The following is an 83,803-nucleotide window of genomic DNA, read 5'->3' on the forward strand; positions in this document are numbered from 1 at the left end:
ATCGTCATTCCTCCTGCTATCTTTTTCTATTATTCTACCTTATTTGATAGTAGATTTAAAACTTTGCAACAGAACCGGGGCACTCATTCTCATGTTGTCGATTTACTATAAAAAATTGTGGACGGGTATCATCAGTATTCTATTGATCATTTCTTTCCCCTTGTTCTTTGGCTTGGGCTATGTTCTCTTCGGTCCATAGAAGGAGTTATTTATGAATATGACCCTATTAAGACGGCTAAATATTGTCCTCTATAGTATTGCTGCTTTTCTCGTAATCATGCTATTTTTACCAATAGGGCAATGGTTCAATCTTGTAAATGCGAATTTCAAACTAGCTTTTTCATCATTCCCTTTTTCGGTCTAGCTAGCTTACCAACGGCTATTTATATGAAAAATATTCGTCAGATATTGTTGAGTATTGTCTTGGTTGCTTTGTATTTTATACTGTTTAGCCTAGTAACTGCCCTAGCTGGATTGTTCCAACTTAATGTTTATTCATTCTTTTTCAAATGAGAACTTCGGTGCAAAACTGGAGTTTTTTGCTAGAGTTTGCTATACTAAGACCATGACGAAAGCAGATAGTATTTTTAAAGAAAACATTCATAAGATTATGGAAGAGGGCGTTTCTTCAGAAAATGCTCGTCCACGATACAAGAATGGAGACATTGCTAACTCCAAGTATATTACTGGTTCCTTTGCTGAGTACGATTTGGCCAAGGGGGAGTTTCCCATTACCACACTAAGACCAATTCCGATTAAATCCGCCATTAAAGAAATTCTCTGGATTTACCAAGACCAAACCAATGACCTGTCTGTCTTGCAGGAAAAATACGGTGTTCAATATTGGAATGACTGGGAAGTAGATGGAACAGGGACCATCGGTGAACGTTATGGTGCCATTGTGAAGAAACACGATATTATTTCAAAGATTTTGAAACAGCTGGAAGATAATCCTTGGAATCGCCGCAATGTGATTTCCCTTTGGGATTACGAGGCCTTTGACCAATCGCCAGGCCTATTGCCTTGTGCCTTTCAGACCATGTTCGATGTTCGCCGAGTGGACGGAGAGATTTATCTTGATGCAACTCTAACTCAACGGTCAAATGATATGTTGGTAGCCCATCATATCAATGCTATGCAGTATGTTGCATTGCAAATGATGATTGCCAAGCATTTTGGTTGGAAGGTAGGGAAGTTTTTCTATTTCATCAACAATCTCCACATCTATGATAATCAGTTTGAACAAGCTGAAGAATTACTCCGACGTAGCCCATCGGAAGCTGAGCCACGTTTGGTCCTCAATGTTCCAGATGGTACCAATTTCTTTGATATTCGGGCAGAAGATTTTGAGTTGGTGGACTATAATCCAGTTAAACCGCAACTTAAATTTGACTTGGCGATTTAACTGGATTAGCAGTGAAGAACTTCGTTCTTTCTATTTCCAACCTTCAACAGTCTATACTGTTAATCCGCAGATAACATTTGATTTTGCAATTTAAGATGAGGGACAGCAATCAGTAGAGTTTCGTCTACCTACAATGTCTAGAATTGAGGGTTTGGTTCTATAGTTATAAAATTTGCGCTTGGCCTACTTGGTAAGTGCATTTTTCATGTTTTTTTGATAGAATGATAGGACGGAAAGTGAGAGAAAATGACTAAAAAGATAGTTGCCATTTGGGCTCAAGATGAAAATGGATTGATTGGAAAAGGGGATAGACTTCCATGGTCTTTACCTGCAGACATGGCTCATTTTAAAGAAACGACCACTGGTCATACTATTGTAATGGGGCGTGTGACTTTTGACGGCATAGGTAAACGTGCTCTTCCAAATCGACATACCTTAGTATTGACCACCGATAAAAGCTATCAAGCGGAGAGTGACCGGGTCACAGTCCTACATGGTGTTGAAGAAGTTCTGGACTGGCACCACCAACAAGGAGGAACCTTGTTTGTCCTTGGTGGTGGACAAATTTTTACTGCCTTTGCACACTACATTGAAGAATTGATTGTAACAGATATTCAGGGGCAATTTGAAGGTGATAGTTTCTTCCCAGAAACTTTTCCAATGGAAAAATTCCAGCTACAAAGTGAACAGTTTCGTCCAAAAGATGAAGCCAACCCCGTTGATTTCATCATAAAAAACTATAAAAGAAGAGAGAAATAGGCATGGAGAGAAGTTTATTCGGTTTGTTTACAGCATTTCTATGTGGAATATGCGTTCTTTGTGCAATTCAAGCCTTTAAAAAGAAACGATTTGGTTTAGCGATATTATTTTTATTGAATGCTTTTACTAATCTGGTCAATAGCATTCATGCCATTTACGGCTTTTTATTTAGATAAGAGATATGAAAGAGGAATTACATGGCTGTTAAGCATACACATGAGTTTATTTATTGCTCATTTTGTGGAAAAAATCAAGAAGAAGTTAAAAAAATTATCGCTGGAAACAATGTGTTCATCTGTAATGAATGTGTGGAATTAGCTCAGGAAATCATTCGTGAAGAACTAGCTGAAGAAGTATTGACAGACTTGGCTGATACACCAAAGCCACAGGAATTGCTCAATATTTTAAATCATTATGTCATTGGACAGGACCGTGCTAAGCGTGCCTTGGCAGTTGCTGTCTACAACCACTACAAACGGATCAATTTCCAAGATAGCCGTGATGAGAACGATGTTGATTTGCAAAAATCAAATATTCTCATGATTGGTCCAACAGGTTCTGGTAAGACATTTTTGGCTCAAACCTTGGCTAAAAGTCTGAATGTTCCATTTGCCATTGCGGACGCAACCGCTCTTACTGAAGCTGGTTATGTGGGTGAAGACGTTGAAAACATTCTTCTCAAACTCTTGCAGGCGGCGGATTTTAATATTGACCGCGCAGAACGAGGGATTATCTATGTGGATGAAATTGATAAAATTGCCAAAAAAGGTGAAAATGTGTCCATTACCCGCGACGTCTCAGGCGAAGGTGTTCAACAGGCTCTCTTAAAAATTATCGAGGGAACAGTTGCTAGCGTACCACCTCAAGGCGGACGCAAACATCCAAACCAAGAGATGATTCATGTCGATACCAAAAACATCCTCTTCATCGTAGGCGGTGCCTTTGATGGTATAGAGGAGATTGTCAAACAACGACTTGGTGAGAAAATCATCGGTTTTGGTCAAAACAATCGTGCCATTGATGAAAAAGATTCTTACATGCAACATATTATCGCCGATGATATTCAAAAATTCGGTATTATTCCAGAGTTGATTGGTCGTTTGCCTGTGTTTGCAGCCTTGGATCAATTAACAACAGAGGACTTGGTGCGTATTTTGACAGAGCCTAAGAATGCGCTGGTTAAACAATACCAGACCCTCTTGTCTTATGATGATGTAGAATTGGATTTTGACGAGGATGCCTTACTTGCCATTGCTGAAAAAGCTATCGAGCGAAAAACAGGTGCACGTGGTCTTCGTTCCATTATCGAAGAAACTATGTTGGATGTTATGTTTGAAGTACCAAGTCAAGATGATGTCAAACGGGTTCGTGTTACAAAAGATGCAGTAGACGGTAAGGAAAAACCTTTACTTGAAACAGCTTAAAGAAGTACAAGGAGGGGTGTGAGCTACTGGCTTTCTCCCCTTATTTATGAAAGGTAAACAATGGAAATCAATACACATAATGCTGAGATTCTGCTTAGCGCAGTTTCAAAGGCCCAATATCCAGATGACGATATTCCTGAGATTGCCCTGGCTGGACGGTCCAATGTTGGAAAATCGTCCTTTATCAATACCTTGCTGGGGCGTAAAAACCTAGCTCGGACGTCAGGCAAACCTGGTAAAACCCAGCAACTGAATTTTTATAATATCGATGATAAAATCCGTTTTGTTGATGTGCCGGGCTACGGTTATGCCAAGGTTTCCAAGACTGAGCGCGCAAAGTGGGGCAAGATGATTGAGGAATATCTGACCAGTCGAGATAATCTCCGCGTGGTGGTTAGTCTGGTAGATATGCGTCATGAGCCATCTGCCGATGATGTTCAGATGTACGAATTTCTAAAATATTATGAAATCCCAGTCATTGTCGTTGCTACCAAAGCCGACAAAATTCCACGTGGCAAGTGGAACAAGCATGAATCCATTATCAAAAAGAAATTGGATTTTGATAAGAATGACCAGTTTGTCGTCTTTTCATCTGAAACTCGACATGGCTATGACCAGGCCTGGGACGCTATTCTGAGTGAAATCTAACAAAAATAAAAAAATAGAGATATTTTTCTTGCATTCTAAACCAGACTATGTTATCATAATTGAGGTTTGAAAAAACTGACCTAAGACAGTAGGGGAGCTAGACTCATAAACATCCTACCGAGGCACAAAACGATTATGGATATAAACGTGTTTGTACTTTCGTGTCTAGGTTTAGGTGCGATTTTTTTGTGCCTAGCCCAAAATAATAACGGAGGTAAACGAAATGTCAGAAGCTATTATCGCTAAAAAAGCGGAATTAGTGAATGCCGTTGCTGAGCAAATGAAAGCTGCAACATCTATCGTTGTGGTTGATGCGCGTGGTTTGACTGTAGAGCAAGATACTGTTCTTCGTCGTAACTTGCGTGGTGCAGAAGTTGAGTACAAAGTTATCAAAAACTCAATCTTGCGTCGTGCTGCTGAGCAAGCTGGTCTTGAAGGTCTTGCAGAATTGTTTGTAGGTCCATCTGCAGTAGCATTCTCAAACGATGCTGTTGCTCCAGCTAAAACAATTTACGATTTCGCGAAAACTGCTGATGCTCTTGAAATCAAAGGTGGAGCTGTAGAAGGTAAAGTTTCTTCTAAAGAAGAAATCGAAGCACTTGCTACATTGCCAAACCGCGAAGGCATGCTTTCTATGTTGCTTTCAGTACTTCAAGCACCAGTTCGAAACGTTGCGTACGCTGTCAAAGCTGTTGCAGAAAAAGAAGACGCAGCTTAATCAAATCGCGTCAGAGCGTAGCTGCTTAGTGCTACAAACTATTTAAAAACCTAAATTGGAGGAAAATCACAATGGCATTGAACATTGAAAACATTATTGCTGAAATTAAAGAAGCTACTATCCTTGAGCTTAACGACCTTGTAAAAGCTATCGAAGAAGAATTTGGTGTAACTGCGGCTGCTCCTGTAGCTGTTGCTGCAGCTGGTGGTGCTGCTGAAGAAGCTAAAGATTCATTCGACGTAGAATTGACATCTGCTGGCGACAAAAAAGTTGGCGTTATCAAAGTTGTACGTGAAATCACAGGTCTTGGCCTTAAAGAAGCTAAAGAACTTGTTGACGGTGCACCAGCTCTTGTTAAAGAAGGCGTTGCAACTGCAGAAGCTGAAGAAATCAAAGCTAAATTGGAAGAAGCTGGCGCTTCAGTTACTCTTAAATAATAGAGTATCGCAATTTGATTGCGGAAGCCCAGTATTACAGGGTTTAAGCATTGCTTAGAGCGATAAAAAATCGGGAGAATGTTATTATTCCCCACCAAAACCCCACCAAGATTTAATCTTGGTGGGGTTTTATTTATGGTATAATATGTATATATATCGCTAAGGGTACCCTTAGTCTATTGCTTACACAATAGACTAATACTATCAGCTCTTAGATAAATCTGTTTAGGAGTCTATTTCATGGCAATAAAGGGAATTACATTAAAAGAGAGTATGAATCGCTCTGTTCAAGCAATTATGCCACTTGATGAAGAAAAAGAGGTATTTAATCAAAAATTGGTTAGTTATTTGACTCATTTAAAAGACAAAGAGGATGAGTCAGAGGAATACCAGAAAAATCTTCTCAAGGGATTTTTAGAAAGTGTATTGCCTTATAATTTTATAAATACTTCTAGTAGAATAGACCTTGCTATCTATAATGGTAAAGACGCCAATTCGTCACTAGGTATTCTTTTTGAATGCAAGAGTTTGACTAACAAGTCTGAAATGATGTCAACGGAAAAAATCAATTCCAAAGCACTTCAAGAAGTTGTTTATTATTACCTACAAGAACGCCTATTTAATAAAAATTTAGAAATCAAAAAGTGTATTATCACAAATGGCCTATCTTGGTTTGTGATAGAGGCTAAAGAATTTGAAAAGCATTTTTTCAAAAATATAAAGCTAGTTGACCTCGTGACAAAGTTCAGAAATAATCAACTTTCTAGCAATAAAACAGATTTTTTATATTCTGAAGTTATCGCACCAGAAATTGATAAAGCAATTGAAAAGGGAATCGTGATTGCTCACTTTGATTTACGTCAAGCTTTGGTCAAATCTGGCAAAAACATTGAAATCAAGAAAAATAATCTAACTCAGCTTTACCGATTCTTCACAGCAGAGAATCTTCTCAATAAAGAGATTTTTACTGATTCAAACAAACTCAATAAGAATTTCTATGATGAATTGCTTTATTTGATGGGGCTAGAAGAAACGAAGTCAGGGACTTCAAAAATTATTTCACGTTTGAAACCTGCTAAACGCCAACGGTATTCTTTTGTTGAGAATATCATTGATAAATTGGAGATGAAAGATGTTTCAAAAGAAAATCAGGAAGACATTGCTATTCAACTAACAGTTGTCTGGACAAATAGAATTCTATTTTTGAAACTGTTAGAATCTCAGCTGGTGTTGTTCAACAAAGATGAATCTTATAAGTTCTTGACCTATGAAAAACTGCCTAACTTTGAGGAGATTTATAGCTTATTCTTTGCTGTACTTGCTAAGAAAGTATCTGAAAGAAATAATCGAATGCAAGAAAAGTTCGGTTATGTCCCTTATCTGAACTCATCATTGTTTGAAGAAACAGAATTAGAAATTTCTAGAGATGGGATTGGTATTGATAGATTACCAGAGGGAGATATTGAAATTTTCTCCAAAACAGCTCTTAAAGGTGTAGATAAAAAACGTAAAAAAGGGAACATCAATTTTATTGATTATCTCTTTGAGTTTTTGGATTCTTATGACTTCTCGACCTCCATCAGCCACCATGAGAAATCTAAGAATGACCTTATCAATGCGTCAGTTCTGGGATTAATTTTTGAGAAAATCAACGGCTACCGTGAAGGCTCTTTTTATACGCCAGGCAATATTACCATGTATATGTCACGTAAAGCGATTCGTACAGCAGCAGTGGACAAAGTCAATGAAGCACTCGACTGGCAGTGTGAAACAATCGAAGATATAAAGTTTAACATACGTAATGCTCAGATTGCTAAAAAGGTATCAGATGCGATTGACAGTTTGAAGGTTTGTGACCCAGCGGTTGGATCCGGTCACTTCCTCGTATCAGTCCTGAATGAAATTATTGCTCTTAAAAGTGATTTAAATGTTTTGTTTGACGCTGATGGCAACTATATTGGAAACCTGATTCAATGTTATGTTATTAATGATGAGCTAGTCATTCAAGATATGTCTGGAAATAATTTTTTGTATCAGACAGGTAATCAGCAGTCAGAACAAATTCAAAAGGCAATTTTCAACCAGAAGAGGCATATTCTGGAAAATTCGCTCTTTGCAGTGGATATTAACCCAAGTTCGGTCAATATTTGCCGTTTGCGTCTCTGGATTGAACTCTTGAAGTCTTCTTATTACTATCAGGATACTGATACCAACCAACCTGTTTTGACGACTTTGCCAAATATCGATATCAATATTAAAGTAGGCGATAGTCTCTTACATAAGTTTGATTTTGACTATGAATTTGATATGAGAAAAACAGATTTCAAGGACTATCTATCTCTAGTTAAAGACTATAAGGAGACGAATAATAAACGAGTAAAAGCAGAAATCTGGGAGAAAATTGAAAGGCTCAAACATTCCTTTGATGATACGGCTTCAAGTCCTGAATTAAAGAAATTATCTCGGCTCATATCCGAACGAAATAAGGCTGGTGCCATTAGCTTATTTGAGGAAGAGAATAAAAACTCTAAAGAAGTAGCGGAATTAAATAAGCGACTAGCAAAAGCTGAAAAGGAATTGGAATACAGACTGAAAAATCCATTATTCGCTAAAGGTATGGAATGGCGAATGGAATTTCCTGAGATTTTGGGAGAAGCTGGCGAATTTATCGGCTTTGACCTTGTCATTGGGAATCCGCCTTATATCTTTGCTCGTAATCAGTCCTTTACTGATGAGATGAAAGCCTACTACTCAAGGACTTATCAAGTAAGTGAATACCAAGCCAATACTTATACTATATTTATGGAATTGGCTTATCAGCTCTTGCGTAAAGGCGGGACATTCTCCTATATCATTCCAAATAATTTTTTAACCATTCAGACCAATTCAAGAGTTCGTCGGTTTATCACGGAGCAGACGAGTGATGTTGTTTTGATTAATTCTCTGGATAAGATTTTTACGGATGCTAGCGTGGATAACTGTATCATTTTCTTCAAGAAGAATGCGCCAAACTGGATTGAAGTAGCAGAATTGTATCACGGCGAGTTCAACACTGTCGGACGAGTTGCGTCAGATTTCTTTGGAGAAATTCCAACATTTTCAATCTCGATGGTCAAGTATAAGTCAGCAATTTCGGCATATGAACGAATTGATAAAATTAGGGGAATAAATGATTCTAAGTTAGCAAACATAGGAGTTGGCATAGAAGCATATAGAAAAGGGAGAGGTAATCCGAAGCAAACAGAAGAAGATGTAAAAGCTCGGATTTATCATTCATCTAAAAAAATTGATGATTCCTATGTAAAATATCTCGAGGGAAAAAATGTTTCTAGATATAAATTATCTTGGAACGGCGAGTATATTAAATACGGTGTACATCTTTCAGAACCAAGACCTTCAGTAAATTTTCAAAATCCTAGGTTAATTGTTAGGCAAATACCTTCCTACAAATCTTATTCAATTGAAGCAGCGTATACCGATGAACATTTAATCAACGATAGAAATTCCAATATCATTGGAGATATAGAAGTAAATCCTCTTTATTTGTTAGGTGTAATCAATTCAAAAGCAATTTCATTATGGTTTATGATGAAGTTTGACAAATTCCAACGAAGAGTATTCCCTCAATTTAAGGCAAATGAATTAGGTCAATTCCCAATTCCAGCTGCCACTGATTCCCAGCAAGAAGAATTAGCACAGCTTGTTGAACAACTGATGGAAGAAATGAAAAAAGATTCTCCTGAAACTGAAAAAGTCAATCAGCTTAATCTGGAAATTGATGAATTTGTCATGGACTTGTTTGACTTGACTGAAGAAGAAAAGCAAACGGTTAGAGATTTTGAAGTGTAGTAAGTAGGTATATATGTCAAAAAGTTTGCAAAGTCAATTCAGAGATATTGAGAGAAATTTAGTCAGAGAAACGAATAAAATGGTGAAGAGAGCTAATAAGAAGATAAAGCCTGTTATCCTTCCAACACAACTAGATTCCTCTAAAACAGCACTAAACTTTAACGAATATCATCAAGATAATAGTACTCATGTTTCTGTTAATGGAGATTTGATAAACTCACAGATTGGTGGACAAAATAATGCGTTAAACATTACCTATACTGAGATGGAAATTGAGAGTGTATTTGAGAATATCAGAGAGTACTCTAGGACATTAGATGAAGAAGAACAGACAGAATTAGTGACAATTTTAAATGAGGTACAAGAAGTCGGAAAAGTTGATAACCATCAAACTTTCTTTGAAAAGCACCCGATACTTGCAATGGCTCTTAGTGCTAGTGTAAGCTGGGGAGTTGAGAATGGAATTGATAGATTAGTTAGGGTCATTTCAAATACATTTAAGTGAAAGTGAGATTTACTTGACTTAGAAAGAATCTTGAAAAAGATAATCACTTGTTCTTTAATACAACTTTCACTCGAAACATTTTTATAAGCTGATCAACCTTTTAAAATGTTAGATTTATTATATAAAATATTTATTAAAATTCATTAAAGATGACGAAGTTCTTATTGCAAACGATTTCAGATTTCGTTATAATAGTAAATAATGAGTTTTGGAGAAAGTTTCATGAAAAGATACAAGAATTATATTTTTGACTTTTATGGTACCTTGGTAGATATTTTAACGGATGAAAACAAGTTAGAACTATGGGAAAAGTTAGCCGAAATTTATCAATCATTTGGCTGTACCTATGGTGCCCGCCAGTTGCGTAGCTCTTTTCAAGAGATGGCCAGTGAGGCAGAGTTGGATTTGATTCGAATTAGCCCCTATCAATATGTAGAAATTGATTTAGAGAAAGTCTTTATTCAGTTGTTGATAGATGAAAAATACCGCCGTCAAACTAAGAATGAACCAGCAGATTTAAAAACCTTTGGTCAAATGGTGGCTTCCATATTTAGAGTCCTGTCACGTGAGAAATTGACGACTTATGCCAATACCTTGTCAACACTTGCTTATCTAAAGGATAAGGGTAATCGTCTCTATTTATTGTCCAATGCACAACGTGCTTTTACTCAGGCTGAAATTGAAATGACTGGTTGTGCTGAATATATTGAAAGTATTTACATTTCCTCTGATTATCGAATCAAAAAACCTGAACCGGAATTTTTACAGGGTGTTTTGAACGAAAACCAGTTAGATCCTGCTGAGACGGTTCTTGTCGGAAATGATCTGACGACGGACATTGCTATCGCACAAGAACTAGGGATTGACGCTATACTTTTGAACACATTCCCTTATTCTCCAGAGGAGATTCAAGCTTATCGAGAATTAGGCTGGAAGTTTGAAGTTATCGAGGATATCGCTCAACTTTTGTAATTGGTTATTGTTTAGTTTGAAAATATTCGACAAAGCATTTAAAAAGGAAGAATACGATTAAAATGGTAAACTCAATTGAGGAAGTTTTAGACTTATACAAGAAAGCGGTTTTAGAAAAGAATCCGAACTTAATGCTTTCCTTGTATTGTGACGATGTTGTCATTTACGATGTAGCTGGTCAATGGTCTATGTCGGGCAAACAGGACTTGGCAGACATGGTTGCGGCTTGGTTTCAGGAGATTGGGTCAGATAGGGCAGATGTTGAGTTTTCAAATCTAGCAATCCACGAGTCCCAAACCTGTGCCTTTGCCTATTTTGATGCTCGGTTTTCAAAAATCGGCTTTGAGCAGTCTGTCACAGATCGTTTCACTATGGGCCTTATTTACGAGCAAGGCTGGAAAATCAAGCACCAGCACGCTAGCCATCCCATTGAAAGAATCCATTAGTTTTTGCGTAAATAATATTATGTAAATACTATCAAACTACTTTCCTAGGATGAGAGTAGTTTTTGTCTTTTCCAGTCATTTTCTGATATACTGGTTAGGTATAAAAATTAGAAAGGTTCTGTTTTGGGTCATTCCCAAACAGTAGTCAGCTAGTCTGGCTAGAGGTATTAGTTTCATGTCTCAAACCCACATTAACGTTATCGGAGCTGGTTTGGCCGGCTCAGAAGCAGCTTATCAAATTGCCAAGCGTGGCATTCCCGTCAAACTCTACGAGATGCGTGGTGTCAAGCCGACGCCCCAGCACAAGACCGACAAGTTTGCGGAGTTGGTTTGTTCTAACTCTTTCCGTGGTGATAGTTTGACCAACGCTGTCGGTCTTCTCAAGGAAGAAATGCGTCGCTTGGATTCCATTATCATGCGGGCTGGTGAGGCTCACCGTGTGCCTGCTGGCGGTGCTATGGCTATGGACCGTGAGAATTTCTCCCAAGCGGTCACAGATGAGATTCACAACCACCCACTGATTGAGGTCATTCGCGGTGAGATTACAGAAATCCCTGAAGATGCTATCACAGTTATTGCGACAGGGCCTTTGACGTCAGACGCCTTGGCGGAGAAGATTCACGCGCTCAATGGTGGCGACGGTTTTTACTTCTACGATGCGGCAGCACCAATTGTGGATAGCTCGACTATTAACATGGATTTGGTCTATCTCAAGTCCCGGTATGACAAGGGAGAGGCTGCCTATCTCAATGCTCCGATGAACAAGGAACAGTTTACCGCTTTCTATGAGGCTTTAATTTCTGCTGAGGAAGCACCGCTTAATTCCTTTGAAAAAGAAAAATACTTTGAGGGCTGTATGCCCATTGAGGTCATGGCCAAACGTGGTATCAAAACCATGTTGTATGGTCCAATGAAGCCAGTTGGTCTGGAATATCCAGAAGACTACAAGGGGCCGCGTGATGGCGAATACAAGACACCTTACGCCGTTGTCCAACTCCGTCAGGACAACGCAGCTGGTAGCCTCTACAACATTGTCGGCTTCCAAACCCATCTCAAATGGGGCGAGCAGAAGCGGGTCTTCCAGATGATTCCAGGACTTGAAAATGCGGAATTTGTTCGCTATGGTGTTATGCACCGCAATTCCTACATGGATTCGCCAAACTTATTGGAACAGACTTTTGCCACCAAGAAAAATCCCAATCTTTTCTTTGCAGGTCAAATGACAGGAGTAGAAGGCTATGTTGAGTCTGCCGCCTCTGGCTTAGTAGCCGGTATCAATGCTGTTCGTCGCTTCCGAGGCGAAGAACCCGTCATCTTCCCACAGACCACAGCTATCGGAGCTCTGCCATTCTACATCACCCACACGGAAAGCAAGCACTTCCAGCCTATGAATGTCAATTTTGGGATCATCAAGGAGCTGGACGGACCGCGGATCCGCGATAAGAAGGAGCGTTATGAGGCAATAGCAGAGCGTTCCCTCAAGGAGTTGGAAGAGTTTTTGGGCTACTAAGATAATCAGCTATCCCCAGACACCTCCGGGTGTCTTTTGTGTTATACTGGGGTTAGAAAACCGAAGGAGAAACACGATGAATCACGATACTTGGAAGGGGATTATCTTGCAGAAGCAGGGCTTATTAGCCCCCCAGTCTGTCCAGCAAATCTGCCAAAATCTCAATGGTTTGCAGGCTCAGTTTCAACCCTATGTTCATGTCGGATTTCGTAACCGAATGACAGCGGAGGATTTTCACGAGGGTAGCTGGCAGGAGGAGCTGACACGCCAGTGGTCCATTCGGCGAACGGTTCATGCCTATCTCAAGTCGGAAATCCCCCTCTATATCCACGAGGGACGGATGGCTAGTACCGACTATCTTCAAACCGTCGGCCGCGATGATTTTTCACCTCAAACCAAGCAGAAGTATCATCGGCTCATCCTAGAAGCCTTGGAACAAGCCCCTATGACCCGCGAGGAGCTGAAAATCCTCTGTCGTGCGGAAAAAATGACGCAGGTCGAGGAGAAGCAGGTTTTCAACGCTTGGGGCGGCCTTTTTCGCTACATGGTCGAGCGTGGGGAAGTCTATCAGGAGTACGGTGCCAAACGTTTTCATCGTCTGACAGACTTTCAGCCACTTTCACGGGAAAAAGCAGAGCTGGAAATCGCACGGCGGTATTTTTCAGGTTTTGGTCCTGTCAGCTTAGCGGATGCCCGTTACTACTTCAAGGAAAATAAATCTACGGTCCTAGATTGGATGAAACAATTAGATTTGAAAACTATAGAAGTAGCAGGGGAAGAACGCTTCTATCTAGGAAAATTAGAAGAAGCAGAAGTACCAGACTGCCTCTTCATTGCAGGTTTTGACCAACTTTTGCTAGGTTACGAAAAGAAAGCCAATCCCTTCTTTGATCCCAAGCATATTCGGCAGATTTATACGCTGACAGGCATTGTCAAACCAGTTGTTTTCTACAAGGGACGATTGGTTGCGACCTGGCGACGTGATAAGGACAGGATTGAATTGGCTATATTTGAAAATCTGACCAATCGTGAACTGAAAGAACTGGAACGTTACCGTCGAGTCTATGAGGAACGCTTGAAAACTGAGCAAAAATTGTTCGGATAATCCGAAAAAAGACGTAATATAACTAAATTTTCTGAATATTTCAGAAAATCTGTGGTATAATACTAAAAACACTGTTAGAAAGAGATAGCAATGAATAAGTCCTACTTTTATTTGGATATGAAAACGCATGAATTGGAAGTGCCATTTACTACTAGAAAACGCCGAGTCCGTGTCTTATTGCCAAAAGGATATGAGGAAGATGTGGATGAAACCTACCCAGTTGTCTATTTTCATGACGGACAAAATGTCTTGTATAGTAAAGAAGCCTTTTCAGGACATTCCTGGAAGGTGATTCCAACTATCAAGCGAAATCCTGATATTGAAAAAATGATTATTGTGGCCATAGACAATGATGGTTTGGAGCGCATGCATGAATATGCTGCTTGGAAGTATAGTGAGATGGGCATTCCTGGTATTCAGTTTGGTGGGAAAGGAACCCTGTATGCTGAATTTGTCATGGATGTGGTCAAACCTTTTATTGACAAAACTTATCGCTCTAAGAGTGACAAGCCTCACACAGCCATGATTGGCTCTTCACTTGGCGGTAATATCACTCAGTTTATGGGATTGGCCTATCAGGACCAAATTGGCTGTCTGGGAGTATTTTCATCAGCTAACTGGCTCCATCAAGAAGCCTTTGACCGCTATATTGAGCGTCAGACTTTGGATCAAGACCAGCGGGTCTATATCTACGTCGGAACAGAAGAAGCGGATGATACAGATAAAACCCTGATGGCAGGTAATATCAAACAGGCCTATATCAATTCCTCGCTGACCTACTATCGTCAATTGATAGCTGGAGGCGTTGATTTGGACAATATCGCCTTGGAAGTTGTTTCTGGTGCCGTCCATAATGAGGAAGCCTGGGCAGCTTATTTGCCAGATTGCTTGCGCTTTTTAAGTGAAAAGTGGTAATGTAAAGAATTAGTTAGGAGAATGAATATGCATGTAGAATTTTTAAGTCACTGGTCTGGCCATCTTGGTCGAGAAATGAATGTGAACAGATATGGTCACGCGGGTATTCCAGTAGTTGTTTTTGCCTCTTCAGGCGGTTCGTACAATGAATACGCAGATTTTGGAATGATTGAAGCTTGTCGTGGCTCTATCGAGGCTGGTCATGTTCAATTTTTCACTCTAACCAGTCACGATAAAGAAAGCTGGTTGGCGGATTGGAAATCCATCCATGACAAGGCAGAGGCTCACCGTGCCTATGAGCGTTATGTGATTGAAGAGGCAATTCCGTTTATCAAGCATAAGACTGGTTGGTTTGATGGTATGATGACAACTGGTTGCTCGATGGGAGCTTATCACGCGCTCAATTTCTTCCTCCAGCATCCAGATGTATTTACAAAAGTCATCGCCCTTTCAGGTGTCTATGATGCTCGTTTCTTCAACAACAACCATGATTATGGTCATGATGATGCAGTCTATCAAAACTCACCGTCTGATTACATCTGGAACCAGAATGATGGTTGGTTCATCGACAAATATCGCCAAGCAGATATCATTGTCTGCACAGGCTTGGGTGACTGGGAACAAGATGGTTTAGACTCTTTCTACAATCTGAAACGTGCATTTGAAGAGAAAGATATCCCAGCTTGGTTCGATACCTGGGGTACGGATGTGGCGCATGATTGGGTTTGGTGGAGGAAACAAATGCCTTTCTTCCTTCACTCCATCGGACTTTAAAAAATTAGAAAGGACTGCCTATGAATTATCTCGTTATTTCCCCCTTTTATCCAGAAAATTTTCAACCATTTACCATTGAATTGGCTAAAAAAGAAGGAGTTACCGTTCTAGGTATTGGACAAGAGCCCTACGATCAATTACCAGAAGAACTTCGAAATGCCTTAACAGAATATTTCCGTGTGGAAGATTTGGAAAATATCGATGAAGTCAAGCGTGCAGCGGCTTTCTTGATTTACAAACATGGTCCAATTGACCGTGTAGAATCCCATAATGAGCATTGGTTGGAAAATGATGCAGCCCTCCGAGAACAATTTAACATCTTCGGAGCCAAACCCAAACACCTGAAAAAGACTAAATTTAAGTCAGAAATGAAAAAATATTTCAAAAAAGCAGGAGTTCCTGTCGTTCCAGGTGTGGTGGTTAAAACGGAGCGCGACTTTGGCAGAGCTTTGAAGAATGTTGGTTTCCCAATGATTGCTAAGCCTGACAATGGTGTCGGTGCGTCTGGTACTTTCAAAATCGAAAATAAAGAAGATTTTGATCGGTTTGTGGATACATGGGATCAGAAAACTGCCTACTTTTTTGAGAAATTTGTCAATTCGAGTACGATTACAACCTATGATGGTTTACTGGACCACGAGGGGAATGTTGTTTTTGAAACTGGCTTGACCTATGTCCACACACCATTGGAGCTTATGTTGTCAAGAAAAGACAATGCCTACTTTATCGAGAAGGAATTAGATCCAAAGTTGGTGGAATATGGCAGAGCTATTATAAAGGCTTTTGGTATGAGAGAGCGCTTCTTCCATATTGAATTTTTCAAGGAAGGTGATGACTATATCGCTATTGAGTACAATAACCGCATGGCAGGTGGCTTTACAGTGGAAGCCTACAATTACGCACATTCTATTGATTTGTTTAAGGATTATGCTAATATTGCGACTGGTGGTACTCTAGAGGATAGAAAATTTGACCCTCAATACTGCTTGGTTGCGACCCGTCGTGATACAACGGACTATGTTCACTCAGCAGATGATATTCATCAGAGATTTGCTGATAAGATTAAGACAGTTAAACGAATGCCAGATGCTTTTGCAGAACTACAAGGAAATGATGCCTACCTCCTTGTAACAGAGAGCAAGGATGAGTTGGATGACATGATTGCCTATATTGGTTTAACAAAATAGAATGAATTGAAAGATGCCTAAAATGGTGTCTTTTTTTCTTTCCTTACAAAGCTGTAAGTTTTTTAATCAGAACTGTAAGAGAGCACAGGAGGAATATTTTCTATAATAGACTCATAAGAAATAGAAAGAAGGAAATCAGATGTCATTCAAATTTTTACAAGCAAAACAAATTTTTGGTAAATCACAAGAAAGCAAACGACTAGAAGAACAAGACAAACAAGCTGAATTTCTATTCGAGCTAGAACACGAACTGTTCCAACGCAACTGGATGTACTAGGAGGTTTAAGTGGTGAAATCGTACAATGCATATCAACTGAAACTCGCTATGGCTGGCATAATGGTTTTGGATCATCTGAAAATCATACCAGATTTTATCCCAGACCAACTTAGTATGGTCTTTCACATGGTCACTCGATGCGTCGCAGTCTTCTTTGCCTACATGTTGGTTGAAGGCTATCTTCATACGAGAAATGTCAAAAACTATCTTTTGCGACTATATGGTGCAGCAGGGCTGATGGCCACTGGAAATGTTTTGATAAACAGTCTTTACCAATCAAAAGATATTTACATCGGTAACAATATCTTTTTGACATTAGCTGTTGGTCTAACCATTTTGGTTTGTCTTAGAAATTTTGCTGAACACACTAGAAAGCAACAAATCCTTCAAGTCCTATCGGTTGGACTGTTGACCATCTTAGGTGCCTTTTTAACAGAAGGTGGCTATGTGGTCTTGCCCTTCATCCTCATCACCTATTTAGGTCGTAAGTCACTATTCAAACGCAACTTGTTCTACGGGTTATTTGCCCTATTCTTGCTATTTTTGTCCTATCAGCCTTATGAAAGTATTGAAATGACTGTCCAGATGATGCTCTACAATGCTGACTGGTTATTTATCTTGGTCTTGCCAATTCTAAGTCATTATAATGGACAAGCAGGGCCCCGGACAGCATTTTCACGCTATTTCTTTTACATTTTCTATCCGCTACACTTGTGGCTACTGGCAACCATTGCCTATTTTATCTAACCTTACAAAGCTGTAAGTTTTCAGGTCAGAATTGTAAGAGAAGGTAATTAGAATATTTTCTAAAATAGACTCATAAGAAAACGAAAGAAGGAAATCATATGTCATTCAAATTTATACAAGCAAAGAGAATGGAAGAAAAGGTATTCTCAGAAAAAGAGAAAGCTGAACTCATGGAACAAACCTTATTCTTAGAAGAGCTCGCCCATGATTTGCAAAGTATGCGATTTATGGCATACTAGAGGGAGGAAACTATGAAAAAGAAAGTATTTAGCTTGCTGGCTTTGGGCAGTATGACTCTGACGGCTTGCTCCTCGTCTTCAGCAGGTCTTAGCTTTGATGAGGGCTATCAAACTTTCCATTACAAGGGGAAAGATTATGCCGTTAGCAAACAGGAAGTTGCCGAAGATAGTATTCAAGGAACAGAAGTTCAGTTTATGGAATGGCCTGTTGTCAAAGAAGAAGGGGCAGTGAAAAAGACAGTATCCTTGAATAATCTCTATGTAACCACTAGCAAGGAATGGGCCATCGGTGTCCAGGATGGTTATAATAAGGTAGTTTTAGAAGATAATATTGCTGAATCAGACCGAATCGACTATCAAGCAGTTCTTGACCAAGTTGATTTAGACAGTGAATAAGGAATTAGGAGTAACTATGTTATTAGAAATTAATCATTTAGAAAAAGTTTACCGCACGCGCTTTTCAAAAGAGGAAACTCGTGCTTTGCAAGATGTGGATTTTAAGGTAGAAGAGGGCGAGTTTATCGCCATCATGGGTGAAAGTGGTTCTGGTAAGACGACCTTGCTCAACATTCTAGCAACCTTGGACAAGCCAACCAGAGGATCCGTTATTCTCAACAATCAAGACATCACCAAAATCAAGGAAAGCAAGCTGGCCGATTTCCGTTTGCGTAATCTGGGCTTTGTCTTCCAAGATTTTAATCTCTTGGACACCCTGTCCATCCAAGACAATATCTTTTTACCTCTGGTATTGGCGCGTACCAGCCATGAGGAAATGGAAAAACGTTTGAAAGTTTTGGCGCCAAAACTGCGGATTCAAGATTTGCTGAAAAAACGTCCCTTTGAACTATCTGGTGGACAGAAGCAGCGCGTGGCCATTGCCCGTAGTTTGATTACCCAGCCACAGATTGTCCTAGCAGACGAACCGACGGCTGCCCTTGACTATCGTAATTCGGAAGACTTGTTGAATTTGTTTGAGGAAATTAACCGTGACGGTCAGACCATTCTCATGGTGACTCACTCAGCCAATGCAGCCAGCCACGCCAAACGTGTCTTGTTTATCAAAGATGGTCGGATTTTCCATCAACTATACAAGGCAGGCAAGAGCAATCAAGACTTTGCCAAGGAAATTTCGCTCAATATGTCTGCACTTTTAGGGGGTGAGTAGATGTTTTACCTCAAACTTGCTGGGCAAAATATCCGAAAATCCAAGGGTGTGTTTGCTCCCTTCGTTTTAGCCAGTCTTGTGCTATTTACTCTGATTTGTTCCATGTTCTTACTCATGCTGAGTCCAGTTATGAAGACCATGGGCTCTGGTGCCGTTTCTATCGGGCTAGGTGTTATCGTTCTGACCATTTTCTCACTGATTATAGAAATATACAGCTTTAATTTCCTTATGCAACAACGGGCTAGGGAGTTCGGTCTCTACAATATGCTGGGGATGAACAAGAAGAAGGTGGCCTTGGTTGCCAGCATTGAGTTGATTTTCATCTTCCTCTTGGTCATTGTGCTGGGTTCTGCATTAGCCGGTGTATTTGCTAATGTTCTCTACTTGATTTTTGTGAATTTGACCAGTTATGGTGATCTCCACTTTAGCATTTCCCCTCTGGCATTTGTCCTCACGGCTTTTCTCTTTGCAGGCATCTTCTTTATCTTGGAATTGCTGGCCATTCGGACCATTGGCAAGACCAGTCCGCTGATTTTGTTCCGAGCTAGTGAGAAGGGGGAGAAGGAGCCACGTGGGAATCTCCTCTTGGCCGCACTTGCTGTCCTTAGCCTAGGTGTTGGCTACTACCTGTCACTTTCGTCTCAATCGGAAGGTCTAGCTGTCATCTATCGTTTCTTTATTGCGGTGCTCTTTGTCATTGCGGGGACCTACTTGTTCTACATCAGCTTTATGACTTGGTATTTGAAGGCTCGGCGGAAAAACAAACGCTATTTCTACACGCCAGAGCATTTTATTACTACATCGCAGATGATTTTTCGGATGAAACAGCACGCAACAGGTTTGGCCAATATCACATTGCTTGCGGTCATGGCCTTTGTGACCATTGCGACAACGACTTCCCTCTATACAGGTATGGCAAATATGACCAGTGGACTTTATCCAAAGGAAACATCCATTACCTATCCTGTTGCGGATAGAAGTCAGGGTGAAAGTGCCTATCAGCAATCGGTGCTCAGCCATTTTCCAGAAAAAGCCAATGACAGTTTATCTTATCTGACCTATCAAGCTGGTCTGGTCTATGATGGTGGGAGTGAGATTGTCGTTAGTCCAGAAACTATTGCCAATCCAGACTATAGCAAGATGGCTTTTACCTATTTCATCACCCAAGATGATTTCAGGAAGTTGGGTAATGACCTGCCAGAGCTGGCTACCAATCAAGTTGCCTTTATGCTGCCTAGTGGAAAAGTACCACTTAAAATTGTCAAATTTGGGGATAAAACTTTTGAAAACGTAGTTAGTCTAGATAAGGCAATCTTCCCGGATATTACCAATACAATAGCCGCAGCTATTATGGTGGTTAAAGATGATACAGTTTTAAACGTTATTCGTGAGTACTGCGAATCATATAAATCTCAAGGTTATCCAACCAGTCTGGACTACCGTGTCTTTACCGATTTGACCAATGAAGAAGTGCTCTCTCTTGGAGAGCAGTCTGGGGATATGTATCATATTCTGGATGAAAATGGAGAATACCTCGGAAATGTCATGCAACGTACAGACTTCAACAATATGCTCATGGGCTTCACAGGTGGTTTCCTCTTTACAGGCTTCTTGTTGGGCATTAGTTTCTTGCTGGGTGCAGCCTTGATTATCTACTACAAACAGTATTCGGAAGGGCATGAGGATAAGAAATCCTACAAGATTTTACAGGAAGTGGGGATGAGCCAGCAGGCTGTCAAGAAAACCATCAACTCTCAAACGCTTTTGGTCTTCTTTATGCCTCTGGCTATGGCGACCCTGCACTTTGTCGTCGCCCTTGTTATGCTCAAGCAGATGCTGATGATGTTCGGTGTGGTTTCTTCCAGCATGATTTACACGGTTAGTGGTATTACATTGCTTGCAGTTGTCCTGATTTACTTTGTCATTTACAAATGGACCAGCCGAACCTATTTTCGTATTATTGAACGGTAGCAGAATTCTCGCTTATGCGGGATTTCTTGCTTTTTTAGGGAAGTGGTGTTACAATGGTAATACCAAAGGAATACTAGAAGAGGTGAGAAAATGGCAGCTATTACATTGAAAGTTTCTGAGCAGGACAAGCTCTTTATGCAGGCTATGGCAAAGTTTGAAGGTGTCAGTTTGTCAGAACTCATTCGGACTAAAACCCTTGAAGCCCTTGAAGATGAGTATGATGCGCGTGTGGCAGACCTTGCTTGGGCAGAATACCAAGAAGACTTGGCGAATGGCCTTGAGCCGATAACATTAGAACAAATGGCTGAGGAGTTGGGCATTGAGTTATAAGGTTATTTTGTCTGCTAAGGCTCAAAAGCAAATTCGAAAGATGGATAAAACGGCTGCAAGTTTGATTTTGCGGTATCTTTACAAGCATATTGACGGGTGCGACAATCCCAGACAGTACGGTAAAGCCTTGACGGCCAATCGTTCTGGCCAATGGCGCTACCGTATCGGCAATTACAGGGTCATCGTCAGTATTGAAGATGATAAATTGATTTTGACAAGTCTAAAAATGAGAAATGGAAGTATATAGAAAGCCAAGACCTGTGTCCTGGCTTTTGCAGAATGAAGATAATGAAAAAAGAAAAGATTTATATTGTTGAAGATGATGAGATGATTGTCCAACTCTTAAAGCAACATTTGGGCAAATCTTATCAAGTGGAAAGTGTGCAGAATTTCCGAGCTGTCAGTCAGGAAGTGGCAGAAATCAAACCAGACTTGGTGCTGATGGACATTAGCCTACCCTATTACAACGGTTTTTACTGGACAACGGAAATCCGTAAAACCATGACTATGCCCATTATCTTTATCTCCTCTAGCGATGATGAGATGAATGCGGTCATGGCTATGAACATGGGAGGCGATGATTTTGTTTCCAAGCCTTTTTCACTAGGGATTTTGGATGCCAAAATCGGTGCCTTCCTGCGTAGGGTCAATCAATTCAGCAAATCAACTGACTTGTCTATCGACCAATTCCAGCTTAGTTTGGACGGACGATTTTCAAGCGAATCGGAACAGGTTCAGCTTTCACCTACTGAAACCAAGATTTTATCCACCTTACTAGAAAGACAAGGGCAGATTGTCAGCAAGGAAGAACTTTTGGAAAAACTCTGGGAAAATGAAGAATTTATCGACCAGAATACGCTCAATGTCAACATGACTAGATTGCGTAAGAAGGTAAGCGAAGTGGGTTTTGACCGCATTCATACTGTTCGTGGCGTGGGGTACTTGGTCAAATGATAGCAAAATTTATCCGAGAATACCGTAGTTTTTATTTTGCTTATCTGGTCTTGTCTGGTAGCTTTATCTTGCTCTTTTTACTTTACAAACTGCCCACCGAATTCCTGCAAAACGCTCTGCTATTGTCCCTAACCCTTTTAGTCTTACTGACTGCAGGGCTTTTCTGGAAGTTTCGCAACCGCATGAGAGCCTTGGAAGACTATGTTCATGAAGAAGCTCTGCCCCTGCTGAATAAGCCTGTGGACCTTGCCTATCTCAACTTGATTGAAGCAGAGAAAGAGGTGACGCGGGAGCAGCTTTTGGTCTATAAGTCACGTGAAGAAGACCTACAAGCTATGGTCAAAATGTGGTCCCACCAGATGAAGGTTCCTTTGGCTGCCCTGTCCCTCATGAGCCAGACGGACAATTTACATCAGGCAGATGTTGACCAACAATTGCTGCGCTTGGACAATTACATGGCTAATTTACTCAATTATCTCAAGTTGTCCAATCAAGCTTCGGATTTTCGCTTTGAAATGGTCCAAGTGAGAGAAGTAGTGGTGGATTTGGTCAAGAAATACCGGCAACAATTTCTGCAACGCGAGATAAGTGTCGCTATAGATGGAGATTGGCAGCTGAAAACAGACCGTAAGTGGCTCAGTTTTGCCCTATCGCAAGTCTTGGACAATGCCCTGAAATATAACAAAACAGGTGGTTCAGTGACCATTGCCTTGGACAAGGGAATCACGATTTCTGATACAGGATTAGGCATTTTGCCCGAGGATATTCCGCGCCTTTTTGACGAAGGTTTTACGGGCTATAATGGACGTGAACACCAGAAAGCCACTGGTTTTGGCCTCTATCTCACCAAGCGCGTCTTGCACCAGCTAGAATTAGATATTGATGTGGACAGTCAGGTTGAAGTTGGGACAAATGTGCGGATATTTAAATCAGATTAAGAGTTTGCAACCGCCTCCAAAAGTGCTATACTAAGGATAGTATTTCATTGGAGGTTTTTTATGTCTCATCATGTTTTGCAAAATGGATCCGACATTCGCGGGATTGCCATTGCTACTGACGAATACGCTGTTAAATTGACGCCCCAAGCAACCAAGGAAATTGTTAGAGGGTTGATTCATTGGCTGACCCAAAATCAGGAATTGTCCACGCTCTATAAAGAAGGAAAATTGACCATTGGTATCGGTCGTGATAGCCGTCTGAGCGGTCCAGATTTGGCAGATGCTTTTATTGAAGAAGCTGTTGGTCTGGGGGTTCAGGTGATTGACTTTGGTATGGCCACAACGCCAGCTCTCTTCATGAGCACCCAGTATCCGCAGTTTGCCTGCCACGCAGGGGTGATGATTACTGCCAGCCATCTGCCTTATTATTTTAATGGTCTCAAGATTTTTTCGCAAAATGGCGGAGCGGAACACGAGGATATTGACTATATCTTGTCGCATACGGAGGCATTCCCAGCCTTAAGTCTGGGAAGTCTGACCCATGCGGATCTGATTACGCCTTATGCCCAAGATTTGGTTGATAAAATTCGTACAGCCTGCGATGGTCAAGACAAGCCATTGACCGGACTCAATATCATCGTCGATGCTGGAAATGGTGCAGGCGGTTTCTTTGCGGAAAAAGTTTTGGCCGAGCTGGGAGCTGATACAACGGGTTCACAGTTTTTAGAACCGAACGGCACCTTCCCTAATCATGTCCCAAATCCCGACAACAAAGAGGCCATGGAAAGTATTCGTCAAGCAGTACTTAAACAAGGTGCCGACTTAGGCATTATATTTGATACAGATGTGGACCGCGCTGCCTTGGTTACCAAGTCAGGACAAATTCTCAACCGTAACAATCTAATTGCTGTCTTGGCTCAAATTACCTTGTCCGAGCATCCGGGTACGAGTATTGTCACCAATTCCCCAACCTCAGAACACCTAAAAGATTTTATCGAAAGTCTGGGTGGCAAGCAAATTCGCTATATTTCAGGTTATCGTAATGTGATCAATCGCGCCATTGCTGCCAACCAAGCTGGTGTAGATTGTCAATTGGCTATCGAGACGTCAGGTCATGCAGCCTTTAAGGAAAATTATTTCTTGGATGACGGTACCTATGTGGCTGCCAAAATTCTCATGCTTCTGCCTCAGTTGCAAAAGGATGGCAAGTCCCTGGATGATTTGATTGCACAGCTGAAACAACCTTTAGAAACGCAGGAAGTGCGCTTTAAGTTGGAAGTTGAGGATTATCGCGCTCTAGGTGAGCAAGTCATTGCCGACTTGCAAGCGACATCCATTAACGGTTTTATTTTCAATCCAGAGAATGAAGAAGGAGTGCGATTTGATGTAACAGACCCTTATGGAGACGGCTGGTTCCTTCTCCGCATGAGTCTCCACGAACCGCTCCTGGTCCTTCAAATTGAAAACGACCAATCAGGTTATATGCCGAGCATTTTGAAACGTTTGTCTGAATTCTTGGACGGCTATCCAGCTGTTAATCAGACCAAATTAAAAGAATTAGCATAATTAGATGAAAGTCAGCCACTTGGTTGGCTTTTTGGTGTTTTTCTGGCTAGTTTTAAGCAGTTTTAGAAACATTTACAAGATTTTTTCTTAAATTTTTACACAAAATGCTTGACTTATCAATAATTAGTGATAAAATAGGATTACAGAAAGAAAGTGAGGTACTTAACATGACACTCGTTTCAAATCCTACTCAATTAATTAACGCTTTGGACAATAATGAAAAAGAAATTGTTATCACACGTACCATGACTTTTGCAAGTTCCATCTATCTTCCAGCTGGTATCGACATCAAAGGTCAAGCACAAGAAAATGGCGTTCTGCCAACTGTATTCTTTTCACATTCTGATGGTTTTATCTTGAAAGGCGATGCTAAGATTTCTGATTTAACAATCTCAGCTCTTCAAGATAAGAAAGCTATTTCACTTGTGCCACAACAAGTTCGTGACAACTTTGGTCAGATTTCACTTATAAACTTGATCGTGGACGGTCAAATTTCAATGATTTTCCGTGCACCAACCATGACTGCACATGTCGACACACACAACGTCTTGGTTCGCAAAGCAGATACGCGCACCTACCTTGAGCAACCACAAAAATATGGCGTAAACGTCCTGCAAGGTGCTTATACCCTTTACAATTTTAACCCCGATGCTAACAGTAAGATTACAGCAGCTATCAGTGAATTGAACATCGGTCAAGACGGTCAACCTGTCATCGGATCTGGTGTCTTTGTTTCAGGTTTCAATGATGCTGGTGGTCAAGTTGCGATGGATAAAATGGTCTTGGGTTCAGTTTATTCTACTGGTCTCGTTCCTCAAGGTGCGGCAGATTTCATCACCGGTGGTGTCTTTGTTGTCTATGGTGCCCATGTTCACGAATTGTATCAGCTCGGTAAAACCGTTACTTACGGCGTCAATGACATGGTCTTGGATGCTTGGGGAACTGTTGATAAATGGGTCGTAGAAGATGAAGTGATTTCCTACGGTCAATCTGGTGTTGGTTTCGTAAACTTCGGTACTGTTAATGATTTCCAAGCGAAAAAAGCCATTTCTACCTACGGTGTCGGAGCTCGCGCCTACAATCAATACGATGGTACCTTGAAAGTCGGTCATTTTGCTGAAATCAATACCTACAATGATGGTGCTGTTGGTATTCAAATTTCCAAAGAAGTCGGTGAACTGCATATTGAAGGCGATATTACGACCCACGGTGGTGTTGGCCAATCTCTTGTAAAAGGTGTCAACGTGGATCTTCCAGCCTATGCCTTTTCTATCAAAGATGGCGGTTACCTTCATAAACTTCATGTCAAAGGCTCTATCCTTAGCCACGGTGATAATGTTACAACTGTCACTATGGAAGATGGCGGTCGTTTAGACCAAGTCGCAGTGGATGGTAAAGTCGCTGCACTGGGCAACAATAGCAAAACCTTCAGCGATGAAACTGTTGAAAAACGATTTTAAGAATGAAGCTAAACGAGCCTAGGATTTCCTGGTCTCGTTTTTAGTAGTAAATTCCGATTAGAAAATTGACATAGAAAAATGAGATTGGAAGTCCAACCTCATTTTTTTCTTCTGAAAGCAAGTTGTTGCAAGAGCGAGATAATTGGTCCAGTGAAGAGCATGGCAATAATTGTTCCTTCGCGAATTCCTAGAAATGGATTACCAAAGAGGAAAGAGAGAAGAAGCGCTGTTACAACCATTCCAATATCACAGGCCAATTTGACGCTAGAAAATGGTTTATTGATCACTTGGGCAATTGTTTTGGGCAACCCTTCGCCCGGCATGACAATCGTATCCGCATTGACCTCAACAATGACACCGATTGCCAAGATAAAGACAGAGATAATCAAGACAATCAACTGGACTGGATAAGATTTACTGGACAAGATTGGAGCGAACAGACCGTAGAAAAAGTTAATAAACAAGCCAAACAAGGTTCCTGGTATTAACTGAATGAGGTAAGGAATTGCCTCGCTCATCTTCTTTGGTCTAGCTAAGACAAGTTGAATAACAACTAGCAGGGCTAAGAAGAGCGCCGTGTTCAGACCGATGGATGAACCCATAGATTCTGAGACGACGTTGGGCACAGCAGCAATTGGCGACGTGCCGAGCAGGGATATTTTTGACATGGCAACAGCAATGGCCATGGTTGTGATTCCAAAAACAAATTTTACGATTTTCATAATTTTATTTTAATACAATATCGACGAAAATCAAGTATTAACTCACTAATTAGTAGATTTGTTATTTATGTTTGCATAAAATAAATTATGTAAATCACAGTTTATCCAATGCATTTTTTTGCTCATCATTGACAATATGGGTATACAAATCAGTAACTTGCGTATTGGCATGCCCCAGTTGATGGCTGACCAAGACCTGCGACTTGGTTGCATCGTAGAGTCTGGTCGCAAGCGTGTGGCGGAGTTTGTGGGGCGTTACACGAATTTTGAAATCAGACGAATACTTGGCAACCATTTTTTCAATAGAAGAGGCATCCATGCGATTGGGTATCCCACGATATTCGGAAAGAAAGAATGCGATGTCAGTCTTTTCAGCCTTATAGCGTTGCTGCCGGATGGTCATATAGGCTTCCAGATAGGGCTTGGCAAAGCCAGCAATATTAACAGAATCCCGTTTACCACCTTTTCGAGTGACTTCGATAATCATCAATTTCAGATTAACATCCTTGAGGTCCAAATTGACGGCCTCAGACAGACGGACGCCAGAGGCCAAGAGCAGGGCAAGAATGGCTAAATCACGCTCCTTATTTTTTCGGAAAGAAGATTTTGCACGGTTGGAGAGTTTATTTTCGTATTCTGTGTCCACGTATTCCAGAAATTCCATGGTCTCGTCGCCCAAAAAGAGTTTCTGCTTGATATTTTCCGCCCGGGCAGCCAAGGTTTCTTTTTTCTTCTTGGTCGACACCTTTTTCATGACATTACGGTAGAAGTAGGGCTCACCCTGATCATTTTCCACTTCTTCGGTTAAATACTTGAAGAGACTAGAAAGTGCCGATAGAGTGCGGTTTATGGTGGTCTGCGACACACCATTCTGCGTGGTATTGGCGTTCAGTAAGGGACGCTCCCGCAGATAAAGAATGAAGGCTTCCATATCTTTTTTGGTCAAATGTTCCAGAATATCCAACGGAATATCAGCAATCCGTTCCACAGATACCAAATCTGAATCCTGTAACCACTCAAAAAAACGACGATATTCTTTGAGGTATTCATAAAGGGTTGTAAAACTATAGGGAACCGCCAACTTGGATTGGTAATAATCCAAGACATACCAAGGCATGATTTCTTTCAATTCCTCAATTTTTTCCAATAATAATTCACGACGCATGATGATTTCTCCGAGATATTTTATTTAAAATTAAGTATTGTATTTTGGAAGAATTTTCAGCCTTCGCATTTATTTCGAAATTATAAAATACATATTTTCGGCAAAAATTTTTTCTAGTTATCATACTAGTAGTATACCATAGTTTTATATAAGTTTCAAGAAAATTATAGTTTTTCGGAAAGATGTTATATAGATTTTCTATTTTATAACCAAAAAATTTTTTTTTAGGAAAAATCAGCTAAAAATGTACTTAATTCAAGGCTAAACTGGAATTTCTAGATACCCTTATTTTTCCATAAAAATGTACTTTATTAACTAGAAAACTGGAAATTTTTTCAAAAGTACATTTTTCTAGTTTGATAATAGATATGTATAAATTCTGAGGTGGTTAAATTTATGCTAAATTTCATACCTATCAATCCTGACAACTGGCGAATTCCGCTTTCCATTTTTCCTTCACAGACAGGCTTTGTTGCTGATAAGATGACCACGCTGGCTCAAGCTTTTGCCTACCGTGAATTTAATAGCCAGGCTTATTTGATTTATGACCATCAATTGCCTGTCGGTTTAATCATGTATCACGATTTACCTCAAGTCCAAGCCTATCACCTATCAGAATTTTTCATTGATAAACATTACCAGGTTCAGGGCTATGGTCGACAAACTATGAATCAATTTTTAGACAATATTCGTAGAGAAAAACGTTTTTCAGCCGTTGAATTATGTATCCTTGAAAACAATGATTTAGCAAGAAAACGATATGGATTCCTTGGATTTGTGGAAACAGGTGATGCTGACGGAGATGAAATCGTATTTCGTTTGAATTTATAAAATCCAAAATTTGCATATTAAATATTATGTAAACTATTTTTTATTTATTTGATAACTGCATCATTAACTCCATAGCCGTTTCTTGATTACGGAGATAGACCTTGATGCCTGTTGATTTGACCCGTTTTGTAAAGGCACTTTGACTGAGTTTCAGTTTCTGAGCTAGGGATTTTTGCTTAAAATGTTCAGAATAAATGCCAGTCTCTACCAATCTTAGGATGAATTCCTTTTGCGAATGACTCCACCGATCTCGCATAAAATCGCTGGTCGCTAAAAGACTGTTAATGACCTTGTCAATATGGGGATAGTCAGAAGAAAATCCGTTGGCTCTACTTCCGTAATCGTCTTGTGACTGGACCAAAGTTAGAGCTTTTTCAGCCTCACGCTGAGCTTGAGAATCGCTTGAGAAAATGCTGGTTTTCTGCACTGCATCATCCAGCTCACCCAAACCAATTCCTATTTGTAACTGATAACCTTCGGCCAGAGACAGATGTAAATAATCAAGAATTTGCAATAAATCCACGTTGGGTTTGACTTGAGCCTCTAGCAGTCCACCTCTATGGAGAGTAAAATCAGTCAATAATTGACTAGCATAAACCTGATTTAGACGACTAATAATCGTGAGAATGTTTATTTCTGTTTGTGATTGGCTTGATAAAGGTGTAATCTGGCCAGTAATCATCATCATTTTATTCATCATTCTATTTTAATGGAAAAATATAAAAATGTCCATTATAATAGAATTATTTAAAATATTTATTATGTAACTAGGTCATTACTAAACTTCTATCAAGACTGAAAGAAACTATACTAGCACTTCCCTGACTTTTTTACATTTTACATATTAAAACCCAGCTAAATGGAATAATCAGTCTAGCTGGGTTTAGTTAATTAGTTCATTGTGGTACGGATAAATATAGATGAATGGAAGATTCTAGCGATTTGCCCAGGCGATATCAAGATTTAGAGTCTCTTGAGTTGTATATTGTGCGCGATATGGATTCCAAATTAAATTAGCTACTGACGAAACATTCTCATTAATATAATATCCATCGTATTGTGTCAATCCATGAAGTTCAATGATATCATTAAGTTTTTCAGCGTAGGCTGTATCTGTTGCGTATGTACCAGTTAAAGCATTAGTAGCATCCAAGTAGCTACTGGTGTTGGAACGCCAAAAACTGTTAAAGCGAGGTTGGCGAACAATATTTACGTAATCAGCTAAAGACTCATAATAACTTGGATAAGTACGAAAATAATCAACGATATCATAGGTATTTCCATATCCATCATCTTCCCATGTTTGAAGGGATACAGATTGTCCATTGTATGCTCCCTTGATACCAAATATGTTATTGTACGGGGAAATTGATAACCCAGATTGTCCATAATTAGATTCATGTATAGCCTGTGCAATCATGACAGATGGATACAAATCATAGGTGTTGGCTAATTGCTGCGCAGATGGTGCAATTGTATTGATGAATTGTTGTCTATAATCTGCCACTACATATTCTGTAGCTTCAGCCTGTCGAATCGTCTTATTCCAAAATACAAATAAACTAATCGTTAAAAAGACCATACCACTGCCAGTAATATTGAGAGAGGATGTTTTTTCATTGATTGAAAATATTGACTTCTTGAATACTGCATAATACCTAAATCCTTTTTCATAGTTTAATGGTAATCATTATACAATTTTCAGACATTAATACTCAAGATAGTTTACTTTATTACTTTGTTAATTTTATATTACAAAAAAGTTTGCATAATATTTGTTATGTAAACTTAATTGTTAGTTATTCTTCTACCCATACGGAAACCGAGCCTGGATTGACATAGAAACGCCCCCATCCATTTTCATCTAATTGAACGGTGTCTTGTCGATGACCGGTTGCATCTACAAATACTTTTCCAGCATTTAAAGTTCCCATATCCATGTCTTTGTATCCTTCATCTGCATTGCTGATAACGCAGGCTAGACCTTTAGGATGCTCATTATCCCCTTGGCAAACCCAACCAATACAATTTGGATGATCGAGATAATCAATCTGTGGACCGTAGGTATGATGCTGACGGATAGCAAGTAATTTATCCAAGATCTCATTGAAGGCAGCTTGTCCAAATTCACCTGAAATGCCGTAATAATCACCGTAGAATAAGGTTGGCAATCCTTGTTGACGTAGCAAAATCAAGGCGTAAGCAGCTGGTTTGAACCAATCTGCGACTGTTGATTCTAGCGCCTGTCCACGTTGTGTATCATGGTTTTCGACAAATGTAACGGCAAAATCAGGCTTTGTTTTCACCAAGCTACCATCAAAAATGGTCCGTAAATCGAAAGATTGCCCTTCATTACCCGCCTGAAAGAAATTCATGTGGAGCGGAACGTCCACCAAGTCAAGTTGGTAATCTGTACCGTCGATATAACTTTGACTATCTACTTCACTGTCTTTCCAATATTCTGCGAAAGCATACAGGTCAGGTTTAACTTCTTGTCGGATAAATTCCATAAAGGAAGCGATAAAATCTTCCCCAATATGCTTGGCAGCATCAATCCGAAAGCCATCAACCTGAGTTGTTTCGATAAACCATTTTACCCAATCTTTGAGATGCTCTACTACTTCTGGGTGCTTGAAATCAATGTCATTGAACATCAGGTAATCGTAGTTACCGTGCTCTCCGTCGACCTGATCCTGATTGGCCCAGCCCTTGTTCTCTCCTACGATTTGATAAATGCCCGTTTCATTGTGGGCAGCATCAAAATCAAGCCCTGTGAAATGATACCAATGCCACTTAAAATCATTGTAGACATCGTTACGACCTTGGAAATCATAACCAGTATAACCCTTGATTTCATAGGGCTCAGAAAGACTTTCTTGCCGATTATCAGGGTTCATCCGACGAACTTGGAAGCTTTCTTGGTAGTCTCCACCAGCCTTGTGGTTGAGGACAATATCCGCAATCACTGCTATCCCTTGTTCGTTGAGAGCATGAATAGCAGCCAGATACTCATCTTTTGTTCCGTATTTGGTTGGAATGGTGCCTTTTTGGTCGAATTCTCCCAAATCAAACAGATCATAAATCCCATAGCCGACGTCATCTGGTCCTGTCGCTTTAAAGGCAGGTGGCGTCCAAACATGGCTAATTCCTAATTCTTTCAGATGCGGAGCGTCATTTTTTAGCCGATTCCAATGGTCGTGATCAGCAGGCAGATACCATTCAAAGTATTGCATTAATGTAGAACGTGTCATCAAATCTTCTTTCTATTTGTGGAGAACGGATTATTTACGCTTTTTCTTAGCTTTTTTCATCTTGTTGACTTGACGTTTCATGGCCTGCTCCATGGCAAATTTTCCAATCTTGCCTTTGAGCCCACCACCAAACATGGATGACATGTCAGGCATACCAGCCCCGCCCATCAGTTGGCTCATATCGGGCATTCCGCTACCACCCATCATATCTTCTAAGGCAGACATATCCATATTGTTTGGCATATTTTTCGGAAGATTATTAGGGTTAATGCCCATCTGTTTCATCATTTTGCTCATGTCACCAGACATCATGCCTTGCATGAGGGATTTTGCTTGGTTGAAATCCTTGATAAATTTATTGACTTCGACAAAGCTATTCCCTGAACCTTCCGCAATCCGACGGCGACGGCTCGGAGTTAATAAATCCGGATTTTCTCGTTCTTCAGGCGTCATTGAGGACACAATGGCACGCTTACGAGCAATCTGTTTTTGGTCAACCTTTAGATTTGCCAGAGCTGGATTGGTTGACATACCAGGAAGCATTTTGAGCAAGTCTTCCATCGGTCCCATGCTTTGTACTTGGTCGAGCTGGTCAATGAAATCGTTGAAATCAAAGGTGTTCTCGCGCATTTTTTCCGCCAGTTCCAATGATTTCTTCTCGTCGTACTCCTTGCTGGCCTTTTCAATCAGCGTCAACATATCCCCCATACCGAGAATACGAGATGACATACGGTCTGGATGGAAGGTTTCGATGTCCGTAATCTTCTCACCAGTACCAGTGAATTTGATAGGTTGGCCAGTAATGTGACGAACAGAAAGCGCCGCACCACCACGCGTATCACCGTCAATCTTAGTCAAAATCACACCAGTGATCGCCAACTGGTCATTAAATTCCTTAGCAACATTAGCGGCCTCTTGACCAATCATGGCATCGACTACTAAGAGGATTTCATTTGGTTGGACAAAGTCTTTAATATCACGCAATTCCGCCATCAGGGCTTGGTCAATCTGCAAACGACCGGCCGTATCGATGAGGACATAGTCATTGTGGTTGGCTTTGGCTTGTTCCAAACCTTGGCGCACAATTTCAAGGGCAGGAACTTGGTTGCCCAATTCAAAGACAGGAACATCAATCTGTTGCCCTAACGTTTTCAACTGGTCAATGGCCGCTGGACGGTAAATATCCGCCGCAATCAAGAGAGGACGCGCATTCTCCTCTTGCTTGAGTTTGTTGGCCAATTTACCGGTAAAGGTCGTCTTACCAGCACCTTGGAGACCAGCCATCATGATAACGGTTGGAATTTTCGGTGATTTGATAATCTCAGCCGTTTCCGAACCCAGAACCGCCGTCAATTCTTCGTCGACAATCTTGATGATTTGTTGAGCTGGATTGAGGGTATCGATGACTTCGTGGCCAATGGCACGCTCACGCACCTTCTTGATAAAATCTTTGACGACTGGCAAGGCAACGTCCGCCTCAAGCAAGGCCAAACGGATTTCCTTGGTCGCTTCTTGAATGTCGCTCTCGCTGATTTTTCCTTTTCCACGCAGATTTTTAAATACGTTCTGCAAACGCTGGGTTAAATTTTCAAAAGCCATGTGTTCTCCTTTTAATCTCGATTATCAATGCTGGTCAGGACAGAGATTTTTTCATGCAAAAACGCATCTTCTGGATATTTTTCCAAAATCTCATCGAAAATTTGGCTGCGCACAACATAGTCCGAGTACATGTGCAACTTCATTTCGTAGTCCTCTAGCAATTTTTCGGTTCGTTTGATGTTATCATAAACCGCCTGACGGCTCACCTGAAATTCCTCAGCTATCTCTGCTAAACTATAATCATCCGCATAATATAGCTCGATATAGTTCATTTGCTTGTCCGTCAATAAGGCAGCGTAGAATTCAAATAAGGCATTCATTCGGTTGGTTTTTTCAATTTCCATAAACTTTATTATATCAAAAATTCTAACGTTAATAAATAAGAAAATCCGTTTCTAGTGGGAAAACGGAGTGTTTGTTTGCATAATTTTATTTATGTTTGTTTAAAGAGTTTTAAGACGAGCGAAAATACTCAAAAACCTTTGACTTTTTTGTCAAAACCGTGTATACGATGTACGGAGGTATCCTTTTATGAATACTGTGAAAACGCATAAGGTGGGTAATTCACTGGCAGTAACCATTCCTAAAGAACTAGGCATTAGTGAGGGCGTCGACGGATTCGTCAATCCTATGCAACTCTATACTTTTGATTTCATAGCTAGGAATACCAGCAAAATCACACAGTTAGATACTTGGACTTTCCAGAAAGTCGTTCAGCTTTACAATTATATTTTTGAATAGAGTCGAAAGGCTCTATTTTACTTGCTCTTTTCCTAATTATTCTCCAAATAAAACTCAAAGCGTTCGCCAACGTACTGGCTGTTCACAAATTCAAAGGCCTGGCCGTCATCCAGGTAGGAAACCTGTCTCAGAGCCAAAATTGGCTGATTTTTGCTGATGTCTAGGTAGTTAGCCACCTTCTCATTGGCCAGCCGTGCAAAAATGGTCTGCTTGCTGGTGCCGATTTTATAGCCATTGTCCGTCAAGGTCTTGAAGAAATGATTGGTCACTTCCTCCTTGGGAACGCTTTTAATCAGACGCTCCGGAATGCTGGCAACTTCATAAACGACAGGGACATTATCAGCATAGCGAACCCGTTCCATCCGGACGACATATTCCCCCTTGGTCAAGGCTAGCTGTTCAACTTCTTTCTCATTTGGTTTGGTTCGAGTATAAGACAAGAGCTTGCTACTCGGCTTTTTGCCCTGCAAGAGAACCAACTCTGTAAAGGAGGTCGTGCCGCGCATCTTTTCTTGAACCCGAGTGCTGGCCACATAGGTGCCGGAACCGACCTTACGCTGGAGCACTCCTTCTTCGACCAGGAGGGTGATGCCTTGGCGCAGGGTCATGCGGGAAACGCCGAACTCATCGGACAGGTCACGCTCGCTGGGCAGGCGCTGGCCAATCTTCCAAACACCCTGGTCAATCTGCTCCTTAATCTTATCGTGAATGGTAATATATGCTGCTTTCATTTGTCAAACCTCTCTCCGTCTAGTCTACCAAAATTAGACCAATTTTACAAAGGTCAGCTGTTTTTTATGAGCAAAAATAAGACATGCAAACAATGACTGGTAATCTGCTCAAATAAAACAAGTAAATTCAAGAAAAAAACGAACATGGGATTTCAAAAAAATCGCCATAGTTTGGAAAACTGATAATTGACAAATATAGTTTGGAAAATGTTCGTATTTATGGTAAAATAGCTATCAGTATTTGAATGATTTTCAAATGGAAAGGGAAAAACATGACAAAACAAGATGTCCAAAAAATTATCGTTCTGGATTATGGTAGCCAGTACAACCAGCTGATTTCACGTCGCATCCGTGAATTCGGTGTCTTTTCAGAACTGAAAAACCACAAAATTACTGCTGAGGAGGTCCGCCAAATCAATCCGATTGGTATCGTTCTTTCTGGTGGGCCAAACTCAGTTTACGCGGAAAATGCCTTTGACATTGACTCAGAAATTTTTGAACTGGGGATTCCAATTTTGGGGATTTGCTACGGTATGCAGCTAATTACCCATAAATTGGGCGGTAAGGTGGTGCCTGCTAGCGAGGCTGGTAACCGTGAATATGGTCAGTCAACACTTGAACTCAAGGCTGAGTCTGCTCTTTTTGCTGACACTCCTTCTGAGCAATTGGTTCTTATGAGCCACGGTGACGCTGTGACGGAAATTCCAGCTGACTTCCACTTGGTCGGTCTGTCTGCGGATTGCCCTTATGCTGCCATTGAAAATATCGAACGTCGCATCTATGGTATCCAGTTCCACCCAGAAGTTCGTCATTCCGTATACGGTAATGACATCTTGAAGAATTTTGCCTTTGGTATCTGTGGTGCGCGTGGCGACTGGACCATGGAAAACTTCATCGAGACGGAAATCGAGAAAATCCGTGCAACTGTTGGAGACAAGAAGGTTCTTCTGGGTCTGTCTGGCGGTGTGGACTCGTCTGTTGTCGGTGTCCTTCTGCAACGTGCGATCAGTGACCAGTTGACTTGTATCTTCGTTGACCACGGCTTGCTCCGTAAAAATGAAGGTGACCAGGTAATGGAGATGTTGGGTGGCAAATTCGGTCTCAATATCATTCGCGTAGACGCTTCTAAACGTTTCCTAGATTTACTTGCTGGCGTATCTGACCCTGAGAAGAAACGTAAAATCATCGGTAATGAATTTGTTTACGTATTTGACGACGAGGCAAGCAAGTTGACAGATGTAAAATTCCTGGCTCAAGGCACGCTTTACACCGATATTATCGAGTCTGGGACGGATACGGCTGAGACAATCAAGTCTCACCACAATGTGGGCGGACTTCCAGAGGATATGCAATTTGAGTTAATTGAGCCGCTCAATACCCTCTTCAAGGATGAAGTACGTGCGCTAGGAACGGCACTCGGTATGCCTGATGAGGTTGTGTGGCGTCAGCCATTCCCAGGTCCTGGACTGGCTATCCGTATCATGGGCGAAATCACCGAGGAAAAACTCTACACTGTCCGTGAGTCAGACGCTATCCTCCGTGAGGAAATTGCCAAGGCTGGCCTGGACCGTGATGTGTGGCAGTATTTCACGGTCAATACTGGAGTTCGTTCGGTAGGTGTCATGGGAGACGGTCGTACTTATGACTATACCATTGCTATCCGTGCTATCACTTCTGTCGATGGCATGACAGCTGACTTTGCTAAGCTTCCGTGGGATGTCCTTCAAAAAATCTCTGTCCGCATCGTCAACGAAGTCGACCACGTCAACCGCATCGTCTACGACATTACAAGCAAACCACCAGCAACAGTTGAGTGGGAATAGAATAAGTTACTCAAAAAACCGCATGAAATAAAGTGTTTCATCGGTTTTCTTTTATCGTTAGCACCAGTTTAGCACCAAAATATAAAAACTACCAAAATTAATGGTAGCTCATCCTACTTAAAAGCAAATATATTCTTTCTCTCTTTCTCCTACCCTATTTTGGTGCCTTATCTGACAGGTTCAACAGCCGGCACGGCAAGCGGATTCCCTTCGTCTTTCTAGGCAGTCTGCTAATCTGCTTTGGACTGGTCCTTCTACCCTATGCGACCAGCCACAAACTTTTCTGGCTCTTCAATCTTGGCTTGGAACTTGTCTTATTTGCCATGTCCATTTCTCGGGCTCCTGCTATTGCCCTCGTGCCCGATTTGACACTCAAGCCTTTGCGTAGCAAGGCTAATGCCATCATCAATCTTATGGGTGCTGTCGGTGCAATTCTAACGCTCATTGACCTAGCCCTGCAGGTCGATAAGTCAGACCAGCTTGACTATACTGCCCTCTTCCTGACAGTTGGACTCATTTTGCTAGTCAGCTTTGCCATTCTCCGCTGGAAAATTGATGAAAAAAATGGTCATCCCGGTCCAAAATGAAGAGGAAGAGACTAGAAGAACGGGCGAGCTCGACAAGGAAGTCAAGATTTCCCTCTTTTTCCTGCTGGTGTCCATCTTCCTGTGGTTCATGGCCTACAACGGCATTACGACTGCTTTTTCACGCTATGCTATCGCTGTCTGGGACATGGATGCTGGCCAGGTGGCACCCTCGCTCATGCTGGCTACTATTGCAGCAATCATTACCTATATTCCCTTTGGATTTTTAGGGACAAAAATCGGTCGCAGAAAGGCGATTTTGTTAGGAATTTGCCTGGTTTCTGCGACCGATCTTCTCGGTATCATCCCGACCGCTTTTTCAGCCCTGGTCTATCTATCTTTTGCTATTATGGGGGTGGGTTGGGCCTTCATCAATGCTAATTCCCTGCCTATGATTGTAGAGATGAGTCATGTTTCGGATGTGGGCAAGTACACTGGCATGTACTACACTGCCTCTATGGCGGCGCATATTGTGACTCCCATTTTGTCTGGTTTTCTCATGGAGGTGCTGGGATTTGGTGCCCTCTTTCCCTATGCCCTCCTCTTCTCCATCCTGTCCTTCCTGACCATGATTTTAGTCCGGCACGGGGATTATTCCTAGAAAGGTTGCTATGCTTTATTTACTCGGATTCCTCATTCTCATTGGTTTATTGATTTTTTTGCTCAAACCTCGCATGGGGCGGGTTGACTTTGGTCCTTTCTGGGCTGGGATTATGCTCACAGGGGTTTTTATGATAATAGCGGAGCTGCACCGGAAAATAGTCTGGCAGCCTATGCTCTAGCTGTGCAGAAAGGCTACGGTATCGAGTTTGACATCCGGATGACCAAGGACAAGGAACTAGTCCTCATCCATGACCCCAGCTTGCTTAGAACCTCTGGCATTGACCAAAATATCGAAGATTGCCACTATCAAGAACTGCAAAAATACAAGCTTTTCAATAGCCAAGAAGGCATTCCTCGCCTGGCTGATATCCTGGATCTGGTAGCAGGCAAGGTGCCTCTCATCGTAGAAATCAAGTCGGAGAGTAGGGACGTTCTGGAAGTCTGTCAGCGCGTGACCAGCTATCTGGACAGCTACACAGGAGCTTTTATGGTGGAATCCTTCAATCCCCAGGTTGTCGCCTATTTTAAGAAACATCGCCCTAACTCTATTCGTAGACAATTGTCTGGTGATTTAAGTAGGCAAAAGGGGCTGATTTACTTTGATATCAAACACCTGCTGACCAATTGTCTCACACGACCAGACTTTATCACCTACGAGCATGAATTTCAGAAAAATCCATCGCTCAATCTAATTCGCCTGCTCTTTCGCATCCCTCTGGTGGTCTATACAGTAAAGACCCCTCAAGCATACATTAGCAATAAAAAACGCTTTGACATACAAATCTTTGAAGGCTTTGATTCCAAGGAAATGTAGTCAGAGCATTTCTTTTTAAAAATAAGTTTAACAAGTTTTACTTTTAACTGGATTTGCAGAAAATTTTCTGCTATACTGGTTTTATGAAAAAAATGAAACTTGGACAACTCCTGAATTTACCCACTTTTCACCAATTATACAGCATTCCTATCGAAAGAAAAGCCGAACAGCATGAGAATTATATAATCGTTTTTAGCCAGGGCGAAACGCTTTTTGTAGACAGCCAGAGTGAGAACGGTCAGACTTCCCAAGCCCGCTTTGCCAGTCATTTTACAAGGGAGCAACTCCTGATTGGCCTTGGTGCAGTCCCTCTCGATAGCTTGGATACCTGCCGTATCCTTGACATCCAGCCAAATATCAGCCATAGAGGTGCTACGACACCTTATTTGCTGGAAAACTATGGTAGCTTGCCTCATTTTAAAAAAATGGCAGAGCGTTACCGAGTTCATGAACGGTCGATTATCTTTGACCCCTACCGCTATTCTTACACGGTAGATGAGAAAAAAATTGCCAAGGACAGAGGATTTACAATCGTTGACCAGAAGGATTACGAAAAAATCCGTGATTTCAAGCCTTTCTTGCAAACCAATCGTGGCACGGTCTATGCCCTTCCCTGTACGTATCATGACATCAAACGCCAGCAAGAAACCAAGATTTATATCATGGGCTGGTATTTTTATAACCAGCAAATCAAAATCTCCTGGAAACCGTCCCATTCACGAAAGGCCCGCTGGCGCTCCTCGATCATCTTTATTGACAAGATTACTGATAAATTCTTCTTTCAAGGAGAACTCTATAAAAAGGGAAGCTTCCCAATATTCTTAGAAAATCTAGCCCTTTCCACTGGAACCTCTCAAAAATTCCCCGCAGTTAAACAGACCTATGACCACTTCTTGGACACAGTATACCAGCAGAAAATTGGAACCGGTGTACGGAAAAAGTAAAAACTGGGCATGAAACCCAGTTTTAGAATATTTACCTGTAGAACTAAAGGACATTCAAATCTTCAGCTGTCTCTTATGGCTGGTGGACCAGTTTGTTGTCTTTATCATAGATTTCGCCATTTTGGTAGACCCAGTAAAGCGAACCGTCATTCCCTTGTAGCAGATTGTAGGGAATAGACTCTGTCCGAGTATAATTTCCTTCAATGACAATCCAATCCTTGTCGCCTAAGATCATTTTGGCATAGTCAATGGTATCCTGCCCGCTCTCTAGTTGGACCCCTCTGTTTAATTCTGAAAGATCTTTTCCTGAAACTTCTGTGGTCTCAGAGCTACTGGTGCTAGTTGAACTACTTGCCCTTGTCGATGAAGAGCTGCTAGATGGGGAACTGCTGGTGCTTATCTGCCCTATTCTTGTTTTATTGGTGCAGGCACCTAAGAACATGGCAGATAGAAGTAAGATGGATAAACTGTTTCCAAACTTTCTCATAGCAAGACCTCCTACTCACGGTGAATGGTAAATCCTGTTGCTTGCTTGGTGGCCATGATCGTCATATCTGAAATCTGCACATGGGCTGGTTGATTCGTTATAAAAATGGTGCAGTTGGCAATATCTTCTGCCTGAAGTGCATCAATCCCTTGGTAAACTGTTGCTGCTCGCTCCTTGTCTCCATGGAAACGCACCTGGCTGAAGTCCGTCTCCACAATTCCTGGTTGCAATGTTGTCACCTTGATGTTTTTATCAATGGTATCAATGCGGATACCGTCGCTCAAGACCTTGACAGCAGACTTGGTTGCAGCATAAACAGCCGCACCTGCATAGGCATAAATCCCAGCAGTTGAGCCGATATTGATGATGTGACCATTATTGTTTTCTACCATTTGTGGCAAAATCTGGCGGGTCACAGTCAACAGACCACGAACATTGGTATCAATCATAGTCAACATATCAGCCAAATCATATTCTTGGAACTTATCCAGTCCCAAAGCCAGACCAGCATTGTTGACCAAGACGTCCAACTGTCCAACTTCTTTCATAATCTGCTGGCACTGCTCTATAACTTCTTCTACATTAGTTACATCAAACACAGCCAAAGTCACATTGATGCTATAACTTGTTTCCAAGTCCTTTTTAATCGTTTCTAGCTGTTCCTTCCGGCGCCCAGTAATAACTACATTATCACCGTTTTTGGCAAAGGCATATGCAATGGCCTTCCCAATTCCGCTACTTGCACCAGTAATCATACAGGTTCTTGTCATCTTGGTACACCTCCGTTCATATTTCTATTATAACACTTTTTAAGAGGGAGGGTTAAAAAAGATTGATAAGGCGCATCAGATACATGTTAAATTGGACCTGGCGTGAATAGTACATATTGCCCCCGTTGACATAGAGCTTGCCGCCATTGACAAGAGCAAGTGGATGCCAGTAGGTATAAGTTTCTAGACTAGTATTACCCAAACTTGGTGCGACTACTGTTTTGGAATACTCCTCAGCCAAATTCAGGGAGTTCTCACCTCCATTTGCAGCCACATAATCAATATAGGTCTGCCCAAAATTGTAGGCCTGAACTGCCGTCCAAACATCCACCCCACGTTCTCCTGCCAGCTGCAAATTCTGACTGAGATAGATAACACCTTGGCGGATGCTCTCCTTGCTATCTGTAATGGCATTAATGTAGCCTGTCGCAGATTCACTGGACTGCATAACGTCGACCTGTTTTCCCTTTGTCTCTGTATAAATCATAGCCAGTACCAATTCTTCATTTGCTGCGGTATCATTTTCAGCCAGGACTTCTTGGACCAAGGGCTGAAAAGTCATGACCTGCTCAACCGCATGATAGGTCTGGTACAATTGATAACAAAGAAAAACAAGGACGACAAGAAAAATCGTTCTTGTAATTTTTTTCATTTATTTACTCTTAATATCTTCGATGTTTTTAATCAAAATGGAGTAGGTTCCGTTAGGATTTTGGATGAACTCCACCGACTCTGCATCCTCATAGACTGAATTCGGTACAATCAGCTCGATGCCATTTGATAGGGACAATTTCTGATTTTCAAATTTTTTGAGCTGACGGCTGGCATCAATCTCATCAAAGGAAACCTTGTCTGGGATGACTTCCTTCAGCTGGTCGACAAAATTCAAGCGGGCTGTGAGATTGTTGTCAAAAAGCTGGTCGGCCAATTTCTCAGGCGATAACTCATTGTCCTCTTCCAAATGATTATAGATAGCCGACTTGACCTTGGACTGGAATTGGAAATCCCCTTGATGAAAACTATCCGCAATTTTTTGTGCGGTCTGCTCAAGGGCCTTAATGGATTTTTTGGCCGAATGAGCTGGCGTAACTTGCAAAAGATTATCTGAAAAATAGTTGAGAAAGGCTCCGTTGTGCTTGATTCTTTTCTCAATCAGGTGGTATTTGTAGGTCTGCAAGTTGATGATGAGGGCTTCGTCAGGTGCGGAGCCTGGACCAGGCAGATTGTTCTGGGTAATCTTCAACGGGCTGCCGCTTTCCGAGCCAACGTGGGCCAGGTTTTCACGTAGAGAAATCCGCAAAAATCCAAAATGTTCAATTCCATTTTTCTCAAAAGCCACAAAAATCAAGTCATTGGTCTTAAGGTTTTCAGAAATTGAAAACTCTTCCTTCCAGAGATTGGCAATTTTGACCGAATTTTCCATCAGATTACCTGACAGATTTTCTAGGAAGGGATTTTCCGAATCAAATTGGCCAGTTTTGGCCTCGTCTGAAAAGACACGTTCAATTTTTTTGCGTAAATATTCTTCTATTTTAGGACTGACAGTCAAAAGCTGGTCGGCAAGGACCAGCTCTGTATCGTCAGGACTAAATTGATGTATGATTGCTTGTTTTACAAATATATCCATTTTTAATTTTCATAGAGTGGGAAGCGGTCTGTCAAGCTGCGAACATCTTGGCGGACTTGTTCCAACACAGTTTCATTTTCAGCATTTTTCAAGGCTGTAATGATGAAGTTAGCTACCTGGCGGCACTCTTCTTCCTTGAAACCACGAGCTGTCACAGCCGCTGTCCCTATACGAATACCAGAAGTCTTAAATGGAGACAAGGTTTCAAATGGAATAGAGTTCTTGTTAAGGGTGATACTTACTTCATCCAGCAAGTTTTGGGCAACTTTTCCGTTTTCAACGACTTTGGTCACATCAACTAAGAAGACATGGTTGTCTGTTCCACCAGAAATAACTCGGAAATTCTCGTCAGCTTTGAAGACATCTGCCATAGCCTGACAGTTTTTGATAATCTGGCTTGCGTAGTCTTTGAAGGCTGGGTCCAAGTTTTCCTTGAAGGCAACAGCCTTAGCAGCAATAACGTGCTCCAATGGACCACCCTGCATACCTGGGAAAACTGCAGAATTGATTTTCTTAGCCAATTCTTCGTCGTTGGTCAAAATCAAGCCACCACGAGGGCCACGAAGGGTCTTATGAGTGGTTGTGGTAACAATATGTGCATGTGGAACGGGATTTGGATGAAGACCAGCTGCAACAAGACCTGCGATATGAGCCATATCTACCATCAAGTAAGCACCAACTTCATCAGCAATTGCACGGAATTTTTCAAAGTCAATGGTACGAGAATAGGCAGATGCACCTGCAACAATCAATTTGGGTGATACTTCTTTTGCACGAGCCAAAATTGCATCGTAGTCCAAGACTTCTGTCTCCTTATCCACACCATAAGCTACGAAATTGTAAGTCTTACCTGAGAAGTTGACAGGAGAACCGTGGGTCAGGTGACCACCAGCTGACAAATCCATACCCAAAACAGTATCACCTGGCTGGATGAGCGCCATATAGGCTGCTGCATTAGCCTGGCTACCAGAATGCGGTTGTACATTGGCAAAGTTAGCACCGAAAATTTCCTTAGCGCGCTCGATAGCAAGATTTTCAATCACGTCAACTACTTCTGTACCACCATAATAACGTTTACCAGGGTAGCCTTCCGCGTATTTATTAGTAAGAATAGATCCCTGAGCTGCCATAACAGCCTTAGAAACGACATTTTCAGAGGCAATCAATTCAATATTGTGTTGCTGACGATCTTCTTCGTCCTTAATCGCATCCCAAAGTTCTTTGTCAAATTCTTTATAATCAACTAAATCGAAAATCATCTATGATACTCCTATTTTATAGTTATACGTGGGTCAATCTGCAAATTCAATTTCAGGTACAGCAGCCAAAATTTCTTCCTTGGTGATGGCACCTTGACGCAAAATTCGTGCTTGCTGACCAGAAAGGTCCAAAATGGTCGAATCTACACCAGTCAGGGCTTGATCATCCTCAAAGCCTACCAGCTCTTGAGAAAACTGGGCCTGAATATCCTGGAAATATCTTCCGCTTTCTTTTCCTGATAAATTAGCAGATGGACCAATGAGAGGGCCAATCATGTTTATCAATTGTAAGGTTTTTTCGTGCTTTGGCACCCGAAAACCTACAGTTGCCAGACCTGAATTTATCCAAACAGGAACATTATTGTTCGCTTTTAGGACAATTGTTAGGGGGCCGGGCATAAAACTATTATACACTTTTTCAAGAAAAAAGGGAGGATTTTGACTAAAATAATGAATATCGTTCAGGTTTGACACATTTAGGTTCATAGCCTTATCGCGCGGGCGTTGCTTGAGCTCGTAAACATGATTAACAGCGGTTTCCGACAGGGCCTTGGCAAAAAGCCCGTAGACGGTCTCCGTCGGCATAATGACCGCACCGTCGTTTTCAATGATTGTTAGGATTTTATCTATTGTCATCAGCAACCACCTTCCTATCCTGACCAAATTGGTCCTTCAGTACTCGGACATTTTTTTCTGGGAAATGCTGACGCAGCAAATCAGACACCTGCTGCCCTTGTTTGTAGCCAATTTCAAAGTAGATTTTTCCATTATTAGTCAAAAATTGACCAGCTTGCTCAATGATATTTCGATAGATAGCCAAGCCTTCTTCTTCTGCAAAGAGCGCTACATGTGGCTCTGATGCAAGGACATTTAGCCCGACCTCAGCCTTATCATCTGGCGAAATATAGGGCGGATTGGAGACGATGATGTCAAAGGTTCCAGAAATATTTTCAAACAAATCGGACAGGATAAACTGGACGTCAACCTTGTTGCGCTCAGCATTTTCCTGGGCTAAAGTCAGTGCGTCGGGTGAAATATCTACTGCAACTACATCCCAATCTGCTCTAGCATGAGCAAGAGAAACCGCAATAGCACCGCTGCCAGCTCCAATGTCCAAAACTCGTAAATTAGCTCTGCTATTTTCCGACAAAACCAAATCAACCAACTCCTCTGTCTCAGGTCTCGGAATGAGCACCCGCTCGTCCACCTTGAAACGCAATCCGTGAAAGTCCTCGTAACCAAGGATGTACTGAGCTGGCTGATGCGCTTTGAGCTGCTGAAAAATCTGCTCGATCACGTCCCGCTCCTCAGTCGACACTTCTTGACGAAGTAGCAAGACAAAGGCAGTCAGATCGAGATTTTTCAGACCTCGATAGACAAAAGAGAGGCCCTCAGGCTCCTCTCCAACTGCCAAAAGCTCTGCCTCATAGGCAGAAAAAAGTTGGGCGTATGTCATTACTTATTCAGCTCTTCCAGTTTTTGCGTTTGATCGTAAAGCACCAAGGCATCGACAACTTCATCCATCTTACCAGACAAAATAGTATCCAGTTTTTGTAGGGTCAAGCCGATCCGGTGGTCGGTCACACGGTTTTGCGGGAAGTTGTAGGTACGAATCCGCTCCGAACGGTCACCAGTGCCGATGGTTGACTTGCGCTCAGCATCCTGTTCGTCTTGGGCGATTTGAGCAAAATGGTCTGCCACACGCGCTCGGATGATTTTCATAGCCTTGTCACGGTTCTTTTGCTGGGTACGCTCTTCCTGCATTTCAACCTTAATGTTGGTCGGCAAGTGAACGATACGCACGGCAGTCGCCACCTTGTTGACGTTCTGACCGCCAGCACCAGAGGCGTGGTAAATGTCGACACGAAGGTCTTTTGGATCGATGTCGTATTCTACTTCTTCTACTTCTGGCATAATTAGGACAGTTGCTGTCGAAGTGTGGACACGGCCTTGGCTTTCCGTTACAGGGACCCGTTGAACCCGGTGAGCACCTGACTCGTACTTGAGTTTTGAATAAACGGATTGACCAGAAACCATAGCCACGACTTCTTTTATACCACCGACGCCGTTGTAAGAGGCCTCCATGACTTCAAAGCGCCAGCCTTGGCTTTCTGCGTATTTTTGGTACATGGTCAACAAATCGCCAGCAAAAAGTGCGGCCTCATCACCACCAGCTGCACCACGAATTTCCAAGATAATGTTCTTGTCATCGTTGGGGTCTTTTGGCAAGAGAAGGATTTTTAATTTCTCTTCATAGGTTTCTTTGTCAGCCTTGGCTTGTTTGAGTTCTTCCTTGGCCATTTCTTCCAAGTCGCTATCACCAGAAGATTCTTTAATCATCTCTTCTGCATCAACAATGTTTTGAAGTACAGTCTTATATTCGCGGTAGGCTGTTACAGTATCACGCGTTGCCGCCTCTTCCTTTGATAATTCCATAAAACGCTTGGTATCGCTGACCACATCCGGGTCAGACAACAATTCACCAAGCTCCTCGTAGCGGTCTTCCACCGCCTGTAATTGATCGTAAATGTTCATAAAATTAAGATACAAAGCCCGTTAAGCAAGCACAGTCAAAATAGGAATTTCGACCAAGTGTTACAAACACTTGGAGAAATTATCTTTTTGACACAGCTTGTAGGGCGTGTTCAATTCCTTTCTGTAATATATAGGTCATGAAATAGGCACAGTTCGTAGCCCGAATTCAGTTCCTTTCTAAATATTTGACCGAACACACTTCTAGTTAGCTTATAGGCGTGTTCAAGTCCGATCTCCAAATATGGACAGATTTGTAACTCCATATTTATTTATTTGATTCAAAATGGCTATATTTCTGGCGAAAAATAATGTTTGCGGCAAACTGGGATATATGTTTCGTTGCCTCCGATTTGGATTTGCTCTCCCTCGTAGGTCGGTTTGCCGTCCTGGGTTCGCAAGACCATGGTTGCTTTCTTTGAGCAATACTGGCAAATGGTTTTGATTTCTTCAATCTTGTCCGACAAGAGTAACAAATGTTTCGAGCCTTCAAACAATTCATTTCTAAAATCATTTTTAAGACCGAAGGCCATAACTGGCACACCGAGTTCGTCTACCACACGGGCCAGGTCATAGACGTGATGACGTCGGAGAAACTGAGCCTCGTCGATGAGGACACAATAAGGAAGCGGGTCCATTTTCTCAATATAACCAAATACATCCATCTGGTCGTCAATGGCCACCGCATCTCTTCTCATACCAATTCGGCTAGAAACGATTCCGAAAGCATCACGGGTATCCAGTGCCGAAGTCATAATGACAACGGGTTTTCCCTGCTCCTCGTAGTTGTGGGCTACCTTGAGAATTTCAATGGTCTTACCAGAGTTCATGGTACCGTATTTATAGTATAATTGAGCCATTTTTCCTCTTCCGTTCTAAAATTTCACTCCCTCCATTTTATCATAAAATCACTATTATGGGAAAGAGAAAAACAAGCCCAGTTGAGCTTGTTTGGAAATCACGGCCACATGAATAAATTTAAAACCAACTCTAATAGCAGCTCACCCCATTTGGGCTTCCATTTATAGAGAACCAGGATGGTGTAAATAGCAGAAAACAATGTTATGGTTACCAGTATGGGTCCGATGATGGTGCTGATTGGAAACACTGCCATTGCAAAATAAAGGGTAAATAGACCTAGTAACAAAGCTAAGATGATGCGGTATGCAGGTTTCATAACAGTCCCTCCTGTTTTATCTACTCGCAACCAATTCCGTCGCCATCTCTGTCTAGGTGACTTCCATAACCAGGTTGACCTTGATAGACCGGAGCTGCTCCTGCTGCTCTCGCTGCCTTACAGTTCGGATAGTAAACATTGCTTGCAGGTGCTTGCGCAAAACCATGGATTTGACCTTGTGATTGAGCCGCCGCTTGAGCCTGGGCTGCAGCTTGCTCCTCAGCAATTCGTTTGGCCTCAGCTGCCTGGCGTTCTTCCTCCTCTTTACGAGCCTTTTCTGCGATAGCCTTCTCAGCATTCCAGTATTTGATGACAACCTTGCTATTTTTCTTATAAACAGTATCTTTCTGGGAATCCCAAGCCTTCCCATCTATTTCAATAACGCTCACCTGACCATTTTTACTGATATCATCTGTTTCCGTAGCAACTTCGGAAATCTGAGTGAAGCCCGCAGCAGTAAATAACTCCTTATTCTTTTCTACTGTTGCGTTTGAAATATCCTTAGGTACTTCAGCAAAGTTTGAAAAATCATAGTAACTGATGACGATTGGCGTTGCTTTTTTTAAGATAATATCTTGCTTGGTATCTAGTCTTAGTTTCTCATCATCTACTGTAATATCGCGGATGGTCCCGTGTTTTGACTTGTCCTTTTCTTCAATTTTATCCCACTTTACCTGTGTAAATCCGACTTCAGTCAGGGATTTTTCTAAATCTATCTTATTTTTAGTCTCTAAAGCATCCTGTGGAAATTTCAAATTATCCTTGCTAGCATCAAAATAAGTTACTTTGACAGGAAGACTTGTCGAATAAAAGTAGCCTTTCTGATAGGAATAGGGACCAATTTCCAAATTCTCTACTTGATCGTTCTTGTCATCATTTCCTTCTGCCAACAACATAACAGAAGATAGCTCAATATTGTCAAACCCTGCCTCTATCAACTCTTTTTCAAGCTCAGTGACATTTCCAGGATAGGAAAGATTGCTTAATTCAACCGCATCATCTTTCGGGGCATGATAAGATATGGAAATCGGTACATTTTTTGAGGCAGTTCCTTCTTTCCATTCTTCGCCATCAACAAGAACAACTTCTACCTTACTACTTTCATCAATTTTTCCGTACTCTAAATCTGCAATTTTTAAACTTTCCTTGATATTTTCAAATCCAGCCTCTTTATAGATTTGTAGAACTTTTTCAATAGGTTGGCCGTAAACTTGTTCTTTCGCCGGCAACTCAGCAGTTGTCAATTGAATTCCTGCAACACTTGCTACCAGCAAACCACCTGCTACAGTAGCTGTTTTTCTGTTGAAAATCTTTCTGATTTTACCTTGATTTATAATCTTATCTAGCATATCTATCTCCTTTCTTTCACAATATTATTATATAAAACAAAGGATAAAATTGCAATTGTTTATAAAATACTTGAATAATTTTCTTACTGTGATAAAATATTCAACAAAAAGGAGAATTTATATGCCATTTGTACGTATTGATTTATTTGAAGGTCGCACTGAGGAGCAAAAAATTGCCCTAGCTCGTGAGGTGACAGAGGTTGTTTCGCGTAATACCAACGCCCCGAAGGAAGCTATCCATGTCTTTATTAACGACATGAAAGAGGGAACTTATTTCCCGCATGGCGAAATGAAACGCAAATAAATAAAAACTGACTTGTCTTCTTTCAAGTCAGCTTTTTCTTATTGCTTATCTTTTTTTACAATATATCGTAAGCGTAGATTCAAGGAAATCCCGCAGGTGAATATCCCGACAATCAAGCCAATCCAGTAAGCTTTTGGTCCCAAGTCCGTCAGACTATCCAGCAACCAGGCAATAGGGAAGGTCATGGACCAGTAGGACACCAGGCCTAGCACAAAGGGAAAGGTGGTGTCCTTGTAGCCCCGTAAAATCCCCTGAATCGGTGCTGTAAAGGCATCTGCCAGTTGGAAAAAGAGGGCAAAGACCAGGAAGTCAGAGGTTAAGGCGATAAATTCAGGTTCTATACCATAAAGACCTGCTACCATTTCCCGATTAAAATAAAGGAAAGTCAAGGTCAGACTGGCAAAGAGAACGGCTGTCAAGCGGCCAATCAGACTGTACTGCTGGACATCTTTCAGGCGTTTTGCCCCGTGTTCGTAGGAAACCAGAATAGGCAGGGCCATGGAAATGCTGAGCGGGAAGGCATACATGAGAGTCGCAAAATTCATAGCTGCCTGGTGGGCCGCAATGGTCTGCGCAGAATATTTGGACATGTAGAGCCCGACCACTGCAAAAATGGCTACTTCTGCGAAAACCTGCAGACCGATGGGAAGACCGATTTTTACCCCTTCTTTGAGCATGGCAGGATTAAAGGATGTCCAGTCCCACACTTGGTAGGATGCAATCTGCTTATTTTTCCTCATGACCAGGACAACCACTGCTAAGACTGCCCAATAAGCCAAAGCAGTCCCAAGTCCAGCACCTGATCCGCCCAGGGCCGGCAGTCCCAATTTCCCATAAATCAAGAAATAGTTAAAGAGGGTGTTAAAGGGAACCAGGAGCAACATGAGGTACATGGACAGTCGGGTCAGACCGAGGGCATCGAAAAAGGACCGGCAGACGCTGAAGATGAGAAAAGGCGGGATGCCAATGGAAATATAGTAGAGATAGGACAGAGCAACTTCTGCAACTTCAACCTCTAAGCCCAGCCAGCTCAAAATAGGCCTAGCAAAAACAAAGACCAAGATATACAAAATTAAGGCCAAAAAGCCAGACAAATAGACAAACTGATGAAATTCTTCACGAATCTTGTTCTTATCGCCCTTGCCCAGATGATGGCCGATAATGGGAACCAAAGCCGACACAATCCCTGTTAAAAAGGAGAAAAATGGGTTCCACAAACTGGTCGCCATAGAAACACCCGCCAAATCAAGGGTACTAAACTGTCCCGTCATCATGGTATCGATGAAAGAAGCCGAAAAGTTAGCAAATTGATAAATCAAAATAGGCAGAAAAATTTTTAGAAAGAGAAGAAACTTTTCTTTTATTGTTTTAGTTGGATACATAATCGGTCCTTTAATCTTAGTCAACCTATTGTATCAAGAAAAGGACCTGCACTGCAAGTCCTCTATTTCATTACAAACATAAATTAAATCGAATCGCCGTTCCAGATGGAATTTTTCACGACGACATAGTCCACATGGCGCAGGCTGTTCAAATCACGACCACCTGCGTAAGAAATGGATGACTGCAGGTCCTGTTCCATTTCCACCAAAGTATCCTTGAGATGCCCCTTAGCTGGCAGGAGAATCTTCTTGCCTTCTACATTTTTATAAGCACCTTTTTGATACTCAGAGGCCGAGCCGTAGTATTCTTTGAATTTCTCGCCGTCCACTTCAATGGTTTTACCCGGACTTTCAATATGCCCTGCAAAGAGGGAACCAATCATGACCATGCTGGCACCGAAACGGATGGATTTGGCAATGTCACCATGCGTACGGATACCACCATCCGCAATAATGGGTTTACGAGCCGCTTTAGCACACCAACGAAGGGCTGCCAGCTGCCAACCACCTGTACCAAAGCCTGTCTTAACCTTAGTAATACATACTTTACCCGGACCAATGCCGACCTTGGTTGCGTCAGCACCCGCATTCTCCAACTCACGAACCGCTTCAGGCGTCCCAACATTTCCTGCGATAACAAATGTCTCTGGCAACTCTTTTTTAATATGCTTGATCATCTTGATGACACTGTCCGCATGACCATGCGCAATGTCAATGGTGATAAATTCGGGCACATCGTTTTTCAAGCTAGTCACAAAATCATATTCGTAGTCTTTGACACCGACCGAAATAGAAGCAATCAAACCTTGGTCATGCATCCGTTTGATAAAGGGAATGCGTCCTTCTTCGTCAAAACGGTGCATAATGTAGAAATAACGGTCCTTAGCCAGCATCTCCGCCACATCCTCATCAATAATGGTCTGCATATTGGCTGGAACTACAGGAAGTTTGAAACTGTACTTGCCCAAAGTCACCGTCGTATCCGCCTCAGAGCGGCTGTTGATGATACACTTGTTGGGAATTAACTGAATATCCTCATAGTCAAATACCGGCATTTCGTTGTACATAGCTTTACCTCATTTTCTGAACTATCTTCCGAAAAATACATTGTTTTTCGTTTTTTAATCAACTTACAGAATAAATTATATACTATCGTTTGGTTTTTGTCAAATACAAAGCCATACAGATGATTAACGTTCGCTTATTCTCAATTATCCAACATTTAGAACGTCACTTCATTCGTATTATTCGATTTTTGAGAATATTTTAGAACAAATTCAAAAAATCATTCTTGTTTTCTGAATGAAATTGTCCTAACAATCAAAAAAATCTCCAAAAACTGAAGATTTTTTAATCAAATTCATATAACTGCGGAAATTTTGCACATTCTGGATTTTTCGGATGGCAGACTTCCCGTCCAAAATAAATCATGGCCTGATGGGCTGGGAGCCAGAGTTCTGGTGGCAAAACTTCCATGACCCGTTTTTCTGTTTCCAGTGGCGTAGCGGATTTTTTGACAATATCATGGTGTTTGCAGATGCGACCAACATGCGTATCCACCGCAAAAGCTGGGATGCCGAAGCCGACACTCATGACGACATTGGCGGTCTTTCGCCCTACTCCTGCCAAACTTTCCAATTCCTCGCGTGTCTGTGGAACTACACCGTCAAATTGATCCAACAACTGCTGGGCGCATTCTTTGAGGAATTTAGCCTTGTTACGGTAAAGACCCAAGCGTGAAATATAGGGCTCAATGTCTTTGACCTCGGCTGCTGCCATAGCCTCTGGTGTCGGATAGGCCTCAAACAAGGCAGGTGTTGCCTTATTGACCGCCGCATCTGTCGTCTGAGCAGACAACATGACCGCTACCAGCAGTTCAAAATGATTTCTAAAATCCAAACTTGGCTTGGCGTCTGGATAGAGGGCAATAATTTCTTCAATTACTTTTCGTGCACGTTTTTTTGATAATACCATGTAAACCTCTAGTCCTTATTTCTTGAAAATTCCCTTGCTCCTTGGAACATATAGCGAATATTGTCCGTTATTTTTATTTCTGGGAGCATCATTTTCCGTTTCCGAATAGCAAATTGCAAAATCAATAACCAATACCAGTTGGCTGTCATCCGCTTGAAGATTGCACCTTTTTTTCGACAAAATTCTGGTGAATTAGACCGATCCCAATAAGAAGCTCTAGCATCTATCAAAGTTGCAATTTTGACAGGATAACTATAAATTTTCAATCCCTTGCGAAGAGCATCGAATAATAAAATATTTTCTTCACCCGAACCATATTTAGCACCAATTCCGAACCGTTCATCAAACACAATTCCTTTTTGTAATATACTAGATTTTTTAAAGCTAATCTGCACAGAAGAGGTTCTCATTGCCCCAATATGATGAATTCTTCCTTTTTTCAATGGTTTCTTGGCCATGGTTGCCACCTCATTGTCTACATAAAAGACAATCACATCCGCATCTGGAAATTCCTGATAGGCCTCAGCCACAATCTCCTGGTAGTTATCGACAAAAACCATGTCATCATCTGCAATTTGACAAATCGCATGCTCAGGTGCTAGGGCAAGAGCATCGTTTCTACTGGCACTCAAGCCCAAACGATTGGAATGCAGTATGGTCGAACGCTCTTTTGTTACCAATTCAGACTGCTCACGACCTGACCGATACTGATTAACAATAATCGTGACAACAGATGTTAAATTCATCGTCTCAAGTAATTTGTCTACATTGTGATTATCCACTGTTGCTACTAATACAACCATTCCTATATCCTCCTCTTCACAGCGTTATAGGCATACCCAATGAAGGGAATAATCGTTTGAATTAAGGATAGACCTTCTACTTTTCTAAATAGATACCATGTCCGTTTAATGGCCTTTAGTTTGTTTGCAGATAAGGAAGAGTTGACGCGGCGGTAGATAGACAGAGCTTCAGGTAAGCTATAAGCGTAACCTGTAACTTTCAGTATCTTCCACCAAGTAGCTGTATCCTGTCCTCTACGGACATCAGGCATCGCAATCTGCTCTTTTGTCAACTGGTGTAAATCCAGCATAACGGTTGAAGTGAAAATCGTGTGATTGCGTAGCGATTCCTGGTAAGAGATTTTAGCAGGAACTTTGACTATTTTGTTTAAACTTGTACCGTTTTCGTCAGCAAATTGGTAGGCTGTAAATGTAAAAGCATGACCGTTTGCTTCTGCGAAGGCAAGTTGCTTTTCTAATTTTGTTGGCAACCAAAGGTCATCTGCGTCTAAGAAGCAAATATAGCGACCATGCGCCGCTGCTACCCCTTTATTCCTAGATATTGCCACCCCTGAATTAGTGGGATTCTCCAAGAGAGTCAAATCGGGTACCCAAGTCATCATCTCTTTAACAAGGACAACAGACTGGTCTGTCGAGCAATCGTCTACCACGATAATTTCATAATTCTGATAGGTTTGTTGTAAAACAGAGTTAATTGTCTCAGTAATATAGTCAGCTGCATTATACATGGGTATAATAACGCTAACCAGTGGGCGTGATCGGTCTTTATTCATTGCATATCCTCAGCAAATATATTTGAAAATTAGTATCTATTATAGTAATATTAATAGCGATAATAGACGAGAAGGAAAAAACAAAATGTCTTTACCATTAATTTCAGTAGTTATTCCCAACTACAATAGAGGTCATCTACTGCAAGAAGTCCTCAAAAGTGTCATTAGTCAAACCTACTCCAATTGGGAAATTATTGTTGTGGATGACTTTTCGACAGATAACTCACTAGCTGTCCTAAAGCAATTGCAGGAGCAAATCCCTCAGCTTATTGTACACCAATTAGCTGAAAATAGTGGCGCTAATGTTTGTCGTAATAAGGGTGTTGAGTTAGCTAAGGGCGAATTGATTGCCTTTCTGGATTCAGATGACTATTTCTTGCCTAGTAAATTAGAAAAACAAGAACATATCTTCCGACAATATCCCGAAGTAGGATTTGTCGTGACTGGATTTGGCTCAACTGCTATCCATGTACCATCGGAAGGACTTCTGAATGTTGGAGATACTATTTTACAAAATAATCTCGGTGGTTTCTCAACCTTGATGGTAAAAAAATCCTTGTTCCTACAGATTGGTGGCTTGGATAACAGCTTATTAAGCTGTCAAGATTGGGATCTCTTTTTAAAACTCCTAGAAGTTTCCAAGGGCTATAAGATTTTGGAAGACCTAGTTGTCTATGAAATTCAAGATGACAGCATTTCAAAAAACAGCAACAAGGTCATTCAAGGTTATCAGGTTGTTTCCAAACGTGCTGCCGAGATAAATAGCAGACTAAAACTCGTGCCTGAGAGAAAACTAGCTAGCTACCAGGAATATTATCTAGCTCTGCGCTACTATGGTTTAAGAGACATTGGTCAGGTACGCCATCATCTGTGGCAGTCACTGCGTATCCAACCAACTCCACTTGCAGCTATCTATCTCCTTGTTTCTTGTTTTGGTTGGCAAGCCCTTCGTGGTTTTATTAACCTAAAAAATAAAATAAAGTAAAAGCGTAGAATCTGTGTTCACAAGTTGTAAATACAGGTTCTAAGGAAACAAAACCAAGCAAGAGGGATGACAGCTGATAATTGGTTGGCAGTAGATACAAAATAGCAAGAAAAACAGGTATGAATACTCATTTTTTAAGAGACTATACAAGTATTTGTTCTTTCTGAAATCCAATCTTTTCAGGTATGCTTTAGCAGATTGATAGGTTTCTTTATTGTTTTCTTTATTGTTTTCTTTGATGGAAACCATCAATAATTGCAAGAGCGCCTCAATCAATTTAAATTCATAATACTCTTTATCATTCTTGCAATTTTTAAGCAAAAGCTCGCAGGAAGCAACTGATTCGAGAATATTCTTTACTCGGAAATCTGAACTGAGCGAATTTGCACAAATACGATAGGTGTACATCTGATCATGAACACTTGTAATATTATTAGCTGCAACCATTAAGTCAACATAGACACCATCACTATTTCCTTTTAAAATTATGAAACCCTTCACATCATTCTACCAAAAAAGGGTTTACTTTTCAAAAAATGTTACCGAAAAATTCACAAGGAAAGGCTTGGAATGAATACAAAATCACTGAAAATCAACGGGATTATTTCCCTTTTGAACAAATGTATTTCAATCGTCTGTAGTTTAATTCTCCCTCGGCTTTTCATCACAGCTTATGGTTCAGAAGTCAATGGGCTCATGTCCAGTATTACTCAATATCTGACCTTGATTAGCCTATTGGATATGGGAATGGGAACTGTCGTCCAAGTTGCTATGTATAAACCATTGTTGGACCAAGATTATGGGAAGCTGTCCACCATTTATTATAAGTCTCAGCAATTTTTCAATAAGATTGGACTCTTTTTAATCGTTTATGTCGGTGCGCTCTGCCTCTTTCTCCCTCAGGTACTGTCCAGCCATTTCTCACAGCAACAAATAATGAGTCTGATTGCTATTCTTTCCCTGTCGCATCTCCTTCAATTTTTTGTTGGCATCACCAGTCAAATCATTTTAGGCTCTGATCAAAAAGCCTATATCAAGGAAATCTTACAAGGATTGACCAATATTGCCAATCTCTTGCTTTCCATGTTTCTTATCAAACAGGGACAAACTGTATTTCTAGTTAAATTCGTTTCAGCATTGGTCTTTATAATCCCACCAATCTCTATCAGTTACTACGTCCACAAGCATTACCATATTTCCAAGCAAGGAATTGATAAAAACTTTAAAATCAATCAACAATGGTATGGAATTGGTCAGCATATCGCCTATACTGTTCAAGAAAGTACCGATATTGTCATCCTTTCTATGTTCTCAAGCTTGAACAGTGTATCTGTCTATGCGATTTATAATACGGTCTTTCAGGGAATTAAAACTTTTCTCAATGCAGCAACCAGTGGCCTGCGTCCCTTTCTTGGGCGTGCCCTACATTTGGACGATCACCAACTTCTCTTTCGGCAATTTAGAAAGTTAGAATGGCTCTTACATACTGGTTCAACCATTGTCCTTGCGACAACCTTTCAATTGGTGACGCCGTTCATCCTTCTCTATACGGATAAGGTGACCGATGCCAATTATAACCAGCCTTTATTTGGCTATATCATGACGATTTCCCTGCTTCTCTATGCAATTCGCTTGCCTTACCGGACCTTGGTTTTCGCTAGCGGTGAATTTAAGAAAACACAGTTTGGAACCTATACCGAAGCTATCTTAAACTTAGCGATTTCTCTGATGTTAGTTGTACCTTTAAACATTGTTGGCGTTGCCATCGGTACAGCTGTTTCACAAACCTTCAGTCTGGCCTATTATATCTGGTATACCTACCGTTTTATCATTACAGGTCAACCCGTTTCAATCTCTAAACAATTACTGATGGATGCGGCTATCTTTACCTTGTCCAACCTCCTGCTCCTTCCATTTACTGGAAGTATTGGTTCCATTGTCGGTTGGATTGTCTTTGGCAGCATCAGTATCCTTGTCACAACCATTATCAGTTTGATGATCAATTATGCTTTCTCTCAGAAAGAATTATTTGACTTTTTAAAACGAAAACTGCCAGCATAAGAAATACCATACTAGTTCAAGACAAGTTTGTCCATCTAGTATGGTATTTTTCTATATGGCTACGCTAAGGTAGACTTAATCCTTCCACATCTCTTGCCGATAAACAGCATAGACTACTGAAAGCATGATGATGAAACTATAATCTCCATACATACTCCCCGTTACAAAGAATTTCAAAAAGAAAGCTGAGACTGCAAAAACGACAACTTTCTTATTGGTCATAGATGCTCGGAAAAAGGTTGTGCCGATAAAATAAACGAGAAAGAGCAAAATCATTGTCCCCAAGACCCAGCCAAAGCTCAGATAGGTTTCCAAGATAAAATTATGGACATATATACCATCCGGCATCAAGGTTCTGTCAAAAAAGGCCCCGTTGATTTCCCCGCCCATGATTTTCAAATGCGCGATAGCCGTCTCTATCATAAACTTACGCCCTGTGCTCTCGCCAATAATCCCTTGATTGATACGGTTGAGAATATAGGAACCTTCTATATGAACAGAAGCAAGTACCCGTCTAAGAAAGAGGAAAATTCCTGCAAACAGGGCCAAGCCAGAGAAAATTTGTAAGAAGGTTTTTAAGGTTAGGTGACGCAGGACTTTTTTTTCAATCAAATCTATGAACAAACACAGGAAACCACCCACTGCCAACCAAATCAAGGGACCACGCGCCCCATAAATAACACCTTCTAGCAACATAACAATCGCAATGCCTGCTTTCAACAGGCTTGGGCGATGAATGAAATTAAAGACAAACAACAGCCAAATCGGTAACAAGTTATAGGAATATGGCATGTAATTCGTCGCATTATGAAAGACATATTTTGCGATAAAAGCACTGACAATAATCACATAATTCATATATTCTATGAACTTGCTGGTAAAGAGATAGGAAAAATCAGTTATTCGGGATAAAATCAAGACCGCATAGGGTAAATAAAAGGTGTAAATCATCACCATCTCAACCCCTGTAAAAGTCCTTTTGACAAATCGATTACTGGTCAAATACAAAATAATATACAAGAGATAGATGAAATATAAACTCGTCAGCCGTTTCATGGACAAAGGGAAACGCACAAAGATAACAAAAGCAAATAGATAAATAAGCGCATAGAAGAAAAAGATGCTTTTGCTCGCGAGATAGGCAAATCCCAGCCGTTGTAAGGCCGTCGCCATCACCATACTGAGGGGATAGATGCTAATCGAGACATAAAAGAAAATGACACTCCACTTATTGAAGGTATTATTCTCCATACCTGTTTACCCATAACACAAGTTTTTCCCTACAAGATTGTTGTAGAATCATCGATTGTGCCCTCCCATATCCTGTTCTTTCCAGCGTTCGTACAATTTATGTACTCCTACTTCTCTAATCATTTCTCTTCCTTCGTCTGATAATATTTACTAACACCATATTATAACACCTCGATTTCAAAAATAGAAATAATAGATATTCTCGAACCCAAAATCCCCACTTTAAAAGTACCCAACCAAGGGTAAAAGACTTCTCTGTGCTATAATAGTAGCAGGACAGAAAGGAATAGGTAAAATATGGTAGCGCCTAAAGTTTCTATTATCGTACCCGTTTACAATACGGAACAATATATCGCGGAATGTATCCAATCCATTCTCCAACAAAGTTTGAAGGATATTGAACTGATTTTGGTCAATGATTGTTCAACAGACCGTTCTTTGGAGATTTTAAAAACGTATCAACAAGAAGATAGTCGTGTTACTGTGATTGACCTGCCTGAAAATATGGGGGTCGGCGATGCTCGCAATAAAGGAATAGATATTTCTAGTGGCGAATTCGTGGCTTTTGTCGATTCAGACGACTTGGTCAAGGTAGATATGTTTGAAAAACTGTATCAGCAAGCCAAGAAAGATCAGGCTGATTTAGTATTGTGCGACACAGGCACTCTCTCATCTGATGGGCGCGAAAAAACTGTTTGGCACAAGCCAATATACGGGAAAGCAAGGCTGCAAGACATCTATCACAATACACAACCCACGGCTCGCATGGTCGCTCGAACACTGATTGACCAAACGAACTTTCGTTTTCTATCGGGTATGGGTGAAGGTATCTATTTCGAGTTGATGATTGCTGCTAACACTATCACAACGGTTCCCGAAAAACTCTATATTTACCGTTCACGCCAAGGTTCACTCAGTACCACTCCTAATCCTGATAACAACCGCAAGTCTATGGAAAATAGCCGCATTATGGGCCAACGTAATCCTGACTATGCTGATTATTTCACCTTCAAAATGATTGAAGATTTACTTCAAATGGTTGCTAATGCAGTCAAAATCGGTGACAAAACAGCCTATCAGGATGCTGTGACAGAGCTTGCAAAACTAAACTTCAAACAAAACCAATTTATTCCAACATTTTATAAAAGGGAATATAGCTGGCACCGCTATTATCTCAAAGTCTATTTACTCCCAGCAAATTATTATCTGGGACGAATGATTTCCTTGTTGCTATTTAGATAGTCTGCTGATGTACAAAAGAGTTGAGCCAATGCTCAACTCTTTTTACAATCTAATTTTTCTAATCCTGAGAACCCTGTTCCCGACCATAATAATACTGGTAGGAATCTTTGTGCTCTTTAGGAACATAGTTCATGACATAGCCAAGCAATTGTGCATCGACATTGTTTAGCAAGCGCAAGCTTTTTTCCAATTCATTTTTCTGAACATAGCCTTGACGTACCACCAATATCATACCATCGACCTTTCGAGCCATAATCTGAGCATCCGTCACACTGTTGACAGGAGGCAAATCATAGATGACAAAATCAAAAGAATGTTCTAATTCTTCCATCAGACTTGTTATATTATTAGATAATAATAATTCCGCTGGATTTGGTGGGATAGCACCCGAAGTTAAGACATAGACTCCCAAATCTTCAGGATAGTCTAACAAATCTGCAAATGATTGTTTTGTGTCAATCACTAAGTCACTCAATCCACGTAAATTGGACAATTTAAAGGTCCGGTGAACGGTTGGCTTTCGCAAATCTGCATCCACAATCAACACTTTCTTACCAGCAGCCGCCAAGCTATGAGCTAGATTGGCTGATACAGTTGATTTTCCTTCACCCGGTATCGAAGAAGTCACCCCGATGGAAGTAATCTTACCATTCAACTGGGCATATTGTAGGTTGGTACGTAGCACACGAATTTGTTCAGCGTTTAAGCTGGTTGGTTGGGTCGCCGAATAGAGGGGCGAGCCTTGTAATTGTTGTTTATTTAGTTCTCTTTGTCTTTTTTTTCTTCCAAAAAACATCAGCATACTCACTTTCTAAGATGCTATTTATCTAATTTATAATGGGCATTACTGATTTCACTAGCAGTCATATCATATAATTCCGTCAGTAATGTTAAGTTCTGCGCCTGAAGGTAGGCATCATTCTTCACTGTTTGATCAAATAGATTTCTAGAAATGATGAAGCCAAATGATAGGAAGATTCCTGCCAGAATACCCGTCACGACATTTTTGATAATACTAGGTGAAACTTTATTGGCATTGTAAGAAGCAGGTGAGAGGACGACCACCTTACCAAATCCTTCACTGTAAATATCTTGCAAGGTGTCACTAAAGACCGTTGTAATTTCCTCAAGTACAGCCTGGGCTTCCTGAGCATCATCCATACGCAAATTGACTACAAAGGCTTGAGAATCTTCTGTCTGAGTGAAGGTCAAGCGCTCTTTCAAGTAATAAGCCGGATATTTACCACCAAATGAATCTGCAACCTTACCCAAGACAGGCACACCAAAAAGAATATCTCGATAGGTCGGAATCATTTCAAGGTTTGTTCGGATTGAGTTAGCCGCACTGACATAAGCATTCTGATTGCCAACATCAATAGGATCCTGAGCAACCAGCAACTGAGCGCTAGATGCATACTGGGGAGCAACAGCCAAACTAGCGTATAATCCCATAAATGCTCCCCCAATGAGAGAACAAATGGCAATGATCACGATATTTTTCTTAAAAAGTGCTATCAACTCAAAAATATCTATGAAATCATCTCTCTGTTTATTCATTAACTTGTTTACCTTTCATACGGTGAGATTTTTTCCAAACAACATTATATCAGAAAGTTTCTAAATGATGTATTTCTAGGACTGCTTTCTATTTGACAACGATCGAATAAGCTTCCAATTGCTTCAAGCTCGTGATTTTGTTGTCAGTATTTTCATCTACACCCTTCGCACTTAACTTATCCAATAAGATACTCAATGTACGCAATACCAGTTTGAGATCAAAATAGAAAGAATAGCGTTGAATGTACAATAAATCATACTTTAATTTACTATTGAAATCTGAATTATAGGTCCCGTAAATCTGAGCATAGCCTGTCAAGCCAGCTCTTACTCTATGCCGAAGATGATAATAGGGACTCTGTTTTTCATATTGTTCGACAAAGTGAGGACGCTCGGGTCTCGGACCAACGATAGACATATCCCCCCTTAAAATATTAAACAATTGTGGCAATTCATCCAGGCGAGTCGCTCTTAAAAATTGGCCCAAGCGTGTTACCCGACTATCATTAGATGTAGCAAGGACTGGTCCAGACTTACCTTCAGCATTATTGACCATAGAACGGAATTTTAAAACTTGAAACAGTCTGCCATTCATTGTGACACGCTGCTGGGTATAGAAGACCGGGCCTTTTGAATCCAGCTTGATTGCTAGAGCGACTAAAAGCATGATAGGCCATGTCAGCATCAATAAGACTAATGAAATAAGAATATCAAATATTCTCTTGAAAAAACGTTCCACTTTTGTAAGCTGAAAAGTCTTAAACCCTATGAAAATATCATCGCCGAATTGATAGATGGAAGACTGAATTTCCAGACCAGAACGAAAATATACAGCATTGTAAATCCCCTTATTCTCCCTTATCAGCATAGTGTAAATTACTTCTCGATCTCTTCCGACCTCACCAGCAAAGTAAACTGCATCAATATCATCGAGATAGTTGCTGACATTTGTAGCAAAATCTGTCGTAAAGGCATGAGTGACAGTAAAAATCATATTTTCAAACTTCATCAGATTTACTACTGATTTGACTACTTCATCCTCATGTCCAATAACACATAATCGTTTACCACCAAAAATTTTCCGATAAACATATAAGGCCAGATAATTATATAAATGAGTACAGCTTGTGGCCAATAATAGAGCTAGTAATAAAGTAGGCCAATCTGGATACCTTATCAGGTGAAAGGCTGCTAAGATTGTCAGAATAACAAAGACAATCAGCTGAACTGAAGAGGTTACATAGGTCAGCGTTTTATAAGACTTGTTGTAAAAGTGATGATTACCAGCCATCAAAGCTACCAGAGCCTGAATACCCCCGATATAAGCATATTCCAGTGTAGACAAGGACTTGTCACAAACAATGGCAAAACTAATCGAGAAAATGATTGCGCTAATTGTAAGATAGAAGATGTGAAATAATCTTCTATATTCCATATTATTCCCTTCTTTCTGTTTATGATATGGATTGTCAAAAGAGATTTTTAGTAAATACTGAATAAACTTAATTATCCAACGAAAAAACTACTTCTCTTAAAATTACCAAAGAAAAGTATATTTTTGTAATTTTATACATTTGTATTCCGAGCTGTATAGTAATTATTTTCCAGATAGAATCCTTTGATACATCAATTCATTTTATCATAAAATGATGAAATTATTACTAATTATGCTTATTGAAAATATCCTGAAAACGTTTCATATCAGTCGTTTTTAATTAATACTCAACTAAAATCAAAAATAGCCAAGCTCCAATCTCTACGTACAATTGATTTGAGTTGAGAAGGAGATAGGTTTTTAATAACCTCTTGAAGTTTATCAATAACCTCATTCAAGCTTCTAAATATCTTATTCTGGAAACCACGTTTGCGGATTTCGGCCCAGACTTGCTCAATAGGGTTCATCTCTGGTGTGTAAGGTGGAATAAAGATAAATTCTATATTCTCAGGGATATTCAATGTCTGAGATTTATGCCAGACGGCATTGTCCATGACTAGAATAATGTAGTCATCTGGATAAGCTTCTGACAATTGGTGTAGAAATTTATTCATCCAATCACTATTACAACCACCTGCTATGATGAAAAATGATTCTCCTGAGTTGGCGTCCACAGCACCATAACAATAGCGATATTCACGGATATGGTGACTTGCGACACTAGGTCTATACCCTTTTGGAGCCCAAGATTTTCCAAGTTTACTAATAGGACCAAAACCCGCCTCATCCTGATACATAGGGCGGATTTTTTGATACGATTTCCCATTACTAAAGCGCTTACTCAACCTCTTCTCGCACTAAGATTTTATTTTTAGACGCTAAAATGGCTTCCGCGTCTGCTTTTTTAGGATGTTGGGGGGCGTGGGCTGACTTTTGTTGCTTACTGCGTAAGCTTTATCTCCCACCTCAAAGAATCTCTTGATTCTTTGACCCAACCATGGTGTTTTAAGAGAGCTTATAATCCTTCTCGAGTCGTTTTTCGACCAACTTTTGCCTGATAGGCTGCCAAAAGAGAATTAATCGCACCAATTCTCCCTTAAGAGCAGAAGAAAGTTGCTCATTCAGGAATTGTTCTTCCTCATCTTGTGTCATGTAGGCGCGACGACGTCCGCCACGATTGTCAGTAAGGAGTGCCTGTAAGCCTCCGTCAAGATAGCGATTCAAGAGGTTTCGAACTGTTTGATGGACAAAGCCCACTGATTTTGCGCTAGCTGTTAGGTTCTGGTTTTCTGAGTAAAGAATGAGAGCCTGAATTTTTCAGTGATGTGGAGCATTTGTCTTGTCTCTAAGGGCTTGTTTTAATTCGTGAACTTGAGTGGGGGTGAGTTTGTTTGTCATAATACCATTAAGCCACTATTTTTGATTTTTGTTAAGTATAACTTATTCATCACTTCATTCTACCACAGTCTTCGATTATTTATAAACCTAAATTGTCAAATTAAGCTAGACAGAAAAAGCCATCTATGTTAGGCTCAGCATTTGTCTGAAAGGAACTAACATAAATGACTTATACCCATGAACCACAAATGAACTCATAATGATAGAAGCTTATTACCAAGAAGGTATAAAAGTTACAGATATCATGATAGCTCTTGGAAGATCAAAGCAGACCGTCTATCATGTTATCAACTTTCTCAAAGACGGACATTCTACCTACGACTATTATGAACACTATAAAGCCAATAAGAAGCGCTGTGGTCGGAGGAAAATAAGTCTGTCGCAAGCAGAAAAAGACTTTATTCAAACTCATTTAGATCAAAGCTAGAGCCTTGATGTCATTAAAGGAACTTATCCAGATAGGATTTCTTGTTCTATGAGAACTCTCTATCGACTGGCTGACCGTGGTGTTTTCAAGAAGGAAGACCTCCCTTGGAAAGGAAAACGAAAACTAGAAACAGAATGGTAGATATGAACCGCACCCCAAAAGTTAGATTTTTCTCTCTAACTTTTGGGGTGCGGTTCAATCCAGTAGTAAGTCTTCAGTCTTATCCTCTACTTCCGATACATTTTAAATTGTAGGAAGAGGTCATTATAGAGACCGAGCATTTCCTTGCCCAGGTTGCCATAGACTTCCATCTCTTTCATGGTTTCCTCGGAAGGATAGAAAGCCTCGTCATTTTGAGTTTCTTCATCCAACATAGCCTTGGCTGCAGGAATCGGCGTTGAATAGCCAACATATTCCGCATTGCGCAGGGCATTTTCAGGACGAAGCATGAAGCTCATAAATGCATGAGCCCCGTCGATGTTCTTAGCTGTCTTTGGAATAACCATATTATCAAACCAGAGGTTAGAACCTTTTGATGGTACGACATAGTGCAGGTTTTCATTGCCATCCAGCATTTCACTGGCCTCGCCTGAGAAACTGACAGCAATAGCCGCCGCATCCTGAATCATGTAACCCTTGATTTCATCAGCAACAATAGCTTTGACATTCGGAGTCAAGTTATAGAGATGTTCCGCAGCTTGGGCAATTTCAGCCTTATCCTGCGAATTGAGACTGTAGCCGAGAGATTGTAGACCAAAGCCCATAACCTCACGGACACCGTCAATCAGCATGATATTGTCACGATATTCCTCAGACCACAAATCCTCCCATTCCTGTGGCGGATTGTCAACCATGGTTTCATTGTAAACAATTCCCAGGGTTCCCCAGAAATAAGGAATGGAGTAATCATTGTTCTCATCAAAGCTGAGCCCCATAAATTGCGGGTCGATATTTTCTAATCCCTCAATTTTCGACTTATCCAACTTGATCAGCATATCTTCTTCAGCCATCTTAGAAATCATGTACTCAGACGGCACAGCCAAGTCATAGGTTGTCCCACCCTGCTGAATCTTTGTGTACATGGACTCGTTGGAATCAAAGGTCTGGTAATCAACCTGGATACCGGTTTCGGCGGTAAATTCGTCCAACAATTCTGGGTCGATATAATCACCCCAGTTATAGATGACCAATTTATCAGTGGTTCCTTGGGTAGAATCATCCTCTAGTTTGCTAGAAATTCCCCAAAGTACGAGAATGATAGCAAGAATACCAACAAAAAATGATGTCAATCGTTTCATTAGTTTGCCTCCTTCTCACGCGAAATAAAGTAATAACCTACGACAAGCACAATACTGAAGAGGAAGACCAGGGTGGACAGGGCATTGATTTCCAAAGAAATCCCCTGACGAGCCCGTGAGTAAATCTCAACAGACAGGTTTGAGTAGCCATTTCCTGTGACAAAGAAGGTCACGGCAAAATCATCCAGCGAGTAAGTAAAGGCCATGAAGTAGCCTGCAATAATAGCTGGAGTCAAATAAGGCAACATGATTTCTCGGAGCATTTGTGGTTGCGTTGCCCCCAAGTCATAGGCTGCGGAAATCATATCAGCATTCATTTCTTTGAGTCGTGGCAAGACCATGAGGACCACAATCGGAATCGAAAAGGCAATGTGGCTGAGTAAGACAGAGACAAAGCCCAGCTGGAAACCAATCATGGTAAAGAGAATCAAGAAACTCGCACCAATCATAACGTCTGGTGCTACCATGAGGATATTGTTGACTGATAAAAGGGCATTCTGAAACTTCTGCTTGGACTGGTAGATATAAATGGCACCGAAGGTCCCGATAATTGTCGCAATCAGCGAGCTGAGGAAGGCTAAAAAGAAGGTTTGAGCCAAAATCAACATCAGGCGACTATCTCCCAGCATGGCTGAGAAATGCTCTAACGTAAAACCAGTAAAGCCATTCATATCCCCACCTTCATTGAAGGCATAGAAAATCAAATAGAAAATTGGCAGATACAAGACAAGGAAGGCAATGGTTAGATAAATCTTTGCAAATTTTTTCATTTATTTCTTCCTCTCTTTCGTTAGCCACATAATGGCCAGCATGGCAAGAATCAAGACGACACCAATGGTGGAGCCCATGCCCCAGTTCTGGGTTGTCAAGAAATGCTGCTCAATGGCTGTACCCAGCGTAATCACACGGTTACCACCGATAAGGCGGGTCAACATAAACAAGCTCAAACTTGGGATAAAGACCGCCTGCACACCTGAACGAACACCATTCATGGACAGAGGAAAAATAACTTTTGTAAAGGTCTGCCAAGGAGTTGCCCCCAAATCTCGACTAGCATTGATAAGATTAGGATCTAAATCATCCAAGGCATTGAAAATCGGCAAAATCATGAAAGGAATTTCAATATAGGCCGCAACAGTGATAAATGAAAAATCTGTAAAGAGAATTTGCTGGGCACCCAGGCCAATAAATTCCAAGAACTGATTGACCGAGCCGTGTTGACCAAAAATCCCGATAAAGGCATAGGCCTTAAGCAAGAGGTTGACCCAAGTCGGCAGGATAATCAACATGAGCCAGAGCTGCTTGTGCTTGAGCTTGGTCAAAAAATAGGCTGTTGGATAGGATACCAACAAAGTAACCAAGGTAATCAAACCTGCGTAAAAAATGGAGTTAAAACTCATCCGCAAGTAAGTATTATTTGGCGAGTTAAAGTAAGTTTGGTAGTTGGCTAGGGTAAAGTTGTCATGAATATCAAAGAATGACTTAAAGACAATCAGGGCAACAGGCGCCAGTACAAAGAGGAAAACCCATAAAGCATAGGGGATGGCAAAGAGCTTAGAGGTTTTCTTCATTGCGTTCCTCCTCAATGGCATTGATTAAGCCATCTTCCACTTCTTCGACTTCTACATATTCCTCGATACGGGCATCAAATTCTTCTTCCGTTTCGTTGAGACGCATGATATGGATGTCTTCTGGTTCAAAGTCCAGACCGATGACCTCACCGACAATAGCCTTGCGCGTCGAGTGAATCATCCACTCATTGCCCAAATCATCATAGGCGATGATTTCGTAATGAACCCCACGGAAGAGCTGGGTATCCACCTTAACCTGCAACTTGCCTTCTTCAGGCAGGGTAATCCGCAAATCTTCCGGACGGATGACCACTTGTACCTCTTCATTTGGACGCATACCACCGTCCACAGCCTCAAAACGCTTGCCGTTGAACTCAACCAGGTAGTCCTCAAGCATGCGACCAGGCAGGATATTGGACTCCCCGATAAAGGTCGCTACAAAATGGTTGATTGGCTCATCATAAATGTCAACTGGTGTCCCTGATTGAACAATTTCACCATCATTCATGACGAAAATCCAGTCAGACATAGCCAGCGCCTCTTCTTGGTCATGAGTAACAAAGACAAAGGTAATGCCCAGACGCTGCTGCAATTCACGCAATTCGTATTGCATCTCGGTCCGTAGTTTCAAGTCAAGAGCTGACAAAGGCTCATCTAGCAAGACAACGCGCGGTTGGTTGATGATTGCACGCGCAATGGCCACACGCTGACGTTGACCTCCAGACAATTTCTGGATGGCACGGTTCTCATAACCAGATAAACGAACCATCTGCAGAGCCTCTTTGACACGGCGGTCAATTTCAGCCTTATCAACCTTGCGTAATTTTAGTGGAAAAGCCACATTTTCAAAGACGGTCATATGCGGGAAAAGGGCATATGATTGAAAGACAGTATGGACATCCCGCTTGTTGGTCGGAACATCATTGATCCGCTGTCCATCCAGATAAATGTCACCAGACGTCGCATCCAGGAGACCTGCGATAATATTCAAAATCGTTGATTTACCGGAACCAGAAGCACCAAGCAAAGTATAAAACTTGCCTTCTTCCAGTTCAAAACTAATGTTTTTCAAGACAGTTGTTCCACTGTCCTCGAAGACCTTAGAAACGTCTTTAAATTCAATAATTGGCTTTTTCAATTCTCATAAATTCCTTCTTTAGGTAGACTAACAGATTCCAGGCTCTGTTGGGCCTATACCACCTCGTGGGCAAGAACACTGCCCGTCATATTACCTGCTACGATAAGCCTCACCCCCTCAATTGTACCGATGATTACAAACTATCGCCGATAATCCGAACCTCTCTCTCCAAGGTTACTCCTGAAAATTCTTTGACTGTTTCAATGACATGAGCAATCAAGTTTTCATAATCCTGAGCTGACCCATCCGCTACATTGACCATAAAGCCTGCATGCTTTTCCGAAACTTCCACACCGCCAATACGATGCCCCTTGAGACCGGCCTCCATGATGAGCTGGCCAGCAAACATTCCTGGTGGACGCTTAAAGACAGATCCACAAGAAGGGTACTCCAGTGGTTGCTTAAGCTCGCGCAAATGTGTCAATCGGTCCATTTCATATTTGATAACCGGATGATTACCAGGCTTCAAAGCAAATTTGGCAGATAGGACAATTGCCCCATTTTCCTGCAGGATGGATGACCGATAACCAAAGCGCAAATCACGATTGTCCAAGGTTTCGACATAACCAGCAGGAGTTAAAATTTGTGCAGATACCAAGATATGGGCCACTTCACTACCATAAGCACCAGCATTCATATAAACAGCACCGCCGACACTACCAGGAATGCCGCAGGCAAATTCAAAGCCAGTCAAGGAATGAAAGAGGGCAACCTTGGTCGTCTCAATCAGGTTGGCACCTGCCTCAGCCTCAATCGTATAGCCAGAAACCGTCACTGAGTTAAGCTTATCCATCCTGATAACAAAGCCCCTGATGCCACCATCACGGACGATAATATTACTAGAATTTCCTAAAACCTGCCAGGGAATACCTTCACGATTGGCGAATTCTACGATGCGTACAATCTCATAGCGATTACGTGGAAAAGCCAGGTAGTCTACTGCACCCCCGACTTTTGTATACGTATATTCCTTTAAGGGCTCATCAAATCGAATATCGATTCCCTCAAGCTCCTGTCTAATCTTATCATTCATTATCATTCTCATTTCAAAAATAGATATACGGTTCATATTATACCAAAAATTTAACTAGATTACGATTATTTTTGGACAATTGCATCAAAAACAAAAAATACAGTTCCCTCAAGAACCGTATTTTGTTTAGGATACCTTAATCCCGTCTTTATCTACCTGTAGGATATGCACACTGCCGTCCAATTCAAGCTTTTCTATGGCAAGTTTAATGGCCTCTTCCTTATCCTTAGAGGCTAGTACCATAACGGTTGGACCTGCTCCAGAAAGGTAGGTTGCATAAGCACCCAACTCCTGAGCTGTTTGCTTGATAGGGCAAAATTCCTTGACCAAGAGTTGGCGATAAGGCTCGTGGAACATATCTGATTGGATAAGCTGACCAGCTTTTTCCAAATCACCGGCCATAAGACTAGCAATAGCGACGTTGGCAATACTGCTTGCTGCTACGGCCTTCTTATAGCCCATCTGCGATGGCAGAACTCCACGGCTCTCACTGGTCCGCAGAGGATAGTTAGGAATAAAAGCGATAAAGCTGGCCTCTGGGAAGTCCGTCACAACAGCATGGACTTTCTTATTGACATAGCTGGCAATAACTAGATTTCCATAAATAGCTGGCGCTACATTATCAGGATGACCTTCTATCTTAGTTGCCAATTGCAACTTTTCTTCCTGGCTTAGGTTCAATTGACCCAATAGATTGGCCAACTCAATCCCTGCTACAATGACAGAGCTGGACGAACCCAAGCCACGGGCCAAAGGAACATCGCTTGTCATTTTCAAGCGGTGAGGTGGCAGGTTTTTGGAAACTTTCAAAGCTGTCTTAATCAGCAGATTACTCTTATCAGATGGAACATGCTCTAGGTCATGCTCAATAAACCATTCATCTGCAGGCGCTAGAATTTCAATGGCCAGGTATTTTGAGAGGGCAACACCGACCGAGTCAAAACCTGGTCCTATATTGGCTGAAGTAGCTGGAACTGTAATTTTCATGCTTATTCTCCCAAGACCTTGAAAGTATTTAAGACAGTGAAGTCCTCAGCCTGGGCAAGCTTTTCAGTCACATTTTCTAGCTGGGTCTTGCTCATCTCATGGGTCACGATAACCAGACGAGCTGTCTCACCGTTTGCCTCCTTCTGCAGAATTTGCTTGAAGGAGATTTCTTCAGAGTTGAAAATTTCTGCCAAACGGAGCATTTTTCCGTTCTGGTCAGATGCTACGATAGAGAAATAATATTCGCTCATCACATCAGACGGGGCTGCCAACTGGAGCGGACGGCTGTACTCATTAAATGCTTTGCCAATCGTACCGTCTTTCAGGCGACGAACAATGCGAATCAGGTCGGCAGTCACGCTAGTAGCTGTTGGTTTTTGTCCAGCACCTGGTCCGTAGTACATAGACTGGCCGATACCAATGGACTCGACAAAGACCGCATTCATAACGCCATTGACACTAGCAAGCGGGTGATTTTTTGGCAGGAAGGTTGGTGACACTTCTGCTGCAATTCCAGAAGCTGTTTCACGAATATCCCCTACCAACTTGATGACATAGCCAAGCTCTTGTGCTACTGCTACATCTTCAGGTGTGATATTGGAGATTCCCTTGTGGGCAACGTGGTCAAAATCAACAGTCATACCAAAGGCAAATTGGCTGAGGATAACGGCCTTATAGGCTGCATCAATTCCTTCAACGTCGTTGGTCGGATCTGACTCTGCGTAACCTAGTTCCTGGGCTGTCTGCAGGGCTGTTTCGTAAGTCCATCCTTCGTCTAGCATCTTGGTCAGCATGAAGTTAGATGTCCCATTCAAGACACCCAAAACGCGGGTAATATTATCCGCAGCAAGAGAATTGACTAAGGTACGCAAGACTGGAATACCGCCTGCAACCGCTGCTTCGTAGTAAAGGGCCAGTCCTTTTTCCTGAGCCAGAGTACGCAATTCACTGCCATGCACAGCCAACAGGTCTTTGTTAGCTGTCACGATATGCTTGCCTGCCTCCAAAGCGCGCGTGATGAAAGTTTTTGCTGGCTCGATACGTCCCATAAGCTCAACGACAATAGCAATGTCGTCATCTGCCAAAATCTCGTCAATGTTGGTAACGAAATCATAGTCATGGCCTGCAGCCAATAAACGCTCTTTTTCCGCATCGTCCTTTACAAGAACCTTTGAAATCTCTATGCTGTCTTGGGCTGCTAATTCAATCTTTTCCTTATTTTCTGTCAGAAGGAATGGCACACCACTCGCTACCGTACCAAACCCCAATAATCCAATCTTAACTACCATATTATCTCCTTAAAACTATTTTTCCTATTATACCAAATATTCTGACTATTTGGCAAAAATTTTGGTATAATTAAAGTAGCAAGAAGAATTACATATATTGAGGTAGTGAATATGGCGAAGAGGAAGCATGGGCGGCACAAGCATCAAAAAGTGAAAAGATTTCCAGTAATATTTACTCTGCTGAGTGTTCTGCTGATTGGAACCCTTGTTTTTTGCCTCGTCTACTTCTATCAAGACCCAGGATCCAGAACAGACTTGGTCCAGCAAACTCCAGAAACCCCTAAAGAAGAGATTGATACGACTCCTTCACAGAAAACTGGTCCTGAAGAAGTAACTTGGGTTAAGCAAAAAAGTCCGGTCCGTCTGCCCATTCTGATGTACCATGCTATCCATGTCATGGCTCCTGAAGAGACTGCCAACGCCAATTTAATTGTGGATCCTTCTACGTTTGAAAGTCATCTCAAGGCCCTCCAGGAAGCTGGCTATTACACCCTTTCACCTGAAGAAGCTCTGCGGGTTCTAAGGGACAATGTAGTTCCTGACGGCAAAAAAGTCGTCTGGCTAACTTTCGATGATAGTCTCTGGGATTTCCATAGCCATGCCTATCCTTTACTTAAGCAGTACCAGATGAAGGCTACCAACTTTGTTATCACTGGTTTTACGGAAAATGGCACAGCGGGCTACCTGACTGTCAATCAGATGCTGGAGATGAAAGAGCACGATATGTCTTTCCAAGGTCATACGGTCAATCATCCCGACCTGGCACAAAGCAGCCTTGAAAGCCAATCCATTGAGTTATCCTACTCCAAACAATTCCTAAACCAGCAACTTAGTCAGGAAACCATTGCTCTAGCCTATCCTGCTGGTCGCTATTCAGCCGATACCCTGGCTGTGGCAGAAAATACCGGCTACCAATTGGGATTGACCACCAACCATGACCTGGCTTCTGTTGATAACGGAATGCTTAGTTTAAATCGTCTGAGGGTATTGCCAACGACCACTGCCGACATCTTGCTAGAGATGATTCAAGCCGACTGACATAGAGATACAAGAAAAGATGACCTCATACGAAATCATCTTTTTCTTTTTATATTCCTTTGGACTGCAGCAGCTGCGCATCAAAGTCTGTTGCTGGGCGCCAACCCTTGGCTAATAAGTCTCTGATATGGAGTTTATTATAGAATGCCGCCATGACAATATTGACGATAAAGACAAGATAGCCCTTTTCTATTGAGTAGGCGTAGTTACCAAGAGCTGCATTGGCCAATAGCATAATAGCCGCCCATTTCCAATCCCGTCTAAAGACAGCAACCCACATGGTAAAAAACAGGGTCGTCCAAGAAAAACCAAGGGGAGCCTGTTTAAATTGTCCCCGATGATTGGTCAGATTTACTTTCATTTCTATCTCCTCTTCTAATGGATAACCCTATTATACACTAAATAGCCTGGGTCATGAAACTTCTGCTTTCCAAGACTTTGACCATAGCCGCAGCTGTATCAATGGCTGTAAAGAGTGGGATACCACCTTCAATTGCTGAGCTACGAATGATTTGACCATCCGAGTCTGCCACACGCTTTTTACCAACTGTATTGACAATGGCTTGAATTTTTCCAGCTCGAACCAGACTTGGAATATCGAAACCACCTGCATCACCAACTTTATTGACCAAGGTAACAGGAAGTTGGTGGTCCGTCAGATAGGCTGCCGTTCCGCTAGTCGCAAAAATACCATACCCCAAATCGTGGAAACGACGCGCCAGCTCCAAGGTTTCTTCCTTATCTTCATCCGCAATGGTAAAGACGACATTGCCAAATTCTTCCAAGTGCTGGTAGCTAGCTTCAAATGCCTTGTAAAGTGCTTTTTCAAGCGTCACATCTGAACCCATAATTTCACCCGTTGACTTCATTTCAGGTCCCAAAAGACTGTCAACCTTCGCCAATTTTGTGAATGAGAAGACTGGAGCTTTGACGTGGACCTGCTTACTTTCTGGATAGAGACCGTCCGCATAGCCAAGTTCTGCCAAGGATTGACCCAAAATCAATTTGGTCGCGACTTGAGCCATCGGAATGTCTGTCACTTTTGACAGGAAGGGAACGGTTCGGCTGGCACGTGGATTGACCTCAATGACATAGACCTTTTCGTCCTTGATAACAAACTGAATGTTCATCATACCGATACAGTTGAGACCAATAGCCAATCGCTTGGTGTAATCAGCAATGGTTGCTTGTACCGCTGGCGACAGGGTTTGCGGTGGGTAAACTGCCATCGAGTCCCCCGAATGGACACCTGCCCGCTCGATGTGTTCCATAATTCCCGGAATGAGAACATCCTTGCCATCAGAAATCGCATCTACTTCACACTCTTGACCAACGATATAACTGTCAACGAGAACAGGGTGCTCAGGACTAGCCTTGACCGCCGTCCGCATGTAGGAACGTAGGTCATTTTCATTTTCAACAATCTCCATGGCACGCCCACCCAAGACATAAGATGGACGGACAAGGACTGGAAAACCAATTTTGCGGGCCGCCTCAAGAGCCTCTTCTTCATTAGTTGCGGTTTGACCTGGTGGCTGCGGGATGTCCAAGTCTTTCAGAGCTTTTTCAAACAAATCGCGGTCCTCAGCCCGGTCTAAATCTGCTACCTGAGTTCCCAATATCGGAATACCAGCCTTGGCAAGCGGTTCAGCCAAGTTGATGGCTGTCTGCCCACCGAATTGCACAATGACACCTTTGGGCTGCTCCAAATCAATCACATTGAGTACATCTTCCAAGGTCAAAGGTTCAAAATAGAGCTTGTCCGAAACCGAGAAATCTGTCGAAACAGTTTCAGGGTTGGAGTTCATGATAATAGCCTCGTAACCTGCTGCCTGAATGGCTTTGACAGAGTGAACCGTTGCATAGTCAAATTCAACCCCTTGACCGATGCGGATTGGCCCAGAACCTAACACAAGGACCGATTCCTTGTCTGATTTGATGGATTCATTTTCCCATGCATAGGTTGAATAGAAATAAGGCGTCGCGCTCTCAAATTCTGCTGCACAGGTATCCACCATTTTGTAAACTGGGACAATGCCATTTTCAGTCCGGAGCTGGCGAATGTAGCATTCTGTCCGCCCCCACAGCTCTGCTATTTTACGATCTGCAAAGCCGTATTTTTTCGCTTTTTTGAGGACATCTAAGTTATCAAAATGAGTCGCCAATTCCTGCTCAAGCTCTATAATATGCAACAACTTATCAAGGAAGAACAGGTCAATCTTGGTTAATTGAGCCAGCTCATCAATCGTATAGCCACGGCGAATGGCCTCAGAAAGGTAAAAGAGGCGGTCGTCTTGCGCTTTGACAATCTTTTCTACCAAGTGGTCGTCCGTCACTTGGCTGAGTTCTGTCATTTCATTGTGATAAACACCGATTTCCAAGGAACGGCAGGCTTTCAAAAGGCTTTCTTCAATGTTCCGTCCGATGGCCATGACTTCCCCTGTCGCCTTCATCTGTGTTCCCAGACGGCGCTCCCCTTTTTCAAATTTATCAAATGGGAAACGGGGGATTTTAGCAACTACGTAGTCCAAAGCAGGCTCAAACATGGCATAGGTTGTCCCAGTTACTGGGTTAATCATTTCATCCAAGGTCAAACCAACAGCAATTTTTGCCGCTAATTTGGCAATAGGATAGCCAGTTGCTTTTGAAGCCAAGGCTGACGAGCGTGACACGCGCGGATTAACTTCGATGACATAGTATTTGAAACTATGGGGATCCAAGGCCAACTGGACATTACAGCCACCTTCGATTTTCAAGGCGCGAATAATGCTGAGGCTGGCATCACGCAACATCTGGTTTTCAATATCCGAAAGCGTCTGCGTTGGAGCAAATACGATAGAATCTCCTGTATGAATTCCCACAGGGTCAAAGTTTTCCATGTTACACACCACAAGTGCATTGTCTGCCGCATCGCGCATCACTTCGTACTCGATTTCCTTGAAACCTGCAATTGAGCGCTCAATCAAACATTGAGTTACTGGCGACAATTTCAAGCCATTTCCTGCGATTTCGCGGAGTTCTTCCTCGTTGGCACACATACCGCCGCCTGTACCGCCCAGCGTGAAGGCCGGACGCACAATAACAGGGTAGCCGATAGAATTGGCAAAGTTCAACGCCTCATCAACGGTCGTCACAATTTCAGACTCAGGAATGGGCTGATTGAGATCCTCCATCAATTGTTTGAACAAATCGCGGTCCTCAGCTTGGTCAATGGCCGACAATTTTGTTCCCAAGAGCTCAACACCCAGCTCTTCCAAAATTCCAGCCTTGGACAATTCCATAGCCATGTTGAGACCTGTTTGTCCACCAAGGGTTGGCAAGAGAGCATCAGGACGCTCTTTTCGCAAAATACGACTGACAAATTCCAGCGTAATCGGCTCGATATACACCTTATCCGCAATTTCCTTGTCGGTCATAATTGTTGCGGGGTTAGAATTGACCAGTACAACGCTGTAGCCTTCTTCTTTCAAGGCCAAACACGCCTGCGTCCCCGCATAATCAAACTCCGCAGCCTGACCAATAATAATCGGACCAGATCCAATCACCATAATTTTTTTAATATCGTTTCTTTTTGGCATAATGTATGATACAAAGCCCGTTAAGAGGACAAAGCGAAAATAGGAAACGCGCCGCTGATGCTTCAAGCAGCCAAACGACGTTTATCTTTTTCACACAGTCCTTAGAGCATGTTCGAATTTTAAAATCAAATCATACTCGAACCTGTATCTTCTCCTTTCTATTTGTCAACTCACAGGTTGACATTAAATAAGATCAGTCCGACGTTAGGAAAGTCAATTCGATACTAATTGGCTTTCCTAACTAGTGCAAGGGATAGCCTGACCTCCATAGAGGCAGGCGTAGGGAAATGAGTTGCGTGCAACCATTGACCTGTCCCTTGCCTTTCTATTTTCTATCTCTCTAGATAGAATTAAACAACTCTCTGACGCTTAGCTACCATTCAACTAGCGTTCTTGCTTAAATGAATCCATCAAGTCCATAAATTCGTCAAATAAATAGCTGGCATCATGCGGACCGGGTGCTGCATCTGGGTGGAATTGCACTGAAAATCCGGGAAGGTATTTGTGACGGACGCCTTCGACAGACTTGTCGTTGATTTCCTCGTGGGTAATCATCAAGCAATCCGGCAGTTCCTCGCGTGATACTGCATAACCGTGGTTTTGACTGGTAAAATCAACACGTCCTGTCGCAATTTCGCGCACGGCATGGTTAAATCCACGGTGACCGAATTTCATCTTGTAGGACTGGGCACCATTTGCCTTCGCATACAATTGATGGCCCATACAAATACCGAAAATCGGAATCTTCCCTTGAATACCACGAATCATATCAAGCGCCTCTGGAACATCATCTGGGTTCCCCGGTCCATTGGACAACATAACACCGTCTGGAGCCAGAGCCAAAATTTCCTCTGCGGTCGTGTCATAAGGAACGACAGTTACATTGCAATCACGCTTAGCCAATTCACGTAAAATCGAATGCTTGAGACCAAAATCGACCAGTACAACGCTCCGACCGACACCCGGCGCAGGATAGGCTGTCTTGGTAGACACCTGCTCAATATTATTGGTCGGCAAGACTGTCGCCCGTAGCTGATCGGTCAAATGTTCAACACTATCTCCAACATTAGCCAAGGTCGCCTTCATCGTCCCGTGCTGACGAATAATCTTGGTTAAAGCTCGCGTATCAATCCCTGAAATACCTGGAATTTTTTTAGCTTTCAAAAATTCATCCAAGGTCAATTGGTTGCGCCAATTACTAGCACGACGGGCCCACTCACTGACCACCACACCCTTACAAGTTGGCGTGATAGATTCGTAATCATCGCGATTGATGCCATAATTTCCTACCAAAGGATAAGTAAATGTCAAAATCTGACCGTTATAAGATTGGTCGGTAATGGACTCCTGATAGCCTGTCATTCCAGTAGAAAAAACCAGCTCTCCAGTCACATCAATATCCGCTCCGAAGGCCTCGCCCTCGAAAATTGTTCCGTCTTCTAAAATTAATCTTCTTTTCGTCATATCTACCTCGTTGATTCTCTCAGGAATCCTTTAACGTTTTGAAATTGTATTCACAAAGGGGGCAGAAAACTAGCCTTAGTTAAATGTGCCGAGCTGTGAATACAGGTTCTATACCTTACCATTTACAATCGCCTCCAAAATCGCCATTCGGACAAAGACGCCGTTTTGCATCTGACGAACAATCCGCGATTTGGGAGCCTCTACCAGCTGGTCATCAATTTCAACATCACGATTGACAGGCGCAGGGTGCATAATAATCGCCTGTTCCTTCAAGCGCTTGTACCGTTCCCCCGTCAATCCATGTAGACGATTATAGGTTTCTTTTGAAAAACTTTCTGATCCATCGTGGCGCTCATGTTGGACACGCAGAAGCATCAAGACATCCACTTCCTCAACAATATCATCAATCGCGACATGTTGACCGTATACATCAAATTCCGCCGAATACCACTCTTCTGGTCCAGTAAAGTAAATATCTGCCCCCAGTCGCTTGAGGATTTGCATGTTGGACTTGGCAACCCGCGAGTGAGTAATATCGCCTGCAATGGCAATTTTCAGATTTTCAAAGGTACCAAATTCTTCATAAATGGTCATCAAATCCAGCAAGGACTGGCTTGGGTGTTGCCCAGAACCGTCCCCACCATTGACAATGGAGGTCTGGATGCTCGGACTATCAATCAATTGTTTGTAGTAATCAACCTCGGAATGGCGGATGACACAAATATCAACGCCCAAGGCTGACATGGTTAAAATGGTATCGTACAAGGTCTCGCCCTTGTTGACCGAGCTGGTTCGAGCATCAAAGTCAATCATGCCCATATCCAAGCGCAGCTCCGCCATTTCAAATGACTTATGCGTTCGCGTCGAATCTTCAAAGAAGAGATTGGAGGCATAATACTTCCGACTTAATGTAACGGACTCGCCTTTCTTGAAAGCCAGTCCGCGTTGAATGAGACCCAATACTTCTTCATTCGAAAGCGTTTCCATTGTTACCAAATGTTTGAGAGAAACCTTACCATCTACAATTGTCATGATACTACCTGCCTTTTTGTGCCTGACCTATTCTGCCTCTACTAATAAAACTGCGTCATGACCGTCAATTTCAGTCATGTGAACGATAATTTCCTCCACCCGACTGGTCGGGATATTTTTCCCAACATAGTCCGCACGAATTGGCAATTCCCGGTGGCCACGATCGACCAAGACAGCTAAACTAACACGAGCAGGTCTGCCCAACGATACGAGATTGTCAATGGCGGCACGAATGGTACGTCCAGTGTAGAGAACGTCATCCACCAAAATAACATCACGATCATTGACATCGGCGGTGATGCTGGTGGTATCTTCTTCTACTTTCACATCGTCGCGGAAGGGCTTGGTATCTAATTCTCCCAGAGGAACATCAATTCCTTCCAACTGTTTCAGACGTTCTTGAATCCGTCGGGCAATGAAAACACCTCGTGTCTTGATACCAGCCAAGACGATATTGTCCAAATTCTTATTGCGCTCGATAATCTCATAGGTGATACGGGTAATTGCCCGTTTCATGGTCATATCGTCTACGATTTCTTTGGTTTTCATTCTAAACCTCCATAAATATGATACAAAAAAACTCTCCCTTTCAGGAGAGTTCAGAAAATACAGGACCAGTGCATGAAAAACTCCAACAGAATTTCCCATCTTGTATGTCCACATTTGCTCAATGCTCTCCTTACCTGTCTCTCTGGACAGCACTTAAAGGATTTCTAGCATCAGTATAGCACACTTTACCTACGGCGACAAATTCTTACTGTAAAAAATTTAATAATCTTCGTATTTTGCTTAGAATGGTGCTGATTTAGCCAAAAAAGACTGTGGTTTTAGGGATTTTACACCCGCCAAAACATAACCAAAGAGCAGATAGGTCACAAAGATAATGGCGCAGTAGGTCAAAACGTAGTTCCAGCCATACTTGGGAACATTGAGAAAGAAATAGGCAAAAGGACTATCCTTGGCGTCAGGAATAGGAATTTTGAGGAAAAATCCATTGACCAAGCCAAAAGCCATGTAGGCAAGTGGCAGACTGGTCCACCAACGGGGTCCAACCACTTGTACTGTCCCTGCCGATCGACAATGAGCGTATCCAGCAAGAAATAAATAGGAACGATATAGTGGCAGAGAAGATTTTCTACGCGCCAAAAATGCTCAGCCAGCGGTGCCAACATGATATGATAGACCACACAGGTTATCATGATGGACATAGTCACACCAGCCTTGATTCGCAGAAAGTTCTGGTCTTGCAAATTTTGGCCCTTGTTCATGGCATACACCATATAAACAGCAAAAACCGCCACCAAGAGATTGGTTTACTCCTCAAACAGTCCCCCAGAATGTTTGAGCTACCTACGGAATTCCATACCTGTATTTGAGACATTTGTCGCTTTTTTATTTCCAAGCAACAACCTACGAAGGTCTGGGAGACCTTTGTAGCCCGAAATACTCTGAATGCCTGAAACGATAACGTTTCAGGCATTTTCATCACAGCGGAAAGTCGTGGTTTGGGCTCGCTCCGCTCGCAAAATAAAATGATTTTTTGTTTTATTAGCAGAGCTACTCAGATTATTTGAGCCAATACATAGTTTGTCTACGTCTTAAAAAGACTGGATTTCCCAGTCTAATTGCTAAATCTTCTTCACAAATTCTGATTTGAGTTTCATGGCACCAAAACCATCGATTTTACAGTCGATATTGTGATCACCTTCGACGATACGAATACCTTTAACACGCGTACCTTGCTTAAGATCCTTTGGTGCACCCTTGACTTTCAAGTCCTTAATCAGAGTTACCGTGTCACCATCCGCCAAACGATTACCGTTGGCATCAATTGCAACAGGTCCACTTTCTTCCTCAGCTACATCTGCTGGGTTCCACTCATAAGCACACTCAGGGCAAACCAAGAGGGCCCCGTCTTCATAAACATATTCTGAATTGCACTGTGGGCAATTTGGTAAAGTTTCCATTCTCGTTCTCCTTCTTTTTCATCTGTATCAGTCTATCATCTTTTTGGGAAATAGGCAAGATGCTCTTATTGTCACTACTGAGTGGCTTGACGTAGTTTTTCCAGTGTTTCTCGGAAAATAGCTGGCGCTTCTGCCGTAAACTCGACTAACTCTCCCGTTCTTGGGTGAGTAAATCCAAGTGTCTGTGCATGGAGAAATTGGCCATGACCTTTAAGTGTTTTCCTTGGACCGTAAGCTTCATCACCCGCAACCGGATGTCCAATATAGGCCATGTGAACACGAATCTGGTGTGTTCGACCAGTTTCCAAGGTCAATTCAACCAAGGTATAGTCACCGAAACGTTCCAAGACTTGAAAACGTGTGACTGCTTCCTTGCCCTTGGCTGAGACTGCCTGTTTCTTACGATCTTTCTCCGAACGACCAATCGGTGCCTCAATCATTCCACGGTCATTTGGAAGATTACCGTGTACAATGGCCAGGTACTTACGGAGGGATTTTTTCTCTTTTAATTCAGCTGCAAGTTTTGTATGTGCTTCATCATTTTTGGCAATCATGAGCAATCCAGACGTATCCTTGTCAATCCGATGGACAATGCCCGGGCGCAAAACGCCATTGATAGCCGACAAATCTTTCACATGATAAAGCAGGGCATTGACTAGCGTACCCGACGTGTGACCAGCAGACGGATGCACCACCATGCCTTGTGGCTTATTGACCACGGCAACGTCCTCATCTTGGTAGACAATATCCAAGGGAATGTCCTCTGCTACATAGTCTACTTCTTCAACTTCCGGTACTTGGTAGGTCAGGACATCGCCTGCCTGCACGGTATACTTGGCTTTTTTAGCTTGACCATTGACCAAGACCTGCCCAGCCTTGATTTGCTCATTGGCAACCGAGCGGGACAATTCCGTCAAATCCGACAAAGCCTTATCCAGACGAACACCGCCTGTCTCAACTCTTACTTCCATTACTTTCTTCTTTCAAAATACAAATAAACAGGAGCCCAACTCCCACCGACAGACACATATCAGCCACATTAAAGACCGGGAAATTGATAAAATCCAGCTGGAACATATCCACCACGTAGCCCAGACGGACACGGTCGATAAAATTTCCCAAAGCCCCCGCCATTATCAAGGACAAACTGAACAAGGTCAAGAGATTTCCCTTGATATTTTTGACATAATACCAAACCAGGGCAATCATGACAACCACTGTAACAATGGTGAAAAACCATTGCTGTCCCTGCAAAATAGACCAAGCCGCACCATAATTTCTAAGATAGGTTAAACTCATAAAACCTGGCAAAAATTCCCGACTGGCGTGCAATTCAATATTGGCTACGGTCCAAGCCTTGACCAACTGGTCCACACCGATAAAAGCCACTGCCAAAAGTGGCAATCCAAACTTACGCATTTTCTTCCTTCTTCTTATCAAAATAAGCCTGCATGGTTTCGACAAAATCAAGCGCACAATGGCTCAGTTCATCACCAGCCCGCTTGACATAGACCATGCGGTTATCCACCTTCCCCTTAAAGGGAATGACCGTAATCCCATTGACCGACTCGTCATCCAAAAATCCCGAACCCGTCGCATAGGCGTCCGTCCGCTCTAGAATCCCGTTCAAGGTAGCGCGATCCGTCACATCAAAAACAACCGACGAATCCGACGTGTCAATCAAATTCTCAGAATAATAAAGATAAGCCTCTTTTTCTTGGGTAAATCGGACCGTTGGCAAACCAACCAAATCCTCAGCCTCAATCTCTGCCTTTGCAGTCAAAGGATGATCCTCCCGCAGGTAGATATGGGTCTGAAACTCCGCCAACTCAATCGCCTGCAAATGTAATTTGTCCAGCTTTTGTATAATCCCCTTGGTATTGCGATCGTTGAGATAAATAATTCCCAGCTCACTATAACCCTGCGCCACCTCATCCAAAATTTGTACCGTAGTCGACTCAAAAATCCGAAAATGTGGATATTGAGGATGCTGCCGAGAAAAATCCGTAATCAAGGGAGGCAAGAAATCATAGTGCTGACTGCTGATAGAAAAAGTTTTTTCACCTTCTTCTGATTGCAAATAGAGATGCTCAAATTGATCAAAGCCTTTGACTAAACTCTGAGCCTTCTCATAAAATTCCATTCCTTTTTGGGTCAAAAAAGTCCCAGAACTAGTCCGACTGAAAATCTGAAAACCTAGCTCTTTTTCTAAATCTTTGATGGAAATGGATAGGCTAGGCTGAGATACGTACATTTTCTCCGCTGCCTCACGAAAAGTCCCGCTGTTGGCAATCGCCACAACATAGCGTAATTGTTGAATGTTCATACTTGAAACCTCTTAAAACTGCTTTTTCCATTATATCAAAAAAAGGAGTAAATTGCTGAAAAAGTCAGTCATATCACAGTATTTTTGAATTCTCGATTTAAACCGAAAGTTCTATAATGAAGTTAGCCACCTTACCTTAGCCAAGAATTAGATGTTTCACTATATGTGAGTAAGTTGATG

At 41.8% G+C, this 83,803-nt stretch carries 83 protein-coding genes, 4 pseudogenes and 1 other annotated feature; of the genes and pseudogenes, 41 read left to right on the top strand and 46 right to left on the bottom strand.

Annotated features, from left to right (window positions below; all coding sequences use genetic code 11):
* Positions 1-565: 565 nt before the first annotated feature.
* The 27 genes from ACHBIF_RS07255 to ACHBIF_RS07385 all read left to right on the top strand — a co-directional run bounded on the left by ACHBIF_RS07255 (position 566) and on the right by ACHBIF_RS07385 (position 26,301).
* On the top strand, positions 566-1,405 hold the full coding sequence (locus tag ACHBIF_RS07255; protein ID WP_394719583.1) for a thymidylate synthase: 840 nt from the start codon (positions 566-568) through the stop codon (positions 1,403-1,405).
* 246 nt (positions 1,406-1,651) lie between these two features.
* Positions 1,652-2,164, top strand: coding sequence for a dihydrofolate reductase (locus tag ACHBIF_RS07260; protein ID WP_394719585.1), 513 nt, complete (start codon positions 1,652-1,654; stop codon positions 2,162-2,164).
* 197 nt (positions 2,165-2,361) lie between these two features.
* A complete protein-coding gene (gene clpX, locus ACHBIF_RS07265) occupies positions 2,362-3,588 on the top strand; it encodes an ATP-dependent Clp protease ATP-binding subunit ClpX (protein WP_394719587.1) in 1,227 nt (408 codons plus the stop codon).
* Between the two features lie 60 nt (positions 3,589-3,648).
* A complete protein-coding gene (yihA, locus tag ACHBIF_RS07270) occupies positions 3,649-4,236 on the top strand; it encodes a ribosome biogenesis GTP-binding protein YihA/YsxC (protein ID WP_167785535.1) in 588 nt (195 codons plus the stop codon).
* A gap of 61 nt (positions 4,237-4,297) precedes the next feature.
* Positions 4,298-4,432: a sequence feature (ribosomal protein L10 leader region), on the top strand.
* A 27-nt stretch (positions 4,433-4,459) separates the two neighbouring features.
* Positions 4,460-4,954 carry a 50S ribosomal protein L10 gene (gene rplJ, locus ACHBIF_RS07275; protein WP_002936486.1) on the top strand — a complete coding sequence of 165 codons (495 nt, stop codon included), beginning with the start codon at positions 4,460-4,462 and terminating at the stop codon, positions 4,952-4,954.
* A gap of 71 nt (positions 4,955-5,025) precedes the next feature.
* Positions 5,026-5,391 carry a 50S ribosomal protein L7/L12 gene (rplL, locus tag ACHBIF_RS07280; protein ID WP_105138695.1) on the top strand — a complete coding sequence of 122 codons (366 nt, stop codon included), beginning with the start codon at positions 5,026-5,028 and terminating at the stop codon, positions 5,389-5,391.
* Positions 5,392-5,631: 240 nt separating this feature from the next.
* Positions 5,632-9,240 (top strand): Eco57I restriction-modification methylase domain-containing protein, encoded by a 3,609-nt coding sequence (locus ACHBIF_RS07285; protein ID WP_394719592.1) that lies wholly within the window; start codon positions 5,632-5,634, stop codon positions 9,238-9,240.
* A 13-nt stretch (positions 9,241-9,253) separates the two neighbouring features.
* Positions 9,254-9,745 (top strand): hypothetical protein, encoded by a 492-nt coding sequence (locus ACHBIF_RS07290; protein WP_172074656.1) that lies wholly within the window; start codon positions 9,254-9,256, stop codon positions 9,743-9,745.
* A 222-nt stretch (positions 9,746-9,967) separates the two neighbouring features.
* Positions 9,968-10,717 carry an HAD family hydrolase gene (locus ACHBIF_RS07295; RefSeq protein WP_394719594.1) on the top strand — a complete coding sequence of 250 codons (750 nt, stop codon included), beginning with the start codon at positions 9,968-9,970 and terminating at the stop codon, positions 10,715-10,717.
* A gap of 62 nt (positions 10,718-10,779) precedes the next feature.
* Positions 10,780-11,163 carry a YybH family protein gene (locus ACHBIF_RS07300; RefSeq protein ID WP_394719596.1) on the top strand — a complete coding sequence of 128 codons (384 nt, stop codon included), beginning with the start codon at positions 10,780-10,782 and terminating at the stop codon, positions 11,161-11,163.
* Between the two features lie 175 nt (positions 11,164-11,338).
* Positions 11,339-12,673, top strand: a complete 1,335-nt coding sequence (gene trmFO, locus ACHBIF_RS07305) for a methylenetetrahydrofolate--tRNA-(uracil(54)-C(5))-methyltransferase (FADH(2)-oxidizing) TrmFO (protein ID WP_318819508.1) — start codon at positions 11,339-11,341, stop codon at positions 12,671-12,673.
* A 76-nt stretch (positions 12,674-12,749) separates the two neighbouring features.
* Positions 12,750-13,778, top strand: a complete 1,029-nt coding sequence (locus tag ACHBIF_RS07310) for a DNA glycosylase AlkZ-like family protein (protein WP_394719599.1) — start codon at positions 12,750-12,752, stop codon at positions 13,776-13,778.
* A 90-nt stretch (positions 13,779-13,868) separates the two neighbouring features.
* Positions 13,869-14,693, top strand: coding sequence for an alpha/beta hydrolase (locus ACHBIF_RS07315; protein ID WP_394719601.1), 825 nt, complete (start codon positions 13,869-13,871; stop codon positions 14,691-14,693).
* Between the two features lie 27 nt (positions 14,694-14,720).
* A complete protein-coding gene (locus tag ACHBIF_RS07320) occupies positions 14,721-15,467 on the top strand; it encodes an esterase family protein (RefSeq protein ID WP_394719603.1) in 747 nt (248 codons plus the stop codon).
* A gap of 20 nt (positions 15,468-15,487) precedes the next feature.
* Positions 15,488-16,654: an acetyl-CoA carboxylase biotin carboxylase subunit family protein gene (locus ACHBIF_RS07325; RefSeq protein WP_394719605.1), complete on the top strand. Its 1,167-nt coding sequence runs from the start codon at positions 15,488-15,490 to the stop codon at positions 16,652-16,654.
* Between the two features lie 139 nt (positions 16,655-16,793).
* Positions 16,794-16,931: a hypothetical protein gene (locus ACHBIF_RS07330; RefSeq protein WP_002935027.1), complete on the top strand. Its 138-nt coding sequence runs from the start codon at positions 16,794-16,796 to the stop codon at positions 16,929-16,931.
* Between the two features lie 12 nt (positions 16,932-16,943).
* Complete coding sequence (locus ACHBIF_RS07335; RefSeq protein WP_394719608.1) at positions 16,944-17,678, top strand: TraX family protein; 735 nt, start codon at positions 16,944-16,946, stop codon at positions 17,676-17,678.
* A gap of 98 nt (positions 17,679-17,776) precedes the next feature.
* On the top strand, positions 17,777-17,917 hold the full coding sequence (locus ACHBIF_RS07340; RefSeq protein WP_394719610.1) for a hypothetical protein: 141 nt from the start codon (positions 17,777-17,779) through the stop codon (positions 17,915-17,917).
* Positions 17,918-17,929: 12 nt separating this feature from the next.
* Positions 17,930-18,313: a NisI/SpaI family lantibiotic immunity lipoprotein gene (locus ACHBIF_RS07345; RefSeq protein ID WP_394719612.1), complete on the top strand. Its 384-nt coding sequence runs from the start codon at positions 17,930-17,932 to the stop codon at positions 18,311-18,313.
* Positions 18,314-18,329: 16 nt separating this feature from the next.
* The gene (locus tag ACHBIF_RS07350) at positions 18,330-19,082 is read left to right on the top strand and encodes an ABC transporter ATP-binding protein (RefSeq protein WP_024381853.1); all 753 of its coding nucleotides are present in this window, start codon (positions 18,330-18,332) and stop codon (positions 19,080-19,082) included.
* On the top strand, positions 19,083-21,053 hold the full coding sequence (locus ACHBIF_RS07355; protein WP_394719615.1) for an FtsX-like permease family protein: 1,971 nt from the start codon (positions 19,083-19,085) through the stop codon (positions 21,051-21,053).
* Positions 21,054-21,143: 90 nt separating this feature from the next.
* Positions 21,144-21,383 carry a type II toxin-antitoxin system RelB family antitoxin gene (gene relB / locus ACHBIF_RS07360; protein ID WP_394719617.1) on the top strand — a complete coding sequence of 80 codons (240 nt, stop codon included), beginning with the start codon at positions 21,144-21,146 and terminating at the stop codon, positions 21,381-21,383.
* Positions 21,373-21,630: a type II toxin-antitoxin system RelE/ParE family toxin gene (locus tag ACHBIF_RS07365; RefSeq protein ID WP_024410064.1), complete on the top strand. Its 258-nt coding sequence runs from the start codon at positions 21,373-21,375 to the stop codon at positions 21,628-21,630. Before relB ends, ACHBIF_RS07365 begins: the two co-directional genes overlap by 11 nt.
* A gap of 38 nt (positions 21,631-21,668) precedes the next feature.
* Positions 21,669-22,337, top strand: coding sequence for a response regulator transcription factor (locus ACHBIF_RS07370; protein WP_024385222.1), 669 nt, complete (start codon positions 21,669-21,671; stop codon positions 22,335-22,337).
* Positions 22,334-23,275, top strand: a complete 942-nt coding sequence (locus ACHBIF_RS07375) for a sensor histidine kinase (protein WP_394719619.1) — start codon at positions 22,334-22,336, stop codon at positions 23,273-23,275. Before ACHBIF_RS07370 ends, ACHBIF_RS07375 begins: the two co-directional genes overlap by 4 nt.
* Before the next feature lie 60 nt (positions 23,276-23,335).
* Positions 23,336-24,841: a phosphomannomutase/phosphoglucomutase gene (locus ACHBIF_RS07380; RefSeq protein ID WP_394719621.1), complete on the top strand. Its 1,506-nt coding sequence runs from the start codon at positions 23,336-23,338 to the stop codon at positions 24,839-24,841.
* Between the two features lie 167 nt (positions 24,842-25,008).
* Entirely contained in the window at positions 25,009-26,301 is a 1,293-nt protein-coding gene (locus ACHBIF_RS07385) for a hypothetical protein (RefSeq protein WP_394719623.1), read from the top strand.
* 98 nt (positions 26,302-26,399) lie between these two features.
* Here ACHBIF_RS07385 and ACHBIF_RS07390 read toward each other — a convergent pair whose 3' ends face one another.
* Positions 26,400-27,023, bottom strand: coding sequence for a YitT family protein (locus ACHBIF_RS07390; protein WP_394719625.1), 624 nt, complete (start codon positions 27,021-27,023; stop codon positions 26,400-26,402).
* Positions 27,024-27,117: 94 nt separating this feature from the next.
* Positions 27,118-28,188 carry a tyrosine recombinase XerS gene (gene xerS / locus ACHBIF_RS07395; RefSeq protein WP_172009048.1) on the bottom strand — a complete coding sequence of 357 codons (1,071 nt, stop codon included), beginning with the start codon at positions 28,186-28,188 and terminating at the stop codon, positions 27,118-27,120.
* A gap of 396 nt (positions 28,189-28,584) precedes the next feature.
* Between xerS and ACHBIF_RS07400 the strand changes: the two genes are divergently transcribed.
* Entirely contained in the window at positions 28,585-29,019 is a 435-nt protein-coding gene (locus ACHBIF_RS07400; protein WP_394719627.1) for a GNAT family N-acetyltransferase, read from the top strand.
* Positions 29,020-29,059: 40 nt separating this feature from the next.
* On the opposite strand, the gene ACHBIF_RS07405 is transcribed toward ACHBIF_RS07400, so the two are convergent.
* The 5 genes from ACHBIF_RS07405 to ACHBIF_RS07425 form a co-directional block, all read right to left on the bottom strand.
* Positions 29,060-29,719 carry a SatD family protein gene (locus tag ACHBIF_RS07405; protein ID WP_394719629.1) on the bottom strand — a complete coding sequence of 220 codons (660 nt, stop codon included), beginning with the start codon at positions 29,717-29,719 and terminating at the stop codon, positions 29,060-29,062.
* Between the two features lie 234 nt (positions 29,720-29,953).
* Positions 29,954-30,601 carry a glycoside hydrolase family 73 protein gene (locus tag ACHBIF_RS07410; protein ID WP_105160925.1) on the bottom strand — a complete coding sequence of 216 codons (648 nt, stop codon included), beginning with the start codon at positions 30,599-30,601 and terminating at the stop codon, positions 29,954-29,956.
* A 217-nt stretch (positions 30,602-30,818) separates the two neighbouring features.
* Positions 30,819-32,270, bottom strand: coding sequence for an alpha-amylase (locus tag ACHBIF_RS07415; RefSeq protein ID WP_394719631.1), 1,452 nt, complete (start codon positions 32,268-32,270; stop codon positions 30,819-30,821).
* 30 nt (positions 32,271-32,300) lie between these two features.
* A complete protein-coding gene (gene ffh, locus ACHBIF_RS07420; protein ID WP_105137850.1) occupies positions 32,301-33,869 on the bottom strand; it encodes a signal recognition particle protein in 1,569 nt (522 codons plus the stop codon).
* A gap of 11 nt (positions 33,870-33,880) precedes the next feature.
* Positions 33,881-34,213, bottom strand: coding sequence for a putative DNA-binding protein (locus ACHBIF_RS07425; RefSeq protein ID WP_105110178.1), 333 nt, complete (start codon positions 34,211-34,213; stop codon positions 33,881-33,883).
* A gap of 187 nt (positions 34,214-34,400) precedes the next feature.
* Between ACHBIF_RS07425 and ACHBIF_RS07430 the strand changes: the two are divergent.
* Positions 34,401-34,478, top strand: a pseudogene (locus ACHBIF_RS07430) (AbrB family transcriptional regulator); the annotation flags it as partial.
* Positions 34,470-34,610 (top strand): annotated as a pseudogene (locus tag ACHBIF_RS07435) (type II toxin-antitoxin system PemK/MazF family toxin); the annotation flags it as partial. The pseudogenes ACHBIF_RS07430 and ACHBIF_RS07435, both read left to right, overlap by 9 nt.
* Before the next feature lie 32 nt (positions 34,611-34,642).
* Here ACHBIF_RS07435 and ACHBIF_RS07440 read toward each other — a convergent pair.
* Complete coding sequence (locus ACHBIF_RS07440; protein WP_105123328.1) at positions 34,643-35,341, bottom strand: GntR family transcriptional regulator; 699 nt, start codon at positions 35,339-35,341, stop codon at positions 34,643-34,645.
* Positions 35,342-35,613: 272 nt separating this feature from the next.
* On the opposite strand from ACHBIF_RS07440, the gene guaA reads away from it, so the two are divergent.
* From guaA to ACHBIF_RS07465, 5 genes are all read left to right on the top strand, one after another.
* Positions 35,614-37,164 carry a glutamine-hydrolyzing GMP synthase gene (guaA, locus tag ACHBIF_RS07445; protein WP_394719634.1) on the top strand — a complete coding sequence of 517 codons (1,551 nt, stop codon included), beginning with the start codon at positions 35,614-35,616 and terminating at the stop codon, positions 37,162-37,164.
* A gap of 131 nt (positions 37,165-37,295) precedes the next feature.
* A complete protein-coding gene (locus ACHBIF_RS07450) occupies positions 37,296-37,751 on the top strand; it encodes an MFS transporter (RefSeq protein WP_260464350.1) in 456 nt (151 codons plus the stop codon).
* A complete protein-coding gene (locus tag ACHBIF_RS07455; protein ID WP_394719636.1) occupies positions 37,720-38,349 on the top strand; it encodes an MFS transporter in 630 nt (209 codons plus the stop codon). Before ACHBIF_RS07450 ends, ACHBIF_RS07455 begins: the two co-directional genes overlap by 32 nt.
* Before the next feature lie 99 nt (positions 38,350-38,448).
* On the top strand, positions 38,449-39,165 hold the full coding sequence (locus ACHBIF_RS07460; protein ID WP_394719697.1) for a glycerophosphodiester phosphodiesterase family protein: 717 nt from the start codon (positions 38,449-38,451) through the stop codon (positions 39,163-39,165).
* A 92-nt stretch (positions 39,166-39,257) separates the two neighbouring features.
* Positions 39,258-40,109: a hypothetical protein gene (locus ACHBIF_RS07465; RefSeq protein WP_394719638.1), complete on the top strand. Its 852-nt coding sequence runs from the start codon at positions 39,258-39,260 to the stop codon at positions 40,107-40,109.
* A 73-nt stretch (positions 40,110-40,182) separates the two neighbouring features.
* Here the strand turns inward: ACHBIF_RS07465 and ACHBIF_RS07470 are convergent, their stop codons facing one another.
* From ACHBIF_RS07470 to ACHBIF_RS07520, 11 genes are all read right to left on the bottom strand, one after another.
* On the bottom strand, positions 40,183-40,596 hold the full coding sequence (locus tag ACHBIF_RS07470) for a hypothetical protein (RefSeq protein WP_394719640.1): 414 nt from the start codon (positions 40,594-40,596) through the stop codon (positions 40,183-40,185).
* An 11-nt stretch (positions 40,597-40,607) separates the two neighbouring features.
* Entirely contained in the window at positions 40,608-41,366 is a 759-nt protein-coding gene (locus ACHBIF_RS07475) for an SDR family NAD(P)-dependent oxidoreductase (protein WP_394719642.1), read from the bottom strand.
* Between the two features lie 52 nt (positions 41,367-41,418).
* The gene (locus ACHBIF_RS07480; protein WP_105123334.1) at positions 41,419-42,018 is read right to left on the bottom strand and encodes a lysozyme family protein; all 600 of its coding nucleotides are present in this window, start codon (positions 42,016-42,018) and stop codon (positions 41,419-41,421) included.
* Positions 42,019-42,993, bottom strand: coding sequence for a nucleoid-associated protein (locus tag ACHBIF_RS07485; RefSeq protein WP_394719644.1), 975 nt, complete (start codon positions 42,991-42,993; stop codon positions 42,019-42,021).
* A gap of 2 nt (positions 42,994-42,995) precedes the next feature.
* The gene (gene glyA / locus ACHBIF_RS07490) at positions 42,996-44,252 is read right to left on the bottom strand and encodes a serine hydroxymethyltransferase (protein ID WP_172021442.1); all 1,257 of its coding nucleotides are present in this window, start codon (positions 44,250-44,252) and stop codon (positions 42,996-42,998) included.
* Positions 44,253-44,285: 33 nt separating this feature from the next.
* A complete protein-coding gene (locus ACHBIF_RS07495) occupies positions 44,286-44,888 on the bottom strand; it encodes an L-threonylcarbamoyladenylate synthase (protein WP_394719647.1) in 603 nt (200 codons plus the stop codon).
* Positions 44,875-45,708: a peptide chain release factor N(5)-glutamine methyltransferase gene (gene prmC / locus ACHBIF_RS07500; protein WP_394719649.1), complete on the bottom strand. Its 834-nt coding sequence runs from the start codon at positions 45,706-45,708 to the stop codon at positions 44,875-44,877. The genes ACHBIF_RS07495 and prmC overlap by 14 nt, the downstream gene beginning before the upstream one ends.
* Positions 45,708-46,787, bottom strand: a complete 1,080-nt coding sequence (prfA, locus tag ACHBIF_RS07505; RefSeq protein WP_394719651.1) for a peptide chain release factor 1 — start codon at positions 46,785-46,787, stop codon at positions 45,708-45,710. Before prfA ends, prmC begins: the two co-directional genes overlap by 1 nt.
* A 287-nt stretch (positions 46,788-47,074) precedes the next feature.
* Complete coding sequence (locus ACHBIF_RS07510; RefSeq protein ID WP_105123339.1) at positions 47,075-47,644, bottom strand: thymidine kinase; 570 nt, start codon at positions 47,642-47,644, stop codon at positions 47,075-47,077.
* A gap of 98 nt (positions 47,645-47,742) precedes the next feature.
* Positions 47,743-47,961, bottom strand: a complete 219-nt coding sequence (locus tag ACHBIF_RS07515; RefSeq protein ID WP_105110162.1) for a hypothetical protein — start codon at positions 47,959-47,961, stop codon at positions 47,743-47,745.
* Positions 47,962-47,981: 20 nt separating this feature from the next.
* Entirely contained in the window at positions 47,982-49,310 is a 1,329-nt protein-coding gene (locus ACHBIF_RS07520) for an excalibur calcium-binding domain-containing protein (protein ID WP_394719654.1), read from the bottom strand.
* Positions 49,311-49,431: 121 nt separating this feature from the next.
* On the opposite strand from ACHBIF_RS07520, the gene ACHBIF_RS07525 reads away from it, so the two are divergent.
* Positions 49,432-49,614 carry a 4-oxalocrotonate tautomerase gene (locus ACHBIF_RS07525; RefSeq protein ID WP_024413156.1) on the top strand — a complete coding sequence of 61 codons (183 nt, stop codon included), beginning with the start codon at positions 49,432-49,434 and terminating at the stop codon, positions 49,612-49,614.
* A gap of 38 nt (positions 49,615-49,652) precedes the next feature.
* Here ACHBIF_RS07525 and ACHBIF_RS07530 read toward each other — a convergent pair whose 3' ends face one another.
* From ACHBIF_RS07530 to ACHBIF_RS07550, 5 genes are all read right to left on the bottom strand, one after another.
* Complete coding sequence (locus tag ACHBIF_RS07530) at positions 49,653-50,996, bottom strand: MATE family efflux transporter (RefSeq protein WP_172059301.1); 1,344 nt, start codon at positions 50,994-50,996, stop codon at positions 49,653-49,655.
* 83 nt (positions 50,997-51,079) lie between these two features.
* Entirely contained in the window at positions 51,080-52,063 is a 984-nt protein-coding gene (gene guaC / locus ACHBIF_RS07535) for a GMP reductase (RefSeq protein WP_105110159.1), read from the bottom strand.
* Positions 52,064-52,346: 283 nt separating this feature from the next.
* Positions 52,347-52,970 carry an endonuclease III gene (nth, locus tag ACHBIF_RS07540; protein ID WP_105110158.1) on the bottom strand — a complete coding sequence of 208 codons (624 nt, stop codon included), beginning with the start codon at positions 52,968-52,970 and terminating at the stop codon, positions 52,347-52,349.
* Between the two features lie 8 nt (positions 52,971-52,978).
* A complete protein-coding gene (locus tag ACHBIF_RS07545; RefSeq protein WP_257117681.1) occupies positions 52,979-53,773 on the bottom strand; it encodes a hypothetical protein in 795 nt (264 codons plus the stop codon).
* A 2-nt stretch (positions 53,774-53,775) separates the two neighbouring features.
* Positions 53,776-54,546, bottom strand: coding sequence for a glycosyltransferase (locus ACHBIF_RS07550; RefSeq protein WP_172067233.1), 771 nt, complete (start codon positions 54,544-54,546; stop codon positions 53,776-53,778).
* An 85-nt stretch (positions 54,547-54,631) separates the two neighbouring features.
* On the opposite strand from ACHBIF_RS07550, the gene ACHBIF_RS07555 reads away from it, so the two are divergent.
* Positions 54,632-55,531, top strand: coding sequence for a glycosyltransferase family 2 protein (locus ACHBIF_RS07555; RefSeq protein WP_394719658.1), 900 nt, complete (start codon positions 54,632-54,634; stop codon positions 55,529-55,531).
* A 570-nt stretch (positions 55,532-56,101) separates the two neighbouring features.
* The gene (locus ACHBIF_RS07560) at positions 56,102-57,592 is read left to right on the top strand and encodes a lipopolysaccharide biosynthesis protein (protein WP_394719660.1); all 1,491 of its coding nucleotides are present in this window, start codon (positions 56,102-56,104) and stop codon (positions 57,590-57,592) included.
* 75 nt (positions 57,593-57,667) lie between these two features.
* On the opposite strand, the gene ACHBIF_RS07565 is transcribed toward ACHBIF_RS07560, so the two are convergent.
* Positions 57,668-58,843 carry a hypothetical protein gene (locus ACHBIF_RS07565; RefSeq protein WP_172061940.1) on the bottom strand — a complete coding sequence of 392 codons (1,176 nt, stop codon included), beginning with the start codon at positions 58,841-58,843 and terminating at the stop codon, positions 57,668-57,670.
* A gap of 297 nt (positions 58,844-59,140) precedes the next feature.
* Here ACHBIF_RS07565 and ACHBIF_RS07570 point away from each other — a divergent pair, with 297 nt between their 5' ends.
* The gene (locus ACHBIF_RS07570) at positions 59,141-60,085 is read left to right on the top strand and encodes a glycosyltransferase family 2 protein (protein WP_394719662.1); all 945 of its coding nucleotides are present in this window, start codon (positions 59,141-59,143) and stop codon (positions 60,083-60,085) included.
* Between the two features lie 58 nt (positions 60,086-60,143).
* Here ACHBIF_RS07570 and ACHBIF_RS07575 read toward each other — a convergent pair whose 3' ends face one another.
* From ACHBIF_RS07575 to ACHBIF_RS07590, 4 genes and pseudogenes are all read right to left on the bottom strand, one after another.
* On the bottom strand, positions 60,144-60,881 hold the full coding sequence (locus ACHBIF_RS07575; RefSeq protein WP_394719664.1) for a CpsD/CapB family tyrosine-protein kinase: 738 nt from the start codon (positions 60,879-60,881) through the stop codon (positions 60,144-60,146).
* A 23-nt stretch (positions 60,882-60,904) separates the two neighbouring features.
* Positions 60,905-61,642 (bottom strand): YveK family protein, encoded by a 738-nt coding sequence (locus ACHBIF_RS07580; protein ID WP_105110149.1) that lies wholly within the window; start codon positions 61,640-61,642, stop codon positions 60,905-60,907.
* 88 nt (positions 61,643-61,730) lie between these two features.
* The gene (locus ACHBIF_RS07585) at positions 61,731-63,077 is read right to left on the bottom strand and encodes a sugar transferase (protein ID WP_394719667.1); all 1,347 of its coding nucleotides are present in this window, start codon (positions 63,075-63,077) and stop codon (positions 61,731-61,733) included.
* A 287-nt stretch (positions 63,078-63,364) separates the two neighbouring features.
* Positions 63,365-64,475: pseudogene (locus ACHBIF_RS07590) on the bottom strand (IS630 family transposase).
* A 199-nt stretch (positions 64,476-64,674) separates the two neighbouring features.
* Here ACHBIF_RS07590 and ACHBIF_RS07595 point away from each other — a divergent pair.
* Positions 64,675-64,902, top strand: coding sequence for a hypothetical protein (locus ACHBIF_RS07595; protein ID WP_394719669.1), 228 nt, complete (start codon positions 64,675-64,677; stop codon positions 64,900-64,902).
* A 227-nt stretch (positions 64,903-65,129) separates the two neighbouring features.
* Here the strand turns inward: ACHBIF_RS07595 and ACHBIF_RS07600 are convergent, their stop codons facing one another.
* The 7 genes from ACHBIF_RS07600 to ACHBIF_RS07630 all read right to left on the bottom strand — a co-directional run bounded on the left by ACHBIF_RS07600 (position 65,130) and on the right by ACHBIF_RS07630 (position 72,218).
* Positions 65,130-66,200 (bottom strand): ABC transporter substrate-binding protein, encoded by a 1,071-nt coding sequence (locus tag ACHBIF_RS07600; RefSeq protein ID WP_394719671.1) that lies wholly within the window; start codon positions 66,198-66,200, stop codon positions 65,130-65,132.
* Positions 66,200-66,970 carry an ABC transporter permease gene (locus ACHBIF_RS07605; RefSeq protein WP_105110146.1) on the bottom strand — a complete coding sequence of 257 codons (771 nt, stop codon included), beginning with the start codon at positions 66,968-66,970 and terminating at the stop codon, positions 66,200-66,202. The genes ACHBIF_RS07600 and ACHBIF_RS07605 overlap by 1 nt, the downstream gene beginning before the upstream one ends.
* Positions 66,971-67,771 (bottom strand): ABC transporter permease, encoded by an 801-nt coding sequence (locus ACHBIF_RS07610; RefSeq protein WP_105160896.1) that lies wholly within the window; start codon positions 67,769-67,771, stop codon positions 66,971-66,973.
* Complete coding sequence (locus ACHBIF_RS07615; protein WP_105137431.1) at positions 67,755-68,909, bottom strand: ABC transporter ATP-binding protein; 1,155 nt, start codon at positions 68,907-68,909, stop codon at positions 67,755-67,757. The genes ACHBIF_RS07610 and ACHBIF_RS07615 overlap by 17 nt, the downstream gene beginning before the upstream one ends.
* Positions 68,910-69,042: 133 nt before the next feature.
* Positions 69,043-69,942, bottom strand: coding sequence for a UDP-N-acetylmuramate dehydrogenase (gene murB / locus ACHBIF_RS07620; RefSeq protein ID WP_394719675.1), 900 nt, complete (start codon positions 69,940-69,942; stop codon positions 69,043-69,045).
* A gap of 126 nt (positions 69,943-70,068) precedes the next feature.
* Complete coding sequence (gene thrB, locus ACHBIF_RS07625; protein WP_394719677.1) at positions 70,069-70,929, bottom strand: homoserine kinase; 861 nt, start codon at positions 70,927-70,929, stop codon at positions 70,069-70,071.
* Between the two features lie 2 nt (positions 70,930-70,931).
* Positions 70,932-72,218: a homoserine dehydrogenase gene (locus ACHBIF_RS07630; protein WP_394719679.1), complete on the bottom strand. Its 1,287-nt coding sequence runs from the start codon at positions 72,216-72,218 to the stop codon at positions 70,932-70,934.
* Between the two features lie 111 nt (positions 72,219-72,329).
* Between ACHBIF_RS07630 and ACHBIF_RS07635 the strand changes: the two genes are divergently transcribed.
* The gene (locus tag ACHBIF_RS07635; protein ID WP_394719681.1) at positions 72,330-73,256 is read left to right on the top strand and encodes a polysaccharide deacetylase family protein; all 927 of its coding nucleotides are present in this window, start codon (positions 72,330-72,332) and stop codon (positions 73,254-73,256) included.
* Between the two features lie 49 nt (positions 73,257-73,305).
* Here ACHBIF_RS07635 and ACHBIF_RS07640 read toward each other — a convergent pair whose 3' ends face one another.
* From ACHBIF_RS07640 to ACHBIF_RS07685, 10 genes and pseudogenes are all read right to left on the bottom strand, one after another.
* Complete coding sequence (locus tag ACHBIF_RS07640; protein ID WP_105110139.1) at positions 73,306-73,617, bottom strand: hypothetical protein; 312 nt, start codon at positions 73,615-73,617, stop codon at positions 73,306-73,308.
* 37 nt (positions 73,618-73,654) lie between these two features.
* On the bottom strand, positions 73,655-76,834 hold the full coding sequence (gene carB, locus ACHBIF_RS07645; protein ID WP_394719684.1) for a carbamoyl-phosphate synthase large subunit: 3,180 nt from the start codon (positions 76,832-76,834) through the stop codon (positions 73,655-73,657).
* 384 nt (positions 76,835-77,218) lie between these two features.
* A complete protein-coding gene (locus ACHBIF_RS07650) occupies positions 77,219-78,298 on the bottom strand; it encodes a carbamoyl phosphate synthase small subunit (RefSeq protein ID WP_172079701.1) in 1,080 nt (359 codons plus the stop codon).
* A gap of 108 nt (positions 78,299-78,406) precedes the next feature.
* Complete coding sequence (locus tag ACHBIF_RS07655) at positions 78,407-79,330, bottom strand: aspartate carbamoyltransferase catalytic subunit (RefSeq protein ID WP_394719686.1); 924 nt, start codon at positions 79,328-79,330, stop codon at positions 78,407-78,409.
* 27 nt (positions 79,331-79,357) lie between these two features.
* Complete coding sequence (gene pyrR / locus ACHBIF_RS07660; RefSeq protein WP_105123364.1) at positions 79,358-79,879, bottom strand: bifunctional pyr operon transcriptional regulator/uracil phosphoribosyltransferase PyrR; 522 nt, start codon at positions 79,877-79,879, stop codon at positions 79,358-79,360.
* 240 nt (positions 79,880-80,119) lie between these two features.
* A pseudogene (locus ACHBIF_RS07665) lies at positions 80,120-80,643 on the bottom strand (Pr6Pr family membrane protein); the annotation flags it as partial.
* Positions 80,644-80,958: 315 nt separating this feature from the next.
* Positions 80,959-81,297 carry a zinc ribbon domain-containing protein YjdM gene (locus ACHBIF_RS07670; protein ID WP_394719688.1) on the bottom strand — a complete coding sequence of 113 codons (339 nt, stop codon included), beginning with the start codon at positions 81,295-81,297 and terminating at the stop codon, positions 80,959-80,961.
* A 74-nt stretch (positions 81,298-81,371) separates the two neighbouring features.
* A complete protein-coding gene (locus tag ACHBIF_RS07675) occupies positions 81,372-82,268 on the bottom strand; it encodes an RluA family pseudouridine synthase (protein WP_394719690.1) in 897 nt (298 codons plus the stop codon).
* On the bottom strand, positions 82,252-82,716 hold the full coding sequence (lspA, locus tag ACHBIF_RS07680; RefSeq protein ID WP_394719692.1) for a signal peptidase II: 465 nt from the start codon (positions 82,714-82,716) through the stop codon (positions 82,252-82,254). The genes ACHBIF_RS07675 and lspA overlap by 17 nt, the downstream gene beginning before the upstream one ends.
* Positions 82,709-83,623 carry a LysR family transcriptional regulator gene (locus tag ACHBIF_RS07685; RefSeq protein WP_394719694.1) on the bottom strand — a complete coding sequence of 305 codons (915 nt, stop codon included), beginning with the start codon at positions 83,621-83,623 and terminating at the stop codon, positions 82,709-82,711. The genes lspA and ACHBIF_RS07685 overlap by 8 nt, the downstream gene beginning before the upstream one ends.
* Between the last annotated feature and the right edge of the window lie 180 nt (positions 83,624-83,803).

This window comes from Streptococcus sp. A11 (assembly GCF_043674225.1).
GTDB lineage: Bacteria > Bacillota > Bacilli > Lactobacillales > Streptococcaceae > Streptococcus > Streptococcus suis_V.

Coding starts and splice junctions, on each gene's coding strand:
- ACHBIF_RS07255 (WP_394719583.1), top strand. CDS start 566: ATGACGAAAGCAGATAGTATTTTTAAAGAAAACATTCATAAGATTATG.
- ACHBIF_RS07260 (WP_394719585.1), top strand. CDS start 1,652: ATGACTAAAAAGATAGTTGCCATTTGGGCTCAAGATGAAAATGGATTG.
- clpX (WP_394719587.1), top strand. CDS start 2,362: ATGGCTGTTAAGCATACACATGAGTTTATTTATTGCTCATTTTGTGGA.
- yihA (WP_167785535.1), top strand. CDS start 3,649: ATGGAAATCAATACACATAATGCTGAGATTCTGCTTAGCGCAGTTTCA.
- rplJ (WP_002936486.1), top strand. CDS start 4,460: ATGTCAGAAGCTATTATCGCTAAAAAAGCGGAATTAGTGAATGCCGTT.
- rplL (WP_105138695.1), top strand. CDS start 5,026: ATGGCATTGAACATTGAAAACATTATTGCTGAAATTAAAGAAGCTACT.
- ACHBIF_RS07285 (WP_394719592.1), top strand. CDS start 5,632: ATGGCAATAAAGGGAATTACATTAAAAGAGAGTATGAATCGCTCTGTT.
- ACHBIF_RS07290 (WP_172074656.1), top strand. CDS start 9,254: ATGTCAAAAAGTTTGCAAAGTCAATTCAGAGATATTGAGAGAAATTTA.
- ACHBIF_RS07295 (WP_394719594.1), top strand. CDS start 9,968: ATGAAAAGATACAAGAATTATATTTTTGACTTTTATGGTACCTTGGTA.
- ACHBIF_RS07300 (WP_394719596.1), top strand. CDS start 10,780: ATGGTAAACTCAATTGAGGAAGTTTTAGACTTATACAAGAAAGCGGTT.
- trmFO (WP_318819508.1), top strand. CDS start 11,339: ATGTCTCAAACCCACATTAACGTTATCGGAGCTGGTTTGGCCGGCTCA.
- ACHBIF_RS07310 (WP_394719599.1), top strand. CDS start 12,750: ATGAATCACGATACTTGGAAGGGGATTATCTTGCAGAAGCAGGGCTTA.
- ACHBIF_RS07315 (WP_394719601.1), top strand. CDS start 13,869: ATGAATAAGTCCTACTTTTATTTGGATATGAAAACGCATGAATTGGAA.
- ACHBIF_RS07320 (WP_394719603.1), top strand. CDS start 14,721: ATGCATGTAGAATTTTTAAGTCACTGGTCTGGCCATCTTGGTCGAGAA.
- ACHBIF_RS07325 (WP_394719605.1), top strand. CDS start 15,488: ATGAATTATCTCGTTATTTCCCCCTTTTATCCAGAAAATTTTCAACCA.
- ACHBIF_RS07330 (WP_002935027.1), top strand. CDS start 16,794: ATGTCATTCAAATTTTTACAAGCAAAACAAATTTTTGGTAAATCACAA.
- ACHBIF_RS07340 (WP_394719610.1), top strand. CDS start 17,777: ATGTCATTCAAATTTATACAAGCAAAGAGAATGGAAGAAAAGGTATTC.
- ACHBIF_RS07345 (WP_394719612.1), top strand. CDS start 17,930: ATGAAAAAGAAAGTATTTAGCTTGCTGGCTTTGGGCAGTATGACTCTG.
- ACHBIF_RS07350 (WP_024381853.1), top strand. CDS start 18,330: ATGTTATTAGAAATTAATCATTTAGAAAAAGTTTACCGCACGCGCTTT.
- ACHBIF_RS07355 (WP_394719615.1), top strand. CDS start 19,083: ATGTTTTACCTCAAACTTGCTGGGCAAAATATCCGAAAATCCAAGGGT.
- relB (WP_394719617.1), top strand. CDS start 21,144: ATGGCAGCTATTACATTGAAAGTTTCTGAGCAGGACAAGCTCTTTATG.
- ACHBIF_RS07375 (WP_394719619.1), top strand. CDS start 22,334: ATGATAGCAAAATTTATCCGAGAATACCGTAGTTTTTATTTTGCTTAT.
- ACHBIF_RS07380 (WP_394719621.1), top strand. CDS start 23,336: ATGTCTCATCATGTTTTGCAAAATGGATCCGACATTCGCGGGATTGCC.
- ACHBIF_RS07385 (WP_394719623.1), top strand. CDS start 25,009: ATGACACTCGTTTCAAATCCTACTCAATTAATTAACGCTTTGGACAAT.
- ACHBIF_RS07390 (WP_394719625.1), bottom strand. CDS start 27,023: ATGAAAATCGTAAAATTTGTTTTTGGAATCACAACCATGGCCATTGCT.
- xerS (WP_172009048.1), bottom strand. CDS start 28,188: ATGCGTCGTGAATTATTATTGGAAAAAATTGAGGAATTGAAAGAAATC.
- ACHBIF_RS07400 (WP_394719627.1), top strand. CDS start 28,585: ATGCTAAATTTCATACCTATCAATCCTGACAACTGGCGAATTCCGCTT.
- ACHBIF_RS07405 (WP_394719629.1), bottom strand. CDS start 29,719: ATGATGAATAAAATGATGATGATTACTGGCCAGATTACACCTTTATCA.
- ACHBIF_RS07410 (WP_105160925.1), bottom strand. CDS start 30,601: ATGGTCTTTTTAACGATTAGTTTATTTGTATTTTGGAATAAGACGATT.
- ACHBIF_RS07415 (WP_394719631.1), bottom strand. CDS start 32,270: ATGACACGTTCTACATTAATGCAATACTTTGAATGGTATCTGCCTGCT.
- ffh (WP_105137850.1), bottom strand. CDS start 33,869: ATGGCTTTTGAAAATTTAACCCAGCGTTTGCAGAACGTATTTAAAAAT.
- ACHBIF_RS07425 (WP_105110178.1), bottom strand. CDS start 34,213: ATGGAAATTGAAAAAACCAACCGAATGAATGCCTTATTTGAATTCTAC.
- ACHBIF_RS07440 (WP_105123328.1), bottom strand. CDS start 35,341: ATGAAAGCAGCATATATTACCATTCACGATAAGATTAAGGAGCAGATT.
- guaA (WP_394719634.1), top strand. CDS start 35,614: ATGACAAAACAAGATGTCCAAAAAATTATCGTTCTGGATTATGGTAGC.
- ACHBIF_RS07455 (WP_394719636.1), top strand. CDS start 37,720: ATGAAAAAAATGGTCATCCCGGTCCAAAATGAAGAGGAAGAGACTAGA.
- ACHBIF_RS07465 (WP_394719638.1), top strand. CDS start 39,258: ATGAAACTTGGACAACTCCTGAATTTACCCACTTTTCACCAATTATAC.
- ACHBIF_RS07470 (WP_394719640.1), bottom strand. CDS start 40,596: ATGAGAAAGTTTGGAAACAGTTTATCCATCTTACTTCTATCTGCCATG.
- ACHBIF_RS07475 (WP_394719642.1), bottom strand. CDS start 41,366: ATGACAAGAACCTGTATGATTACTGGTGCAAGTAGCGGAATTGGGAAG.
- ACHBIF_RS07480 (WP_105123334.1), bottom strand. CDS start 42,018: ATGAAAAAAATTACAAGAACGATTTTTCTTGTCGTCCTTGTTTTTCTT.
- ACHBIF_RS07485 (WP_394719644.1), bottom strand. CDS start 42,993: ATGGATATATTTGTAAAACAAGCAATCATACATCAATTTAGTCCTGAC.
- glyA (WP_172021442.1), bottom strand. CDS start 44,252: ATGATTTTCGATTTAGTTGATTATAAAGAATTTGACAAAGAACTTTGG.
- ACHBIF_RS07495 (WP_394719647.1), bottom strand. CDS start 44,888: ATGACAATAGATAAAATCCTAACAATCATTGAAAACGACGGTGCGGTC.
- prmC (WP_394719649.1), bottom strand. CDS start 45,708: ATGACATACGCCCAACTTTTTTCTGCCTATGAGGCAGAGCTTTTGGCA.
- prfA (WP_394719651.1), bottom strand. CDS start 46,787: ATGAACATTTACGATCAATTACAGGCGGTGGAAGACCGCTACGAGGAG.
- ACHBIF_RS07510 (WP_105123339.1), bottom strand. CDS start 47,644: ATGGCTCAATTATACTATAAATACGGTACCATGAACTCTGGTAAGACC.
- ACHBIF_RS07515 (WP_105110162.1), bottom strand. CDS start 47,961: ATGAAACCTGCATACCGCATCATCTTAGCTTTGTTACTAGGTCTATTT.
- ACHBIF_RS07520 (WP_394719654.1), bottom strand. CDS start 49,310: ATGCTAGATAAGATTATAAATCAAGGTAAAATCAGAAAGATTTTCAAC.
- ACHBIF_RS07525 (WP_024413156.1), top strand. CDS start 49,432: ATGCCATTTGTACGTATTGATTTATTTGAAGGTCGCACTGAGGAGCAA.
- ACHBIF_RS07530 (WP_172059301.1), bottom strand. CDS start 50,996: ATGTATCCAACTAAAACAATAAAAGAAAAGTTTCTTCTCTTTCTAAAA.
- guaC (WP_105110159.1), bottom strand. CDS start 52,063: ATGTACAACGAAATGCCGGTATTTGACTATGAGGATATTCAGTTAATT.
- nth (WP_105110158.1), bottom strand. CDS start 52,970: ATGGTATTATCAAAAAAACGTGCACGAAAAGTAATTGAAGAAATTATT.
- ACHBIF_RS07545 (WP_257117681.1), bottom strand. CDS start 53,773: ATGGTTGTATTAGTAGCAACAGTGGATAATCACAATGTAGACAAATTA.
- ACHBIF_RS07550 (WP_172067233.1), bottom strand. CDS start 54,546: ATGAATAAAGACCGATCACGCCCACTGGTTAGCGTTATTATACCCATG.
- ACHBIF_RS07555 (WP_394719658.1), top strand. CDS start 54,632: ATGTCTTTACCATTAATTTCAGTAGTTATTCCCAACTACAATAGAGGT.
- ACHBIF_RS07560 (WP_394719660.1), top strand. CDS start 56,102: ATGAATACAAAATCACTGAAAATCAACGGGATTATTTCCCTTTTGAAC.
- ACHBIF_RS07565 (WP_172061940.1), bottom strand. CDS start 58,843: ATGGAGAATAATACCTTCAATAAGTGGAGTGTCATTTTCTTTTATGTC.
- ACHBIF_RS07570 (WP_394719662.1), top strand. CDS start 59,141: ATGGTAGCGCCTAAAGTTTCTATTATCGTACCCGTTTACAATACGGAA.
- ACHBIF_RS07575 (WP_394719664.1), bottom strand. CDS start 60,881: ATGTTTTTTGGAAGAAAAAAAAGACAAAGAGAACTAAATAAACAACAA.
- ACHBIF_RS07580 (WP_105110149.1), bottom strand. CDS start 61,642: ATGAATAAACAGAGAGATGATTTCATAGATATTTTTGAGTTGATAGCA.
- ACHBIF_RS07585 (WP_394719667.1), bottom strand. CDS start 63,077: ATGGAATATAGAAGATTATTTCACATCTTCTATCTTACAATTAGCGCA.
- ACHBIF_RS07595 (WP_394719669.1), top strand. CDS start 64,675: ATGATAGAAGCTTATTACCAAGAAGGTATAAAAGTTACAGATATCATG.
- ACHBIF_RS07600 (WP_394719671.1), bottom strand. CDS start 66,200: ATGAAACGATTGACATCATTTTTTGTTGGTATTCTTGCTATCATTCTC.
- ACHBIF_RS07605 (WP_105110146.1), bottom strand. CDS start 66,970: ATGAAAAAATTTGCAAAGATTTATCTAACCATTGCCTTCCTTGTCTTG.
- ACHBIF_RS07610 (WP_105160896.1), bottom strand. CDS start 67,771: ATGAAGAAAACCTCTAAGCTCTTTGCCATCCCCTATGCTTTATGGGTT.
- murB (WP_394719675.1), bottom strand. CDS start 69,942: ATGAATGATAAGATTAGACAGGAGCTTGAGGGAATCGATATTCGATTT.
- thrB (WP_394719677.1), bottom strand. CDS start 70,929: ATGAAAATTACAGTTCCAGCTACTTCAGCCAATATAGGACCAGGTTTT.
- ACHBIF_RS07630 (WP_394719679.1), bottom strand. CDS start 72,218: ATGGTAGTTAAGATTGGATTATTGGGGTTTGGTACGGTAGCGAGTGGT.
- ACHBIF_RS07635 (WP_394719681.1), top strand. CDS start 72,330: ATGGCGAAGAGGAAGCATGGGCGGCACAAGCATCAAAAAGTGAAAAGA.
- ACHBIF_RS07640 (WP_105110139.1), bottom strand. CDS start 73,617: ATGAAAGTAAATCTGACCAATCATCGGGGACAATTTAAACAGGCTCCC.
- carB (WP_394719684.1), bottom strand. CDS start 76,834: ATGCCAAAAAGAAACGATATTAAAAAAATTATGGTGATTGGATCTGGT.
- ACHBIF_RS07650 (WP_172079701.1), bottom strand. CDS start 78,298: ATGACGAAAAGAAGATTAATTTTAGAAGACGGAACAATTTTCGAGGGC.
- ACHBIF_RS07655 (WP_394719686.1), bottom strand. CDS start 79,330: ATGACAATTGTAGATGGTAAGGTTTCTCTCAAACATTTGGTAACAATG.
- pyrR (WP_105123364.1), bottom strand. CDS start 79,879: ATGAAAACCAAAGAAATCGTAGACGATATGACCATGAAACGGGCAATT.
- ACHBIF_RS07670 (WP_394719688.1), bottom strand. CDS start 81,297: ATGGAAACTTTACCAAATTGCCCACAGTGCAATTCAGAATATGTTTAT.
- ACHBIF_RS07675 (WP_394719690.1), bottom strand. CDS start 82,268: ATGGAAGTAAGAGTTGAGACAGGCGGTGTTCGTCTGGATAAGGCTTTG.
- lspA (WP_394719692.1), bottom strand. CDS start 82,716: ATGCGTAAGTTTGGATTGCCACTTTTGGCAGTGGCTTTTATCGGTGTG.
- ACHBIF_RS07685 (WP_394719694.1), bottom strand. CDS start 83,623: ATGAACATTCAACAATTACGCTATGTTGTGGCGATTGCCAACAGCGGG.